The 113820-nt window shown below is 73.0% G+C and carries 88 protein-coding genes, 3 tRNA genes, 1 other RNA gene, 1 pseudogene and 3 riboswitches (1 of these 96 only partly in view); of the genes and pseudogenes, 54 read left to right on the forward strand and 39 right to left on the reverse strand.

Going from position 1 to position 113820, the window contains the following annotated elements; all coding sequences use genetic code 11:
- The 13 genes from acs to BMW67_RS12195 all read left to right on the forward strand — a co-directional run.
- Positions 1 to 1887: acetate--CoA ligase (acs, locus tag BMW67_RS12135; protein WP_072747826.1), on the forward strand; the 1887-nt coding region annotated here is incomplete at its 5' end.
- A 167-nt stretch (positions 1888 to 2054) separates the two neighbouring features.
- Positions 2055 to 2309, forward strand: a complete 255-nt coding sequence (locus BMW67_RS12140) for a DUF4212 domain-containing protein (RefSeq protein ID WP_072747827.1) — start codon at positions 2055 to 2057, stop codon at positions 2307 to 2309.
- 10 nt (positions 2310 to 2319) lie between these two features.
- Positions 2320 to 4092 (forward strand): sodium:solute symporter family protein, encoded by a 1773-nt coding sequence (locus tag BMW67_RS12145; RefSeq protein ID WP_072747828.1) that lies wholly within the window; start codon positions 2320 to 2322, stop codon positions 4090 to 4092.
- A gap of 127 nt (positions 4093 to 4219) precedes the next feature.
- Positions 4220 to 6091: a putative nucleotidyltransferase substrate binding domain-containing protein gene (locus BMW67_RS12150; RefSeq protein WP_072747829.1), complete on the forward strand. Its 1872-nt coding sequence runs from the start codon at positions 4220 to 4222 to the stop codon at positions 6089 to 6091.
- 9 nt (positions 6092 to 6100) lie between these two features.
- The gene (locus tag BMW67_RS12155; RefSeq protein ID WP_072747830.1) at positions 6101 to 6619 is read left to right on the forward strand and encodes a hypothetical protein; all 519 of its coding nucleotides are present in this window, start codon (positions 6101 to 6103) and stop codon (positions 6617 to 6619) included.
- A gap of 30 nt (positions 6620 to 6649) precedes the next feature.
- Positions 6650 to 7417 (forward strand): response regulator transcription factor, encoded by a 768-nt coding sequence (locus BMW67_RS16240; protein ID WP_072747831.1) that lies wholly within the window; start codon positions 6650 to 6652, stop codon positions 7415 to 7417.
- Positions 7410 to 9560 (forward strand): 3'-5' exonuclease, encoded by a 2151-nt coding sequence (locus tag BMW67_RS12165; RefSeq protein ID WP_083581437.1) that lies wholly within the window; start codon positions 7410 to 7412, stop codon positions 9558 to 9560. Before BMW67_RS16240 ends, BMW67_RS12165 begins: the two co-directional genes overlap by 8 nt.
- Positions 9561 to 9626: 66 nt before the next feature.
- Positions 9627 to 11627, forward strand: a complete 2001-nt coding sequence (locus tag BMW67_RS12170; protein ID WP_177174511.1) for a putative bifunctional diguanylate cyclase/phosphodiesterase — start codon at positions 9627 to 9629, stop codon at positions 11625 to 11627.
- Between the two features lie 80 nt (positions 11628 to 11707).
- Positions 11708 to 12952: a branched-chain amino acid ABC transporter substrate-binding protein gene (locus BMW67_RS12175; protein ID WP_072747833.1), complete on the forward strand. Its 1245-nt coding sequence runs from the start codon at positions 11708 to 11710 to the stop codon at positions 12950 to 12952.
- A 109-nt stretch (positions 12953 to 13061) separates the two neighbouring features.
- On the forward strand, positions 13062 to 14018 hold the full coding sequence (locus tag BMW67_RS12180) for a branched-chain amino acid ABC transporter permease (protein WP_072747834.1): 957 nt from the start codon (positions 13062 to 13064) through the stop codon (positions 14016 to 14018).
- Complete coding sequence (locus tag BMW67_RS12185; RefSeq protein WP_072747835.1) at positions 14015 to 15301, forward strand: branched-chain amino acid ABC transporter permease; 1287 nt, start codon at positions 14015 to 14017, stop codon at positions 15299 to 15301. The genes BMW67_RS12180 and BMW67_RS12185 overlap by 4 nt, the downstream gene beginning before the upstream one ends.
- The gene (locus BMW67_RS12190) at positions 15298 to 16068 is read left to right on the forward strand and encodes an ABC transporter ATP-binding protein (RefSeq protein ID WP_072747836.1); all 771 of its coding nucleotides are present in this window, start codon (positions 15298 to 15300) and stop codon (positions 16066 to 16068) included. The genes BMW67_RS12185 and BMW67_RS12190 overlap by 4 nt, the downstream gene beginning before the upstream one ends.
- A complete protein-coding gene (locus tag BMW67_RS12195) occupies positions 16068 to 16763 on the forward strand; it encodes an ABC transporter ATP-binding protein (RefSeq protein WP_072747837.1) in 696 nt (231 codons plus the stop codon). Before BMW67_RS12190 ends, BMW67_RS12195 begins: the two co-directional genes overlap by 1 nt.
- Positions 16764 to 17172: 409 nt before the next feature.
- Here BMW67_RS12195 and BMW67_RS12200 read toward each other — a convergent pair whose 3' ends face one another.
- Positions 17173 to 18519, reverse strand: a complete 1347-nt coding sequence (locus tag BMW67_RS12200) for an 8-oxoguanine deaminase (protein ID WP_072747838.1) — start codon at positions 18517 to 18519, stop codon at positions 17173 to 17175.
- Positions 18516 to 20078, reverse strand: coding sequence for a class I adenylate-forming enzyme family protein (locus BMW67_RS12205; protein ID WP_072747839.1), 1563 nt, complete (start codon positions 20076 to 20078; stop codon positions 18516 to 18518). Before BMW67_RS12205 ends, BMW67_RS12200 begins: the two co-directional genes overlap by 4 nt.
- A gap of 123 nt (positions 20079 to 20201) precedes the next feature.
- Here BMW67_RS12205 and BMW67_RS12210 point away from each other — a divergent pair.
- Positions 20202 to 20277, forward strand: a tRNA-Lys gene (locus tag BMW67_RS12210).
- A gap of 102 nt (positions 20278 to 20379) precedes the next feature.
- On the opposite strand, the gene BMW67_RS12215 is transcribed toward BMW67_RS12210, so the two are convergent.
- Positions 20380 to 20454: transfer RNA gene (locus tag BMW67_RS12215), tRNA-Gly, on the reverse strand.
- Between the two features lie 129 nt (positions 20455 to 20583).
- On the opposite strand from BMW67_RS12215, the gene BMW67_RS12220 reads away from it, so the two are divergent.
- The 6 genes from BMW67_RS12220 to gcvP all read left to right on the forward strand — a co-directional run bounded on the left by BMW67_RS12220 (position 20584) and on the right by gcvP (position 29592).
- Positions 20584 to 21966 (forward strand): bifunctional enoyl-CoA hydratase/phosphate acetyltransferase, encoded by a 1383-nt coding sequence (locus BMW67_RS12220; RefSeq protein WP_072747950.1) that lies wholly within the window; start codon positions 20584 to 20586, stop codon positions 21964 to 21966.
- Positions 21967 to 22355: 389 nt separating this feature from the next.
- Positions 22356 to 23882 carry an acyl--CoA ligase gene (locus tag BMW67_RS12225; protein ID WP_072747840.1) on the forward strand — a complete coding sequence of 509 codons (1527 nt, stop codon included), beginning with the start codon at positions 22356 to 22358 and terminating at the stop codon, positions 23880 to 23882.
- Between the two features lie 22 nt (positions 23883 to 23904).
- Entirely contained in the window at positions 23905 to 24891 is a 987-nt protein-coding gene (locus BMW67_RS12230) for a 2-dehydropantoate 2-reductase (protein WP_072747951.1), read from the forward strand.
- 47 nt (positions 24892 to 24938) lie between these two features.
- Positions 24939 to 25027: riboswitch (glycine riboswitch) on the forward strand.
- Positions 25028 to 25104, forward strand: a riboswitch (glycine riboswitch).
- Between the two features lie 86 nt (positions 25105 to 25190).
- The gene (gcvT, locus tag BMW67_RS12235) at positions 25191 to 26348 is read left to right on the forward strand and encodes a glycine cleavage system aminomethyltransferase GcvT (RefSeq protein WP_072747841.1); all 1158 of its coding nucleotides are present in this window, start codon (positions 25191 to 25193) and stop codon (positions 26346 to 26348) included.
- A gap of 12 nt (positions 26349 to 26360) precedes the next feature.
- Complete coding sequence (gene gcvH, locus BMW67_RS12240) at positions 26361 to 26717, forward strand: glycine cleavage system protein GcvH (protein WP_072747952.1); 357 nt, start codon at positions 26361 to 26363, stop codon at positions 26715 to 26717.
- Between the two features lie 13 nt (positions 26718 to 26730).
- On the forward strand, positions 26731 to 29592 hold the full coding sequence (gene gcvP, locus BMW67_RS12245; RefSeq protein WP_072747842.1) for an aminomethyl-transferring glycine dehydrogenase: 2862 nt from the start codon (positions 26731 to 26733) through the stop codon (positions 29590 to 29592).
- A gap of 685 nt (positions 29593 to 30277) precedes the next feature.
- Here gcvP and BMW67_RS12250 read toward each other — a convergent pair.
- Both BMW67_RS12250 and hemP read right to left on the reverse strand, forming a co-directional pair.
- Positions 30278 to 30844 carry a very short patch repair endonuclease gene (locus BMW67_RS12250; protein ID WP_072747843.1) on the reverse strand — a complete coding sequence of 189 codons (567 nt, stop codon included), beginning with the start codon at positions 30842 to 30844 and terminating at the stop codon, positions 30278 to 30280.
- Positions 30845 to 30901: 57 nt separating this feature from the next.
- Complete coding sequence (gene hemP / locus BMW67_RS16055) at positions 30902 to 31027, reverse strand: hemin uptake protein HemP (protein WP_072747953.1); 126 nt, start codon at positions 31025 to 31027, stop codon at positions 30902 to 30904.
- A 439-nt stretch (positions 31028 to 31466) separates the two neighbouring features.
- On the opposite strand from hemP, the gene BMW67_RS12260 reads away from it, so the two are divergent.
- From BMW67_RS12260 to BMW67_RS12285, 7 genes are all read left to right on the forward strand, one after another.
- Positions 31467 to 32459: an HlyD family secretion protein gene (locus BMW67_RS12260; RefSeq protein ID WP_072747844.1), complete on the forward strand. Its 993-nt coding sequence runs from the start codon at positions 31467 to 31469 to the stop codon at positions 32457 to 32459.
- Positions 32456 to 35473 carry a ribosome-associated ATPase/putative transporter RbbA gene (rbbA, locus tag BMW67_RS12265; protein WP_083581446.1) on the forward strand — a complete coding sequence of 1006 codons (3018 nt, stop codon included), beginning with the start codon at positions 32456 to 32458 and terminating at the stop codon, positions 35471 to 35473. Before BMW67_RS12260 ends, rbbA begins: the two co-directional genes overlap by 4 nt.
- 1 nt (position 35474) lies before the next feature.
- Positions 35475 to 36605, forward strand: coding sequence for an ABC transporter permease (locus BMW67_RS12270; RefSeq protein WP_072747845.1), 1131 nt, complete (start codon positions 35475 to 35477; stop codon positions 36603 to 36605).
- Between the two features lie 75 nt (positions 36606 to 36680).
- Positions 36681 to 38612: a polysaccharide biosynthesis tyrosine autokinase gene (locus tag BMW67_RS12275; RefSeq protein WP_072747846.1), complete on the forward strand. Its 1932-nt coding sequence runs from the start codon at positions 36681 to 36683 to the stop codon at positions 38610 to 38612.
- Complete coding sequence (locus tag BMW67_RS12280; protein WP_072747847.1) at positions 38581 to 39537, forward strand: sulfotransferase family protein; 957 nt, start codon at positions 38581 to 38583, stop codon at positions 39535 to 39537. The genes BMW67_RS12275 and BMW67_RS12280 overlap by 32 nt, the downstream gene beginning before the upstream one ends.
- A gap of 11 nt (positions 39538 to 39548) precedes the next feature.
- On the forward strand, positions 39549 to 41417 hold the full coding sequence (locus BMW67_RS15530) for an LbetaH domain-containing protein (protein ID WP_125459041.1): 1869 nt from the start codon (positions 39549 to 39551) through the stop codon (positions 41415 to 41417).
- Positions 41386 to 42648: an O-antigen ligase family protein gene (locus tag BMW67_RS12285; protein WP_072747849.1), complete on the forward strand. Its 1263-nt coding sequence runs from the start codon at positions 41386 to 41388 to the stop codon at positions 42646 to 42648. Before BMW67_RS15530 ends, BMW67_RS12285 begins: the two co-directional genes overlap by 32 nt.
- Here BMW67_RS12285 and BMW67_RS12290 read toward each other — a convergent pair.
- Both BMW67_RS12290 and BMW67_RS12295 read right to left on the reverse strand, forming a co-directional pair.
- Positions 42625 to 43437, reverse strand: coding sequence for a WecB/TagA/CpsF family glycosyltransferase (locus BMW67_RS12290; RefSeq protein ID WP_072747850.1), 813 nt, complete (start codon positions 43435 to 43437; stop codon positions 42625 to 42627). The two genes, BMW67_RS12285 and BMW67_RS12290, sit on opposite strands and share 24 nt — an antisense overlap.
- Positions 43434 to 43853 carry a hypothetical protein gene (locus tag BMW67_RS12295; protein WP_072747851.1) on the reverse strand — a complete coding sequence of 140 codons (420 nt, stop codon included), beginning with the start codon at positions 43851 to 43853 and terminating at the stop codon, positions 43434 to 43436. Before BMW67_RS12295 ends, BMW67_RS12290 begins: the two co-directional genes overlap by 4 nt.
- A 272-nt stretch (positions 43854 to 44125) precedes the next feature.
- Between BMW67_RS12295 and efp the strand changes: the two genes are divergently transcribed.
- The 5 genes from efp (at position 44126) to BMW67_RS12320 (ending at position 48937) form a co-directional block, all read left to right on the forward strand.
- The gene (efp, locus tag BMW67_RS12300; protein ID WP_072747852.1) at positions 44126 to 44686 is read left to right on the forward strand and encodes an elongation factor P; all 561 of its coding nucleotides are present in this window, start codon (positions 44126 to 44128) and stop codon (positions 44684 to 44686) included.
- 103 nt (positions 44687 to 44789) lie between these two features.
- Complete coding sequence (locus BMW67_RS12305) at positions 44790 to 45584, forward strand: inositol monophosphatase family protein (protein WP_072747853.1); 795 nt, start codon at positions 44790 to 44792, stop codon at positions 45582 to 45584.
- A 99-nt stretch (positions 45585 to 45683) separates the two neighbouring features.
- Positions 45684 to 46889 carry a biopolymer transporter ExbB gene (locus BMW67_RS12310; RefSeq protein ID WP_072747854.1) on the forward strand — a complete coding sequence of 402 codons (1206 nt, stop codon included), beginning with the start codon at positions 45684 to 45686 and terminating at the stop codon, positions 46887 to 46889.
- A gap of 1 nt (position 46890) precedes the next feature.
- Positions 46891 to 48786, forward strand: a complete 1896-nt coding sequence (locus BMW67_RS12315; RefSeq protein WP_072747855.1) for a peptidoglycan -binding protein — start codon at positions 46891 to 46893, stop codon at positions 48784 to 48786.
- Positions 48787 to 48861: 75 nt separating this feature from the next.
- Positions 48862 to 48937 (forward strand) — tRNA-Glu (locus tag BMW67_RS12320).
- Positions 48938 to 49044: 107 nt separating this feature from the next.
- On the opposite strand, the gene clpA is transcribed toward BMW67_RS12320, so the two are convergent.
- The 4 genes from clpA to BMW67_RS16180 form a co-directional block, all read right to left on the reverse strand.
- Complete coding sequence (clpA, locus tag BMW67_RS12325) at positions 49045 to 51363, reverse strand: ATP-dependent Clp protease ATP-binding subunit ClpA (protein WP_072747955.1); 2319 nt, start codon at positions 51361 to 51363, stop codon at positions 49045 to 49047.
- 148 nt (positions 51364 to 51511) lie between these two features.
- Positions 51512 to 51883, reverse strand: a complete 372-nt coding sequence (gene clpS / locus BMW67_RS12330; protein ID WP_072747856.1) for an ATP-dependent Clp protease adapter ClpS — start codon at positions 51881 to 51883, stop codon at positions 51512 to 51514.
- 178 nt (positions 51884 to 52061) lie between these two features.
- Complete coding sequence (locus tag BMW67_RS12335) at positions 52062 to 52508, reverse strand: phasin family protein (protein WP_072747857.1); 447 nt, start codon at positions 52506 to 52508, stop codon at positions 52062 to 52064.
- Positions 52509 to 52570: 62 nt separating this feature from the next.
- Positions 52571 to 52699 (reverse strand): hypothetical protein, encoded by a 129-nt coding sequence (locus BMW67_RS16180; protein ID WP_256598392.1) that lies wholly within the window; start codon positions 52697 to 52699, stop codon positions 52571 to 52573.
- A 94-nt stretch (positions 52700 to 52793) separates the two neighbouring features.
- On the opposite strand from BMW67_RS16180, the gene BMW67_RS12340 reads away from it, so the two are divergent.
- Positions 52794 to 53906, forward strand: a complete 1113-nt coding sequence (locus tag BMW67_RS12340; protein WP_072747858.1) for a D-alanyl-D-alanine carboxypeptidase family protein — start codon at positions 52794 to 52796, stop codon at positions 53904 to 53906.
- A gap of 55 nt (positions 53907 to 53961) precedes the next feature.
- Here BMW67_RS12340 and BMW67_RS12345 read toward each other — a convergent pair whose 3' ends face one another.
- Positions 53962 to 55137: an iron-containing alcohol dehydrogenase gene (locus BMW67_RS12345; RefSeq protein ID WP_072747859.1), complete on the reverse strand. Its 1176-nt coding sequence runs from the start codon at positions 55135 to 55137 to the stop codon at positions 53962 to 53964.
- 164 nt (positions 55138 to 55301) lie between these two features.
- On the opposite strand from BMW67_RS12345, the gene BMW67_RS12350 reads away from it, so the two are divergent.
- On the forward strand, positions 55302 to 57023 hold the full coding sequence (locus BMW67_RS12350) for a Y-family DNA polymerase (RefSeq protein ID WP_425433838.1): 1722 nt from the start codon (positions 55302 to 55304) through the stop codon (positions 57021 to 57023).
- A gap of 14 nt (positions 57024 to 57037) precedes the next feature.
- Here the strand turns inward: BMW67_RS12350 and BMW67_RS12355 are convergent, their stop codons facing one another.
- The 3 genes from BMW67_RS12355 to BMW67_RS12365 form a co-directional block, all read right to left on the reverse strand.
- Positions 57038 to 58486, reverse strand: coding sequence for a TrkH family potassium uptake protein (locus tag BMW67_RS12355; RefSeq protein WP_072747860.1), 1449 nt, complete (start codon positions 58484 to 58486; stop codon positions 57038 to 57040).
- A gap of 341 nt (positions 58487 to 58827) precedes the next feature.
- The gene (gene folE2 / locus BMW67_RS12360; RefSeq protein WP_072747861.1) at positions 58828 to 59901 is read right to left on the reverse strand and encodes a GTP cyclohydrolase FolE2; all 1074 of its coding nucleotides are present in this window, start codon (positions 59899 to 59901) and stop codon (positions 58828 to 58830) included.
- A gap of 71 nt (positions 59902 to 59972) precedes the next feature.
- Positions 59973 to 61169 carry an O-succinylhomoserine sulfhydrylase gene (locus tag BMW67_RS12365; RefSeq protein WP_072747862.1) on the reverse strand — a complete coding sequence of 399 codons (1197 nt, stop codon included), beginning with the start codon at positions 61167 to 61169 and terminating at the stop codon, positions 59973 to 59975.
- A 60-nt stretch (positions 61170 to 61229) separates the two neighbouring features.
- Positions 61230 to 61308: riboswitch (SAM riboswitch) on the reverse strand.
- A gap of 133 nt (positions 61309 to 61441) precedes the next feature.
- On the opposite strand from BMW67_RS12365, the gene BMW67_RS12370 reads away from it, so the two are divergent.
- Together BMW67_RS12370 and BMW67_RS12375 are read left to right on the forward strand one after the other, a co-directional pair.
- On the forward strand, positions 61442 to 62503 hold the full coding sequence (locus tag BMW67_RS12370; protein WP_072747863.1) for an alpha/beta hydrolase family protein: 1062 nt from the start codon (positions 61442 to 61444) through the stop codon (positions 62501 to 62503).
- Between the two features lie 72 nt (positions 62504 to 62575).
- On the forward strand, positions 62576 to 63280 hold the full coding sequence (locus BMW67_RS12375; RefSeq protein ID WP_072747864.1) for a glutathione S-transferase N-terminal domain-containing protein: 705 nt from the start codon (positions 62576 to 62578) through the stop codon (positions 63278 to 63280).
- On the opposite strand, the gene BMW67_RS12380 is transcribed toward BMW67_RS12375, so the two are convergent.
- The 4 genes from BMW67_RS12380 to BMW67_RS12395 form a co-directional block, all read right to left on the reverse strand.
- Entirely contained in the window at positions 63232 to 64083 is an 852-nt protein-coding gene (locus BMW67_RS12380; RefSeq protein WP_072747865.1) for an alpha/beta fold hydrolase, read from the reverse strand. The genes BMW67_RS12375 and BMW67_RS12380 overlap by 49 nt on opposite strands.
- Positions 64080 to 64895, reverse strand: coding sequence for a TIGR02186 family protein (locus tag BMW67_RS12385; RefSeq protein WP_072747866.1), 816 nt, complete (start codon positions 64893 to 64895; stop codon positions 64080 to 64082). Before BMW67_RS12385 ends, BMW67_RS12380 begins: the two co-directional genes overlap by 4 nt.
- Positions 64892 to 65806: a sulfite exporter TauE/SafE family protein gene (locus BMW67_RS12390; protein WP_072747867.1), complete on the reverse strand. Its 915-nt coding sequence runs from the start codon at positions 65804 to 65806 to the stop codon at positions 64892 to 64894. Before BMW67_RS12390 ends, BMW67_RS12385 begins: the two co-directional genes overlap by 4 nt.
- A gap of 85 nt (positions 65807 to 65891) precedes the next feature.
- Positions 65892 to 68372: a mechanosensitive ion channel family protein gene (locus BMW67_RS12395; RefSeq protein ID WP_072747868.1), complete on the reverse strand. Its 2481-nt coding sequence runs from the start codon at positions 68370 to 68372 to the stop codon at positions 65892 to 65894.
- A gap of 267 nt (positions 68373 to 68639) precedes the next feature.
- Between BMW67_RS12395 and BMW67_RS12400 the strand changes: the two genes are divergently transcribed.
- From BMW67_RS12400 to BMW67_RS12420, 5 genes and pseudogenes are all read left to right on the forward strand, one after another.
- Positions 68640 to 69989 carry a glycosyltransferase family protein gene (locus BMW67_RS12400; RefSeq protein ID WP_072747869.1) on the forward strand — a complete coding sequence of 450 codons (1350 nt, stop codon included), beginning with the start codon at positions 68640 to 68642 and terminating at the stop codon, positions 69987 to 69989.
- Between the two features lie 79 nt (positions 69990 to 70068).
- Positions 70069 to 71334: pseudogene (locus BMW67_RS12405) on the forward strand (glycosyltransferase); the annotation flags it as partial.
- Positions 71335 to 71591: 257 nt separating this feature from the next.
- Entirely contained in the window at positions 71592 to 72764 is a 1173-nt protein-coding gene (locus tag BMW67_RS12410) for a glycosyltransferase family 4 protein (RefSeq protein ID WP_072747871.1), read from the forward strand.
- Entirely contained in the window at positions 72755 to 73375 is a 621-nt protein-coding gene (locus BMW67_RS12415) for a histidine phosphatase family protein (RefSeq protein WP_072747872.1), read from the forward strand. The genes BMW67_RS12410 and BMW67_RS12415 overlap by 10 nt, the downstream gene beginning before the upstream one ends.
- Positions 73376 to 73463: 88 nt before the next feature.
- Positions 73464 to 74588, forward strand: a complete 1125-nt coding sequence (locus BMW67_RS12420) for a glycosyltransferase (protein ID WP_072747873.1) — start codon at positions 73464 to 73466, stop codon at positions 74586 to 74588.
- On the opposite strand, the gene BMW67_RS12425 is transcribed toward BMW67_RS12420, so the two are convergent.
- The 7 genes from BMW67_RS12425 to BMW67_RS12455 form a co-directional block, all read right to left on the reverse strand.
- Positions 74579 to 75772, reverse strand: a complete 1194-nt coding sequence (locus BMW67_RS12425) for an ABC transporter permease (RefSeq protein ID WP_370426851.1) — start codon at positions 75770 to 75772, stop codon at positions 74579 to 74581. The two genes, BMW67_RS12420 and BMW67_RS12425, sit on opposite strands and share 10 nt — an antisense overlap.
- Entirely contained in the window at positions 75769 to 76791 is a 1023-nt protein-coding gene (locus BMW67_RS12430; protein WP_072747874.1) for an ABC transporter permease, read from the reverse strand. The genes BMW67_RS12425 and BMW67_RS12430 overlap by 4 nt, the downstream gene beginning before the upstream one ends.
- Positions 76792 to 76848: 57 nt before the next feature.
- Entirely contained in the window at positions 76849 to 78807 is a 1959-nt protein-coding gene (locus tag BMW67_RS12435) for an ABC transporter substrate-binding protein (protein ID WP_072747875.1), read from the reverse strand.
- Positions 78804 to 80600 (reverse strand): ABC transporter ATP-binding protein, encoded by a 1797-nt coding sequence (locus BMW67_RS12440; protein ID WP_072747876.1) that lies wholly within the window; start codon positions 80598 to 80600, stop codon positions 78804 to 78806. The genes BMW67_RS12435 and BMW67_RS12440 overlap by 4 nt, the downstream gene beginning before the upstream one ends.
- A 208-nt stretch (positions 80601 to 80808) precedes the next feature.
- The gene (locus tag BMW67_RS12445) at positions 80809 to 81597 is read right to left on the reverse strand and encodes an alpha/beta hydrolase (RefSeq protein ID WP_072747877.1); all 789 of its coding nucleotides are present in this window, start codon (positions 81595 to 81597) and stop codon (positions 80809 to 80811) included.
- Positions 81598 to 81642: 45 nt separating this feature from the next.
- The gene (locus BMW67_RS12450; protein ID WP_072747878.1) at positions 81643 to 82839 is read right to left on the reverse strand and encodes a glycosyltransferase family 4 protein; all 1197 of its coding nucleotides are present in this window, start codon (positions 82837 to 82839) and stop codon (positions 81643 to 81645) included.
- 361 nt (positions 82840 to 83200) lie between these two features.
- Complete coding sequence (locus BMW67_RS12455; protein WP_072747879.1) at positions 83201 to 83965, reverse strand: enoyl-CoA hydratase-related protein; 765 nt, start codon at positions 83963 to 83965, stop codon at positions 83201 to 83203.
- A 282-nt stretch (positions 83966 to 84247) separates the two neighbouring features.
- Between BMW67_RS12455 and thrS the strand changes: the two genes are divergently transcribed.
- From thrS to BMW67_RS12470, 3 genes are all read left to right on the forward strand, one after another.
- Complete coding sequence (gene thrS, locus BMW67_RS12460) at positions 84248 to 86191, forward strand: threonine--tRNA ligase (RefSeq protein ID WP_072747958.1); 1944 nt, start codon at positions 84248 to 84250, stop codon at positions 86189 to 86191.
- A gap of 435 nt (positions 86192 to 86626) precedes the next feature.
- Positions 86627 to 88156: a hypothetical protein gene (locus BMW67_RS12465; protein WP_072747880.1), complete on the forward strand. Its 1530-nt coding sequence runs from the start codon at positions 86627 to 86629 to the stop codon at positions 88154 to 88156.
- The gene (locus tag BMW67_RS12470; RefSeq protein WP_072747881.1) at positions 88153 to 88473 is read left to right on the forward strand and encodes a hypothetical protein; all 321 of its coding nucleotides are present in this window, start codon (positions 88153 to 88155) and stop codon (positions 88471 to 88473) included. The genes BMW67_RS12465 and BMW67_RS12470 overlap by 4 nt, the downstream gene beginning before the upstream one ends.
- A gap of 150 nt (positions 88474 to 88623) precedes the next feature.
- Here the strand turns inward: BMW67_RS12470 and cobT are convergent, their stop codons facing one another.
- The 3 genes from cobT to BMW67_RS12485 all read right to left on the reverse strand — a co-directional run bounded on the left by cobT (position 88624) and on the right by BMW67_RS12485 (position 92642).
- The gene (gene cobT / locus BMW67_RS12475) at positions 88624 to 90504 is read right to left on the reverse strand and encodes a cobaltochelatase subunit CobT (RefSeq protein ID WP_072747882.1); all 1881 of its coding nucleotides are present in this window, start codon (positions 90502 to 90504) and stop codon (positions 88624 to 88626) included.
- Positions 90505 to 90815: 311 nt separating this feature from the next.
- The gene (gene cobS / locus BMW67_RS12480; protein ID WP_072747883.1) at positions 90816 to 91805 is read right to left on the reverse strand and encodes a cobaltochelatase subunit CobS; all 990 of its coding nucleotides are present in this window, start codon (positions 91803 to 91805) and stop codon (positions 90816 to 90818) included.
- Between the two features lie 165 nt (positions 91806 to 91970).
- Positions 91971 to 92642: a J domain-containing protein gene (locus BMW67_RS12485; RefSeq protein WP_091764249.1), complete on the reverse strand. Its 672-nt coding sequence runs from the start codon at positions 92640 to 92642 to the stop codon at positions 91971 to 91973.
- Between the two features lie 133 nt (positions 92643 to 92775).
- Between BMW67_RS12485 and BMW67_RS12490 the strand changes: the two genes are divergently transcribed.
- Together BMW67_RS12490 and BMW67_RS12495 are read left to right on the forward strand one after the other, a co-directional pair.
- The gene (locus tag BMW67_RS12490; protein WP_072747884.1) at positions 92776 to 93045 is read left to right on the forward strand and encodes a BolA family protein; all 270 of its coding nucleotides are present in this window, start codon (positions 92776 to 92778) and stop codon (positions 93043 to 93045) included.
- Between the two features lie 77 nt (positions 93046 to 93122).
- A complete protein-coding gene (locus tag BMW67_RS12495; protein ID WP_245728524.1) occupies positions 93123 to 93719 on the forward strand; it encodes an SEL1-like repeat protein in 597 nt (198 codons plus the stop codon).
- Positions 93720 to 93842: 123 nt separating this feature from the next.
- On the opposite strand, the gene fumC is transcribed toward BMW67_RS12495, so the two are convergent.
- Positions 93843 to 95237, reverse strand: coding sequence for a class II fumarate hydratase (fumC, locus tag BMW67_RS12500; RefSeq protein ID WP_072747885.1), 1395 nt, complete (start codon positions 95235 to 95237; stop codon positions 93843 to 93845).
- 103 nt (positions 95238 to 95340) lie between these two features.
- Here fumC and trhA point away from each other — a divergent pair, with 103 nt between their 5' ends.
- Complete coding sequence (gene trhA / locus BMW67_RS12505) at positions 95341 to 96024, forward strand: PAQR family membrane homeostasis protein TrhA (RefSeq protein WP_083581456.1); 684 nt, start codon at positions 95341 to 95343, stop codon at positions 96022 to 96024.
- 165 nt (positions 96025 to 96189) lie between these two features.
- Here trhA and BMW67_RS12510 read toward each other — a convergent pair whose 3' ends face one another.
- The 4 genes from BMW67_RS12510 to BMW67_RS12525 form a co-directional block, all read right to left on the reverse strand.
- The gene (locus BMW67_RS12510; RefSeq protein WP_091764250.1) at positions 96190 to 96669 is read right to left on the reverse strand and encodes an SspB family protein; all 480 of its coding nucleotides are present in this window, start codon (positions 96667 to 96669) and stop codon (positions 96190 to 96192) included.
- A gap of 140 nt (positions 96670 to 96809) precedes the next feature.
- Positions 96810 to 97184, reverse strand: a transfer-messenger RNA (tmRNA) gene (gene ssrA / locus BMW67_RS12515).
- A gap of 16 nt (positions 97185 to 97200) precedes the next feature.
- On the reverse strand, positions 97201 to 97884 hold the full coding sequence (locus BMW67_RS12520) for a glutathione S-transferase family protein (protein ID WP_072747886.1): 684 nt from the start codon (positions 97882 to 97884) through the stop codon (positions 97201 to 97203).
- Positions 97885 to 97965: 81 nt separating this feature from the next.
- Positions 97966 to 99183 carry an NADP-dependent isocitrate dehydrogenase gene (locus tag BMW67_RS12525; RefSeq protein ID WP_072747887.1) on the reverse strand — a complete coding sequence of 406 codons (1218 nt, stop codon included), beginning with the start codon at positions 99181 to 99183 and terminating at the stop codon, positions 97966 to 97968.
- Positions 99184 to 99336: 153 nt separating this feature from the next.
- Here BMW67_RS12525 and BMW67_RS12530 point away from each other — a divergent pair, with 153 nt between their 5' ends.
- The 3 genes from BMW67_RS12530 (at position 99337) to ctaA (ending at position 102922) form a co-directional block, all read left to right on the forward strand.
- Positions 99337 to 100170 (forward strand): class I SAM-dependent methyltransferase, encoded by an 834-nt coding sequence (locus BMW67_RS12530; protein ID WP_072747888.1) that lies wholly within the window; start codon positions 99337 to 99339, stop codon positions 100168 to 100170.
- Between the two features lie 858 nt (positions 100171 to 101028).
- Positions 101029 to 101721: an RNA methyltransferase gene (locus BMW67_RS12535; RefSeq protein ID WP_245728527.1), complete on the forward strand. Its 693-nt coding sequence runs from the start codon at positions 101029 to 101031 to the stop codon at positions 101719 to 101721.
- Positions 101722 to 101758: 37 nt separating this feature from the next.
- Positions 101759 to 102922 (forward strand): heme A synthase, encoded by a 1164-nt coding sequence (ctaA, locus tag BMW67_RS12540; RefSeq protein WP_072747890.1) that lies wholly within the window; start codon positions 101759 to 101761, stop codon positions 102920 to 102922.
- 79 nt (positions 102923 to 103001) lie between these two features.
- Here the strand turns inward: ctaA and BMW67_RS12545 are convergent, their stop codons facing one another.
- Positions 103002 to 104171 (reverse strand): MFS transporter, encoded by a 1170-nt coding sequence (locus tag BMW67_RS12545; protein WP_072747891.1) that lies wholly within the window; start codon positions 104169 to 104171, stop codon positions 103002 to 103004.
- A gap of 164 nt (positions 104172 to 104335) precedes the next feature.
- On the opposite strand from BMW67_RS12545, the gene BMW67_RS12550 reads away from it, so the two are divergent.
- Positions 104336 to 109168 carry an NAD-glutamate dehydrogenase gene (locus BMW67_RS12550; protein ID WP_072747892.1) on the forward strand — a complete coding sequence of 1611 codons (4833 nt, stop codon included), beginning with the start codon at positions 104336 to 104338 and terminating at the stop codon, positions 109166 to 109168.
- A gap of 14 nt (positions 109169 to 109182) precedes the next feature.
- Here the strand turns inward: BMW67_RS12550 and BMW67_RS12555 are convergent, their stop codons facing one another.
- From BMW67_RS12555 to BMW67_RS12570, 4 genes are all read right to left on the reverse strand, one after another.
- Positions 109183 to 109896, reverse strand: coding sequence for an RsiV family protein (locus BMW67_RS12555; RefSeq protein ID WP_072747893.1), 714 nt, complete (start codon positions 109894 to 109896; stop codon positions 109183 to 109185).
- Positions 109884 to 110669 carry an enoyl-CoA hydratase gene (locus tag BMW67_RS12560; protein ID WP_072747894.1) on the reverse strand — a complete coding sequence of 262 codons (786 nt, stop codon included), beginning with the start codon at positions 110667 to 110669 and terminating at the stop codon, positions 109884 to 109886. The genes BMW67_RS12555 and BMW67_RS12560 overlap by 13 nt, the downstream gene beginning before the upstream one ends.
- A gap of 60 nt (positions 110670 to 110729) precedes the next feature.
- A complete protein-coding gene (locus tag BMW67_RS12565) occupies positions 110730 to 111041 on the reverse strand; it encodes a hypothetical protein (protein ID WP_072747895.1) in 312 nt (103 codons plus the stop codon).
- A gap of 154 nt (positions 111042 to 111195) precedes the next feature.
- Entirely contained in the window at positions 111196 to 112548 is a 1353-nt protein-coding gene (locus BMW67_RS12570) for an alpha/beta hydrolase family protein (protein WP_072747896.1), read from the reverse strand.
- Between the two features lie 184 nt (positions 112549 to 112732).
- Between BMW67_RS12570 and BMW67_RS12575 the strand changes: the two genes are divergently transcribed.
- The 3 genes from BMW67_RS12575 to rpsI all read left to right on the forward strand — a co-directional run.
- Entirely contained in the window at positions 112733 to 113170 is a 438-nt protein-coding gene (locus BMW67_RS12575) for a PaaI family thioesterase (protein WP_177174512.1), read from the forward strand.
- Positions 113171 to 113344: 174 nt separating this feature from the next.
- Positions 113345 to 113809 carry a 50S ribosomal protein L13 gene (rplM, locus tag BMW67_RS12580; protein ID WP_072747897.1) on the forward strand — a complete coding sequence of 155 codons (465 nt, stop codon included), beginning with the start codon at positions 113345 to 113347 and terminating at the stop codon, positions 113807 to 113809.
- A gap of 2 nt (positions 113810 to 113811) precedes the next feature.
- Positions 113812 to 113820: the start of a 30S ribosomal protein S9 gene (gene rpsI, locus BMW67_RS12585; protein ID WP_072747898.1), read on the forward strand. The gene runs 483 nt beyond the window's last position; only the first 9 of its 492 coding nucleotides appear in the window; its start codon is at positions 113812 to 113814; its stop codon lies beyond the right edge, outside the window.

A 113820-nucleotide genomic window follows, 5' to 3' on the forward strand; every position in this document is an offset into this window, starting at 1 on the left:
GACGCGGCGGGCTACGAGCGGATGTATGCGCGCTCGATCTCGGATCCCGAGGGTTTCTGGGGCGAGCATGGCCGTCGGCTGGACTGGATCCGGCCGTATGCGAAGGTGAAGAACACGTCCTTCGCGTATCCCGACGTGTCGATCCGCTGGTTCGAGGACGGGACGCTGAACGTGTGCGCGAACTGCGTGGACCGTCACCTGAAGGAGCGGGCGGACCAGACGGCGATCATCTGGGAATCGGACGATCCGGGGGTGAGCGAACACATCACCTACGCCGAGCTTCACCGCCAGGTGTGCCGCTTTGCGAACGTTCTGCGGGCGATGGGGGTGTCGAAGGGCGACCGGGTGGTGCTGTATCTGCCGATGATCCCGGCGGCGGCCTATGCGATGCTGGCCTGCGCGCGGATCGGGGCGATCCACTCGGTGGTGTTCGCGGGCTTCAGCCCCGACGCGCTGGCCGACCGGATCAACGATTGCGGCGCGAAGCTGGTGGTGACGGCGGACGAGGGCCCGCGGGGCGGGCGCGCGACGCCGCTCAAGGCGAATGTGGACAAGGCGCTGGCCAAATGCGGCGGCGACGTGCGCACGCTGGTGGTGCGGCGCACGGGGGCCGAGGTTCCGTTCGATCCGGCGCGCGACGCCTGGTACGAGGACGAGGCGGCGCGGGTTTCGGACGACTGCCCGATCGAGGAGATGAACGCCGAGGACCCGCTGTTCATCCTCTACACCTCGGGCTCGACGGGCAAGCCCAAGGGGGTGCTGCACACGTCGGGCGGCTACCTGGTCTACGCGTCGATGACGCACCAGTACGTGTTCGACTATCACGATGGCGACATCTACTGGTGCACGGCGGATGTGGGCTGGGTGACGGGGCACAGCTACATCGTCTACGGGCCGCTGGCGAACGGGGCGACGACGCTGATGTTCGAGGGCGTGCCGACCTGGCCCGATCCGGGGCGGTTCTGGCAGGTGTGCGAGAAGCACAAGGTGAACATCTTCTACACGGCGCCGACGGCGATCCGGGCGCTGATGGCCAAGGGCCCCGAATGGGTCGAGAAGCACGACCTGTCGAGCCTGCGGATCCTGGGCTCGGTGGGCGAGCCGATCAACCCCGAGGCGTGGGAGTGGTATCACCGCCATGTCGGCAAGGGGCGCTGCCCGATCGTGGACACGTGGTGGCAGACCGAGACGGGCGGGATCATGATCGCGCCGCTGCCCGGGGCGATCCCGGCCAAGCCGGGCTCGGCGACGAAGCCGTTCTTCGGGGTGCGCCCGGTGGTTCTGAACGAGAAGGGCGAGGAGATCGCGCAGACCGAGTGCGAGGGCGTGCTGGCGATCGCCGACAGCTGGCCGGGGCAGATGCGCACGGTCTACGGCGATCACGCGCGCTTCGTGCAGACCTATTTCGAGATGTTCAAGGGCTACTACTTCACCGGCGACGGGTGCCGGCGCGACAAGGACGGGTATTACTGGATCACGGGCCGGGTGGACGACGTGATCAACGTGTCGGGGCACCGTCTGGGCACGGCCGAGATCGAGAGCGCGCTGGTGGCGCATCCCAAGGTGGCCGAGGCGGCGGTGGTGGGCTTCCCGCATGACGTGAAGGGGCAGGGGATCTATTGCTACGTCACGCTGATGGAGGGCGAGGCCTATGACGACGCGCTCAAGGCCGAGCTGCGCAACTGGGTGCGTCAGGAGATCGGCCCGATCGCGACGCCGGACGTGATCCAGTGGGCGCCGGGTCTGCCCAAGACGCGCTCGGGCAAGATCATGCGGCGCATCCTGCGCAAGATCGCCGAGAACGAGACCGGCGCGCTGGGCGACACCTCGACGCTGGCCGATCCGTCGGTGGTCGAGGAGCTGATCCGCAACCGCGCCGCAACCTGACCGCCCGCCGCCCCGCGCGGCGAACCCGCCGGGGCGCGCCGCCCGGGGCCGCGCGCATCCGCGCGCCGGCCCCCCGCAACAGGCCCCGCGCCGCCCGACCGGCGCGCGGGCGAAACGAACCGCATCCCGCGCCGCGTGCGGCGCGCGCATGACAGAGGGAGGAAGTCATGTCCGACGACAACAACGCCTATTGGCGAGCCAACATACGGCTCGTGACCTGGTGCCTGATCATCTGGGCCCTTGTCAGCTTCGGCTTCGGCATCGTGCTGCGGCCCCTGCTTTCGGGGATCCGCGTCGGCGGCGCCGATCTGGGCTTCTGGTTCGCCCAGCAAGGCTCGATCCTGGTGTTTCTTGCGCTGATCTTCTTCTACGCCTGGCGCATGAACGCGCTCGACCGGCAGCACGGCGTGGACGAGGAGTGAGGAGGCGACCATGGACCAATACACCCTGAACCTGCTTGTCGTCGGCGCGACCTTCGCGCTTTACATGGGCATCGCGGTCTGGGCCCGGGCGGGCTCGACCTCGGAATTCTACGCCGCCGGGCGCGGCGTTCACCCGATCACCAACGGCATGGCCACGGCGGCGGACTGGATGTCGGCGGCCTCGTTCATCTCGATGGCCGGCCTGATCGCCTTCGTGGGGTATGACAACTCGACCTTCCTGATGGGCTGGACCGGCGGCTACGTGCTGCTGGCGCTGCTGCTGGCGCCTTACCTGCGCAAGTTCGGCAAGTTCACCGTGCCCGAGTTCATCGGCGACCGCTTCTACAGCCCCACGGCGCGCATGGTCGCGGTGGCGTGCCTGATCATCGCCTCGGTGACCTACGTCATCGGGCAGATGACGGGCGTGGGCGTGGCCTTCTCGCGCTTTCTCGAGGTGGACAAGGACACGGGCCTGTTCATCGGCGCGGGCATCGTCTTCTTCTACGCCGTTCTGGGCGGGATGAAGGGGGTGACCTACACGCAGGTGGCGCAGTATTGCGTGCTGATCCTGGCCTACACGATTCCGGCGGTGTTCATCTCGCTGCAGCTGACGGGCAATGCGCTGCCGCCGCTGGGGCTGTTCGGCACGCATGTGGAATCGGGCATGCCGCTCTTGGCCAAGCTGGACCAGCTGGTGACCGAGCTGGGCTTCAACTCCTACACCGGCCACCACACCAACACCTTCAACATGGTGCTGTTCACGCTGTCGCTGATGATCGGCACGGCGGGGCTGCCGCATGTGATCATCCGCTTCTTCACCGTGCCGCGGGTTGCGGATGCGCGCTGGTCGGCGGGCTGGGCGCTGGTGTTCATCGCCCTGCTTTACCTGACCGCGCCGGCGGTGGGCGCGATGGCGCGTCTGAACCTGATCACCACCGTCTACAAGGGCGGCGATCTGACCCAGCCCATCGACTACGACGCCCGCCCCGAATGGATGCGCAACTGGGAGGTCACCGGCCTGCTCAAGTTCGAGGACCGCAACGGCGACGGCAAGATCCAGTGGTACAACGACAAGAACGCCGATTTCGCCGCCAAGGCCGAGGCGATGGGCTGGAAGGGCTCGGAGCTGAGCGTGAACCGCGACATCCTGGTGCTGGCCAACCCCGAGATCGCGCAGCTGCCCGGCTGGGTCATCGCGCTGGTGGCGGCGGGCGGTCTGGCGGCGGCGCTGTCGACGGCGGCGGGGCTGTTGCTGGCGATCTCGTCGGCGGTCTCGCATGACCTGATCAAGGGCGCGATCAACCCCGACATCTCGGAAAAGGGCGAGCTGCTTTCGGCGCGCGTCGCCATGGCGGTGTCGATCGGCGTGGCGACGTGGCTCGGGCTCAACCCGCCGGGCTTCGCGGCGCAGACCGTGGCGCTGGCCTTCGGCATCGCGGCGGCCTCGCTGTTCCCGGCGCTGATGATGGGGATCTTCTCCAAGCGCGTGAACAACAAGGGCGCGGTGTGGGGCATGCTCTCGGGGCTGGTCTTCACGCTGGTCTACATCTTCGCCTACAAGGGGTGGCTGTTCATCCCCGGCACGGCGATGCTGCCCGACACGCCCGAGGGCTGGATCCTCGGCATCTCGCCGCTCAGCATCGGCGCGGTGGGCGCGATGCTGAACTTCGCGGTGGCGATCCTGGTCTCGAACGCGACCGAGGAGCCGCCGGCCGAGATCCGCGAGCTGGTCGAGAGCGTGCGCGTGCCCCGCGGGGCGGGCGCGGCGACGGCCCACCACTGAGCAAGGCCGCGCGCGGCTCCGTTCCGGGGCCGCGCGACGGCGCCGCCGTTCCCGAAGGCAGGGGCGCGGCGGCGCGCGATCCGGGCCGCGCGAAGCGGTCCGGGCCGCGAGGCAAGGGAGCCGAGCCATGACCGACCGCACGGACGACGCCGCGCCCGAGGCGCGCCCCGACGAGGTCGCGCGCATCCTGGCGCATCTGTCCGCGCGCCATCCCTACGATGCGCTCGACCCCGACGAGCGCGCGCGCCTGGCCGAGCTGTGCGCCCTGCGCCGGGTCGAGGCCGATCAGATCATCTGCCGCCCCGGCGACGCGCTGCCGGGGCTTTTCCTCATCGAGGCGGGGCGGGTCGAGATCACCGACCCCGCAGGCGCGCCGGTTTCGGTGCTGGGGCCGGGCAACGCCTTCGGCGAGCGCGGCCTTCTGCGCGACGGCCGCGCGGCGACGGGCGCGCGCGCGCTGACGCCCGCGACGCTGATCGTGCTGCCCGCGGACGCCTTCGCCCGCCTGCTGCGCGACAGCCCCGCCTTCGCCCGCTTCTACGACCGTGGCGCGCCGCGCCGCGGGGCGCAGGCCGCCGAGGCGGGCGATCTGGCCGCGCTGCGGGTGGCCGAGCTGATGACCCCAGAGCCCGCCTGCGTCGGCCCCGACGACGCCGTGCGCGAGGCGGCGCGGATCATGCGCGCGCGCGGCGTCTCGTGCCTGCTGGTCGAGGATGCGGGCCGGCTGGTCGGCATCCTCACCGCCCGCGACATGACCGCGCGCGTGGTGGCCGAGGGGCTGGGCCCCGAGGCGCCCGTGCGCGCGGCCATGACGCCCGACCCCGTTTCCATGGGCCCCGACGAGCCTGCGCTGGCCGCGCTCCTGCTCATGGCCGAGCGGCGCGTGGGCCATCTGCCCGTGACGCGCCATGGGCGGATCCTGGGGATTCTCACCCAGACCGACCTTGTGCGCTGGCAGGCGGTGAGCGCGCCCTCGATGGTGGCCGAGATCGCCGGGCGCGACGACGTCGACGCCATCGCGCGGGTGGTGGCGCGCACGCCGCGCCTGCTGGCGCAGCTGGTGGGGGCGGGCGCGCGCCACCAGGTCGTCACGCGCCTGGTCACCGACGTCGCCGACGCGGCCGCGCGCCAGCTGCTGCTGCTGGCGGAAAAGCGGCTGGGCCCGCCGCCGGTTCCGTATCTGTGGCTGGCCTGCGGCTCGCAGGGCCGGCGCGAGCAGACGGGCGTGTCCGATCAGGACAACTGCCTGATCCTTCACGACGACGCGCGCCCCGAGCACGATGCGTATTTCTCGCGCCTGGCGCGTTTCGTCTGCGACGGGCTGGCCGCCTGCGGCTACGTCCTGTGCCCGGGCGAGATGATGGCCGTCAACCCGCGCTGGCGTCAGCCCCTGGCGACGTGGCGGCGCTATTTCGACGGCTGGATCGCGCGCCCCGACCCCGAGGCGCAGATGCTGGCCTCGGTCATGTTCGACCTGCGCCCCATCGGCGGCGATTTCTCGTTGTTCGAGGGGCTGCACGCGCGCACGCTCAAGGCCGCGCGCGCGAACTCGATCTTCATCGCGCACATGGTCTCGAACGCGCTCAAGCACTCGGTCCCTCTGGGCATGTTCCGCGGCCTGGCGCTGATCCGCTCGGGCGAGCATCGCAACCGCATCGACCTGAAGCTGAACGGCGTCGTTCCGGTGGTCGATCTGGGCCGCATCTACGCCCTGCGCGCCGAGATCGAGGCGGTCAACACGCGCGAGCGGCTGGAAGAGGCGCGCGCGCGCGGCGCGGTCTCGGCCGCGGGCGGGGCGGACCTGCTCGACGCCTACGACCTGATCGCCGAGACCCGCCTGCGCCATCAGGCCGAGCAGGTGCGCGCGGGCGAGAAGCCCGACAACTTTCTCGACCCCTCGCGCCTGTCCGAGCTGGAACGCAGCCATCTGCGCGACGCCTTCGTGGTCGTGCGCACCATGCAGTCCGCGCTCGGGCAGGGCGCGGCGACGCTGAGCTGAGGAGCCGCCATGCTGATCGAATTCATCGCCATCGTGACCGCGGGGCTGGGCGCGGCGGGCGTGGTCATGGCGCTGCGCCGCGCGCTGGGCCTGCCGGGCTGGGCGACGCCGGCGGCGGCGGGGCTGGCGATGATCGGCGCGCAGATCTGGTGGGACTACGACTGGCGCGCGCGCGCGCTGGCCGCGCTGCCGCCCGGCGCCGTGGTGCTGAGCGAGGTGCGCGAGGGGCGCTGGTGGAAGCCCTGGACGCTGCTCGCTCCGCCCGTGGCGCGGATCGTCGCCGTGGACGCGGCGGGGGCGCGCACGCGCCCCGACGCGCCGGGCCTCAAGCTGGCGCAGGGCTATCTGATGGGGCGGGCCATGCCGACCGTGGCGCTGCCCTTGATCGTCGATTGCCCCGGCGCGCGCCGCGCCGATCTGGCCGACACGCCGTTCGGCCCGGACGGGATGCCGCTCGATCCGCCCTGGCGGCCGGCGGATCCGTCCGATCCGCTCATGCGCGCGCTGTGCGCGCCCGCCGGCGGCTGAGCCTGCCGGCCGCGACGCAGGAGGAACGCCATGTCCGCCCATGTTCTGATCGTCGAGGACGAGGACAGCATCGCGCTCGCGCTGGAATTCCTTCTGAGCGAGGCGGGTTTCGAGGTGACCCGCGCCGCGACCGGCCCCGCGGCGCTCGAGGCCGCCGCCGCCCGCCGCCCCGACCTGGTGCTGCTCGACGTCATGCTGCCCGGGCGCACGGGCTACGACGTGTGCCAGGCCCTGCGCGCCGATCCGGCCATGGCGGGGGTGAAGATCGTGATCCTGACCGCCAAGGGCGGCGCGCATGAGGCCGAGAAAAGCCGCGAGCTGGGCGCCGACGACTTCTTCGAAAAGCCGTTCTCGACCCGTGAGCTGATGGAGCGGGTGCGCGCGCTGACGGGCCGCGGGGGCGGTGCGCCCGACGCGGGGCCGGGCGCGCATCCCGCCCCAGGCCCGAGCCTCGGCATGGACGCCGACGAGGGCCCCGGCGCCGCGGGCCCGGACGACCCCGACCCCGCCCCGAACCCAGACCCGAACCCGGACCCGAACCCGGACCCGAACCCGGCCCAGCGCCCCGGCGCGGGCCCGGGCGGGGATCACGGCGCGCTCAAGCCCGGCGCGAACGGCGCCGCCAAACCCGGCGCCCCAGTCCCCGGCGCCCCAGACCCCGGCGCCGCGAGTCCCGACCTCGCCAGCCCCGCCCCGGGCCCCGCCGCAAAGGCGCCCGAGGGAGCCGCCCGGGATCGCGCCCCGGACGGCCCGCGCGAAGGCGCGCGCGCGCCGCGGCCGAGCGCCGGCGATGGCTGAGCGCCCGCGCCTGCCCGACCCGCGGCGCTGGAGCCTCAGGCTGCGGGTGTTCCTGTTCTTCGCCCTTCTGGCCGCGGCGGCGGCCGGGGCGCTGGCGGCGGGGGGCGCTCTGGCCTGGCGGCGCCTGCCCGAGGCGGCGCGCGACGCGGCGGCGCTCTCGGCCCTGGCGGCGGGCGGCGTGGCGGCGCTGTCGCTGATGTGGGCGGCGCTCGCCTGGACCTGGCTGCGCTTTGACGAGCATGTGGCCCGCCCGCTGCAAGAGCTCGCCTCGGCGCTGCGCCGCCGCGCGCATGCCCCCGTCGCGACCCCCGTCGACCCCGAAGCGGCGCGCTGGCTGGGCGAGCTGGCCCCCGCCGCGGCCGAGCTGACCGAGGCGCTGGGCAGGCTGCGCGGCGACGTGTCCGAAGAGGTGGCGCGCCGCACGCGCGAGCTGGATGCGCGCCGCGAGCAGCTCGAGCTGGTGCTGGCGAACCTGCCCGAGGCGGTGCTCATCTGCACGCTCGACCATCGGGTGATGCTCTACAACCGGCGCGCGCTGGCGCTCTTGCCCGATGTCGAGGAGGTCGGCCTCGGCCGCAGCCTGGCGCGGATGGTGCGCATCGAACCCATCGAGCACGCGCTGGCCGCCCTGCGCGCCCGCCCCGAGGCCGACGGCGCCCCGGTGCTGTGCGAGACGGCGCGCGGCGGCGCGCTGTTGCAGGGGCGGGCGGCGCTGGCGCGGGGGCCCGACGGGGCGCCGCGCGGCTACATCCTGACCTTGCGCGACGTCACCGCCCAGATGGCCGCCGAGCTTGCGCGCGAACGCCTTCTGGGCGAGGCCCTCGAGGGGGTGCGCCGGGCGGCGGCGAATGTCGAGGCGCTGTCCGAGGCCGTCGCCGGCGCGCGCGACGAGGGGGCGCGCGCGCGTCTGACGGCCGAGCTGCGCGCCCAGGCCGCGACGCTGGCCGAACGTCTGCGCGCCCTCAGCCGCGAAAGCCGCGAGGCGATGAGCGCGCATTGGCCCGTGGCGCCCGTCGCCGTCGCGGACCTGTTCGAGGCGCTGCGCCGGCGCATCCAGGACCGTCCCGCGCCCGAGCGCCCCGAGATCGAGATCGCCGCCGCCGAGGGCGTGGTCAGCTGCGATGCGCTGGCCATCGTGCGCGTGCTCGAGCTGGCGCTGCGCCGGCTGGCGCTGCGCGGCGTGGGGCGGGTGCGGCTGGGCGCCCGGCCGGGGCGCGCATGGCTGCGGCTCGAGGTCCGCTGGAGCGGCCCGCCGCTGACCGATTCTGACCTGGCCGAGCTCCTGGCCGAGCCGATCGACCTGGGCGCCGGGGCGCTGACGGGGGCCGAGGCGCTCGATCGGCTGCGCACGCAGATGTGGCCCGCGCGCGAGGGCGGCGAATGGGCGCTGCGCCTGCCCCTGCCCGTGGCGGCGCCGACCGGGACCGCGCGCGACGCGCTCGACCGGCCCGAGTTCTACGACTTCGACCTCATGGCCCGCGCCGCCCCCGCGCCGCAGGACGACACGCCCCTGCGCCGGCTCGACTGCGTCGTGTTCGACACCGAGACCACGGGCCTGAACCCGGCGCGGGACGAGATCGTGCAGATCGCGGGGGTGCGCATCGTCAACGGGCGGCTCCTGCGCGGCGAGACGTTCGAGCGCCTGGCGCGCCCCTCGCGCCCCATCCCGGCGGCCGCGACGCGCATCCACGGCATCGACGACGCGATGGTGGCCGACGCCCCGCCCGTCGAGGAGGTGGCGCTGCGCTTTCACGACTGGGTCGAGGACGCGGCGCTGGTCGCGCACAACGCGCCCTTCGACATCGCCTTCCTGCGCGCGGTCGAGCCGCGCATCGGCCGGCGCTTCGACAATCCGGCCATCGACACGGTGCTGATCTCGACCATTCTCGACCCGCACAGCGCCCTGCACACGCTCGACGCCCTGGCCGAGCGTTTCGACGTGCGGATCCCGCCCGAAAGGCGCCACACTGCGCTCGGCGACGCCATGGCCACGGCCGAGATCTATCTGCGCGCGATCCCGCTGCTGGAGAAGGCGGGCGTGCGCACGCTGGGCGACTTGCGCGCCGCCTCGCAGCGCATCGCCGACATCCGCCGCGCCCAGGCGGCCTATGCGCCGAAGAACGCAGAAAGAACCAACCCTTAACTCCCCTTCGCGACACTGCCCGCCGGGCGAGTGCCGTCACGGGGTGATTCGATGTTGGCGAAAAGGATGCGCAAGGCATGGCTGCGGTTGCTGATCGCGGCGCTGCGCGGGCCCACCGTCCAGGACGTGCGCAGCGTGCTCGACGCCTCGCCCTTCGGCGCGGCGGCGGCGGGCTTCATGGCGCTGACCTTCGCCCTGGCCTCGATCGGCAAGGCGCCCGGACCCGAACTCGCCGCCTGGACCGTCGCCGTCTGCGTTCTCTGCGCCTGGCTCTGGGCCCATTCCCGGCGCGAGCGCCGCTTGTGGGCGAACGCGCCGGCGAACCGGCGCATCAGCCGGCGCGGGGTGCGCAAGCTGGCGGCGATGGCGGTGCTCTTCGCCGCCCCCTGGACCATGCTCGTGACGCTGGCGGTGGGGCGCGGCCTTCCCCGGCCGGTCGAGACGCTGGCCCTGGTCCTGGCCGCGGGCGCGGCGGCGGGCGGCGGCTTGATGCTGCACCGGATCCCCATCAGCGTGCTGTGCTATACGGGGCTCGTTCTGGGCGCCATCGCCGCCGCCTCGCTGGGGCGCGAGCCCGCGGTGCTCTGGCCGCTCGCCCTGCTGGCGCCGCCGTTCTGGGCCTATCTCATCCAGACCTCGCGCTACATGGCCCGGACCGCGCGCGCGATGGAGAGGTCGGTCGCGGCCATGCGCCGAAGCCTGGCCGAGCTGGGCCGCGCGCATGAGCGCATCCGCCGTCTGGCCTTCGACGACCAGGTGACGGGCCTGCCCAACCGCACCGCCTTCGAGATGCGCCTGCGCGCGGCGCTGCGCCGCGCCGACGGGCCCGCCAGCCTTCTGCTGGTCAATCTGGACCGCTTTCGTCTGGTCAACGAGCTTCACGGGCATCGCGCCGGCGACGCGGCGCTTCGCGAGGCGGCCGCGCGAATCGCGCATGCCTGCGAGGACGGCGCGCTGGTCGCGCGTCTGGGGGGCGACGAGTTCGCCGTTCTGTTGCGCACGGGCGACGCCGCGGCGGCGTCGCGCCTGGCGGGGCGCCTTGCGCAGGACCTGGCCAGGCCGCTGCGCATCGGTCCCGATGCGGTGGCCCATCTGGCCGCAAGCGTGGGAATCGCGCGCTTTCCCGCCGATGCCGCCGATGCCGAGGAGCTGATGGCCAGCGCCGAGATGGCGCTGCACGAGGCGAAGAGCACGGCGCGCGGCCGGGCCTGCATCTACGCCCATGCGCTGCGCGAACGCGCGGCCCGCGACGAACGCATGGAGCGCGCTCTGCGCCGCGCCCTGGCCGAGGGCGGCCTGCGCATGGTCTACCAGCCCAAATGCGACCTGCGCACGGGGCGGCTCGTGGGCGCCGAGGCGCTTTTGCGCTGGACGGATCCCGAGCTTGGCCCCGTCGGGCCCGACGTTCTTCTGTCGGTCGCGTCGCGCCGGGGCCTGCTCGAGCGCGTTTCCGATTTCGTGTTCGACCGGGTCGCGCGCGATCTGCGCGCGTGGCGCGCCCAGGGGATCGCGACCGGGCCGATCGCCGTGAACCTTCACCCCGACGATCTCGCCGCGCCCGAGGCGCTCGTCGGCCGGCTCGAGCGTCTGGCCTCGAGCGGGATCGCGCCGCGCGATCTGGTTCTGGAAATCACCGAAGGCTGCGCCCTGGGGGCGGGGGCCGACCTGGCGGCGATGACGCTGGACGCGCTGGTCGAGATGGGCTTCGAGCTGGCGCTGGACGATTTCGGCACGGGGCATGCGGCGCTCAGTCACCTCAAGCGCCTTCCGGTGTCCGAGATCAAGATCGACCGCGGCTTCGTCCAGGGCGTCACCGAACCCGGGGCGGATCGCGCCATCGTCGCCGCCTCGCTCGAGATCGCGCGCGAAATGGGGCTGCGCTGCGTCGCCGAAGGGGTCGAGACGCCGGCGCAGGCCGCCGCGCTGCTGCGCATGGGCGCGCGGGTGGGGCAGGGCTATCTGTGGTCGCCCCCGCTCGAGGCCGGCGACTTCGCGGCCTTCGCCGGCGCGGCCGCGGCGAACGGAACCGGCGCCGCGGGGGGCGGTTCGGCGCCCGAGGAAGCTTGACATCCCGAAAAATAGTGGAACGATGTTCCGCACAATCAAGAGCGGTTCAAGCCGCCTTAACCATCGGGAGGAATTCGCTCATGCGCAGCTTCATGCGTCAAGCCGCCTTCGCGGCTTTCGCCGGCCTTGCCGCCGGCGCGGCGACGGCGGCCGACAATGTCCGCATCGCCTTCATCGATCCGCTGTCGGGCCCCTTCGCCTCGACCGGAACCAACGGCCTGCACCAGTTCGAGTTCGCAGCCGAAAAGCTCGTCAACGAGAAGGGCGGCGTCCTTGGCGGGCGCAAGTTCGAGATCGTGCCCTTCGACAACAAGATCAGCCCCAAGGAATCGCTGATCCAGCTGCAGGTGGCGATCGACCAGGGCATCCGCTACATCGCGCAGGGCAACTCGTCCGGCGTGGCCAACGCGCTCACCGAGGCGATCGAGAAGCACAACAAGCGCAACCCCGACAAGCGGGTGCTGTTCCTCAACTACTCGGCGGTCGATCCGGCGCTGACGAACGACAAGTGCAACTTCTGGCACTTCCGCTTCGACGCCAACGCCGACATCAAGATGGACGCGCTGACCGACGTCATCAAGCAGAGCGACGCCATCAAGAAGGTCTATGTGATCGGTCAGGACTACAGCTTCGGCAAGGCCGTGGCCGCCGCCGCCCAGCGCTTCCTGGCCGAAAAGCGCCCCGACATCGAGATCGTGGGCAACGAGCTGCACCCGATCGGCAAGGTGAAGGACTTCACGCCCTATGCGCGCAAGATCATCGCCTCGGGCGCAGACGCGGTGATCACCGGCAACTGGGGCGCGGACATGCTGGGCCTTGGCAAGGCGATCATCGAGGCCGGCTTCAAGGGGCCGATCTACACCTATTACGCCGCGGCCGACGGCATCACCGCCGCCTTCGGCGAAAGCGGCAAGGGCATCCTGCGGCTTGTGTCCGAAGGCCAGCTGAACCCGCCGCCGAGCGATCGGGTCGTGGAATACGCCCGCGCCTTCAAGGAGAAGTATCCCGACGGCAACCTCTCGCAGACCCGCATCGCCAACGTGATCGAGATGCTGGCCAGGGCGATCGAGCAGGCCGGCTCGGCCGAGGACGTGGTCGCCGTGGGCAAGGCGCTCGAGGGCATGGAGCATGACAGCCTGTGGGGCGGCAAGCTGTTCATGCGCCCGCAGGATCATCAGCTGATCCAGGACGTGCACATCCTTGTCCACACCAACGAGGGCGTGACCTTCGACTTCGACAATTCCGGCTACGGCCTGGTCGTCGAAAGCACGGTGAAGATGGCGTCGATGGACGCGCCGACCACCTGCAAGATGAAGCGTCCGTGACGCTTGCGCCGCCGGTCCGCGTCGTCGGGCCGGCGGATCGCGCCGGGCGCCGCGCGCGCCGGGCGCGGCGCGCGCGCCCTCCTTCAAACGACGCCGGGAAAGCCGACCGATGGATCTGATCCTCGTCACGATGATCGACGGGCTCGTCACGGGCCTGCTGCTGTTCATGCTCTCGAGCGGGTTGACGCTCATCTTCTCGATGATGGGCGTTCTGAACTTCGCTCACGCCAGCTTCTACATGCTGGGCGCCTATTTCGCCTATCAGATCAGCCGCTACATCGGCTTCTGGCCGGCGCTGTTCATCGCTCCGGTCCTGGTCGGGCTGGTGGGCGCGGCGGTCGAGCGCTACGGCCTGCGGCGGGTGCACAAATACGGCCATGTGGCCGAGCTGATCTTCACCTTCGGCCTGGCGCTGCTGATCGAGGAGGTCGTGCAGTTCGTCTGGGGCAAGGGGCATGTGGAATACAACGCGCCCGAATCGCTGCAGTTCGCCCTGTTCTCGATCGCCGACTACGAGATCGCGGCCTACAAGATCTTCATGATCGCGGTGGCGGCGGCGATCTTCATCGCGCTCTTGCTGATCCTGACGCGCACGCGGGTGGGCATGGTGATCCAGGCGGCGCTGACGCATCCCGACACGGTCGAGGCGCTGGGCCACAACGTGCCGCTGGTGTTCATGGGCGTGTTCGGCGTCGGCTCGGCGCTGGCGGGCGTGGCCGGGGTGATCGCGGGGCCGGTGCTGGGCACCTTCCCCGGCATGGCGGTCGTGCTGGGCTCGATCGTGTTCGTGACCATCGTCGTCGGCGGGCTGGGCAGCCTGTGGGGCGCGCTGGTCGCGTCGCTTCTGATCGGGTGGATGACCACCTTCGCCGCCTCCTACAACATCGGCATGGCCGACCTGCTCGGCGCGCTCGGGATCGAGCCGCCCGCCGATCTTTCGGAAAGCCTTCTGCGAGACATCTGGACCCTGTCGCTGCCGCAGGTCGGGCCGATCCTGCCCTATCTGCTGATGGTGCTGGTCCTGGTTTTCCGCCCCTACGGCCTGTTCGGGAATCGTGACGCATGACCAGCTTGAGCAACACCGACCGTTCCGTCGCCGGCCGCGGGGCGCTGGGCGCCGCGGGCCCGTGGATCCTGGCCGCGCTGCTTCTGGGCGTGTTGCCGATGCTTTTTGGCTCGCCCTCCTCGGTCACCATCATGAACCAGATGGCGATCACGATCGTCTTCGCGCTCAGCTACAACATGCTGCTGGGGCAGGCGGGGATGCTGAGCTTCGGCCATGCGGTCTACATGGGCCTTGGCGGCTTCTTCGCCATGCATGTGCTCAACTGGATCGAGGAATACGAGCTGACGCTGCCGCTGCCCTTCCTGCCGCTCATCGCGGGGCTGTTCGCGATGCTGATGGCGGCGCTGATCGGGCTGTTCTCGACGCGCCGGGCGGGCACGGTCTTCGCCATGATCTCGCTGGGCGTGGGCGAGCTGGTGGCGGCGTGCTCGGTCATCATCGTCGCCTTCTTCGGAGGCGAGGAGGGCGTGAGCGGCGACCGCACCGTGGCGCCCTTTCTGGGCATGGAGTTCCTGCACCCCGAGGACGTCTACTACCTGATCGCCTTCTGGCTGCTGCTTTCGGCGCTGGGGATGTATCTGTTCTCGCTCACCCCGCTGGGGCGCATGGCGAACGCGGTGCGCGACAATCCCGAGCGGGCCGAGTTCCTGGGCTATTCGGCGCGCTGGGTGCGCTACGGCAGCTTCGTGGCCTCGGGCTTCTTCGCCGGCGTGGCGGGCGGGTTGTTCGCGATCAACTACGAGATCCTGACCGAAGAGAACCTGAACCTGGCCACCTCGGGCATGATCCTGCTGGTCACCTTCCTGGGCGGCACGGGGTATTTCGTCGGGCCGGTGGTCGGCGCGGTCGTGTTCACGCTGCTGCAATCGGTGCTGAGCCTTCAGACCGAGATCTGGCAGCTTTACGTCGGCATCCTGTTCGTGGCGACGGTGATGTTCTTCCCGCAGGGGCTTGCGGGGCTGATCGCCATGCACGGGCCGGCCATGCGCGCGGGGCGGCTGGGCAGCCTGGCGGGGCCCTATGCGCGCGTGCTGATCCCCGGCGCGATCGGCGCGGCGGGCGTCGCGGCGCTGTTCGAGATGTTCCACCATCTGCGCACCGCAGCCCCGGGCGACGAGGCGATGACCTTGTTCTGGATCACCTTCGACACCCACTCGGCCGCGCCATGGATCGCGGCGGCCGCCGCGGCGGCCGGGGGGCTGTTCCTTGCCGCCCGGGGCGCGCCGGCCATGCGCGCGGCCTGGGACGAGGCGAACCGCATTGCCCAAGGAGGCGCGAAATGAGCGTTCCCGCACTCGAGATCAGCGGCCTGACCAAGAATTTCGGCGCCGCAAAGATCATCCGCGGCATCGATCTGACGGTCGCGCGCGGCGAGCGGCACGCGATCATCGGGCCGAACGGCGCGGGCAAGTCCACGCTGTTCAACCTGATCACCGGCCGCTTCGCGCCCAGCTCGGGCTCGATCCGGCTGCACGGCGAAGAGATCGGCGGCCTCGCGCCCTACGAGATCAACCGCCGCGGGCTGAGCCGCTCGTTCCAGATCACGAACATCTTCCCGCGCATGACGGTGTTCGAGAACCTGCGCTGCGCGCTGCTCTGGGCGCAGGGCTATCGCTACTCGTTCTGGCACATGGTCGGGCGGCAACGCGCGCTCAACGAGGGCGCCGAGCGCATCATGGAAGAGATCAACCTGGCCGCCCGGCGCGACGTGCCGGCGGGGCTTCTGTCCTATGCCGAGCAGCGCGCGCTCGAGATCGGGGTGACGATCGGCGGCGGCGCCGACGTCATCATGCTGGACGAGCCGACCGCCGGCATGAGCCATTCCGAGACCGACTACATCGTCGATCTGATCCGCAAGGTGACCGAGGGGCGCTCGCTGGTGATGGTCGAGCATGACATGGGCGTGGTGTTCGGCCTGGCCGACCGCATCTCGGTGCTGGTCTACGGGCAGATCATCGCCACCGGCCGCCCCGAGGAGGTGCGCGGCAATCCCGAGGTGCAGCGGGCCTATCTGGGCGCCGTGCTCGAGAAAGAGGAGGCGGCGGGCTGATGCTGCAGATCCGCGATCTTCACGCCTATTACGGCAAGAGCCACGTCCTTCACGGCGTGAACATGGACATCGCCAGGGGCGAGATCGTCGCCCTTCTGGGGCGCAACGGGGTCGGGCGCTCGACCACCTGCAAGGCGGTGATGGGGCAGGTCGCCCTCGAGGGGTCGATCCGCTTCAAGGATCAGGAGCTGGCGGGGCGGCGCTCGTTCGAGATCGCGCGCATGGGCGTGGGCTATGTCCCCGAGAACCGCGACATCTTCGCCGGGCTGACCACGCGGCAGAACCTGAATCTTGGCGTCAAGCCGGGGCAGAAGGGCGGCCGCTGGACCATGGAGGACATGTTCGAGCTGTTCCCCAACCTGCGCAACCGCGCCGACGTGGACGCGGCGGTTCTGTCGGGCGGCGAGCAGCAGATGCTGACCATGTGCCGCACGCTGATGGGCGATCCCGAGGTCATCATGATCGACGAGCCGACCGAGGGTCTGTCGCCGCAGATGACGCAGCGCGTGGCCGATCTCTTGAACGAGATCTCGCGCCGCGGCGTCTCGATCCTGCTGGTCGAGCAGAAGCTGGCCATCGCGCTCGACATCGCCGACCGGGTCTATGTGATGGGGCATGGTCAGGTGGTGTTCGAGGGCACGCCGGACGATCTGCGCGCGCGCGCCGACGTGCGCAAGGAGTGGCTCGAGGTCTGACGCCCGCGGCCCGACGCGGCCCGCGCGAGGCGTGCCGGTTGCCCGCGCGGGCCGAGCGGCGCCTGACGGTTTCCGGCTTGGGCCGAGCGGCGCCTGACGGTTCCCCACCCTCCGACCGAGCGGCGCTTGACGGCTCCCGGCGCGGCGGCCGGGCGCTTGCGCCGGTCGCGGGCGCGCATGGGGCGGGGCCGGGCCATGGCGCGGCGTCCCGGGCGCGCGGGCGGTCAGGCGGCGCCGCTCGCCGGAGGGCGCCGCGTCGCCCGTCGCCGCCGCATCCGCGCGGCCGCTGCAGCGCCTGGCCCGCGCCGCCCGCAAAGCCGCGCCCTGCGGCGCGGCCAGCCTCGCCAGCGTCATGGGGTCCGCGCCTTCGCGCCCATCCGCGCAAGGCCGATGGCCGGGCGCGGCGGCGTCAGCCCTGGGCAAGGCGGCGGGCCGCGGCGGCGGCGCGTTCGCTCAGCGCGCGCTCGTCGACGCGGGTCAGGCGGCCGTCGCGCACCACCTCGCGCCCTTCCACGATCAGGTCGCGCACGCGCCGCGGCGGGCACAGCGCCAGCGCCGCCGTCGGATCCCAGGCGCCAGCGCATTCCAGGCCCGACATGTCCCACACGGCGACGTCGGCGCGCATTCCCGGCGCCAGGGCGCCCAGCTCGGCCGCGCGGCCCAGCGCCCGCGCGCCGCCCAGCGTCGCCATTTCAAGCGCGGCGCGCGCGCTCAGCGCGTCGGGGCCGCCGGCGGCGCGCTGCAGCAGCATCGCCTGCCGCGCCTCGGCCAGCAGCGCGCCGGCGTCGTTGCTGGCCGAGCCGTCGACCCCCAGCCCCACCGTCACGCCCGCCGCCAGCATCGCCCGCACCGGCGCGATTCCCGCCCCCAGCCGGCAGTTCGAGCACGGGCAATGCGCCACCGCCGTTCCGGTGCGGGCGAAGAGCGCGATCTCGTCCGCGTCGAGGCGCACGCAATGGGCGTGCCAGACGTCCTCGCCCGTCCAGCCCAGCGATTCGGCCCAGGGGCCCGGCCGCAGCCCGAAGCGTTCCAGCGAAAAGGCCACGTCCTGCGCGTTCTCGGCCAGGTGGGTGTGCAGCCGCACGCCCTTTTCCCGCGCCAGGATCGCGGCGTCGCGCATCAGCCCCTCCGAGACCGAGAAGGGCGAGCACGGCGCCAGCGCGACCCGCGTCATGGCGCCCGGCGCGGGGTCGTGGAAGGCGGCGACGACGCGCTCGAAATCCTTGAGGATGTCGCGCTCGCGCTCGACCAGCGCGTCGGGCGGCAGGCCGCCGGCGCTTTCGCCCAGGCTCATGGCGCCGCGCGCGGCGTGCAGGCGCAGGCCGATCATGCCGGCGGCCTCGATCACGTCTTCAAGGCGCACGCCGTCGGGAAACAGGTAGTGATGATCGGCGCAGGTTCCGCAGCCGCTCAGCGCCAGCTCGGCCAGGCCGACGGCGGCGGCCAGGGTCACGTCCTCGGGGCGCATGCGGCCCCAGATCGGGTAAAGCGCCCGCAGCCATCCGAACAGCGTCGCATCCTGCGCCGCGGGAACGGCGCGCGTCAGCGTCTGGAACAGGTGGTGATGGGTGTTGACCAGCGCCGGCGTGACCACGCAGCCCGAGGCGTCCAGCGTGCGCGCGGCGGCGGGCGCCGGCCCCTGGCCGATGGCGGCGACGACGCCGTCCTCGATCAGGAGCCAGGCGTCGGGCAGCTCGCGCCGGGCGGCGTCCATGCACACAAGGCGCAGCGCGCCGCGGATCAGCAGCGCGCTCATGCCTCGTCCCCCTGCGGCGCCTCCAGCGGGCGGGCGCGCCCTTCGGCCAGCATCCGGCGCAGCTCGGTCTTGAGCACCTTGCCGTAGTTGTTCTTGGGCAGCTCTGGCAGCGCGAACCAGGCGCGCGGGCGCTTGTAGCGGGCGATGCGCGACAGGCACAGCGCCTCGAGCTCGGCGGGGTCGGGGGCGGCGCCCGGGGCGGGGCAGACGAAGGCGACCAGCTCTTCGCCCCATTCGGGGTGGGGGCGGCCGACGCAGGCGGCCTCGTGCACGGCGGGGTGCTGCAGCAGCACCTCTTCGACCTCGCGCGGGTAGATGTTGCTGCCGCCCGAGATCACCACGTCCTTCGAGCGGTCGTGCAGCGTCAGGAAGCCCTCTTCGTCCAGCGCGCCCACGTCGCCCGTGCGCAGCCAGCCGTCGCGCAGCGCGCGGGCGGTGGCCTCGGGGGCGTTCCAGTAGCCGCGCATCACCGCCGGGCCGCGCACCTCGATCTCGCCGACGCGGCCGGGGGGCAGGGGCGCGCCGTCGGGGCCGGCGATGCGGATCTCGGTCGCGCTCTGCGCCCGCCCGACCGAGGCCAGCCGCGCGCGCCAGCGCGGATGCGCGCGGTCGGCCACATGCCGGCGCGACAGGGCCGTGATGCACATGGGGCACTCGCCCTGGCCGTAGATCTGCACGAATCGCGGGCCCATCACGGCGACGGCCTCTTCGATGTCGGCCAGATACATGGGGCCGCCGCCATAGACCACGGTGCGCAGCCCCTCGCCGCGCAGGCCGCGCGCGCGGGCGCGGTCGACCAGGCGGCGGACCATGGTCGGGGCGGCGAACATGTGCACGTCGCCAAGCCGCGGCGCGAGGTCCAGGATCTCGTCCGCGTCGAACCCGCCCGAGGGCGGCACGACATGGCGCGCCCCCCGGATCACGTGCATGAAGTTGTAGAGCCCCGCGCCGTGCGACATGGGCGCGGCGTAGAGCGCGGCGTCGCCGGGGCGCACCTCGTCCACGTCGGCGAAGTAGCTCAGCGTCATGGCCATGAGGGCGCCGGCGTGGATGACGACCCCCTTGGGCCGGCCGGTGGTGCCCGAGGTGTAGAAAAGCCAGGCGGGGTCCTCGGCGGTCATGGGCGCGGGCGCGGGCAGGGGCGGCGCCTTGCGCATGGCGGCGAAGGCGTCCTCGGCGACGTCGACGATCTCGGGGCCGCCGGGGCCGATCGCCTCGCGCAGCGCGGCGGCGGTCTGCGGCGCGGCGAAGACCAGCCGCGCGCCGCAATGCTCCAGGATCCACGCCGCCTCGCGCGGGTGAAGGCGCGCGTTGATCGGGGCGGCGACGGCGCCGGCGAACCAGATGCCGTAGAGCGCCTCGAGGAACTCGACCCGGTTGGGCATGAACAGCGCCGCCCGCTCGCCCGGCGCGACGCCCCTTGCGCGCAGGGCCGCGCCGATGCCGGCCGCGGCGCGGGCGAAGGCGGCGTAGTCGCCGCGCGGCGTCTCGTCGATCATCAGGGCGGGCGCTTCGGGCGCGATCTGCGCGGTGCGGACAAGCCAGTTGGCTGGGTTCATGGCGATCTCCGGCGGGTTCCCTGCGGCGGCGCGGCGCAGGTTAGCCCCCGGCGCCCGGGCGCGAAAGAGGGCGCGGCGCCCGGGCTTGACCTGGCCGGGCGCCGGCCTTAGGAAGGCGCCCGTGGGCCCGTAGCTCAGTTGGTAGAGCAACTGACTTTTAATCAGTGGGTCGCAGGTTCGAATCCTGCCGGGCTCACCACCTTCCCGGACATTGCCTTCGAGATCGCGGCGCGCATGATCGCCGCGCACGGCCTTTCGCGCGCTGCGCGGCGGCGATGCGATGTCGGAAGGGAAGGGAGAGTGGAGCGGGCGATCGGGATCGAACCGACGACATTCAGCTTGGGAAGCTGACGTTCTACCACTGAACTACGCCCGCGTCTGGGGCTTCGGATAGCGCCCCGCGCGCCCCTCGTCAAGGGGGCGCCGCGCCGCGCTGGCGCCGGGCGCGGCGGCGTGTATGCTGCGCCCGCGCCGCGCCCGGCGCGCCCTGGCCATGGGAGCCGACATGCGAGAGAATCGCACCTTCGAAGAGCTTGAGGTCGGCGAGAGCGCCGTCATCGAGCGCCTTTGCCGCGACGAGGATCTGATCGTCTACGCCAACGCCTCGGGCGACCACAATCCGCTCGGCCTGCCCGACGAGGACGGCGACGGCGACGGCGCGCCCGAGGCGCTGGCCCCGGCGATGTGGGTGGCCTCGGTCATCTCGGCGGTGGTCGGCAACATCCTGCCGGGGCCGGGCTCGCAGGTTCTGGCCGCGCGGCTGCGCTTCGCCGAGCGCCTGGCCGCCGGGCGCACCCTGCGCGTCGAGTTGCGCGTGGCGGGCAAGCGCGAGGGCGGCGTCGTGCTCTTGCACGCCCGCGCCGAGCGCGACGACGGCGCGCCGCTGGCCGAGGGCGAGATCGAGGCGCTGGCCCCCGCGCGCAAGATGCGCTTCGACGACGCCCATGTGCCGGGGCTGACGGTGCAGCGGCACCTGCATTTCCGCCGTTTGCTCGAGGCGGCCGAGGGGCTCGAGCCGCTGAGCGTCGCGGTCGCCGCCGCGGAATCGCCCGAGGCGCTCGAGGGCGCGCTGGCCGCCATGCGGCGGGGGCTTATCCGGCCGATCCTGACCGGCCGGCCCGAGCGCGTGGCCGGCGCCGCCCAGGCGCTGGGCGAAGACGTTTCCGCCATCGAGCTGATCGCCGCCCAGGACGAGGACGACGCAGCCCGCCGCGCCGTCGCGCTTGTGCGCGAGGGGCGCGCGCGGGCGCTGATGAAGGGGCATCTGCACACCGACGCGCTGCTGCGCGCGGCGCTTGATCGCGAGCGCGGGCTGCGCGCGGGGCGGCGGCTGAGCCATGTGTTCGTGATGGACGTGCCCGGGCTCGACCGGCTGCTGGCGGTGACGGATGCGGCGGTGAACATCGCGCCGGACCTGGCGCAAAAGCGCGACATCCTTCAGAACGCGGTCGATCTGATGCGCGCCCTCGGGGTCGAGACGCCGCGCGCGGCGGCGCTCTCGGCCGTCGAGACGGTCAACCCCGCGATGGCCTCAAGCGTCGAGGCGGCGGCGCTGGCCAAGATGGCCGAGCGCGGCCAGATCCGCGGCGCGCTGGTCGATGGTCCGCTGGCCATGGACAACGCGGTGGATCTGAGCGCGGCGCGCACCAAGGGGATCGGCGGCGAGGTGGCCGGGCGCGCCGACATCCTGCTGGCGCCCGATCTGGAGTCGGCCAACATGGCGGCCAAGGAGCTGACCTTTCTTGCGCACGCCTCGGCGGCGGGGGTGGTGGTGGGCGCGGCGGCGCCGATCATCCTGACCAGCCGCGCGGATGACGAGATGTCCCGCCTGGTCTCGTGCGCGGCGGCGGCGCTGGCGGCGCGGGCCATGGGCTCGGGCGGGGTCTGAGGGCCGCGCCCGGCGCGGCGGCCCGCGGCGCGGACCCTTGTCCAACCGGCCCGCGGCGGCGAAGAGGCGGGGCAAGGGGTCAGGGCGCCTGACTTGCAGCCGCGCCGGGCCGAGGGCGGCTGGGTCGGCAGAGGCGGGGCGCGATCGGCGCGTCGGGGCGCGGCGCCGGACGCGGCGCAGGGCGCGCCGCGGGGCCGAGGCCGGCGGCGCGCCGCGTGCTGCCTGGCGTGCCAGGGACCGCGGCCGCCGCGCGCCCGCGGCCCTGGGCGCGGCCTGACGCAGGGGCCGGGTTCCGGCAGGCGGAAACGGGTCTCGTTTTGCGTGGCGTCCGGGGGCGCGCGGGCCTAATCCTTGCCCCGAGATCCGCGCCCTTGCCGCAAGGAGTCCCCATGTCCGAGACCATCGAAGCGCTGCTCGCTCCGCATCCCGACCAGGCCCCCGCGCTCGAGGCGCCGGGGCGCGCGCCGCTGATCCATGGCGCGCTGCGCGCGCTGACCGGGCGGGTGCGCGACTCGCTGCGCCGCGCCGGGATCGGGCGCGGCGACCGGGTGGCGATCGTGCTGCCCAACGGCCCCGAGATGGCCGCCGCCTTCCTGACCGTGGCGCAAGGCGCGACCACCGCGCCGCTCAACCCGGCCTACAAGGCCGAGGAGTTCGACTTCTACCTGAGCGACCTGGACGCCAAGGCCATCATCCTGGCCGAGGACGAGAGCGGCCCCGCCCTGACGGCCGCGCGCGCCCGCGGGGTCGGGGTGATCCGCCTGCGCCCGGGCGCGGCGGCGGGCGATTTCGAGCTGATCCCCGAGGGCGGCCCGTTCGGCCAGGCCGACCCGGCCGCGCCGGGCCCCGAGGACGTGGCGCTGGTGCTGCACACCTCGGGCACCACCTCGCGGCCCAAGATCGTGCCGCTGACGCAGGCCAATCTGGCCGCCTCGGCGCGCAACATCGGCCAGGCCCTGGCGCTGGGCCCGCAGGACCGCTGCCTGAACGTGATGCCGCTGTTCCACATCCACGGGCTGGTGGCGGCGACGCTGGCCTCGGTGGCGGCGGGCGGGGCGACTTGGTGCGCCCCCGGATTCGACGCGCTGCGCTTCTTCGCCTGGCTCGAGCAGGCCGACCCGACCTGGTTCACCGCCGTGCCGACCATGCACCAGGCGATCCTGGCGCGCGCGCCGCGCAACGCCGAGATCATCGCGCGCGCGCGGCTGCGGCTGATCCGCTCGAGCTCGGCCTCGTTGCCGCCGCAGGTGATGGAGGCGCTCGAGCGCACCTTCGGCTGCCCGGTGATCGAAAGCTACGGCATGACCGAGGCGGCGCATCAGATGTGCTCGAACCCGCTTCCGCCGCGCGCGCGCAAGGCCGGCTCGGTGGGCGTGGCCGCCGGCCCCCTGGTGCGCACCGCGCACGAGACCGAGAACCGCCTTCTGCCCGACGGCGAGACGGGCGAGGTGGTGATCTCGGGGCCCAACGTCACCCCCGGCTACGAGGCCAACCCCGAGGCGAACGCCAAGGCCTTCTTCGAGGCCGAGGGGCGGCGCTGGTTCCGCACGGGCGATCAGGGGCGCTTCGACGAGGAGGGCTATCTGCGCATCACCGGCCGCCTGAAGGAGATCATCAACCGCGGCGGCGAGAAGATCAGCCCGCTCGAGGTGGACGAGGCGCTGATGGATCATCCGGCGGTGCAGCAGGTGGTGACCTTCGCCATCCCGCACCCCAAGCTGGGCGAGGAGGTGGGCGCCGCCGTGGTGCTGCGCGAGGGGGCCGAGGCGAACGAGGCCGAGCTGCGCGACTTCGCGCGCCGGCGGCTGGCCGATTTCAAGTGCCCGCGCCGCATCGTCATCCTGCCCGAGATCCCCAAGGGCGCCACGGGCAAGCTTCAGCGCATCGGCCTGGCGCAGAAGCTGGGCCTGGCCTGAGGAGGCGGCGATGGGCGATCCGATCAAGATCTGCATCTTCGGCGCCGGCGCCATCGGCGGCTTCATGGGCGCGCGCCTGGCCGCCGATCCCGAGGCGACGGGGGCCGAGGTTTCGCTGGTGGCGCGCGGCCCGCACCTTGCCGCCATCCGCGAGAAGGGCCTGACGCTGATCGAGCAGGAGCGCGAGCTGAACGTGCGCGTGCGCGCCACCGACGATCCGGCCGAGCTGGGGCCGCAGGATTATGTGGTGCTGACGCTCAAGGCGCACTCGGCGCCGGCGGTGGTCGACGCCATGCAGCCGCTGCTGGGGCCCGACACCGCGGTCGTGACCGGGGTGAACGGCGTGCCGTGGTGGTATTTCCACCGCTTCGGCGGCCCGCTCGAGGGAACGCGGCTGCAAAGCGTGGACCCGGGCGGGCGCCAGTGGGAGGGCATCGGCCCCGAGCGCGCGATCGGCTGCGTGGTCTACCCCGCCGCCGAGATCGCCGCCCCCGGCGTGGTGCGCCATGTCGAGGGCTGGCGTTTCACGCTGGGCGAGCCCTCGGGCGAGCGTTCCGAGCGCGCGCTGCGCCTGTCGCGGGCGCTGACGGCGGCGGGCTTCAAGGCGCCGGTGCGCCCGCGCATCCGCGACGAGATCTGGGTCAAGCTGTGGGGGAACCTGTCCTTCAACCCCATCTCGGCGCTGACGCTGGCGACGCTGGACGCGATCTGCGCCGATCCGGGAACGCGGGCCGTGGCGCGCAGCATGATGCTCGAGGCGCAGCGCATCGCCGAGAAGCTGGGCGTGAAGTTCCCCATCGACGTGGACCGGCGCATCGAGGGCGCGGCGGCGGTGGGAGCGCATCGGACCTCGATGCTGCAGGATCTCGAGGCCGGGCGGCCGATGGAGATCGACGCGCTGGTCACCGCCGTGCAGGAGCTGGGGCGCCTGGTGGACGAGCCGACGCCGACCATCGACGTGGTGCACGCGCTGATCTGCCTGCGCGCGCGCGTCGCGGGCCTGCGCTGAGCGCGCGCCGAGGCGCTTGCGCGGCGCCGGGGCGCGGGCTATCCTGACCGCGCCCGCTGGGAGAGATCGGACCGCGTCCGGCGCCGAAGGAGCAACCGCCCCGGAAACTCTCAGGCAAAAGGACCGGCGGGCCATGGTGACCGACTCTGGAGAGTGGCGCGCGGCGCCCGCCGAAGGGATAGCGATCTCAGGCGAAAGGACAGAGGGGGCGTCGGCGCGCGCGGCTTGACCGCGCGTTGAACGACGCCGGAACCATGCGGCCGTGCCGCCGTTTCCGGCGTGATGGCACGGAGGGCCGCATGACGGACGAAACCCGCACCCCCGGCGACGAGGCGCTGCTGCGCACGCCGCTTCACGACCTGCATCTGGCGCTGGGCGGCAAGATGGTCGCCTTCGCCGGCTACGCCCTGCCGGTGCAATATCCGGCCGGCGTGCTCAAGGAACACCTGCACACCCGCGCCGCGGCAAGCCTGTTCGACGTCAGCCATATGGGCCAGATCGCGATCCGCGCGGCCTCGGGGCTGTGGGAGGACGCGGCGCTGGCGCTCGAGACCGTCACCTGCGCCGACGTGCTGGGCCTTGCGCCGGGGCGCCAGCGCTACGGGCTGTTCACCAACGAGAATGGCGGCATCCTCGACGACTTCATGTTCGCTCGCGAGGGCGACGCGCTGGCGCTGGTGGTCAACGGCGCGTGCAAGGCGGCGGACCTGGCGCATCTGCGCGCGCGCCTCGACGGCGCCGCCTCGGTGCGGATGATCGAGGATCGCGCGCTTCTGGCGCTGCAGGGGCCCATGGCCGAAGCCGCGCTGGCCGCCCTGGGCGCGCCGGTGGGGACGATGCGCTTCATGGATGCGCGGCGCATGACCATTCTCGGCGCCGACTGCTTCGTCACGCGCTCGGGCTACACGGGCGAGGACGGGTTCGAGATCTCGGTTCCCGCCGAGGCGGCGCGCGCGCTGGCCGAGGCGCTGCTCGACCACGAGGCGGTCGAGCCCGCCGGCCTTGGCGCGCGCGACAGCCTGCGCCTCGAGGCGGGGCTTTGCCTGTATGGCGCCGACATCGACGAAACCACCACCCCCGTCGAGGCCGATCTGGCCTGGTCGATCCAGAAGACCCGCCGCGCCGGCGGCGCGCGGCAGGGCGGCTTTCCCGGCACCGAGGTCATCCTGCGCCAGCTGATCGAGGGCGCGCCGCGCCGCCGCGTCGGCCTGCGTCCCGAGGGGCGCGCGCCCGTGCGCGCGGGCGCGCCGCTCTTCGCCGACGAGGACGTCGCCGCCCCCGTCGGGCACGTCACCTCGGGCGGCTTCTCGCCCACGCTCCAGGCGCCGGCGGCGATGGGCTACGTGCCCGCCGCGCTGGCCGAGCCGGGACGGCGCCTGTTCGCCGAGCTGCGCGGGCGCCGCGTGCCGGCGCTGGTCGCGCCCCTTCCCCTCGTTCCCACCTCCTACAAGCGCTGAGGTTCCCCGATGATCCGTTTCACCGAAGACCACGAATGGCTCGAGCTCGACGGCGACGTCGTCACCGTCGGCATCACCGAGCACGCCGCCGAGCAGCTGGGCGACATCGTCTTCATCGAGCTGCCCGAGGTGGGCCAGAAGATCGCGCCGGGCGACGAGGTGGTCACGATCGAATCCGTCAAGGCCGCGTCGGACATCGCCGCCCCGCTCGAGGGCGTGGTGACCGAGATCAACGAGCAGATCGTCGAGAACCCCGCCCTGGTGAACGAGGACCCCATGAACGCCTGGTTCTTCCGCATGAAGGCCGACGATCCCTCGGCGATCGAGGAGTTCATGGACGAGGACGCCTACAAGGACATGATCGCCTGAGGAGGGCGCGCCGATGACCGCCCGCAGCCAGTCCCGCCCCTTCACCGACTACGACCCCTACGACTTCGCCAACCGGCGCCATATCGGCCCCTCGCCGGCCGAGATGGAGGCCATGCTCGAGGCCGTGGGCGCGCCCAGCCTCGACGCGCTGATCGACCAGACGGTGCCGCGCTCGATCCGCCAGGAAGAGCCGCTCGACTGGGGCCCGGCCCTGTCCGAGCGCGACGTGATCTTCCGCCTGCGCGAGGTGGCGGCGCGCAACAAGCCGCTGACCTCGCTGATCGGCATGGGCTATCACGGCACGGTGACGCCGCCGGTGATCCAGCGCAACATCCTCGAGAACCCGGCCTGGTATACCGCCTACACGCCCTACCAGCCCGAGATCAGCCAGGGCCGGCTCGAGGCGCTGCTCAACTTCCAGACCATGGTCGCCGACCTGACGGGGCTCGACGTGGCCAACGCCTCGCTTCTGGACGAGGCGACGGCCGCGGCCGAGGCCATGGCCCTTGCGCGGCGGGCGGGCAAGTCGCGCGCGGCGGCGTTCTTCGTGGACGCCGAGTGCCTGCCCCAGACGATCAACGTGGTGCGCACGCGCGCCGCGCCGCTGGGGATCGAGGTGATCGTCGGCGATCCCTTCCGCGACCTGAACCCCGAGGCCGTGTTCGGCGCGCTGTTCCAGAACCCCGGCGTGAACGGCGAGCTGCGCGACTTCTCCGATCCCATCGCCGCGCTGCACGAGCATGGCGCGCTGGCGGTGGTGGCGGCCGACATCCTCAGCCTGGCGCTGGTCAAGTCGCCGGGCGAGATGGGCGCCGACGTGGCCGTGGGCTCGACCCAGCGCTTCGGCGTGCCCATGGGCGCGGGCGGCCCGCACGCGGCCTACATGGCCGTGCGCGACGCGTGGAAGCGCGCCATGCCCGGCCGCATCGTCGGCGTGTCGGTCGATGCGCGCGGCAACCGCGCCTATCGCCTGGCGCTTCAGACGCGCGAGCAGCACATCCGCCGCGAGAAGGCGACCTCGAACGTGTGCACCGCCCAGGCGCTGCTGGCGGTGATGGCGTCGATGTATGCGGTCTTTCACGGCCCCGAGGGCATCAAGGCCATCGCGCAGGACGTGCACATGAAGGCCGCGCGCCTTGCGGCGGGGCTCGAGCGCGGCGGCTTCGAGACCGCGCCGCGCGCCTTCTTCGACACGGTGGTCGTGCGCGTGGGGCCGCTTCAGGGCGTGGTCATGCGCGCCGCCCTGGCCGAGGGGATCAACCTGCGCCGCGTCGGCGACGACCGCATCGCCATCGCCATGGACGAGGTCGCGCGCCCCGAAACGGTCGAGGCCGTCTGGCGCGCCTTCGGCCTCGATCTGCGCTGGGACGAGGTCGAGGCCGCCCCGCGCCTGCCCGAGGCGCTGCTGCGCCGCACGCCCTATCTGACCCACCCGGTCTTTCACATGAACCGGGCCGAGGCCGAGATGACGCGCTACATGCGCCGCCTGGCCGACCGGGACCTGGCGCTGGACCGGGCCATGATCCCGCTGGGCTCGTGCACCATGAAGCTCAACGCCACGGCCGAGATGCTGGCGCTCAGCTGGCCCGAGTTCTCGTCGCTGCATCCCTACGCCCCGGCCGATCAGCTCGAGGGCTACCGGATCATGGTCGAGGACCTGTCGCGCAAGCTGTGCGCCATCACCGGCTACGACGCCATGTCCATGCAGCCCAATTCGGGCGCGCAGGGCGAGTATGCGGGGCTTCTGACCATCCGCGCGTATCACCGCGCCCGCGGCGAAGAGGGGCGCAACGTCTGCCTCATTCCCACCTCGGCGCACGGCACCAACCCGGCCTCGGCGCAGATGGCGGGGATGAAGGTGGTGGCCGTCAAGGCCGCGGCCAACGGCGACATCGATCTCGAGGACTTCCGCGCCAAGGCCGAGAAGCACGCGCATGAGCTGGCCGCCTGCATGATCACCTATCCCTCGACCCATGGCGTGTTCGAGGAGACGGTGCGCGAGGTGTGCCGCATCACGCACGAGCATGGCGGGCAGGTCTACATGGACGGCGCCAACCTCAACGCCATGGTCGGGCTGGCGCGTCCGGGCGACATCGGATCGGATGTCAGCCATCTGAACCTGCACAAGACCTTCGCCATTCCCCATGGCGGCGGCGGCCCCGGCATGGGGCCGATCGGGGTCAAGGCGCATCTGGCGCCCTTCCTGCCGGGCGACCCGCTGGCGGGCGAGGGGGCGGTGTCGGCCGCGCCCTGGGGCTCGGCGTCGATCCTGGCCATCTCGTGGGCCTATTGCCTGCTGATGGGCGGGGCGGGGCTGACGCAGGCGACCAAGGTCGCCATCCTCAACGCCAACTACATCGCCAGCCGCCTGAAGGGGGCGTATGAGGTGCTCTACAAGGGGCCGGGCGGGCGCGTGGCGCATGAGTGCATCCTGGACCTGCGCCCGCTCGAGAAATCCGCCGGCGTCACCGTCGAGGACGTGGCCAAGCGTCTGATCGACAACGGCTTCCACGCGCCGACCATGAGCTGGCCCGTGCCGGGCACGCTGATGATCGAGCCCACCGAGAGCGAGCCCAAGGCCGAGCTCGACCGCTTCGTCGCCGCCATGCTGGCGATCCGCGACGAGATCCGCGCCATCGAGGAGGGGCGCATGGACCGCGAGGACAACCCCCTCAAGCGCGCGCCGCACACGGTCGAGGATCTGGTCGGCGAGTGGAACCGCCCCTATTCGCGCGAGCAGGCCTGCTTCCCCCCCGGCGCCTTCCGGGTGGACAAGTATTGGCCCCCGGTCAATCGCGTGGACAACGCCTATGGCGACCGCCATCTGGTGTGCACCTGCCCGCCGATGGAGGCCTATTCCGACGCGGCCGAGTAGCCGCCGCCGCGCCCCGGCGCCCGCCGCGCCGGGGCGTTTTCGTCGCGGACGGGACGGCCCCGGAGCCGCCGCAAGGGGGCGCCCGGCCCGCTGCGCCGGGAATGGCCCGCGAGCAGCGACGGGGCGCCATGACCGCCGACGCCTTGCGCCGACGCGATCGGGGCCGGGCGCCGCGCTCCGGCCCCCGCGGCGCCGGGCGTTCGGGCGGGTCCGGCCTCGGCCCGGGGCCGGGCGTCCAGGGCAAGGCGGCCGCTTCGAGCCAACCGGCGCCGGGCGTTCAGGGCGGCGCCGGTTTCGGGCCGGGCGGCGCGAAGGGAAGGGATTGCGCCGCGCCCCGGGCTCGGGGGCGATCCAGGCGCCGCTTGCGGTCGATCGGCGAGGGGTGGTTCGAGGCGGCGCATCGCCGGGGCCGGCATGGTTTCGGCGCCATCGGCGGGCGCGGCGGTCTGTCGCGGACCCTTGCCGGCGCGGGCGCGCGTCAGGCGCGGCAACCGCGGCGGTGGGGCGGCGTGCATGGCGCTTTGTCTTCCCGCCGTCTTCCCGTTCGGGATCGTTGCGGCTCGGACGGCGGCCCCGCCCCGGTCCGCCTTTCCGCGTTGCGACGCCTCCGGGACCTGCGCCCGTGTCGGGCCCGGGCGGCCGCGCGCAGCGGCGGCCGCCGCGCGCGGCCGGCGCCGCCTGGTCCTCAGCTTTGGCGCCGGGATGCGGGCGGCGCGGCGCCCGGCTCGACGTCCGATCCGGCGCCCGACCCGGTTCCGGGCTCGGGGCCGCCGTTCGGGGCCGTCGCGGCCGCGGGCGGGGGCAGCTCCAGCGTCGGGGGCGCGTCGGCGCGCAGCCAGGCGGCCAACGCGCGCGCCGTCGCGTCGATGCGCGCGCGCGTCAGGGCGCATTCCCACACCACCGCCACGCGCCAGCCCGCCGCGCGCAGCGCCGCCTGGGCGGCCTGGTCGCGCGCCTGGTTGCGGGCGAATTTCGGCAGCCAGTAGTCCAGGCGCGAGGCGGGCGTGCTGGCGCGCGGGCAGCCCGCATGCCGGTGCCAGAAGCAGCCATGCACGAACACGGCCGCCCGACGTCCGGCGAAGACGAGATCCGGGCGCCCTGGCAGCGCGCCGCCCGCCGCCGCGCCATGCAGCCGGTAGCGCAGGCCCAGCCGGTGCAGCGCGCGGCGCAGCGCCAGCTCGGGGCTGGTGTCGCGCGCCTTCACCCGCGCCATCGTGCGCGAGCGCGTCGCCCTGTCATGCACGTCCGCCATGGGCCCTCGTTCGGGACGGCGGGCCCGGCCCGGCGGGGGGCCGGGCGGGCGCGTCGCTCATTTCGTCAGGATCAGCTTGCCCTGACGCGTGATGCGCAGATTGTAGATCATGCCGTCAAGCTCGATTTCGGCTTCGCGTCCGCCGCGGGTGAGAACGCGCGCAGCATGACGCGGCCGCGTCAGCGCGCCGGGCGGGTCGGCCGCCGCGGCGCCCGGCTCGCCGGCCGTGCGGATGACGGCATGGAAGGCGCGGGGGTCCTGATGGCGGCTCATGCCAAGGCCTCCTGCGCTGCGGCGGCGCGGCCGACGGGGGTGGGATGCGCTGGCAGCGCCCGGTTCGGGCGCGCGCAGGGGCGGTGCGGATTGGGGGTGGTCATTCCGTCTCTCCTTGCATGGGGCGCGTCCGGGCGTTGCGGCGGGGCGGTGCGGTGGGCCGCGGCTGGGACGGGTTATTTCTGACGAAAACAATCGGAGAAGTCAATCGGCGCTTTCTCGCCGCAATGCAACAAAAGCGCTTGGCGCCGCGGCTTGGCCGCTGCGATAGTGCGCCCCGGCGCCCGGCCGGCGGGCGCGATGGATGATCCGCCCGCATTCGCGGGCGCGCAGGATGATCGGAGGCCGCATGCACCCCTTGGCGCGCGCAGCGATCGGCGCGGCGGCGGTTGCCGCCGCCCTTGGCGGGGCCTGGTGGTGGCGCGCCGTGCTCGAGGACGGCCCGCCGCCCGGATTCGCCCGCTCTAACGGCCGGATCGAGGTCACGCGCGTGGACGTCGCCTCGCGATTCCCGGGCCGCCTGGCCGAAGTGCTGGTCGATGAGGGCGACCGCACCGCGCCCGGCCAGGTGGTGGCGCGGCTGGACGATGCGCAGCTGCGCGCCCAGCTCAACGAGGCCGAGGCCATGCGCGCCCAGGCCGAACAGGCGCTGATCGAGGCGCAGGCCCTGGCGCGCCAGCGCGCCAGCGAGCTCGAATTCCAGAACCAGGAGCTCTTGCGCACCCTCGCGCTCAACGCGCGCGGCCACGCCAGTCAGGAGGCCGTGGACCTGGCCCGCACCCGCCGCGAGGCCGCCGCCGCGGCCGTCGATCTTGCCCGCGCCTCGGTCGGGCGGGCGCGCGCGGCCATCGACGCGGCCGCCGCGACGGTGGCGCGGATCAAGGCCGACCTGGCCGATTACGCGCTGGTCTCGCCGGTGCAGGGGCGGGTGCAGCATCGGCTGGCCGAGCCGGGCGAGGTCATCCCCGCCGGCGGGCGCGTTCTGACGCTGCTCGACCTGACGGACGTCTACATGAACGTCTATCTGCCCGCGCCGCAGGCGGCGGCGCTGCGCGTGGGCGCCGAGGCCCGGATCGTTCCCGAGGCGACCGCGCGCGTCGTGATCCCGGCCACGGTCGCCTTCGTCGATTCCCAGGCGCAGTTCACCCCCAAATACGTCGAGACCGAATCCGAGCGCGCCAAGCTGATGTTCCGCGTCAAGCTGACCGTCGCGCCCGAGATCGCCGCCCCGCGCATCGATCTGGTCAAGGCGGGGGTGCCCGCGGAGGGGTGGGTGCGGCTCGATTCCGCGGCGCCCTGGCCGCCCGAGCTGGCGCCGCGCCTGCCCGATCCGGTCCGATGAGCGCCGCGCCGCGCCCGCATGCGCCCGGCCCATCGCCAGGCGGCGCGGCGGCGCGCGTGCGCGGGCTTTCGCACCGCTACGGACGGGTCGCGGCGCTCGAGGACGTGTCGCTCGATCTGCCCGCGGGCAGGATGGTCGGCCTGATCGGCCCGGACGGCGTGGGCAAGAGCACGCTGCTTTCGCTCATCGCCGGCGCGCGCGCCATCCAGACGGGCCTCGTCGAGGCGCTGGGCGGCGACATGGCCGATCCGCGCTGGCGCCGGCGGGTGTGCGCGCGCATCGCCTACATGCCGCAGGGGCTGGGGGGCAATCTTTACCCGACGTTGTCGGTGGCCGAGAACATCGACTTCTTCGCGCGCCTCTATGGCCAGGACGCGCGCGAGCGGCGCGCGCGCATCGACGAGCTGACGCGCGCGACGGGGCTGCATCCGTTCCTCGACCGGCCTGCGGCCAAGCTGTCGGGCGGGATGAAGCAGAAGCTTTCCTTGTGCTGCGCGCTGGTGCACGATCCCGACCTTCTGATCCTGGACGAGCCGACGACCGGCGTCGATCCGCTCTCGCGCCGGCAGTTCTGGCGGCTGATCGCGCGCCTGCGCGCGCGCCGGCCGGGCATGACGGTGCTGGCGGCCACGGCCTACATGTCCGAGGCCGAGGGCTTCGACCACCTGGCGGCCATGGATGCGGGGCGGGTTCTTGCGGCGGGCGCGCCGGCCGAACTGATGGCGCGCGCGGGCGCGCCCACGCTCGAGCGGGCCTACGCGGCGCTCCTGGCGCCGGCGCGCGGCGCCGCGCCGCCGGCGCCCGTGCGTCGCCCCTTCGTCGAGCGCGACGGTCCGCCGGCCATCGAGGCGCGCGGGCTGACCATGCGCTTTGGCGATTTCACCGCGGTCGATCACGTCAGCTTCCGCATCCGCCGCGGCGAGATCTTCGGCTTTCTGGGCTCGAACGGCTGCGGCAAGACGACGACGATGAAGATGCTGACGGGCCTGCTCGACCCGACCGAGGGGCAGGCGCTGCTGTTCGGCGCGCCGGTGCGCGCGGACGATCTGGCGACGCGGCGGCGCGTGGGCTACATGTCGCAGTCCTTCTCGCTTTATGCCGAGCTGTCGGTACGCGCGAATCTCGAGCTGCACGCCGACCTGTTCGACCTGCGCGGCGCACAGGCGCGCGCCCGCGTCGAAGAGCTGCTCGACCGCTTCGAGCTGCGCGAGGTTGCGCGCGCGCGCCCGGCCGATCTGCCGCTGGGGGTGCGCCAGCGGCTGCAGCTTGCCGTCGCGGTGCTGCACCGGCCCGAGATCCTGATCCTGGACGAGCCGACCTCGGGCGTGGACCCGATCGCGCGCGATCGCTTCTGGGCGCTGCTGACCGAGCTGAGCCGCGACGAGGGGGTGACCATCTTCGTCTCGACGCATTTCATGAACGAGGCCGAGCGCTGCGACCGCGTTTCGCTGATGCATGCGGGGCGGGTGCTGGCGCAGGGTGCGCCCGACGAGCTGCGCGCGGCGCGCGGGGCGGCGACGCTCGAGGACGCCTTCGTCGCCTGGCTGGCCGAGGCCGCGGGGCTGGACGAGGCGGAGGCCGGGCTGGATGGCGCGGGGCCGGACGAGACGCGGACGGACAGGACGGACGCGGCGCAGACCGGCGCGGCGGGCGGGGCGATCGGGACGTCGCCGAACGGCGCGCGCGTCGAGCCGGGCGATGCGCGGCGGGGCGGCGGCGCAGCGGGGGCGGGCGCGGCGTCGGCCCCCGGGCGGGCTGCGGCGGCGGTCTCCGGCAAGCCGGCCGGCGCCGATCCCTTGGCCCCCGACCTTCCGGCCCCCGAAGCCCCCGGCCCCGGCGCGCGCCGCCGCGGCGCCGCCGAGCGGGACGCGGCGCGCGCGCTGTCCTTTCGGCGCATCCGCGCCTTTGCGCTGCGCGAGGCGCTGGAGCTCATCCGCGATCCCATCCGCATCGCCTTCGCGCTGGGCGGGCCGCTGATCCTGATGCTGGCCATGGGGCTGGGCATCTCGTTCGACGTCGAGAATCTGAGCTACGCCGCCCTCGATCAGGACGACAGCCCCGAAAGCCGGCTGCTGCTCGAGCAGGTCGCCGGCTCGCGCTATTTCGCGCAAAAGCCGCCGCTGACCGATTTCCCGCAGATCGACGCGCGCATGGCCCGCGGCGAGATCGGCCTTGCGCTGGTGATCCCGCCCGGCTTCGGGCGCGCGCTGAACGCCGGGCGCACGGCCGAGCTGGGCATGTGGCTCGACGGTTCGGACACGCTGCGCGCCGAGACCTCGCGCGGCTATGCCGAGGGGGCGATGGCCGATTTCCTGGCCCTGCGCGCGCGGCGGAGCGCCGACCCCGCCGCCGCCGCGGCCGCCGCGCCGCCATACGCCTTCGAGCCGCGCTTTCGCTACAACCAGGCCTTCGAGTCGCGCAAGGCCATCCCGCCGGGCGTTCTGATGATGCAGCTCATCATGGTTCCCGCCATGCTGGCGGCGCTGGGCGTGGTGCGCGAGAAGGAGACCGGCTCGATCGCCAATTTCCGCGTCGGGCCGGCCGGGCGGCTCGACTTCCTGATCGGCAAGCAGGCGCCCTACGTCGCCGTGGCCATGGTCAGCTTCCTGCTTCTGACCGCGCTGATGGCGGTCGCCTTCGGGCTGGTCCCGCGCGGCGATCCGGCCGCGCTGGCGCTGGGGGCGCTGGCCTATGTGGCGGCGGGCACGGGCTTCGGGCTGCTGATCTCGGCCTTCGTGCGCACGCAGATCGCGGCCATCTTCGCCTCGGCGATCATCGTCATGATCCCGACGGTGAACTTCTCGGGCATGCTCTACCCGGCGGCGACGCTGACCGGCGCCGCGCGCATCGTGGGGCAAGCCTTCCCGGCGCTGCATTTCCAGCGCATCAGCGCGGGGGTCTACAACAAGGCGCTGGGCATGGCGCAGCTCTGGCCCGAGATCCTTGTCCTGGCGGGGTTCGCGGCGCTTCACCTGCTGCTGGCGGCCGCGCTGTTGCGCAAGCAGGAGCGCTGAGATGCCCGCCCTCGACCTGCGAAAGATCTGGCGCATGGGCCTCAAGGAGCTGCGCAGCCTGGCGCGCGATCCGGTCCTGGTCCTGCTGATCCTCTACACCTTCACCTTCGCCATCCACGCCGTCGCCCATGGCGTGCGCACCGAGCTGCGCGACGTCGCCGTGGCGGTGGTGGACGAGGACCGCTCGGCGCTGTCGCGGCGCATCGCCGGCGCGTTCCTGCCGCCCTATTTCCAGCCGCCGCGCATGATGGACGCCCGCCAGGCCGACGCCGAGATGGACGCCGGCCGCATCACCTTCGCCCTGCGCATCCCGCCCGGCTTCGAGGCCGACCTGCTGGCCGGCCGCGTTCCCCAGGCGCAGCTTCTGGTGGACGCCACGGCCATGAGCGTCGCCGGCGCCGGCACGCGCCAGGCGGCCGCCATCCTGCGCGACGAGACCGCGGCGTTCCTTGGCCGCGGCGCCGCGGCGGGCGCGCCCGCCATCGCGGCCAGCGTGCGGGCATCGTTCAACCCCAATCTCGAATCCGCCTGGTTCGTGGCGGTCATGCAGGTGGTGAACAACGTCACCATCCTGGCCGTGATCCTGAGCGGCGCCGCCGTCATCCGCGAGCGCGAGCGCGGCACGATCGAGCATCTGATGACCCTTCCCCTGCGCCCGGCCGAGGTGATGCTGGCCAAGATCTGGGCGAACGGGCTGGTGATCGTGGCGGCGGCGGTTCTGTCGCTCGAGCTGGTGGTGCGCGGCTCGCTGGGGGTCGGGCTGGCCGGCTCGAGCGCGTTCTTCGCGCTGGGCGCGGCGGTCTATCTGTTCGCCGCCTGCGCGCTCGGGGTCATGCTGTCGACGGTGGCCACGACCATGCCGCAGTTCGGGCTTCTGGCGATCCCGGTATTCGTGGTGATGAACCTGCTGTCGGGCGGCGTGACGCCGCTCGAGGCCATGCCGCCCTTGCTGGCCGACGCGATGCGCCTGTCGCCCTCGACCCATTTCACCACCTTCGCCAAGGCGACGCTGTTCCGCGGGGCGGGGCTCGAGGCCGTCTGGCCCGAGCTTGCCGCGATGGCGGCGGCGGGGGCGATCTTCTTCGCCGCGGCGCTGGCGCGGTTCCGCAAGACGATGGCCGCGCAGCGCTGATCGGGCGCGGCGGTTACCAATTGTTAACCGTGCAGGTTTACCGCTGAGAAAGGACAACCGCGCCCCGGATCAGCCATGACCCTGCACCAAAGACGCCGCGCCTTCGAGGACGCCGCCCCCGTGCCGCCCAGCTCGCCGCCGCCCGCGGTCGCGGCGGCCGAGCTGGTCTCGGCGCTCTGGCGGCGCAAGTGGACCGTGGCCGGGGTCGCGCTGGCGACGCTGCTTTTCGCCGCGGCCGTGCTCTCGCGGCTCGAGCCGCGCTACGCCGCCATGGCCGAGGTGTTGCTCGAAAGCCGCCGCGCGCAGGTGGTCGATCTGGCCGAGGTCATGCCCGCCCTGCCGCTCGACGCGCAGGCGGTGCAGTCCGAGATCCGCCTGATCCAGTCCCAGCAGCTGCTCGAGCGCGTGGCGCGCAAGCTGCGCCTGCACGAGGATCCCGAGCTGGGCCCGGCGCGCGCGGCCGAACCCGGCGCGCTGGCGCGCCTCAAGGCGACGCTGGCCGATCTGGCCGGCTGGAGCGCGCCCGTGCGCTTCCCCGATCCCGAGCGCGAGGCGCGGCGCGCGCTGCTCGAGACCATCGCCGCCATGCGCAAGCGGCTGAGCGTCTCGCAGCAGGATCTGAGCCGCGTCATCGCCATCCGCTTCGAAAGCGCCGATCCCGACAAGGCGGCGCTGATCGCCAACGCCATCGCCGACCAGTACATCGTCGATCAGCTCGAAGCCAAGTTCGACGCCACGCGCCGCGCCTCGCAATGGCTCTCGCGCCGGCTGGACGAGCTGGCCGCGCGCCTGGCCGAGGCCGACGCCGCCGTGGCCGCGGCGCGCGCCCGCCGGGCCGAGCTTCTGGCCGGCAAGGCCGAGGACACGCGCGCGCGCATCGAGGACATGGCGCGGATGCTCGAAAGCCTGCCCGAGGGCTCGCCGCGCCGCGCGGCGCTGCACGACACGCTCGAGGATCTGCGCGCGCGCGCCGAGGCGCAGTCGCGCGCCGACGCCGAGCTGCGCCGGCTCGAGCGCGAGGCGGCCGCCATCCGCGAGCTGCACGACTCGTTCCTCGCCCGGTTGAAGGAGACCAACGCCCAGACCGGCCTGCAGCAGCCCGACGCGCGGCTGATCGGCGCGGCCGCGCCGCCGCTGCGTCCGGCCTTTCCGAACGCGCCCCTGATCCTGGGCTTCGCGCTGATGGGCGGCCTTGCCGCGGGCGGGGCGCTGGCCCTCTTGCGCGAGTCGCTGGGCGGGGTGTGGCATTCGCTCGAGGCGGCCGAGGCCGAGACCGGACTGCCCGTCCTGGCCGCGCTTCCGCGCGCGCCGGGCTGGCGCGAGGATCCGGTCGAGCATGTGCGCAAGCGCCCCGGCTCGGAGCTGGGCGAGGCGGTGCGCGAGCTGCGCGCGGCGCTGGCGCCGCCGGGCTCGGGGCCGCGGGTGATCGCGGTCGTCTCGGCCGGACCGGCCGAGGGCAAGTCGACGCTGAGCGCGCTTCTGGCCGAGAGCTGCGCGCGCATGGGGCGCTCGGCGGCGCTGGTCGATTGCGACCTGCGCCGGCCCACGCAGGCCCGCCGCTACGGGCTGTCGGCCGAGGAGGATCTGCTGGCCGTGCTCGAGGGCGAGACGCCGCTCGAGGCGGCGCTGCGCGAGGACCGGCGCACGGGGGTGTCGATCCTGCCCTCGCAGGAGGCGCCGGCGACGCGCGCCGACGCGCTTGCCGGCCCGGCCTTCGAGGCGCTGATGCGCGAGCTGCGCGGGCGCTTCGACGTGGTGGTGCTGGACACGCCGCCGCTGCTGGCGGTGAGCGACGCGCGCGTGATCGCGGCCTTCGCGGATGCGGCGGTCTTCGTGGCGCGCTGGGGCGAGACGACCCGCGCCGACGCGCGCGCCGCGCTGCGCATTCTTCTCGACGCCGGGGTCGAGACGGCGGGGCTGGCGCTGACGGGCGCCTCGCGCCGCGAGGCCGACAACATGGACGGAGGCGGACGGTATGGCCGGTTCAGCGAATATTTCGCCCAGTGAGGGGGCGGGCGTCGGCCCCGTGGTGCTCGTCGGCCAGGCGCGCAGCGGATCGACGCTGCTTGCAGCCATGCTCAATCGGGCCGGGGGGCTGATGATCAACGACGCTTACGCGTTGCAGGCGGCGGACGAGCTGGGCCTGACCCGCGCGCCGCGCCCCGACGCGGCCGAGCGCTATCGCGCCGCCTGCCTCGACATCCTGCGCCGGCGGTCGGTGAGCGCGCCGCCCGCGCCGCTGCACCGCTCGGCCGTGATCTCGCCCGAGGCGCTTGCGCGTGCGTCGCGCGTCCAGGCCGGCGGCTGGGCCGAGATCTGGGGCGGCATGCTGCGCGCCGCGGCGCAGGGGCGCGCGTTCCACGGGTGGAACACGCCCCCCGACCATCTGCGCGCGGACGAGATCCTTTCGGCCTTTCCGACCGCGCGCTTCGTCTTCCTGATGCGCGATCCCTACGCGGTGCTGCGCTCGTACAAGCACCTGCCCGAATACTGGGGCCGCGGGCGCGCGCGCTACCATCCCGCCCTGCAGGCGCGCGCATGGGCCGCTTCGGCGCGCAGCCTGCGGCGGTTGAGCGCGCGCCATCCGCAAGCCGTCCACGCGCTGCGCTACGAGGATCTTCTGGCCGATCCCGGGCGGGTCATGGCGGGGCTGGCGCGATTTCTGGGGGTTGCGCTGCCCGCGCCGACGCCGGACGAGCTGCCGCGCAACGCCTCGCGCGCGGGGGCGGGCCTGACGCGGGCCGAGCTTTGGGTCGCCCGGCGCGCCCTTGGCGCCGAGGCGGCGGCGATGGGCTACGCGCCGCCAAGCCCCGAGGGGCTGGGCCTTGGCAGCCTTCTGGGGCGCAGCCTGCTGGCCGGCGCCTATTACGCCGGGGCGGCGCTGACCTCGCGCGACATGCGCGGGCGCATGCTGAGGCTGGCGCGCGCATGACGGCGGCTTCCGTGTCCCAGACGCCCAGGCTGCGCCGCGCGGCGGCGGGGGTGGCGCTGGCGGCCGCGGGCCGGGGCGGCGCGCTCGCGGCCATGTGGGTGCTGGCGGCGGCGCTGCCGCTCGAGGCGTTCGGCGCCTTTGCGCATGCGCGCAGCCTTGTCCTCCTTCTGGCGCCGCTCGCCTCGCTGGGGTTCTCGGTGACGACGATGCGGCGGATTCCGCAGCTGCGCGCCGCGGGGCGCCCGGCCGCGGCGGCGGGGCATTTCGCGCTCGGAACGCTCGTCTCGGTCGGGATCGGGGCGCTCGGGGCGGTCCTCGGGCTGGCGGCGCCGGGGGTCGATGCGGTCAGCGGCGCGGCCTTGGCCGGGCTGCCCGCCATCGCCGTTCTGTTTCATGGCACGCAGGCGGCCCGCGCCCTGGACAGGCCGTTCTGGGCCTATGCGCCCATGGGTCTTGCAGCCGCCGCGGCGGCCGGGGCGACGGCGACGCTGGCGCTGGGCGGCGCGTCCTCGGCGCTCGAGGCGGCCTGGCTGCAGAGCGGCGCCATGACCGTCGCGGCCTTCCTGCAGACGCGGGCGCTGGCGCGGGCCCTGGGCCCGGCGCGCTTTCCCGCGCCGCTGAAGTGGTTGAGCGAGGCGGCGCCGCTTACCGCGTCGCTGATGGCGCGCGGCTGGTCGGTGCAGGGGCCTTTCCTGTTGCTGGCGTTCTGGTCGCCGGACAGCGCGTTGGGGATGTTCGGTCTTTGCATGACGATGGCGCAGGCGGCGCGCGTCGCGGCTTCGGGGGCCAATGGGGCGGCGGCGCCGGCGCTCAACGTCGCCATGCTGGCGCCCGGGCGCGGAGGCGCGCGCCGCGTCGCGCGCTGGTCGCAGCTGGTCTCGCTTGGCGCGGCGGCGGGCGTTTCGGCCGCGCTCATGGCCGTCTGGCTTGGCGTCGGGCCGCTTGTGGCCCCGCATCGCGCCGACGAGCTTGCCGCGGCCGCGCCGATGCTGGCCCTGCTGCTTGGGGCGGCCATGGTTCAGGCGCTCGAGGCCCCCCTTGGACAGGCGCTGATCGGCGCGGGCAGGGGGCGGCGCGAGCTGCGCATCCAGTGGATTTCGGCCATTGCGGCGACGGCGACCGCCGCGGCCGCGGCGCCCTCGCTTGGCGGGGCGGGAGCCGCGGCGGCGATGCTCTGCGGCGCCCTGGCGCGGCTTGGCCTGTTCCACTGGGCGCTGCGGCGCGACGGGTGGAGCGCCGAGCCCGCAGCCGCCGACGAGCTGGACGAGCTTCGCGGCCTCAGCGCGCTGCGGGCCGCCATCCGCGCCGATCACGCGCGCCTGGCGGGCGCCGGGCATTCGGCGCGGCGCATCTTGCGCGATGCGCTGATGCACAAGACCTTCCGCGTCGTCTGCTCCTATCGCTTCTACCGCGCCGCGCGGCTGGCGCGGCGCCGCTGGATCCGCGCGCTGATTCCTCTGACCGCGCTCTGGCACCGCTGGGCTTGCCTGAGCATCGGCGCCGAAATCGCCTGGCAGGCCGAGATCGGCCCCGGCTTCCGGCTGCTGCACGGTTTCGGAGTGGTGATCTTGCCCTGCGCGCGGATCGGCCGGAACGTGACCATGGCGCATGGCGCCTGCGTCGGCTATCGTGCCAAGCCCGAGCGCCCGCGCGCGCCGCTCAGTTCGGGCGTCGTCGGGGACGGATGCTTCATCGGCCCGTTCTCGTTCGTGTGGGCGAGGATGGGCGCGGGGTCGGTCCTTGCGCCGTTGTCGATCCTGCGCGACGACGCGCCGCCCGGATCCATCCTGGCGGGCGCTCCGGCGCGGCGGGTGCGGGCCCTGGCCGAAGCGGGCGGAGGGGAGGCGGATGACGCCCCAAAAGCCGACGAACGCGGTTGATCCATCGGCGGTCTGGGGCGTCGCGCTCATTCTTCTTGCGGCGACGGCGCCGCTCTATCCGCTGCTGATCCATGGCTGGTCGGAGTGGAACACCGACTACACCGCGGTTCAGCAGGCGCGCCGCATGGTCTGGGCGCTGCTTTATCTGTGCATGGCGATCCAGATCTGGCGCTGGCGCGAAGCGGCGCGGCGCGTTCTGCTGGCGCAGCCAGTGCTGCTCTTCGCCGCCGCCTGGTTCGCCGCCTCATGCCTTTGGAGCCCCTCGCCGCTCAAGGGCGGCGTCGCGCTGGTCCAGTATGCGATCATTCTTGTTTTCGGCGGCGCGGCGGCGATGCGCCTCGGCCCGCTGGGGCTGCTCGGGTCGATCCGGCTGATGGGACTTGTCGTGGTCGCGGCGTCGGCCGTCATGGCGGTCGTCGCGCCGCTTTACGCCTTCGGGCAGCATGTCAACACGGGCGCGTTGCGGGGGATCTACATCGAGAAGAACCACCTTGCGCAGGTGCTCTCCTACGCCTTCGTCGCCGCGTTGTTCGAGGCGGCGGCTGCGCCGCGCGAGGGCAGGGCGCGGCTATGGCTCGGCGTCGGAGCGATCGCGGCGGCGCTGGTGGCGGCGCGATCGTCGGTGGCGCTGGGGCAGCTGCTTCTGGGAGGCGCGCTGGCGCTGAGCGTGGTGGGGCTGGCGGGGCTGCGCTATGGCGGCTGGGCGGTGGGCGCGGCGGCGCTGGCCGGGCTTGCGGCGCTCGGGGCGACCTTGCCGGCGACGCTGGCGGCGCTGGGCGAGGACATGACGCTGAACGGCCGCACCGAGCTGTGGGCCCTGCTCTGGCCGCATGTCGAGGCGCGGCCTCTGATCGGGCACGGTTTCTTCGGGTTCTGGTCGCGGCCCGAGGCGGCCTCGATCCCCGACGTGCTGGGATGGAACGCGCGCGGCGCGCATAACGGCTGGATCACGGCGCTCTTGACGACGGGGGTGATCGGCGCGGGCCTTTGGGCGCTGCACTGGAGCTTCATCGTCGCGGCGGCGCTGCGCACGTTGCGGCCCGGCGGCGATGCGGCGCTGGCGGGATGCGGCGCCCTGGCGATCGCGCATCTGGTCTGGTCGATGTTCGAGGCGAACCAGCTCACGCAGATGAATTGGCAGGGTCTGATCGCGGGCGCGGCGATGGCGCTGCCGGTCTGGGCGCGCGCGGGCGCGGCGGCGCGCCGTTCAGCGGCGCGCGCCGTCGGCTGATTCGCCCAGCTCGATGCGCCGGGCGGCGGCCAGGCGCAGCGCGCGCATCAGGAAGACCGGGTTGCCCAGCAGATAGCGCCGGGCCAGCCGCCGGGGCTCCATGATCAGACGATGCGCCCATTCCAGCCCGGCCGCCCGCATCCAGCGGGGCGCGCGGCGGCTGCGGCCCGAAAGGAAGTCGAGGATCGCGCCGCCGCACACGATGTCGACGTCGAGCCCCGCGACGCGCGCGCGCGCGCGCAGCGTGTCGGCAAGGATCTCCTGCCGCGGCGCGCCCATGCCCAGGATCAGCAGATCCGGCGCGTCTTCGAGCATCCATTTCTCGTAATCGGCCGAGGGATGGTAGCCATGGCGCGTCGCGACGACCCGCGCGCCCAGCGCGCGAAGCGCCGAGGCGGCCTCTTCGGCCACGCCGGGCAGGGCGCCGTAAAGCGCCACGCGCCGCCCGCGCGCCGCGGCGATGCGCGGGATCAGGTCGGTGCCGTTGGCGTTGGCGCCGGGATCGAAGCCCAGCAGGCGCATCATGATCTTCACGCCGATTCCGTCGCGCAGCAAAAGGTCCGCGCCCAGGAACGCGGCCGCGGCGTCGGGGCTTGCGGCGCTCAGATTGACGGCATGGGCGTTCAGAAAGGCGATGACCCGCGGTCCCGGCCTGCGCGGCGGAAGGGCATGATCCTCGGCGCAGGGAACGGCGTGAACGCGCGCGCACAGCGCGGCGGCGACCGCATCGCCCGGATCGAGCGGGCTTGGCGCGGCGGCGCCGAGGGGGGCGGCGGAAACGTCGGTCATTGCGCCGACCCCGGAACGGGCGCCGGGCGGCCGTCGATTTCAAGCAAGGTGATGCGCCAGCACTCGGGATCGTCGGCGCGCGCGTCGCACAGCCGCGTCGCCTGTCCGTAGATGGGCGCCCCGATGGCGCCGGCGCCTGCAGCGGCGCCGTCCGCCGCGCGAAGGGCGCGCGCGCGGAAGGTGACGCGCGCGGCGTCCTCGGGCGCGACGCGGCCCAGCACCATGTCCTCGATGGCGACCAGCCCGGCCGCGGCCGCGTCGCGCCCCAGGCGCGCGCGCAGGCCGGCAAGCTCCTGCACCGCCAGCTCCAGATCCTGCGCGGACGCGCCGCGACGTCCGCTTGCGGGGCCCGAAGCCTGCGCCCAGACCGCTGCGCAGGCGGCGACGACGGTCAGGATCGTGGCTGACATGCGCATCTCTGGCCTCCTTTCCTGCTCGGTTTCCGCTCACCTGTGGTTAAGAATGGCGGCAAATTCGCGGAGAAGTCAACCTGAGATTGATAAAAATGTGTTGTTTTACAGTATATTAACCTTCGTTAAGTCTCGGTTAATGCAACCGAAGGCTGTGACGATCCCGCCTGCGCGGCGCGACGTCCGGCGCTTGCCGGCGCGCACGGGCGACGATATACCGCCCACGACCGGCCGAGCGGCGGGCGCCCCGCGCCGCGGCGAGCAGATGGAACAGAGCGATGAAGATCAACGGCAACGAAATCCGCCCGGGGAACATTATCGAGCATGACGGCGGCCTGTGGGTCGCGGTCAAGACCCAGCACGTCAAGCCGGGCAAGGGCGGCGCCTTCGCGCAGGTCGAGCTCAAGAACCTGCGCGACGGGCGCAAGCTGAACGAGCGTTTCCGCTCGGCCGACAAGGTCGAGCGCGTGCGTCTCGAGCAGAAGGATCAGCAGTTTCTTTACGAGAACGACGGCATGCTGGTCTTCATGGACGCCGAGACCTTCGAGCAGATCGAGCTGCCCGCCGACCTTCTGGGCGAGCGCCGGCCCTTCCTGCAGGACGGCATGACCGTCGTCGTCGAGTATCACGAATCCGAGGCGCTCAACGTCACGCTGCCCGAGAAGGTGGTGTGCACGGTGGCCGACACCGAGCCGGTGGTGAAGGGGCAGACGGCGGCGAACTCGTTCAAGCCGGCGGTGCTGGACAACGGCGTGCGAATCATGGTCCCGCCCTTCGTCGGCGTGGGCGAGGCCGTGGTGGTCAACACCGAGACCATGGAATACGTCGAGCGGGCCTGACCCCGCGGGCCGGCGCCGCCGGCCGTCGAATCGCGCCCCTTGCGGGGCCCTGCGCGGGTCATGACCCTTCATGGCCCGCGCGGCCGTTGAAAGGACAGGAAAGATGAGCGTCGGATCGGCCAATCTCAACGTGATGATCAAGGCCGCCCGCCGGGCCGCCCGCAGCCTGCTGCGCGATTTCGGCGAGGTCGAGAACCTTCAGGTCAGCCGCAAGGGCGCGGGCGACTTCGTGTCGCGCGCCGACCTCAAGGCCGAGGAGATCATCCGCACCGAGCTGATGACCGCGCGCCCCAATTACGGCTGGACCGCCGAGGAAAGCGACGCCGAAGAGGGCAAGGACCCCACGCGGCGCTGGATCGTCGATCCGCTGGACGGCACCACCAACTTCCTGCACGGCCTGCCGCACTGGGCGATCTCGATCGCGCTCGAGCACAAGGGCGAGATCGTCTCGGCGGTCATCCTCGACCCCGCCAAGGACGAGATGTTCGTGGCCGAGAAGGGCGCCGGCGCCTGGCTCAACGACCGGCGGCTGCGCGTCTCTGCCCGCACCGAAATGACCGAGATGCTCTTCGCCACCGGCATTCCCTTCGCCAAGAACGCGGGCGATCTGGCGCTGACCATGCAGGACCTGGCGCGGCTCATGCCGCGCTGCGCGGGCGTGCGGCGCATGGGCTCGGCGGCGCTCGACCTGGCCTATGTCGCGGCCGGCCGCTATGACGGCTATTGGGAGCGCAGCCTGAACGTGTGGGACATCGCCGCCGGCGTGCTGATCGTGCGCGAGGCGGGCGGCTTCGTGCAGGACCTGAACCATGCCGACGCCAACCCGCTGGTCACGGGCGACGTGCTGGCGGGCAACGCCGACGGCTTCGAGCGCTTCGCCAGGGTGCTGCGCGGCTGAACGGCGCGTCGCGCGGCTTTGCCCGCGCCGCGCGATCTGTTAGGCGTTTGCGGACAGGGCCCGCGCGGGTGGCGGCGCCCACCGCAGGCAGGATCGCGCATGAAGACCGAACACGGACGCCAGATCGAATTCTCGCAGCCCATCCGCCAGATCGTGATGATGGTCGTGGTCCTGGCGTTGGTCGGAACGGGCGTCTACTTCCTGCAGGGACCGATCCAGCAGGTCTTCTACGCCAATCCCTACCTCAACGGCTTCATCGCCGGCGTCTTCGCCGTGGGCGTTCTGGCCTGCTTCTGGCAGGTGACGACGCTGATCGCGGCCGTCAGCTGGCTTGAAGGCTTCGCCATCGACCGGCCGGGCCATGAATTCGTCGAACCGCCGCGCCTGCTGGTCTCGCTCAGCGCGCTGCTGCGCGACCGGCGCGCGCGCGCCGCGCTGACGGCGACCTCGGCGCGCTCGATTCTCGACACCGTGGCGACGCGGCTGGACGAGATGCGCGACATCACCCGCTACATCGCCAACCTGCTGATCCTGATCGGCCTTCTGGGCACCTTCTGGGGCCTGTCGAACGTCGTCCCCGGCATCGTGGACACGATGCGCTCGCTTTCTCCGCAAGACGGCGAGGGCTCGATGGAGGTGTTCAACAACCTCATGGCCGGCCTCAACGATCAGCTCGAGGGCATGGCCACGGCCTTCGCCTCGTCGCTGCTGGGCCTTGCGGGTTCGCTGGTGGTGGGGCTTCTGGACCTGTTCGCCGGCCATGGGCAGAACCGCTTCTACCGCGAGCTGGAAGAGTGGCTGAGCTCGATCACCCGCATCAGCCTGGCGGGCGAGGAGGGGGGCGCGGGCGCCGGCGCGCTGGCGCTGGAGCTGGCCGAGCGCAGCGCCGAGCAGGTGCAGGAGCTGGCCGCGTTGATGCGCGAGGCCGAAGAGCGCCGCGCCCAGGCCGAAAGCGGCGTCGCGCAGCTGGCCGAATCCGTGCGCCAGCTGGCCATGCGCATGGGCGAGGATCACGAGGCCCTGGCCGCCCTTGCGCGCCGCGGCGCCGACGAGGAGGGGGCGCGGCGGCTCGACCGCATCGCCGCGGCGCAGGAGCGCATCGCCCAGCTGCTCGAGCGCCGCGCCGAGGGCGAGGACGCGCTCGAGGCCGACGCCGAGGCGCGCCTGCGGCTGCGCAACATCGACATGCAGCTGATGCGCCTGCTCGAGGAGGTGTCCGCCGGCCGTCAGGACGCCGTGGCCGAGATCCGCATGGATCTTGCGCGCCTGACCCGGGCCCTGACGGGCGAAACGGGGGAGCGCTGAGATGGCGCTGCGCCGGCGCGGCGGCGGCCGCTTCGAGGCCAATGTCTGGCCCGGTTTCGTCGATGCGATGACGGCGCTGCTCCTGGTGCTGATCTTCGTCCTGTCGATCTTCATGATCATCCAGTTCGTCCTGCGCGACACCATCACCGGCCAGGATCGCGAGCTGGACATCCTGACGCAGGAGCTGGCCGAACTGGCCTCGACCCTGTCCATGGAGCAGCGCCGCGCCGAGGGGCTGAGCGCGCAGCTGGACGTGCTGCGCGCGACCCTGGCCGAGGCCGAGGCCGACCGCGCGCGGCTGGGCGAAGAGCTGGAGAAGGTCGCGCGCCAGCGTGACGACGCGCGCGCGCGCAACGACGCCTTCGAAGCCCAGGTCGCTGCGCTGAGCGCCGATCTTGAGCGCGCGCAGGGCCGCGTCGCGGCGCTGACGCGCGATCTGGACGCGGCGCGCCGGCAGGCCGGCGCCGAAGCCGGGCGCGCCGACGCCGCCGAGGCCGATCTGGCCAAGGCCCGCGCCGCCATCGACGAGCTTGAAAGGGCCAAGGCGCGCGAGATTTCCGAGAAGGAGGCGCTGCAGCTGTCCCTGGCGCGCCTGCGCGAAGAGATCGACGCCCAGGCCGAGGCCGCCCGCCTTGCCGCCGCGCGCCGCGCCGCGCTCGAGGCCATGGTCGCCGATCTGCGCAAGGACGCCAAGGACAAGGAAGCCTCGATCGCCAGCCTGCTGGCGGCGGCCGAGGCGCGCGACGCCGAGCTTGAACGCCAGCGCGCCGCCGCCGCCCGCAGCGCCGAAGAGGCGGCGCGGCTGAAGGACCGGCTCGAGGAGCGCGAAAAGGCCCTGACCGAGCTGCGCCTGACCGCCGAAGAGAAGGAGCGCGTCCTCGCCGCGCTGCAAAAGCGCATGACCGAGGCCGAGAAGGCCCGCGCCATCGAGGCCGCCGCCGCCGAGGCGCTGCGCAAGAAGCTGGCCGGCGCGCAGGACGAGCTGACCGCCGCGACGCTTGCGCTGGAGGAGCAGCGGCGCAAGGCGGAAGAGACGCTGACCCTGCTCGCCGCGGCCGAGGCGGCGCGGCGCAAGGCCGAGCAGGCCTTGCAGGATGCGCGCGGCGAGCTGGACGCCAAGGCCGAGGCGCTGTCGCGCCGCGAGGCGGCCCTGGCCCTGGCCGAGCGCCAGTTGAGCGAAGAGCGCCAGGCCTCGGCCGATCAGGCGCGGCGGGTGGCGCTGCTCAACGAACAGCTGCGCGAGCTGCGCCGCCAGCTCGCCAATCTCCAGAGCCTGCTGGACGAAGCGCGCGCCAAGGACGAGGCGCAGCAGGTGCAGATCGAGAATCTGGGCTCGCGCCTGAACGCGGCGCTGGCGCGCGAGCTGGCGCTCAAGCGGCGCGAGCAGGAGCGTCTGGCCGCCGAAGCGCGCCGCCTTGCCGAAGAGAACAAGACCCTGGCGCAGTATCGTTCCGAGTTCTTCGGCCGAATCAAGGAGGCCCTGGGCGAGCATCCGGGCGTGCGCGTGGTGGGCGACCGTTTCGTGTTCCAGTCCGAGGTGCTTTTCGCCCCCGGCTCGGCCGAGATCGGCCCGGACGGCCGCCGCCAGCTGAGCGAGTTCGCCAAGCTTTTCCGCGGCCTCATGGCCGAGCTGCCGCCGGAGCTGCCCTGGGTGCTGCGCGTGGACGGGCACACCGACGACGTGCCCATCGCGCCGGGCGGGCGCTATCGCGACAATTGGGAGCTGAGCCAGGCGCGCGCGCTGTCGGTGGTGCGGTATCTGATCGAGGTCGAGGGCTTCCCCCCCGATCGCCTCGCCGCCGCGGGCTTTGGCGAATACCAACCGATCGACCCCGCCGACACGCCCGAGGCGCGCGCGCGCAACCGCCGCATCGAGCTGAAGCTGACCGAGCGTTGATCGCGAAGGCGCTGCAAGATTTGCGCAATTCGGGCTTGCAACCTTCCGCACGCGCCGCTATCAGAGGCCCCGGAAGCGCCCTTCGTCTAGCGGTCCAGGACGCCGCCCTTTCACGGCGGAAACACGGGTTCGAGTCCCGTAGGGCGTACCACCCCCTCAGGCACGACAAGCGATCTTCGGCAAGCGCTGCCGCGACGCGCGCATGCGAAAACGGCCGCCCTTTCGGGCGGCCGCCTGCTTTCGCGCGCCGCGCGCCGCTCAGTCGGCGGTGAGCAGCGGCGGCTTCGGGTTCGGGATCTGCGCCTTGCCGTTGGGCAGGATCTCGAGATCCAGCTTGCCGTCCTTGACCCCGACGCGCACCAGCCCGCCCTTGGTCAGGCGTCCGAACAGCAGCTCTTCGGCCAGGGGCTTCTTGATGTGCTCCTGAATCACGCGGCCCAGCGGGCGCGCGCCCATGCGCTCGTCATAGCCCTTGTCGGCCAGCCATTCGGCGGCCGGGCGGGTCAGCTCGATCGACACGCCGCGGTCCATCAGCTGGCCTTCGAGCTGCAGCACGAACTTCTCGACAACCTGCAGGATGACCTCCTTGGGCAGGGGCCCGAAGCTGATGATCGCGTCGAGGCGGTTGCGGAACTCGGGGCTGAAGGTGCGCTCGATGGCGGCTTCGTCCTCGCCCTCGCGGCGCTCGCGGCCGAAGCCGATCGCGCTCTTGGCCAGCTCCGACGCGCCGGCGTTCGAGGTCATGATGAGGATGACGTTTCGGAAGTCCACCGTCTTGCCGTTGTGATCGGTCAGCTTGCCGTGGTCCATCACCTGCAAGAGGATGTTGAACACGTCCGGGTGGGCCTTCTCGATCTCGTCCAGAAGCAGCACGCAGTGCGGGTGCTGGTCGACGCCGTCGGTCAGCAGGCCGCCCTGGTCGAAGCCGACATAGCCCGGAGGCGCGCCGATCAGGCGGCTGACCGAGTGCTTCTCCATGTATTCGGACATGTCGAAGCGCAGCATCTCGACCCCCAGAGTGGCGGCCAGCTGGCGCGCGACCTCGGTCTTGCCCACGCCGGTGGGGCCGGCGAACAGGTAGTTGCCGATGGGCTTTTCGGGCTCGCGCAGGCCCGCGCGCGACAGCTTGATGGCCGAGGCCAGCGCCTCGATGGCGGCGTCCTGTCCGAAGACTACGCGCTTGAGGCTGCCTTCGAGGTCGCGCAGGTTCTGCGCGTCGTCCTTCGAGACGGTCTTGGGGGGGATGCGCGCGATCTTGGCGACCACCTCCTCGATCTCCTTGGGGGTGATGGTCTTGCGGCGCTTGCCGGCCGGCAGAAGGTGCTGGGCGGCGCCGGCCTCGTCGATCACGTCGATGGCCTTGTCGGGCAGCTTGCGGTCATGGATGTAGCGCGCCGACAGGTCCACCGCGGTCTTGATGGCGTCGGCGGTGTAGCGGATGTCGTGATGCTCTTCGAAGTAGGGCTTGAGGCCGCGCAGGATCTTGATCGTGTCCTCGACCGAGGGCTCGTAGACGTCGATCTTCTGGAAGCGCCGCGACAGGGCGCGGTCCTTCTCGAAGTGCTGGCGGTATTCCTTGTAGGTGGTCGAGCCCATGCAGCGCAGCGTGCCCGACTGCAGCGCGGGCTTGAGCAGGTTCGAGGCGTCCATCGCCCCGCCCGAGGTGGCGCCGGCGCCGATGACGGTGTGGATCTCGTCGATGAAGAGGATGGCGTCCTCGTGCTGCTCCAGCTCCTTGACCACGGCCTTGAGCCGCTCTTCGAAGTCGCCGCGATAGCGGGTGCCGGCCAGCAGCGCGCCCATGTCGAGCGAGAAGATCGTGGCGCCCGACAGGATCTCGGGCGTCTCGCCGTCGACGATCTTGCGCGCCAGCCCCTCGGCGATGGCGGTCTTGCCGACGCCGGGATCGCCGACCAGAAGCGGGTTGTTCTTGCGCCGGCGGCACAGCACCTGGATGCAGCGCTCGACCTCGGCCTCGCGCCCGATCAGCGGATCGACGCCGCCTTCGCGGGCCTTTTCGTTGAGGTTGACGCAATACTTGGCCAGGGCGCCCTCGTCGCCCTTCTCGCGCTCGGGCGCGGACTGCGAGGCGGACTCTTCGGCGCCGCGCACGGGGCGCGGTTCGCCGAAGGCGGGGTTCTTGGCCACGCCATGGGCGATGAAGTTGACCGCGTCGTAGCGGGTCATGTCCTGCTCCTGCAGGAAATAGGCGGCGTGCGATTCGCGCTCGGCGAAGATGGCGACGAGCACGTTCGCGCCGGTCACCTCGTTGCGGCCGGAGGACTGCACGTGAATCGCCGCGCGCTGGATCACGCGCTGAAAGCCCGTGGTCGGCGCGGCCTGCGAGCCGTCCACCTCGGACACCAGGGCGTCGAGCTCGTTGTCGATGAACCGGGTCAGCGAGGCGCGCAGCGCGTCCATGTCCACGCCGCAGGCCTGCATGACCCGCGCCGCGTCCGGCTCGTCCATCAGGGCGAGCAGGAGGTGTTCAAGCGTGGCGAGCTCATGCTTGCGCTCGTTCGCCAGGCTCAGAGCGTTGTGAATGGCTTCCTCAAGGGTTTTCGTGAACGAGGGCATGGGCGTCACCTTCTGCATGCGGCCGCGCAAGGTCGCGCGGCGGGAGCGACGGCGCGCCGGGGTGCGCAACCATCGTCTCCATTAGACTTCGGATTTGTAATCGAAGGGTCAAGGGCGCCAGCCGCGATCACGAAATATTTCGCGCCCTTCACTCCTTCTCCATGGTGCATTGAAGCGGGTGCTGGTGCTTGCGGGCGAAGTCCATCACCTGCATCACCTTGGTTTCGGCGACCTCGAACGAGAACACCCCGACCACCGCCACGCCCTTGCGGTGAACGGTCAGCATGATCTCGACGGCGCGCTCGTGGCCGATGCCGAAGAAGCGCTCGAGCACGTGGACGACGAACTCCATGGGCGTGTAGTCGTCGTTCAGCATCAGCACCTTGTACATGCTGGGGCGCTTGGGCCTGGGCTTGGCGGCCACGGCCAGATCGGTGGACGGCGCGCCCGGCGCGTCGTCCTTGTCGTGGTCGGCGGCCGAAAGGATGCGGGCCGCGCGCAGGTCTTCAGTCGGGGTCATGTCGGCCGATCGCTGGAGTTTCCGGCGGCACGGCGCCGCCCGGGAACATATTATAGGATGCGGTCGCCCGGGGAAAAGGGGGCGCGCGCATTCGCCTCCGCTCGCGCGCCCGAATTCGATCGCGGATTCGATCGCGTGCGCCCGGCCCGGGGCCGGACGCGCGCGGGGGCGGCGCGGGTCAGCGCCGTCCGGTCTGCGCCAGCTCGCCGGCGGCGGCGATGCGCTCGGCCACGGGCTCGACGGCCGCGCGCGCGGCGGTCAGGGCGATCTCGTTCATCTTCGTGGCGTGGCCGAGCGCGCTCTCGAAGGCGCGGCGGGCGAATTCGGCCTGCTTCTCGAGCGCGTCGAGGGGGCTGCGCGCCGCCGTCAGCTCGCGCGCGGCGGTCAGGCTCTCCTCGATCGTCTCGCGCGCCAGGGCCAGCGCTTCGGCGTTCATCTCGCCGGCGGCCTTGGCCGCGACGTTCGAGGCGGCGAGCAGCGCATCCACGTTGCCCTGCCCGTAGCGGGCGAGGGTCTCGAGCGAGCGGGCGAGCGACTCGGCCTGGCGGGCGGCGGCGGCGCGGGCCTCGTCGGCCGAGGGGATGGCGACATGGGGCTGGGCGGCGATCTTTTCGGCGGCGGTCATCATGATCTCCGGTGCTTCGGGCGGTCTGTCGGGCGCGGAAACGGCGCCTGGAACGCGATTCTTCACATCTCTTTACGCTGGGTAAATATGGTGACGATGTTGCGGTGCGTCAATGGCGTGCTGCAAGGCAAAATCGCCCATTGGTTGCGCGAATTCGGCCCGATTTCCATTTTCAGAACGTCGCGCAGCATGTTACGCTGCCTTGCGCGTGCGGAAGATGAGGAAAACTCGCGACCACCGGCACGCGCGAGGCGAAAACGTGAAGAGCAGCGTACGAGGGCAGGCATGATCAAGGCGGCGCGAAGGCTGATGCTGGGCGCATTCGTGGCGGCGGCGGCGCTGTTGGGCGCGCTGGCGCCCGAGGCGCGGGCGGCGCAATACGCGGCGCTGGTGATGGACGCCCGCACCGGCGAGGTGCTTTACGCAAGGAATGCCGACACCCCCCTGCCGCCGGCCTCGCTGACCAAGATGATGACCATCTATCTGGCCATCGAGGCGGTGAAGTCGGGCCGGCTCAAGCTGGACCAGAAGGTGCGCGTCTCGGCGCTGGCGGCGCGCCAGCCGCCGTCGCGCATCGGGCTGCGGCCGGGCCAGCTGGTGCGCGTGCGCGATCTGATCCGCGCGGCGGCGGTCAAGTCGGCGAACGACGCGGCCATGGCGCTGGCCGAGGCGGTGGGCGGCTCGAAGGAGCGTTTCGCCCAGATGATGAACCGCAAGGCCAAGGCGCTGGGCATGACCCGCACCAATTTCCGCAACCCGCACGGGCTGACCGAGGCCGGGCATCTGTCGACGGCGCGCGACATGGCCATTCTGGGCCGGCGGCTGTTCTTCGATCACCCCGAGTATTACAACATCTTCGGCCGCAAGAAGACCCGCGCCGTGGGGCGCACGATATACGCGACGAACCGGCGGCTGCTTTCCTCCTATGCCGGCGCGGACGGGATCAAGACCGGATACACCGCGGCTTCGGGCTACAACCTGGTCGCCTCGGCCCATCGCGGAGAAAAGCGGGTGATCGTGTCGGTGTTCGGCGCGCGCTCGTCGCGGCAGCGCACGCAGAAGGTGGCGCAGCTGCTCGACCTTGGCTTCAAGCGCGCGCCGCGCGACGTGGCGGTGATCCGGCCGGGCGCGCCCACGGGGCGCGTCGCCCGCGCGCCGGCGCCGGCCCTGCGGCCGACACCGCCCGCCGGTCTGCTGGCGCAGCTGGGCGAGGCCGTCGTTCCCGCGGCGGCGGCGGCCGAGCTGCGGGCGAGCCGTTCGCGCGCGGCGCCCTTGCGCGCCGAGTTCCCCCCGGACAAGCCGGGCGGCGGCGTGGCCGTGGCTTCGCAGCTGCGCATGGGCGCGGTCTCGCCCGCCGCGGCGCTGCGCGCGCCCGCGCCCAGGCCGCGGCCGCGCTGAGCGTGGCCGCTCGGTCGCCGCGGCGGGCGGGGCGCCTGGCGGCGGCGGTCCCGGTTCAGGAAGCGGCCTCGAGAATCGCGATAAGCGCGCCCGTCTCCAGCGCGACCGGCGCGCCCTTCATCGATGACGAGGCCAGCGATTCCCTGGCCAGCGGCGCGTGGTCCTCGGGGCTGAGCCCAAGCGCGCCGAGGCGCGGCAGGCCCTGGGCGTCGATCCATGCCTGCAGGGCGTCGAAGGCCTCGGGCGCCGGCGCCTCGAGCGCCGCGCCCAGCCACGCGGCGACCTCGTCCAGCCGCGCCTGCGCGCGGGCGTCGGGCCGTTCGGCCAGCGCCTCGCCCGTCGCGCGCAGCACATGAGGCAGAAGGCGGCCGCAGATGGCCCCGTGGGCGCCGCCGACGCGCCCCCCCGCCACGCCCGCCAGGCCATGCACCGCGCCAAGTCCGGCATTGGCCAGCGCCAGGCCGCCGAACAGGCTGGCCAGCGCCATGTCGGCGCGCGCGGCCGCATCGTCGGCGACCGCGCCCGGAGCCGGCTCCATCAGCGCGCGCAGCGCCCGCATGGCGCGCGGGATCGCGTCGCGGCACAGCGCATCGGTCAGCGGGTTGGCGCGGCAGGAAAGGTAGGGTTCGATGACCTGGGTCAGCGCGTCCAGCCCGCTGGCCAGCGTCACCGCGCGGGGCGCGCCGCGGGTCAGCTCGGGATCCACCACCGCCAGGCGCGGCAGCAGCCCCGGATCGCGCAGCGACACCTTGCGCCCATGCTCGGGCACGCCCAGCACGGCGTTGCGCGTGACCTCGGCGCCGGTGCCGGCGGTGGTGGGGATGGCGACCGCCGGCAGGGGCGGCGCGGTCAGGGGGCGGCCCTCGCCGACCACTTCGAGATGGGTCATGACGCCGCTCGGCTGCGGAACAAGGCCGGCGATCGCCTTGGCCGCATCCATGGCCGCCCCGCCGCCAAGGCCCGCCGTCGCCTCGACGCCGAAATCGCGCGCGCGGGCGACGGCCTCCTCGATCATCGCGACGGTGGGCTCGGCGGGAATGCTGACGGGCAGGATCTCGGCCCCCAGCGACTCGAGCGCCTCGGCCAGCCAGCGTCCGCGCCGCGGATCGGCGCCGGTGACCAGCGCCACGCGCCGTCCGAGCGCGCGGATGGCGGGCGCGGCCTGGGCGGCGGCGCCGGGGCCGAAGGCGATGCGGGCGGCGGTGGCGAAGTCGAAGCTCGGCGGGGTCATGCGCTCTCCTGCGGCGGCGCGCGGCGGGGCCGGGCGCGGAACGGGTCGGGATCGGGTCGGGGCGCGAGGATGGCGCGCCGCCCGGCCCGGCGCAAGCGCCTCTTGGCAGGCGCGGCGAGACGGGGCAGAATGAGAACATAAAAGGAACAAAAGGTTCCCCGCGCATGTCCATGATCGATTCCCCGCCCGCGCCCGACGCGCCCCATGCGCCCGCCTCGGCTGCGCCGCGCGGGCGGCGCATCCTGTCGTTGTGGCTGCCGCATATGGGGGCCGAGCGGGCCTTGCGCCGCGCCGGCCTTGACGCCGACGCGCCCTTCGCGCTGATCGCGCCCATCGGCGGCGCGGCGACGGCGGTCTCGGTCAACGCGGCGGCGCTGGCGCTGGGGCTGCGCGCGGGCATTACGCTGGCCGATGCGCGGGCGCTGCATCCCGCGCTGGCCGTGGCCTGGCGCGACCCCGCGGCCGAGGCGCGGCTGCTGGCGGCGCTGCTGCGCTGGGCGGGGCGCTTCAGCCCCTGGGCCGCGATCGAGGACGGACCGCCCGGCGAGGGCGGGCTGATCGCCGATGTGACGGGCTGCGCGCATCTGTTCGGCGGCGAGGCGGCGCTGGCGCGGCTGATGCTGCGCGAGCTGGGCGCGCGCGGACTGACGGCGCGGCTGGCGGTGGCCGATACGCGCGGGGGCGCCTGGGCGCTGGCGCGTTTCGGGGCCGCGTCGCCCGATGGCGCGGCGATCGCGCCGCCGGGAACGTTGCGCGCCGCGCTTGCGCCCTTGCCGGCGGCGGCGCTGCGTCTGCCAGAGGAAACGGTTCGGGCCCTGGCGCGCCTTGGCTTGCGCCGCGTCGGCGACATCGCGGGCATGCCGCGCGCGGCGCTGGCGCGCCGTTTCGGCGTCGAGCTGACGCGCCGCCTGGACCAGGCGTTGGGGGCCGAGCCCGAACCCGTTTCGCCCGCGCGCCCCGCGCCGGTTTTCGCCGTGCGCCTGACCTTGCCCGAGCCGATCGGCTTGCGCGCGGACATCGAGGCGGCGCTGAAGCGTCTGCTCGAGCGTCTGTGCGCCCGCCTCGAGGCCGAAGGGCGGGGCGCGCGCCGGCTGCGGCTCGAGATCCGCCGCGCCGACGGCGGCGCGCAGGCGCAGGAGCTGGGGCTGGCGCAGGCGATGCGCGATCCGGCGCGGATCCTGCCGCTGTTCGACGCCGCGCTTGCGCGGCTGGAGGCCGGTTTCGGCGTCGACGCGGTGCGGCTTGAGGCGACGATGACCGAGCCGTTGTCGGCGCGGCGGGTGCGCGGCTGCCTCGACGCGCAGGCGGCGGCGATGCGCCGCCGCCACGGCCCGCAGGCGCAGCAGGACGCGCAGGCGGCCGAGGCGGCTTTCGCCGATCTGCTGGGGCGGCTTGGCGCGCGCATCGGGATCGAGCGGCTGTTCCGCCTGCATCCGGGCGACAGCCACATCCCCGAGCGCGCCGCCCGCCTGCTCGCGGCGGCCTGGAGCGAGCCGCATGCGGGCGGCTGGCCGCCGCCCGACGCGCCCCGTCCCGCGGCGCTGCTGACGCCCGAGCCCGCGCAGCCTCTGGCGGCGGCGGAGCCGGACGCCGAGAGGGGCGGCGCGCGCCGGGCGGCCGATGGCGGCGCGGCGGGGGGCGAAGGGGGTGGCGGGGCCGAGCGCCCGCCCGTCCGGCTGCGCTGGCGCGGACGGGTTCTGGAGCTGGCGCGCGTCTCGGGCCCCGAGCGCATCGCGCCCGAATGGTGGCTGGACGACCCCGCCTGGCGGGCGGGCGCGCGCGACTACTGGCGCGTCGAGACGACGGCGGGCGCCCGGCTGTGGCTGTTTCGGGTGTTGCGCGCGCCGCCGGGGCAGGGGTGGTTCGTGCAGGGGATCATGCCCTGAGCGCGCCTTGGCGCCTATCGCCGCCAGAACGCCGCCGTCAGCAGGACATAGACCGACACCACCTCGAGCCGGCCGATCAGCATCGCGAAGGCCAGCAGCCATTTGGCCGAATCCGAGAGCGGCGCGAAATTGCCCGACGGGCCGATGATGTCGCCCAGCCCGGGCCCGATGTTGGCCAGCGCCGTCGCCGCGCCCGACACGGCGGTGACGGTGTCGTAGCCCAGCATGCCCATCGCCACCGCCAGCACGCCCAGCGTCAGGAAGAACAGGAAGAAGAACGCCATCACCGAGGAAATGACCTCTTCCTCCAGCGCGCGCTCGCCATAGCGGGCGGGGAACACGCCATGGGGCGTGTGGATGCGCTTGATCTGCGCCGAAATGGCGATCAGCACCACCTGGAAGCGGAAGATCTTGATCGAGCACGAGGTCGAGCCTGTGCATCCCCCGATCAGCCCCATGAGGAAGAACAGCGCGCTCGAGAACGCGCCCCACTGCGTGTAGTCGACGCTGGCATAGCCCGTGCCCGAGATGATCGAGATGGTGTTGAACAGCGCCTCGCGAAAGCTTTCCTCGGCCTCGTCGGGAAAGCGCGCCAGGCGGTAGAGCGTCAGCGCCAGCGTCAGCGCGGCGATGATGGCGACATAGGCGCGCGCCTGCGGGTCGGTCAGCAGCGGCCGCGCCGTGCCGCGCAGCATCTGCACGTAGCGCGCGAAGGGCAGGCTGGCCAGCAGCATGAACACGCTGGCGATGTATTCCACGTTGCGCTCGAAATGCCCCAGCGAGGCGTCGTAATTCGCGAATCCCCCGGTCGAGACGGTGGTCATCGCGTGCACGATGGCGTCGAAGGCCGACATGCCGTCCGCCGCATAGGCCAGCGCGCAGGCCCCCGTCAGCGCCACGTAGATCCACGAGATCGACGCCGCGATCTCGCCCGCGCGGGGCAGGATCTTGCCCAGCGTGTCGAAGGATTCGGAGCGGAAAAACTGCATGCCGCCCACGCGCAGCGTCGGCAGGAAGGCCAGGGCGAAGACGACGATGCCGATCCCGCCGATCCACTGCAGCAGCCCGCGCCAGAGCAGCGTGCCCCGCGGCAGCGTCTCGAGCCCCGAGAACACCGTCGATCCCGTGGTGGTGATGCCCGACATCGCCTCGAAATACGCGTCGGCGAAGCTGGCAGACGGGGCGCCCAGCATGAAGGGCAGCGCGCCGAACAGCGGCAGCATCACCCACACCCCGACCGTCAGCGCGAAGGCCTGCTGGATGCTCAGTCCCTGCGAGCGCCGCGTGCGGCACGCCGCCGCCGCCGCCAGCCCCGCCGTGACCGACAGAAAGCCCGACAGGGCGAAGGCGCGCCAGTTCCCCGCGCCGTCGGCCAGATCCAGCGCGCAGGGCAGCGCCATCGCCGCGCCCAGCGCGGCGACGAGCAGGCCGACGACGTAGATGGCGGGGCGCAGGTCGATCATCGCCGCGGAGCATTGCCCCCTTGCCCGGCGCCTGTCAACGAGGCTCGCCCGCTCGCCCGCTCGCCCGCTCGCCCGCTCGCCCGCTCGCCCGCTCGCCCGCTCGCCCGCTCGCCCGCTCGCCCGCCCGCTTGGGGCCTGCGCCGGCGTGCGGCGCCGGGGGCGTCGCTCGGGGGCGGGCGAACTCGTCAGCGCAGCGCCGCGGCGGCGGGCGCGCCGGCTCGCCCTCTGGCGCAGGTCGCCGCGGCGGGGCGGCGCCGGTCTGCGCAAGGGCCGGGCGGCCGTGCGGGCGGATCGGACCGCGCCCGCCGTTCAGGACCCGCGCGCCCTTTCGCGCGCGCCGCTCAGGCGCGCAGCGTTTCGAAGAAGCGGGGGTCGATGCTGGCTTGGGCGAAGGTCGGCCCGCTGACCAGCACCGACACGGCGTCGTGGCTGTGCAGCGACTCCTGGTGGCTGGCCGCGACGCGGAAATCGCCGATGCGCGGGTCCGCCTCGAGGGCCGCGCACAGCAGACGCGCCGCGTCCTCGACGAAGATCGGATTGGCGCCGTTGAGCTCGGCGAAGGCCTGCTCGTCCTCGCGCTTGACCATCACCTGCGTCTCGGTCGGGATGGCGCGCGCGCACATGTCGATCAGATCCTCGGGCCACAGCCGCTCTGCGCCCTCGGCCAGCGCCGCCGACACGCGCGCCAGCGAGCGCTGCGAATGCGGCGTGGCCATGCGCCCGCGCGCGGCGCGCGCATGCTCGGCCAGCTCGAGCGAGCAGGGGCAGGTCGAGGAATAGACGTAGTCAAGATGCATGGCCCGCAGCCGGCGCCCGCCCGCCTGCGCCAGCTCGAAGGCCAGGTCGTAATACTGCCAGCCCTCGAGCCCGCTGCGCAGCGCCTTGCGCCGCAGCGGCAGGCGCAGGCGCAGCATCAGGCGGGCCTCGTCGCTGTCGAGGTCATGCAGATAGGCGTCGAGGATGCGCCCGAGCGCCTCGAAGTCCATCGGCCCCTGCGCAAGGCGGTAGAAGCTGCGCATGATGCGGCTCATGTTGATGCCCTTGCGCGTGGCCTCGAGCGCGACCGAGCCGACCACCGAGGTTTCCAGCGTCGCCGTTCCCCCGTCGCGCAGCGGCCAGAGCAGCGGCAGGCGGAAGTTCGAGATTCCCACATGCTGGATCGGCCGCCGCGCGCCCCGGATCAGGCTTTCGGGGCCGTTCTGAAGGTCGGGCATGGCGGCCAGGTAGGGCGCGTCGGGGCGGAAGCCCTCGTCATAGACGCGCGCCGGCGCGGCCGCGCCGGATTCGGCCTCGAGCCGGGCGGCCAGCGCCGGATCGGCCCGGCGCAGGCGGCGCAGAACCTCGAGCGCCGCGCGCGCGGCCTCTTCCGACGGCGCGGGTTCGGCGGGCGTCATCGATCCGGGCTTGATGTTCATGCTCGACCTCGTTCCTGTAGATCGCCTACGCCGCGGCAAGCTAGCGCGCCGGCGCGCGAGGGCAAGGCCGCTCAGTCCCCGTTCCGGGCCGCCTCGAGACCCCGCGCAAGGTCGGCGATCAGATCCTCGGGGTCCTCGAGCCCGACCGAGACGCGCACCAGCCCGTCCGAGATGCCCAGCGCGGCGCGCTGCTCGGGGCTGAGCCGCTGGTGGGTGGTGGTGGCCGGATGGGTGACGATGGTCTTGGCGTCGCCCAGATTGTTCGAGATCAGCGCAATGCGCAGCGCGTTCATGAAGCGGAAGGCCGCCGCCTTGCCCCCCCGCAGCTCGAGCGCCAGCATGGTTCCGCCCGAGCTCATCTGCCGCCGCGCCAGCGCGGCCTGCGGATGATCCTCGCGCCCCGGATAGATCAGCCGCGCCAGGGCAGGCGAGCCGGCCAGCGCCTCGGCGATGCGCGCGGCCCCCTCGGCCTGGGCGCGGCAGCGCAGCTCCAGCGTCTCGAGCCCCTTGAGCAGCACCCAGGCGTTGAACGGGCTCAGCGCCGCGCCGGTGTGCTTCATGTAGGGCTCGAGCTCGTCGCGGATGAAGCGGCGCGTTCCCAGCACGACGCCGCCAAGGCAGCGGCCCTGCCCGTCGATGTGCTTGGTGGCGGAGTAGACCACGATGTCGGCCCCCAGCGCCAGCGGGCGCTGGAACATGGGCGTGGCGAAGACGTTGTCCACGATCAGCCGCGCGCCGGCCTCGTGCGCGATGCGCGCCACGGCGGCGATGTCGATCAGCTCGAGCGTCGGGTTGGCCGGGCTTTCGATGAAGCACAGCTTCGTCTCGGGCCGCATGGCGGCGCGCCAGGCGTCAAGGTCGGGGCCGTCGACCAGCGTCGCCTGGACGCCGAAGCGCGGCAGCAGCGTCTCGATGATGTAAAGGCACGAGCCGAACAGCGCGCGCGAGGCCACCACGTGGTCGCCCGCCGCGACCTGGCACATGATGGCCGCGTGAATCGCCGCCATGCCCGAGGCGGCGGCGAAGGCGTCCTCGGCGTCCTCGAGCAGGGCGATGCGCTCCTCGAACATGCGCACGGTGGGGTTGCCGTAGCGGGCGTAGACGAAGCCGGGATCCTCGCCGACGAAGCGCGCCTCGGCGGCCTCGGCGCTGGGATAGGCGAAGCCCTGGGTCAGGAACAGCGCCTCGGACATCTCGCCGAAGGGGCTGCGGACGGTTCCGCCGTGAACGAGGCGCGTGCGGGGGCGAAGCTCTGGGGGCTGGGTCATCTGCGCGTCTTCCCGAGGATACGGGCTCCGAACTGGTCCCGACCGTGCCGATCGGGACGGCGGCGCGCCTGCCCGACCTTTTAGCGGCTTGTTTAACGTGGCCCGCAATCCGGTCGTCCAAATCGCCACGAGCCACGCGCATACGCCCGCGCGCGGCCGCGGTCAAGGGCGCGGGGGCGGCGATTCACGCGATCGCAACGGCTTTGTGGTGAAGTGAAACCATCAGGACCGGAGGCGGCCGCTTTCCGGCCGCGCAATGCGGGGGCGGCGCCATGACGTTGATGCATGTGACGGCGACGAAGCGGGGGCTGGCGCTTCATGCGCCGGGGCGCCAGGACCGGGCTGCGCCCGGGCGGGCGCTGGCGGGACGGCTGGCGCGCGCGCTCGAGGCGCTGCCCCAGGGGGCGCCGGTCGCGGTCCTGGTGCATGGCTATCGCTACTCGCCCCTCGCGCCCGCCGCCGATCCGCATGCGCTCCTGTATGATCCCCGGCGCGGCGCGCGCTGGCCCGCGGCGCTGGGCTTCTCGGCAGAGGATCCGCGCGACGGGCTGTGCATCGGCTTCGGCTGGCCGGCCTCGGCGGGGCATGTGCGCTCGCTGCTGCGCCATGGGCGCAACGGATTCGCGCAGGTGTATCGACGCGCCGCCGGGGCGGGCGACCTGCTGGCCGAGCTGCTGACGCTGGTCAATGCGATCCGCCCGGATCTGCGCTGCGGGGTGTTCGCCCATTCGCTGGGCGCGCGCGTGGCGCTGCGCGCGCTGGGCGCGCCGGGCGTCGGTCCGGTGGTGCTGCTGGGGGCGGCCGAACACGCCAGCGCCGCCCGCGCCGCGCTGGGCGCGGCGGGCGCGGCGGGGCCGCAGGTGGTCAACGTGATCTCGCGCCAGAACGATCTGTTCGACGCCATGTTCGAACGCTTCGCTCCCGCGCCCGCCGGCGCTCCGGGCGGGGCGCTGGGGCGCGAGGGGCTGGGCGCCCGCCGGCCCGACTGGATCGACCTGCAGCTGGACCACCCGGCGGTCGAGGCCTGGCTGGCGGCGCGCGGGGTGCCGCTTGGCGACGCGCGCGCGCCGGTCTGCCATTGGAGCTTCTACGCCCGGCGCAACGCCATGGCCTTCTACGCATGCATCCTGCGCCGGCCCGGCGCGTGGTCGCCCGCCGCGATGCGCGCGGCCGGCGTTCCCGAGGTTCTGGCCCCGCGCTGGGCGCGCCTTGCGCCCCTGCGGGCGGCGACCGCGGGCGCCGGGTTCTCCGTCGGCGGGCTGCGGGCGCGCGCGGCGCGGGCGCTGGGCGCCGCCGGCGCGGGCCGGCCGGCCGAGGGCGGCGCGCTGGCCTGAGCGCGGTCTTGCGCGGGGGCCGGGGCAGGGGCAATCTGCGGCTGCCGGTAGCAATTCACGGAGAACCACAAGATGCCCGCGCCCATCGAGCTGCATTACTGGCCGACGCCCAATGGCTGGAAAGTCTCCATTGCGCTCGAGGAAATGGGGCTGCCCTACGAGACGCGGCTTGTGAACATCGGCGCGGGCGAGCAGTTCAGGCCCGAGTTCCTGCGCATCTCGCCCAACAACCGCATGCCCGCGATCGTGGACCCCGAGGGGCCCGACGGCGCGCCGATCTCGGTTTTCGAATCCGGCGCCATCCTGCTTTACCTGGCGCGCAAGACCGGCCTTTTCGGCGGCGGGAACGAGCGTGCGCGCGTCGAGGTCGAGCAATGGCTCATGTGGCAGATGGGCGGGCTGGGGCCGATGGCGGGGCAGGCGCATCATTTCCTGGTCTACGCGCCCGCCATGGACCCGCCGCAGACGCTGCCCTACGCGCAGGCGCGCTATCGCGACGAGGTGGCGCGGCTATACGGCGTTCTGGACCGGCGCCTGGCCGATCGCGATTACGTGGCGGGCGACTATTCCATCGCCGACATGGCGATCTGGCCATGGGCCTCGTTGTGGGAGCGGCAGGGCCAGGATCTGGAGCGCTTTCCCAACATGGCCGCCTGGCTCGAGCGGGTCGGCGCGCGCCCGGCGGTGCGCCGCGGGCGCGCGCTGGCGGCCGAGCTGCGCGGCGAGATTCAGAACGACCCCAAGGCGCGCGAGGCGCTGTTCGGCCGGCGCGGCTGAGCGGCGATCTCTTCCAGCCAGGCGGCCAGAAGGGCGTGCGCGGCGCGGGCCGAGTCGGGCTCGAGCATCATCAGATGCCCCGCCTCGGGCAGAACATGCGCGCGCCCGCCATGCCACAGCGCCGTGGCCGCGGCGTCGAGCGGCGGGGTGATGGGGTCGCGACCCCCGGCCAGCGTCAGCACCGGCGGGCGCGGCGCCCAGGGCGTCAGCCAGAAGGGCGGCGGCGCGAAGGGGCGCAGGCCCAGGGCCTGCACCATCGGCGTCCAGGGTTCGTCGCGCAGATTCGCGGCCAGCCAGGCCAGCAGCTCGGGATCGGCGCCGCGGGGCAGGAACAGCCGAATCAGCCGCTCGGCCGCGGCCGCGCGCGGCCCGTGGGCCGCCAACGCGGCGAGGGCGCGCCAGTCCTGGGGGCTGCGCAGCATCAGCTGCGCGCCCGCGCGCGCCATGCCGTAGGGCGGCGCGGGGCACATCAGCGCCAGCCCCGCCATGGGCGCGCCCATGCGCAGCGCGTTCTGCGCCGCCGCCGCGCCCAGCGAATGGGCGATGACGACCGCGGGCCGTCCTGCCGCGCGGATCGCGCGGGCGATGCGGCGCGCGTAAAGGTCCAGCCCGCCGCGTCTTTGCGCGCGCTCCTGCGCCGAGGCCAGATCCGGCGCCCAGCAGCGATAGCCCTGGGCGACGAAGTGGGGGATGGTCGCGCGCTCCCAGATCCAGGCGCCCGCGCCCATGCCGTGCACGAAGATCAGGTCCAGCGGGCGGCGCGCATGGGCGGGGCCTGCGTAGAGGATGGGCGGGGCGCTCATTTGCGCATGGCCCGCACCAGTTCCGACGCGCCCCAGCCCGCCGCCAGGGCCAGCGCCAGGGACAGCGCGCCGTACAGCGCCGGCCGCTCGCGCGACAGCGTCTCGACCCAGCGCTCGAGCCCCACCTTGCGCACGCTGATCGCGGCCTTGCGCACATCGGTCACGCGCCGGTCGCGCAGCAGGAACACGCGCGCCTCGTAATTGCCCTCGACGATGTCGGGGGGCAGCCCGATATGGGCGGTGAAGAGCGTGTCCTCGAGCAGGCGCACCCCGCCCGGCGCCTCGACGTAGAAGCCCGCCTCGCGGCGCAGGCGGATGACGGCGCGGCGGAAGGCCTGGGGGTCGTCGACGGGGCCGGCGTCGATCATGCGCACCTTGTGGTTGATGCCGATGCGGTGGCGCAGATCGTCGGTGTAGGAGAGCACCTCTTCGAGCGGGCCGGTCGAGGCCAGGGCGTAGAAGCTGGGCGCCTCGTCGACGCGCACGGCGGCGCGGTTCATCCACACGCCCATCACGCGCTCCTTGCGGCGCACGGTCAGCGCCTCGGGCGGGCCGGCGATCTCGACGATGACGTCGAGCTTGCCGGGGGGCGGCGGCGCCTCGCGGCGGATGGCGCCGAAGACGAAGATCTCGGAGCCCGAGAAATCGGCGGTGATGGCGACCCGGTTCTGGCTGAGCGCGGCGACCACGCGCTCGACCTGGCGCGTCCAGGGCTGGGCCGAGACCAGCGCCGGGGCGGCCGCGGCGAGCAGCGCCCAGGGGGCGAGACGGCGGCGGGGCGCGGCGGCCGGGGCGAAGGGGCGCGGGATCATGGCGCGACCGGGGCGATCGAGAACAGCTCTTCGGGCGTGGCGACCAGGTCGTAGCCCACTCGCGCGCACACGGCCAGCACCAGCGCGGCCAGCAGCACGCGCATCTGTTCGGCGCGCAGGCGCGTTCCGATCCGCGCGCCAAGCTGCGCGCCGAACACCCCGCCCACCAGCAGCATCACCGCCAGCAGCGCATCGACGCTGCGGTTCTCGACCGCGTGCATGATGGTGGTCGCGCCGGCGACGAACATGATCTGGAACAGCGAGGTGCCCACCACCACGTTCGTCGGCATGCCGATCAGGTAGATCATCGCCGGCACCATGATGAAGCCGCCGCCCACGCCCATCACCGCCGACAGCACCCCCACCAGCGCCCCGACCATGAAGGGCGGGATGGCGCTGATGTAGAGGTTGGACGCGCGAAAGCGCATCTTCAGCGGCAGCCCGTGCACCCAGCTGTGGCGCTTGCGCCGGCGCGGCGCGCCCGGCCGTCCGGCCTGGCGCAGCGCGCGCAGGCTTTCGAGCATCATCAGCCCGCCGACGCCGCCCAGGAACACCACGTAGCTGAGCGAGACCAGAAGCTCGACCTGGCCCATCTCGCGCAGCGCCGAGAAGATGCGCACCCCCAGCGCCGAGCCCGCCACGCCCCCCGCCAGCAGCACCGCGCCCATGCGCAGGTCCACCGCCCGCCGGCGCCAGTGCGCCATCACCCCCGACAGCGAGGCGCCGGCGATCTGGTTCGCGCCCGTGGCCACGGCGACGGCCGGGGGGATGCCCGAGAAGATCAGAAGCGGCGTCAGCAGAAACCCGCCGCCGACGCCGAACAGCCCCGAAAGCACCCCGATCAGACCGCCGAGCCCGAGGATGAGCAGCGGGTTCACGGACACTTCCGCGATGGGCAGATAGATGTGCATGCCTGTTCCGTCGCTTGACCGGGCGAATCGGCGCGCCCGCGCTCCATGCTAGGACGGCGCGCGCCCCGGGTCTTGTCCTGCGCGCCTAGCGCGTCGTCGCGCCGCCGCCGGCCGCGGCGGCCTCCTCGTCCACCAGATCGGCGACGCGCCGCGCGGCGGCGCCGGCGATGCGCGCGCGCTCTTCGTCCGCGGCGCCGGCGGGCAGGTCCGGCAGGCGCACGGTGACCTCGCGCGCGGCGAAGCGGATGCCCTCCTTCTCGAACAGCTCGCGGATCTTCTGGTAGACCAGCTTGCGCGTCGTCCACTGGTCGCCGGGCCGGGTCATGTACTTGACGCGAATGATCATGGCGCTGTCCTCCATCTTGTAGACGCCCTGCGACTTGAGCGGCTGAAGGAACTTGCGCCCCTCGGTGGGATGCTGCAGCAGCTCCTGCCCCAGCTTCTTGATCAGCTTGCGCACGCGCTCGACGTCGGTGTCGTAGGTCAGGCGCAGCGGCAGCTTCATCATCACCCAGTCGCGCGAATAATTGGTCAGGTGGCGGATCTCGCCGAAGGGGATGGTGTGCAGCGCGCCGAGGTGATGGCGCAGCTGCATCGAGCGCACCGAGATCTTCTCGACCGTGCCCTTGACGTCGCCGACGTCGATGTATTCGCCCTTGCGGAAGGCGTCGTCGATCAGGAAGAACACCCCCGACAGGATGTCGCGCACCAGCGTCTGCGCGCCGAAGCCGATGGCCAGACCCACGATGCCGGCGCCCGCGAAGATCGGCGCGACGTTGAAGCCGAGCTCCGACGCCGCCGTCAGCGCCACCGCGATGCCGATCACCACCAGGATCGCGCTGCGGAACAGGGGCAGCAGCGTGGCCAGTCGGCTGGCGGACGAGGCGCCGCCCTCGTCGCCGGGCGTGACCGGCACGTCGTCGGCCCCTTCCTCGGCGATCTTGCGGTCAAGCCAGATGCGCGCGGCGTGAAAGGCGATGTAGCCGAAGAACAGCGTGTCGAGCGTGTCGCCGAGGGCGTCGAGCCGTGCGTTGCGGTCGAAGATGTCGGGGCCGCCCCAGAAGCGGATGACCACATAGGCCCCCAGTCCCAGCGCGAACAGGCTGGCCGCGCGGCGGGCCAGATCCTCGAAGCTGCGCAGGGGGTGGTTCTGAAGCGGCAGCGCGCGGCGCGGGGCGGTCGCCTGGGCGCGCGCGGGCGAGGGGCCGCCGCCTTCCTCGTCGCCGCCATCCCCGCCGCCATCCCCGCCGCCATCCCAGCCGTCGCCCTCGGCCGTCTCGTCGCCGCTGGCATGGGCGGGCGCGGCGGAGGCCTCTTCGGCGTCGCGCCGCGCGGCGTCGGCGTTGATCGCGTCGCGCGCGCGCGCTCGGGCGAAGGCGCGCTCGACCGCGTAGACGATCAGCGCGTAGCAGATCAGCGACAGCATCAGCGCCAGCAGCGCGCCGCCCACCAGCGGCACCTCCTGGCGCAGGCCCATGATCGTGCGGAACGATTCCTCGGCCCACGCCGCCAGCACATAGACCGTCGCCAGCGGCGCCCATGTCAGCGAGGCGAAAGAGGCCAGCCAGCTGACCTCGGACCGCCGCCGCCCGCCCAGGATCGCGTTCGACACCGCGCGCCGGTTGGTCCAGATCATGACCACGATCAGCGCCGTCGCGACCAGGTTCATCGCGATGGTGACCAGCGCGTGCAGGTCCGTCGGCACGTCCATTTCCAGAAGCCAGGCGCAGAAGGCCTGTCCGGCGATGCCGACGAAGGTCGCCGCCGACAGCCACAGATAGAGCCGGCGCGCATCCGCGTCCGAGATGGCCGGGATGCGGTAGTCGCTCAGATACGGGCTGACCGTCATGCGCCAGCCGGTGTCCACCAGCATGAACAGCGCATACGCCCCCAGAATCACCGCCCCCGTCGTCGCCGTGGGCGGATGGTCGCGCATCAGCGCAAAGCCCAGCCCGACCGCGACCACCAGGTTGATGGCGATCGCCGCCAGCGTGATCGCCATGCGCAGCGCCAGCACCGGCAGCTTGTCCGACAGCGCTTCGGGCCTGCGCCCGCGCTGGGCCGCGATCATGAGCGGGCGGAAGACGTAGACCGCCAGCACCACCACCACCGCGCGGCCGATCATCAGCAAGAGGATCGCCACCAGCGCCACGCCCGCGAAATAGCCCGGCTTGCCGTCGGGCGCCGCGCGCGCCAGCGCCCGCTCGATGTCCTCTAGGGCGGTCGGCGCGCGCGCCAGCATCCGCTCCAGCCTCTGGCGGAACACGCTCACCGTCTCGGTGGTGCGCGAGATGACCGACTCGGCGCCGTAATCGGCGAGCGTGCCGTATGCGGCCAGATCGGGCGCGCGTTTGGCCGCGTCGGGTTCGGCGGCGGGGCGCGACATCAGCGGCTCGGAAGCGGGCGCGGGCTGGGCCTCGGCCGCGCTGCGGGCGGCGCTCGGGAACAGCTTCTCGTAGCTCAGGATCTGCGCCCCCGCCTGCGCGCCCCAAAGCGCCGCGGCGGCCAGCGCGAGGGCCAGCGCCAGCAGAAGGCGCGGCTTTCCGGCGGGACCTTGTGCGGACATGAGCGAATCTCCCAGGCTGCCGGCCGGGGCGCCGGCCCGTCACCATAAACCCGCAGGACGCGCGGCGCAGCGGGCGCGCGCGAAATTGACCGCGCGTGCGCGTGCGGCCGATCATGCCCGCGCGCGCAATGCGCCTTTCGCCGCGCCGCGCTTTTGGTGTAGCGTGGCCGCGCGTCCCGGCGAGAGGGGGATGCATGCAACGCCAGCCGGGATTGTGCAATGGCAGCGACTTCGCGAGATGCCCGGGCGCCGGTCGCGCGTCGCGTGATGCTTTACAGTCACGACACCTTCGGTCTTGGCCATCTGCGCCGCTCGCGCGCCATCGCGCAGGGGCTGGCGGCGGCCGCGCCGGACCTTGCGGCGCTGATCCTCACGGGCTCGCCCATCGCCGGGCGCTTCGACTTCGCCGACCGGGTGGACCATGTGCGCCTGCCCGGCGTCGTCAAGCTGCCCGACGGCGACTACGCCTCGCACAATCTGGGCCTGCCGCTGGACGAGACCGTGCGCCTGCGCGCCGCCATCATCCGCGCCGCCGACCAGGCCTTCGGCCCCGATCTTCTGATCGTGGACAAGGAGGCCTGGGGCTTTCGCAACGAGCTGGCCGAGACGCTCGAGGCCGCCTCGCGCCGCGGGGCGCGAATCGTTCTGGGCGTGCGCGACGTGCTGGACGAGCCCGCCGCCCTGGCCGCCGAATGGGCGCGCAAGGGCCATGCCGAGGCCATCGAGCGCTATTTCGACGAGATCTGGGTCTATGGCCTGCCGCAGATCTGCCGCCCGCTCGAGGGGCTGGGCCTGTCCGAGCGCGTGCGCGCGCGCATCCGCTACACCGGCTATCTGCGCCGCGACGCGCCCGAATGGCCGCCCGAGGTGGGCGTCACGGCGCCGGACGAGCCCTTCGTGCTGGTCATGACGGGCGGCGGCGGCGACGGCGAGATGCTGGTGGACTGGGCGCTGTCGGCCTACGAGGCCGATCCGACGCTGCGCCCGCATGCGGTCATCGTCTACGGCCCGTTCCTGGCGCCCGACCTGCGCGCGGCCTTCGACCGCCGCGCGGCGGCGCTGGGCGGGCGCGTGACCGCGATCAGCTTCGATCCGCGCGTCGAGCGCCTGCAGGGCGAGGCGCAGGGCATCGTCGCCATGGGCGGCTACAACACGTTCTGCGAGATCCTGAGCCGCGACAAGCCGGCGGTGATCGTGCCGCGCGTGCGCCCGCGCAAGGAGCAGCTGATCCGCGCGCAGGCGGCGGCGCGTCTTGGGCTTGCGCGCATGCTCGTGCCCGACGCCGAGGGGCGGCGCGATCCGGCGGTCATGGCGGCGGCGATCCGCGGCCTGGCCGACCAGCCGCGCCCGTCGGCGGCCGCGCCCGCGGGCATGCTCGACGGCCTCGACGCCATCATCCGCCTGGCGATTCCCCAGACCGGCGCCGCGTCCGGGGCGGCCGCGCCCCGGGGCGCGGCGACGGACCGCGCCGCCGGCCCCGCGCCCGCCCCCGCGCCCGATCTCGCGCCCGATCGCGCAGATGTCGCCGCTTGCGACCAGGCGCCCGCCGCCCCGCCAGCCGCGCCCCACGCCGCCGCGCCTCCCGCCGCAGCGCGCCGCGCCGCGGGCGGCGGTTGAGCCGCGCGGCCGCGCGCATCGTCAAGCGCAGGGAATCATGAGCAGTCCCGACCGTCCCGGCGTCCAGCCGCCGCAACCGATCGCCCCGTCGGCGCCCGACCCGGCGCCCCAGGCCCGGCCCGAGTCCGGCGGCCCCGCCCTGGCCGTCGTGGTCAAGGGCTATCCGCGCCTGTCCGAGACCTTCGTGGCGCAAGAGCTGGCCGCGCTCGAAGAGCGGGGCTTCGCCTTCGACATCTGGTCGCTGCGCCACCCCTACGACCCCAAGACCCATCCGCTGCATGCGCGGATCCGCGCGCGCCCGCGCTACCTGCCCGAATACCTGTATCAGGAGCCGCTGCGCGTGCTGCGCGCCCTGCGCCGCGCGCGCCGCCTGCCCGGATTCGGGCGCGCGCTGCGGGTGTGGCTTGCCGATCTGCGGCGCGATCCGACTCCCAATCGCGGCCGACGCTTCGGCCAGGCCCTGGCGCTTGCGGCCGAGCTGCCCGAGAGCGTGCGCTTTCTCTACGCCCACTTCCTGCACACCCCCGCCTCGGTCGCCCGCTATGCGGCGCTGATGCGCGGGATCGGCTGGGGCGTGTCGGCCCATGCCAAGGACATCTGGACGATTCCCGAATGGGAAAAGCGCGAAAAGCTGGCCGAGGCGCGCTTTTGCGTCACCTGCACCGGATCGGGGGCGGCGCATCTGCGCGCGCTGGCGCCCGATCCGGCGCGGGTGGGGCTGCTTTATCACGGGCTAGACCTGAGCCGCTTCCCGCCGCCGCCCGCGCGCGCCCCCCATGACGGGCCGCTGCGGCTGCTGTCGGTCGGGCGGCTGGTGGCCAAGAAGGGCTACGACGACCTTCTGGCCGCGCTGGCGCGCCTGCCGGCGGGGCTCGAGTGGCGGCTGACGCATGTCGGCGGCGGACCGCTGGCGGACAAGCTGGCCGCGCAGGCGCGCGCGCTGGGAATCGCCGGGCGCATCGCCTGGCTGGGCAAGCGCGACCAGACCGAGGTCGTCGCGCTGATGCGCGAGGCCGATCTGTTCGTGCTGCCCTCGAAGATCGCCGCCGACGGCGACCGCGACGGGCTGCCCAACGTGTTGATGGAGGCCGCCAGCCAGGAGCTGCCCATCCTCTCCACCCGCGTCTCGGCCATTCCCGAGTTCATAGAGGACGGCGTGCATGGCGCGCTGGTCCCGCCGGCCGACCCCGATGCGCTGGCCGCGGCGCTGGCGCGTCTTGCGGCCGATCCCGAGGAACGGGCGCGCATGGCCCGCGCGGCGCGCGTGCGCCTCGAAGCGGAGTTCGGCATGCAGGCGGGCATCGACGCGCTGGCCGCGCGGCTGGAGGCCGCCCTGGCCGAGGCCGAAGCGGGCGCGGCGCCGGGCGCGGGGCCGACGGGCGCGGCGCCGGGCGCGGGGCCGACGGGCGCGGCTGAAGGCGCGGGAACGGGCGCCGCGCCGGACGCCTTGGCGCCCGAGGGGGCGGCGCCCGCCGATCGCGCCGCCGATCGCGCCGCCGAAGGCCCGCGGCCGGGCGGCCGCGCGGCGGGGCGGGCCGCGGGCGCGGGGGGCCAGGCCGCCGCCAGGCGCGCCGGCCGCGCCGCGCCGCCCGGAGGCCGGGCATGAGCGCGCGCCCCCGCATCGCCTTCTACGCGCCTCTCAAGCCGCCCGATCATCCCGATCCCTCGGGCGATCGGCGCATCGCGCGGCTGACGATGAAGGCGCTCGAGCGGGCGGGCTTCGCGCCCTTCCTCGCCTCGGATCTGCGCACGCTGGACATGGCGGGCGACGCGCGCGTGCAGGCCGCCCTGGCCGACGAGGCCGCGCTCGAGATCGAGCGCCTGCTCGAAGACCTTGCGCCCGCGCCGCCGGCGCTCTGGTTCACCTATCACTGCTATTACAAGGCCCCCGACCTGATCGGGCCGCATGTGGCGCGGGCGCTGGGCATCCCTTACGCCGTCTCCGAGGCCAGCCATGCGCCCAGCCGCCGCGCCGGTGCCTGGTCGCGCTTCGCCCGCGAATCCGAGCGCGCCATCCGCGCCGCGGACGTGGTGTTCTGGACCACGCGGCGCGATCTGCCGGGGCTCGAGCGGCTCGAGGGCCGGCGCGGGCGCCTGGCGCATCTGCCCGCCTTCACCGAACTGCCCGCCGACGCCGACCCCAACCCCGACGCCGCCCCGGCGCGGCCCGTTCCGACCGGGCCGCTGCGGCTGCTGACCGTGGCGATGATGCGGCCGGGCGACAAGCTGGCCTCGTATCGGCTGCTGGCGCGCGCCCTGTCCTGGATCGAGGATCGCGACTGGCGGCTGACGGTGGTGGGCGACGGCCCGCTGCGCGCCGAGGTCGAGGCGATGTTCGCTCCCTATGGCGCGCGCGTCGCCTTCGCCGGCGTCGTGCGCGAGCGCGCGCGCCTGCGCCGCATCTACCGCGCGCATGAGCTGTTCCTGTGGCCCGGCGTCGGCGAGGGCGTGGGCATGGCCTATCTCGAGGCGCAGGCCGAGGGGCTGCCCTGTCTGGCCGAGCGCCGCCCGGGTCCGGCCGACGTGGTGCACGCCGCGCCCTTGCCCGAGCCCGGGCCGAACGGCGATCCCGGCCCCTTCGGCCGCGCCCTGCGCGCGCTGACCTCGGATCGCGCGGCGCTGGCGCGCATGGGCCGGCAGGCGCAGGCCGAAGTGGGGCGGCGCCACTCGCTCGACGCGGCGGCGGCGCTGCTGCGCGGCGCGCTGGCGCCGCTCGCGGCCGGGCGCGCGGGCGAAGGCGGGGCGGGCGGGGCGGAGGGCGGCCCATGCCCGTGATCGGCCTGTTGCGCCATTTCCCCACCGAATGGAACGCCCGCGGCCTGCTGCAGGGGCGCAGCGATCAGCCCCTGTCGGCCGACTCGCGCGCGGCGCTGGCGCGGTTGCGCCTGCCGCCGGCCTGGCGGGCGGCGCGGGTGGTGTCCTCGCCGCTGGCGCGCGCGCGCCAGACCGCCGAGGCGCTGAGCGAGACGGGCCCGCCGCGGCTTGACCCCGACCTGGTCGAGATGGATTTCGGCGCGTGGGAGGGTTGCGCGGGCGCAGCGTTGCTGGCCGATCCGCTCAGCGGCTATCGTCCGGTCGAGGAATGGGGGTGGGACTTCGCCCCGCCCGGCGGCGAGACCCCGCGCGCCATGGCGCGCCGCCTGGCGCCGGCGCTGGCGCGCCTGGCCGCCGAGGCGGCCGAGGCGCCGCGCCTTGTGGTCGCGCATCGCGGGGTGATGCGCTGCATCCTGGCGCTGGCTTCGGGATGGCCCTATCGCGGCCCCGAGCCCTTTCGCATCAAGCGCGCGGCGGTCCATCCGGTGACGCTGGCCGATGACGGGCGTCCGCTGGCGTTCGGCGCGCCGGTCAAGCTGACGCCGCGCCTTGCGCCCGAGGCGGGCGCTTGAGGGCCGCTGCGCGCGCGGCGGCGGGGCGCGCACGCCTTTGCGGCGGGGGGCGGGCATGGCTTGGGCGGCGCGCCATCGGAGGAAGGGCATGAGAGTCGCGTTGCTGGTCACGCATCTGATGGGGTCGGGGCACCTTCAGCGCATGCTGGCGGTGGCGCGGGCGCTGGCGCGGGCGGGCGCGCGGCCGACGGTGATCTCGGGCGGGCGGCCGCTGGCGCATCTGGACGCGGGCGGAGTCGAGCTGATCCAGCTGCCGCCCGTCAGCGCCGACGGGCTCGACTACAAGACCCTGCTGGGGCCGGACGGGCGGCCGGCGGATGCGGCGCTGATGGCCGCGCGTCGCGCCGCCATCGCGCGCGCGCTGAGCGCGCCGCCCCCCGATGCGCTGGTGGTCGAGCTTTACCCTTTCGGGCGCCGCCAGCTGGCCGAAGAGTTCGAAGCCGCCATCGCGGCCATGGCGCCGGGCGCGCCGGTGTTCTGCTCGATCCGCGACGTGCTCGAGCCGCCCAGGAAGCCCGCCCGCGTGGCCTGGACCATGGCGCGGCTGGCGCCGTTCCGCGCGATCCTGGCGCATGGCGATCCGGCGCTGACGCCGCTTTCGCTCAGCTGGCCCGAGGCCGACGCGCTGGCCGGCCGGCTGATCCATACCGGCTACGTCGCCGAGCCGCCGCCCCCCGCCGAGCCCGACGGCCCCGGCGCGGGCGAGGCGCTGGTGTCCGTGGGCGGCGGCGCGATCGGGCGCCGGCTGCTCGAGATGGCGGCGCTGGCGGCGCGCGGCTCGGCCCTGCGCTGGCGGCTGCTGGTGGGCGGCGCCGACGCGGCGGCCGAGGCCGCGCGGCTGGCGGCGCTTGGGCCGGCCCTGGCCGAGCCGGCGCGCCCCGATTACCGGCGGATGCTGGGGCGCGCGGCGGTGTCGGTCAGCCTGTGCGGCTACAACACCGCCGTCGAGGCGGCGCTCAGCCCCACTCCCGCGCTGCTCGTGCCCATGGAGGAGGGCGGCGAGCGCGAGCAGCTGATCCGCGCCCGCGCCTTCGCCGGGCTCGAGGGGATCGAGGTGCTGCGTATCGGCGATCTGACGCCCGAGCGTCTGGCGCGCGCCGCCGAGGCCGCCGCCGCGCGCCCGCGCCGCCCGGCGCGGCTGGCCGCCGACGGCGCGGCGCGCGCCGCCGAGGCCATTCTGGCCGCCTGCGCGGGCGGGCGCGCTCAGGAATAGGGATCGAGCGCGTCGCGCAGCCCGTCGCCCAGGAAATTGAACGCCAGCACCACCATCATCACCGGAACCATGGGCGCCAGCAGCCATGGGTAGATCTCGACCGCCGTCAGGTCGAGCGCGTCGTTGAGCATCAGCCCCCAGCTGACCGCCGGCGGCCGCAGCCCCAGCCCCAGCAGCGACAGCGCCGTCTCGCCCAGGATCATCGAGGGAATCGACAGCGTGGCCGAGGCCACCAGATGCGACATGAAGTTGGGCATCATGTGGCTCATGATGATGCGGCGCGTGGGGGCGCCCATCAGCTCGGCCGCGCGCACGTAGTCCTCTTCGCGCAGGGACAGGAATTTCGAGCGCACCGCCCGCGCCAGCCCGGGCCAGTCGAGCAGCCCGAGGATGACCGAGATCATGAAGAACACCGACACCGGCCCCCAATTGGCCGGGATCGCCGCCGACAGCGCCAGCCAGATGGGCAGCTCGGGCAGCGAGCGGATGATCTCGATCGACCTTTGCACCGCCGCGTCGGTCCAGCCGCCGAAATAGCCCGCCAGCCCGCCCAGCGTCATGCCGATGGCGAACGAGATGACCACCCCGATCAGCCCCACCGTCAGGCTCAGCCGCGCGCCGTGCATGATGCGGCTGTGAATGTCGCGCCCCAGGCGGTCGGCGCCCAGCAGGTGCAGATCGGCGCCCTCGGGCGGACAGAACAGGCGCATGTTGGTCTCGACCAGCCCCAGCAGCGTGTAGACCGGCCCGCAGCGCGCCAGAAAGCGCACCGGGCGCGGATCGTCCAGATCGGGGGTGAACACCGGCTGGAAGGTGTTCATGTCGATCTCGGAGCGCATGGGATAGGTGACGGCCAGATGCCCGTCCTTGAAGAACTCGACGGCCTGGGGCGGGGCGAATATGGCGTCGGGGTTGCGCTGGGCCGGATCGTAGGGCGCCAGGAAATCGACGAAGGGCAGCGCCAGGTAGATCGCCAGCAGATAGATCCCCGAGATCACCGCCAGGCGCCGGCGCATGAAGCGCCGCCAGATCAGCGCGGCGGTCGAGGCGTCGAGGTCGCTGCGCTCGAGCGCCTGCACATCGGCGGCCGGGTCGTAGGGCTCGGCCGAGACGTAGTGCGCGTCGGGGTCCAGCATCGCCTCGCGCGCGGCGTCGGGGTCGGTCGCCTTGTCTGCGCGCGTCATGCGTTTCTTCCCGAAAAGCGGATGCGCGGATCGAGCGCGGCCAGCAGCAGATCCGAGATCAGCATGCCGACCAGCGTCAGCGCCGAAATGAAGAGCAGGATGAAGCCCGACAGGAAGTAGTCCTGGCTGCGCAGCGCGCCCAGCAGGATCGGGCCGATCGTCTGCAGCCCCATGACCAGCGACACCAGCACCGAACCCGAGACGAGCGAGGGCAGCATGTTCCCGATGTCGGCCACGAAGGGGTTGAGCGCCATGCGCAGCGGATACTTCACGATCGCCGCCGCCGGGCGCAGGCCCTTGGCGTAGGCGGTGACCACATAGGGCTTGGCCAGCTCGTCCAGCAGGTTGGCCCGCAGCCGCCGCACCATGGCCGCCATGCCCGAGGTGCCGATGACGATGATGGGCACGATCATGTGCGTGGCGATGTCGCGGATCTTCTCGAAGGTGAGGGGCTCGTTGGCCAGCTCCTTGCTGACCAGCCCGCCGACGGGCAGGCCCAGCCAGTGCGCGCCCTTGTGATACAGGATCAGCGCCAGCAGGAAGTTGGGCGTGGCCAGCCCGATATAGCCGATGAAGGTGGCGATGTAGTCGATGGCCGAGTTGGCCTTGACCGCCGCCACCGTGCCCAGCGGCAGCGCCACGAGATAGACGAAGAGAATGGCGAAGAGGTTGAGCGAGATGGTCATCCACAACGCCTCGCCCACGATGTCGGCGACCGGCGCGTCCAGCTCGAACGACCAGCCCAGGTCGCCCTGCAGGATGCCCGAGAAGCCGTTCGGGCCGGGCCAGAAGCCCATCCAGATCAGGTATTGCTTCCACAGCGGCTGGTCGAGGCCGTATTGCCGCATCAGGAACTCGGCCTTGGCGATCGAGCTGGCCTCGCCCGAGGCGCGCAGCTGCGCGATCTGGTTCGACAGGTAGTCGCCCGGCGGCAGGTTCACGACCCAGAAGATCAGCACGCTGACCAGCAGCAGCGTCCAGACCATGTGCCAGAGCCGGCGCAGGACATACTCAAGCATGGCGCCCTCCGCGCTTGCGGGCCGCGGCGCGCCCGAAGATGGCAAGGGGCGCGGCGCTCATGGCTCGTAGAAGAATTCGTCGATGCGGTGCACGCCCAGCTGCGCGCCCGGATCCCAGGCGTAGATGCCCTCGGCCGGCACGTTGCGCAGGCGCGTGTTGGCGATGACCGGCTGCGGCGCCATGTTCACGATGCCGATCGAGAAGACGTTGCGCGCGTGGATGTCCAGCATCTCCCGCCAGACGCGCGCGCGCGCGTCGCGGTCGGCCGCGCGGTTCCATTCCTTGAACAGCTCGAGCAGGCGCTGCCCCTCGGGGGTGTCGGGCGCCTGGCCCGAGCGGCCGCGGGTCTGGAAATGCTGCCCCCACATCGGCCAGCAGAAATTGGCCTGGTCCACCGGCGCGACGTCGGTCGGCGGGGTGTCGGGGTTGGGCAGGCCGTTGTTCCAGCCATACCACAGCGGCATCATGCTGCGCCCCTGATAGGCGGCGTTGCGCAGGATGTCGCGGTCGAGCGGGCGGTAGATCAGCCGCACGCCGACCTCGCGCCAGGTCTCGGCGACCAGCTCCATGGCGTCGGCCTCGACGGGGCGTTCGCCCGCGCTCTCGACCACGATCTCGAGCCGGCGCCCGTCGGGCAGAAGCCGCGTCCCGTCGCCGTCGCGCCTGTCCAGCCCCAGCTCGTCCAGAAGCGCCGAGGCCGCCGCCGGATCGTATTGCGCGAAGGCGCGGGCGTGGGCCTCGTCGTAGAAGGGCGAGGCGGGCAGGGCCGAGGTGGCCGCCTCGCGCGCCAGCCCGAAATAGAGCGAGCGGTTGATCGTGCGCCGGTCGATCGCCAGGCTGAGCGCGCGGCGAAAGCGCACGTCGCGCAGCAGGGCGCGGAAGGCGGGGTCCTCGTAGTTCAGGTTCGGGTGCAGCGCGATCTCGGACGCCGCCCCCGAGCGCCATATCAGCGTGCGGTAGCCGCCCGTGCGCTCGCCCTTCTTGAGCACCGGCGCGTCCGAGAAGCTGAGCGTGCGCGCCTGCAGGTCGGCCTCGCCCAGCGTGATCTTCGACGGGATCAGCCCCGCCGCCGCGATGCCGGCATCCACCCGGTCGACATAGGGCAGCTGCAGCCCATGCGCGTCCACGCGGTGAAAATACGGGTTGCGCTCGAGCACATAGCGGTCCGAGTTGCGCTCCATGGTGTTGACCCAGGGCTGGAGCGTGGGCAACGCGGGGTTGTCGAACTTGTACATGTCGTCGAGCCGGTTGTGCAGCTGCGCCCAGTTGCGCGTGCGGTATTCGCGCAGCAGCGGGGCCAGCTGTTCGGGCGCGACGTAGTCGGCGTGATAGCGCTTGAGGTAATGCGCGGGGCGGTAGATGAAGGGCGGGCGCGCCTGGGCCAGCGCCGGCAGGAAGCGCGGATTGGGCGCGCGCCACTCGTAGCGGATGGCCGTCTCGCTCAGCACCGTCACCTGGGGCGGCGCGCCGTCGACCAGCATCAGCTCGAGCGGTCCCGAGGGCGAAAGATGCGGGTTGTTGGCCACGTCCTCCCACCAGTAGCGGAAATCCTCGGTGGTGAAGGGGTGGCCGTCGGACCATTTGTGCCCCTTGCGCAGGTGCAGGGTGAAGACGCGCTCGTCCTCGACATCGACCTCGCGCAGGATGTCGGGGCGCAGGTTGTATTCATGGTCCCAGCCGACCAGGCGCGCATAGCCGTAGACGACCATGTAGCGGATGTCGCGCGCGCGCGAGAACAGCGTGCGCAGCGTGCCGCCATGGCGGCCGAATGCGCGCCCCTTGGCGGCCAGATCCACCACCAGCGGCTCTTCGGGCAGGCGGGCGGCGACGGGGGGCAGGGCGCCCGAGGCCACGCGCGCCGCCAGGAAGGGCGGCTCGACCGGGGCGGGCGCGGCGCGCAGGATGCGCGGCAGCGCGCCCGCGGCGGCGGCCAGCGCGGCGCCGGCGGCCAGGGTCTGGCGGCGGCTCAGGCCCCGCGCGCGGGGGGCGGAGGGGTTTTCGCGATCGCGGGTCATGCTGCGCACCTGACTTGGCGGCCCGGTTCGACCTCGCGCAGCGGCGGCGCGCGGTCGCCCTCGTAGCGAAAGGGTTCGGGCCAGGTTTCGGGGTCGCCCGCGCCGCGCGCCACCGCCGCCAGGTCCAGCCTGCGGCCGGGATCGGGGGTGGGCGAGGCGGCGATGAGCGCCTTGGTGTAGGGGTGCCGCGGGTCGGCGAAGACGGCCGCGGCCGGCCCCTCTTCGACGACGCGGCCGCGGCGCATCACCGCCACGCGGTCGGCCAGATCGGCGACGACGGTCAGATCGTGGCTGATGAACAGGTAGCTCAGCCCCATCTCGTCGCGCAGCTGGCGCAGCAGGTCCAGCACCTGCGCCTGCACCGACACGTCCAGCGCCGAGGTCGGCTCGTCGCAGACCAGAAGCTCGGGCTGCAGCGCCAGCGCCCGCGCGATCGAGATGCGCTGGCGCTGCCCGCCCGAGAAGGCGTGGGGAAAGCGGCGCAGATGCTCGGGCGAGAGGCCGACCTTGCGCATCAGCTCGGCGGCGTGGGCGCGGCGCTCTTCGCGCGTGCCGATGCCGTGGATCTCGAGCGGCTCGGTGAGGATGTCGAGCACGCTCATCCGCGGCGAAAGCGCCGAATAGGGGTCCTGGAACACGATCTGCACCCGCCGGCGGAAGTCGCGCAGCTCGGCCCCGTCCAGCGCCGCCACGTCCAGCTCGCGCCCGTCGGCGCCGCGAAAGCCGATCTCGGCGCCGGGATCGGGGTCCTCGGCGCGCAGCATCAGCTTGGCGACGGTGGTCTTGCCCGAGCCGCTCTCGCCCACCAGGGCCAGCGTCTCGCCCCGGCCGATGGTCAGCGACACGTCCTGAACGGCGCGGATGACCGGCGGCTGCGCGCCGATGCCGCGCCGGCGCCCGCGATAGGTCTTGGACAGGTTGCGCGCCCAGAAGATCGGGTCGGCCGGCGCCGCCGAGGCCTCGGGGCGCGGCGCCGGAACATGGGGCGCGGCCACGATCAGCGCGCGCGTGTAGCCATGGCGCGGGTCGGTCAGGATGGTCTCGCACGGGCCCGATTCCACCACCTTGCCCTTGCGCATGACGGTCACCGAGTCGGCCATGTTGGCGACCACCCCCAGATCATGGGTGATCAGGATCATCGACATGCCCGTATCGTGCTGGAGCGTGCGGATCAGGTCCAGCACCTGCGCCTGGGTGGTGACGTCGAGCGCGGTGGTGGGCTCGTCGGCGATGACGAGGTCGGGCTCGCAGGCCATGGCCATGGCGATCATGGCGCGCTGGCGCAGGCCGCCCGACAGCTCGAACGGATAGGCCGACCAGGCGCGCTCGGGATCGGGGAAGCCGACCTGCTCGAACACCTCGAGGCAGCGCATGCGCGCCGCGTCGTTGCGCAGCTCGGTGTGCAGGCGCAGCGACTCGGACACCTGGTCGCCGATGGTGTGCAGCGGCGAGAGCGAGCTCATCGGCTCCTGGAAGATCATGGCGATGCGCCCGCCGCGGATGCGCCGCAGCTCGGCCGGGCGCATGGCCAGAAGGTCGCGCGGCGCCTCGGGCAGCCCGCCCGCGCCGCGCGCGGCGAACATGGCGCGCCCGCCCAGAACCGACGCCCCGCGCGGCAGGATGCCGATCAGCGCCTTGCCCGTCAGCGTCTTGCCCGAGCCGCTTTCGCCGACAAGGGCCAGCGTCTCGCCATGGCGCAGCGTGAAGCCGACATCCTCGACGACGCGCAGGCGGGCGTCGCCGAACCCTATCGTCAGTCCTTCGAGCGCCAGAAGCGGCGTCGCCTTGACCATGCCCCGTGACTCGCCCTCCCGCGATCGACCTTGCGGTCTTGTCGTTCCCGGCCCCGCGCGGGGCGCGGGGGCTTTGCGCCGAGCATGTCGCGCATCGGCCCGCGGGGCAACAGCGGCGAAGGATTTTTCCTGCGCGCGGCGCGGCTTTCGCGCCCTCGGCCGGCGCGGCGCCCGCGCGGCGGTGCGCCGGGCGGGCCGGCGCCCGCGGTCAGCGCCCCGCTTCGCGCGCGGCGGCGATGGCCTCTTCCAGCGTCTCGTCCAGAATGCGCAGCTCGCGCGGGCCGGAAAAGCGATGGTCGGCGCCCTTGACCAGCAACAGGCGGATGTCGGGCCCCTTGGCATGATCGAACAGGATGCGCGCGCGCTCGGGCGGCACGTCGACATCGGCCGAGCCCTGCAGCAGCCGCGTGGGGAAGGGCAGGGGCAGCGGAGCGCGCAGAACCAGATGGTCGCGCCCGTCCTCGATCAGGCGGCGCGTGATCACATAGGGCTCGTCGGAATACTCCGAGGGCAGCGCGACGCGGCCCGTGCGGGCCATCTCCTGGCGCTGGGCCTCGTCGAAGGCGGCCTCCATCCCGTCCAGCGTGAAGTCGGGCGCGGCGGCGATGCCGATCAGGGCGGCGACGCGCTCGGGCGCCTCGCGCGCCAGCAACAGCGCGATCCACCCGCCCATGGACGAGCCCACCAGCACCTGCGGCCCCTCGGTCAGGGCGGCGATGGCGTCGCGCGCGTCGCGCAGCCAGTCGCCGATGCAGCCATCCTCGAAGCGGCCCGAGCTTTGCCCGTGCCCGGTGTAGTCGAAGCGCAGGAAGGCGCGCCCGCGCGCGCGGCAGCGCTCTTCGAGAAAGGCGGCCTTGGTCCCGGTCATGTCCGAGCGGAAGCCGCCCAGAAACACCACCCCCGGCGCCCCCGCCCCGGCGTCGGGCGTGCGGCGATAGGCGATGCGCCGCCCGTCGGCGGTTTCGAGGAAGTCGGGCCGGTCTTCGGCGTCGGTCATCTCGCGCTCCTTCTCGGTTGCGTTCCTTCTCTCGCGCGGGCCCGGTCAGCGCCGCCCGCGCTCGGCCAGAACCTGGCGGTAGACCTCGAGCGTCTGGGCCGTCAGGCGCCCGACGGTGTGTTCGCTGCGCACCCACGCGCTGGCGCGCGCGCCCATGGCGGCGCGGCGCTCGGGGGGCATGGTCATCAGCTCGAGCAGCGCGCGGGTCAGGTCCTCGACGTCGTTGCCGCGAAAGTTCAGCCCCGTCGCCTGATCCTCGGGCCAGCGCGGCGGGGCGCGCACCACCTCGACCCCCGGCCCGATGTCGGACACCGCCACGGGCACGCCCATGGCCTGCGATTCGAGCATGGCGCGCTGGTAGCCCTCGGGGGCCGTCGCGGCCGAGACCGAGATGTCGGCCGCCGCATAGGCCAGGGGCATGTCCTCGAGATGGCCGACGAAGCGCACCGCGTCCTCGAGCCCGAGGGCGCGGATGCGCGCGGCCACCTCGTCGCGATAGGCGGTCTTGCCCTGGTCGTCGCCGGCGAAGATCATCGCGAAGGGCGGCGCGCCGGGGTCGCGGCGCAGGCGCGCGGCGGCTTCGACCATCAGGTGCTGGCCCTTGCGGCGCGAGATGCGCCCCGCCAGCAGGATCGCCATGGTTCCCGGGCCGACGCCCCAGCTTTCGCGCAGGCGCGCCCGCGCGGCGGGGTCGATGCGCGCCGGGTCGAACCGCTCGGGGTCCACCGCGCGATGGATGACGACGATGCGCCCCTCGGGCGGGGCGTGATGGCGGCGGATGTCCTCGGCGATCCACTCGGACACGGCGATGACGCGGTCGGCGCGGGCCATGACGCCGTTGTAGAAGTTCTTGAGCCGGTTCTGCGCCCGGTAGCCGCTGTGATAGGTGGCGACGAAGGCGCAGCCGGTCAGCCGCGCGGCCAGAAGGCAGCTCCAGGCCGGGGCGCGGCTGCGCGCGTGGATCACCTGAACGCCGTTGGCGCGGCAAAAGCGCGCGATGCGCAGCGCGTTGGCCAGGATGCGCGCGGGGTTCTTCGTCGCCACCGGCGCCGTCACATGCGTCGCCCCCGCGCGCTCGAGCGCCGCGACCATGCGCCCGCCCTCGGACATGACGAAGGCGCGCCCGCCGGCCCGGGTCAGGGCCTCGGCGACCTGAAGCGCGCCCAGCTCGGCGCCGCCGGACTTCATCGCCGGGATCACCTGAAGCACCGTCGGCGGCGCGTTTTCTGCTCGATCGGTCATGCGCCTCTCCCGCCATCGGGCGCGGCCGGCCCGGCCCCGCCTGCCGCAAGGCCATAGCCCATGCGCGGCGGGCGCGTCCATGGGGCGAAGGCGAATCCGGGCCCCTGCGCCGCATGAGCGGCGCGCCGCCCCCCGATCGGTCGCGGACGGGGGCGCCGCCTTGCGGCGCGGGCGAAGGCGGGGCGAGGGCGTGGCGCCCGGGCGGCGGCGCCGGGCGGCGGGCCTTCGCCCCCTCGGCGGCTCGACGCGGGCGCGGGGCCCGGGCTGCCCGCTCGACCGGCCCGCCGGCCCTCGCGCACCCGCCTTCGCCGCTTCGCACCCGGGCCCGCGCCCATCGCGGCGCCGGCCCTCGCGCCCGCGTTCAGCCGAGCTTCGAGAAATCGGGCGGGCGGCGCTCCATGAACGCGGCGAAGGCCTCGCGCGCCTCGGCCGACATGAGCCGCTCGCCGAAGATCGCGCTTTCGCGTCCGATGCGCTCGAGCAGCGCGTCCGAGTCGCGCATCAGCGCCTTGGTCGCCGCCACCGCGCCGCGCGGCAGGCGGGCGATGCGCCGGCAGGCCTCGCGCGCCGCCTCGTCGAGGCGCTCGGCCGGCAGGGCGCGGTTGGCCACGCCCAGCCGCGCCGCCTCGGCGCCCGACAGCGCCTCGCCCAGCACGAACATCTCGAAGGCCCGGGCATGCCCGATGCGCGCGGGCAACAGGATCGAGGACGCCGCCTCGGGCGTCAGGCCCAGCCCCACGAAGGGCGTGGACAGGCGCGCATCCTCGGCGACGAACACCAGGTCGCAGTGCAGCAGCATCGTCGTGCCCAGGCCCACCGCCACGCCCGGCACGGCTGCGACCAGCGGCTTGCGCGCCGCGGCCAGCTTCTGGATGAACACGCCGGCCAGGGGCGGGCGCCCGCTGGCGGCGGCGGCGGCGAAATCGGCGATGTCGTTGCCCGCGGTGAAGTCGGGCCCGCTCGAGCGGAACAGCGCCACGCGCGCCGCGTCGTCGGCGTCGAGGCGGTCCATCGCCTCGTTCATCGCCGCATACATCGCCTGCGAAAGGGCGTTCTTCTTGTCGGGGCGGTCCAGCGTGATCTCCATCACGCCGTCCTCGAGGACGACCTTCACATGTTCGCTCATCGCTTGCTCCTGCTCTGCTTCGCGGGCGCCGCGGCGGGCGGGCGCGCGGCCCGGCCATGCGCGCGCGGCGCGGCGCGGCCTTGCGCGCGGGCGTGCGCCCCGCGGCTTTCGGCGCCAGCCGAGCACGGCGCGGGCGCGCGCGCAACCGCGACGTGGCGGCGCCCGGCGGCGCGCGCCGCTTGACTTCGCCGCGCCCCCTCATAAGGTGCGCCCGACCGCCCGGAGACCGGCTCCGGGCCGCATTCCGGAGATCGCAAGATGGACGACGCGCGCGCTTCCCGCATGGTGACCCTCACCCTGCCCGACGGCGCCGCGCGGACCTATCCCGCCGGCGTGACGGCGGCCGACGTGGCGAAGGACATCTCGAAATCGCTGGCCAAGGCGGCGCTGGCCGCGCGCGTGGACGGCGAGCTGGTCGACCTGTCGCGCCCCATCGAGCGCGACGCGCGGCTCGAGATCGTCACCATCGAGGACGACGCCGCGCTGGAGCTGATCCGTCACGACCTGGCGCACATCATGGCCCGCGCGGTGCAGGAGCTGTGGCCCGACGTCAAGGTCACCATCGGCCCGGTGGTCGAGCACGGCTGGTATTACGACTTCGACCGCGCCGAGCCCTTCACCCCCGCCGATCTGGAGCTGATCGAGAAGCGCATGCGCGAGATCATCGCCCGCCGCGACCCGGTCCGCACCGAGGTCTGGGACCGCGAGCGCGCCATCCGCTTCTACGAAGAGAACGACGAGCCCTACAAGGTCGAGCTGGTCGGCATGATCCCCGAGGGCGAGCCGATCCGCATGTATTGGCACGGCGACTGGCAGGATCTGTGCCGCGGCCCGCACCTGGTCCATACGGGGCAGGTTCCCGCCGACGGCTTCAAGCTGACCCATGTCGCGGGCGCCTACTGGCGTGGCGATCACCGCAACAAGATGCTCCAGCGCATCTACGGGGTGGGCTTCCGCTCGCGCAAGGACCTCAAGGCCTATCTCGACATGCTCGAGGAGGCCGCCCGCCGCGACCACCGGCGCCTTGGGCGCGAGATGGAGCTCTTCCACATGCAGGAAGAGGCGCCGGGCATGGTCTTCTGGCACCCCAGGGGATGGACGGTCTACCGCACCTTGCAGGACTACATGCGCCGGCGCCTCGACGCCGCCGGCTACAAGGAGATCCGCACCCCCGAGGTGGTGGACCGCAAGCTGTGGGAGGCCTCGGGGCACTGGGACAAATACCGTGAGAACATGTTCATCACGGAGATCGACGAGGAGCACGCCAACGAAAAGCGCGTGAACGCCCTCAAGCCTATGAACTGCCCGTGCCATGTGCAGGTGTTCAACCAGGGGCTCAAATCCTATCGCGACCTGCCGCTGCGCCTGGCCGAGTTCGGCTCGTGCCACCGCTACGAGAGCTCGGGCTCGATGCACGGGCTGATGCGCGTGCGCGGCTTCGTGCAGGACGACGCGCACATCTTCTGCACCGAGGACCAGATCGAGCAGGAAACCGCCGCCTTCATCTCGCTGCTGGGCTCGGTCTATCGCGACCTGGGCTTCGAGAGCTTCGACATCAAGTTCTCAACCCGCCCCGAGGTGCGCGCCGGCTCGGACGAGATCTGGGACAAGGCCGAGGCCGCGCTCGAGGCGGCGGTGCGCAAGGTGACCGACGATTTCGAGATCGACCCCGGCGAGGGCGCCTTCTACGGCCCCAAGCTGGACTTCAAGCTGACCGACGCCATCGGGCGCGAGTGGCAGTGCGGCACCTTCCAGTGCGACTTCGTGCTGCCCGAGCGGCTGGGCGCCGAGTATGTGGGCGCCGACGACAAGCGTCACCGCCCGGTCATGTTGCACCGCGCCATCCTGGGCAGCTTCGAGCGCTTCATCGGCATCCTGATCGAGAACCACGCCGGCCGCTTCCCGATGTGGCTGGCGCCGGTGCAGGCGGTGGTGGCCACCATCACCTCGGACGCCGACGATTATGCGCGCGAGGTCGCGGCCACGCTGCGCGCCGCCGGGCTGCGGGTCGAGACCGATCTGCGCAACGAGAAGATCAACTACAAGGTCCGCGAGCACTCGCTGGCCAAGACGCCCGCCATCATCGCCGTCGGCCGGCAGGAGGTCGAGAACCGCGCCGTCGCCGTGCGTCGCCTGGGCGAGAAGGGGCAGCGCGTCATGCCCCTGGCCGAGGCGACCGCCGCCCTTGCCGAAGAGGCCACGCCCCCCGACCTGCGCCGCGCCTGACCGCGCGGCGGCGACGCGCGGATCCGGCGGACGGGCGCGCCCGCTTCAGGCCGCGATCCGCGCCGCGGCGTCAGGCCGGGGGCGGGCGTCTTGCCCCGGGCGGCTCCGCGTTGTCTAGCGCTGCGTTGCAAGGGGCGGCCGTTCTTCCTCAGGGCGACGGAGCCCTCGGCGGCGCCGCGCCTGCGCCCCAGGCGCCGCCGCGCCGACCGCCGCGCAAGATCCGGCACGAGGCCCGGCCGCCGGCCGCGCCGATCCGTGCGGGCGGGGCGGCGAGGCAATGCGCGGCGGAACGGGGCGCGCCGCGCCCATGCGTGCGTCGGCGCGTTGCCGCCGGGGGCTGCGCTTGACCGCGCCGCCGCTTTCGGGCAGGCACGAAGGCGCGCGCCCGCCTCAAGGCGGCGGCGCGCGCGCGTAACCAATCGGGGAGCGGCGTTCATGTCCAGCGCATCCCATCCCGCGTCGCCGCCGGCCGCGTCGGCGCGGCGCGACGGCGCCTTCGCCGCGGCGGGCGCGATCTTTCTGGCGCTGACCGCGGCTGCGGCGGCCTGGCATCTGCGCCGCCTTGGCGCGCCGGCCTGGCCGCTGGACGACGCCTACATCACCCTGCACAACGCCCGCGCGCTGATCGAGGGCGACCCCTCCTTTCCCGGCGTTCCGGCCCTGTTCGGTGCGACAAGCCTTCTGCACACGCTGGCCGTCGCCGCGGGGCATCTGGCCGGAAGCGCCGAGTGGGCCTTGTGGGCGCTGAGCTGGGCGGCGGTGGCGCTGTCGGGGCTGGGCGTTCTGGCGGCGGGCCGGGCGCTGGGCCTTGGCGCGGGCTGGAGCCTGGCGCTGGCGCTGGCGTCGGTGTTCGCGGGGCGCTTCTACTACGTGATGCTCAACGGGCTCGAGACCGGCTGGGTCTTCGCCATCGTCATCTGGATGCTGGCGCTGGCGGCGCGCGATCCCTTCTCGCGCGGGGCGGCGCTGCTGTGCGGCCTGGCGCCTTTCGTGCGGCCCGAGCTCGGCGCGGTCTCGGTGGCGCTGATGCTGGGCATGCTGAGCGACGCGCGGCGCGAGGGACGGCGCGCCGAGGCGCTGCGCGCGCTCGCCTGGTGCGTGGCGCCGGCCTCGGCGCTGCTGGCGGCGCAGTGGAGCCTGTCGGGCGCGCCGCTGCCGCGCACCGGCTTCGCCAAGCGGGCCTTCTTCGCCCAGCCGCAACTGGGCCCGTGGATTCCGAGGGCCTACTTCGCGGCCAAGGCGTCTGAGTTCATTGCGGGAACCAGCGGCCTCATGCTGGCCCTGGCGGCGGCGCGCGGGCCCGTCGCGCGGCGCGCCACGCTGGCGGCGCTGGCGCTCATCGCGGCGATGGCGGCGCTCTATCCGGTCGTCTCGATCCAGAACGGCAAGCGGCTGCTGTGGGTCTTTCTGCCCATCGCGGCCTTCGCGCTGGCCTCGCGCGCCGCATCGGGGCGCGGCGCGGTGCCGGCGCGCGTCTTCATCGCCCTGGCGCTGGCGGCGACGGCGGCGGGGTTTTTCTTCAAGGCCCCGATCGATCTGCGCCTGATCGGCGACCAGCGCGCGCGCCTTCAGGCGACGGCGCGCTGGATCGAGCGCAACCTCGATCCCTCGGCGCCGCTTCTGCTGCACGATGTGGGCCATGTCGCCTGGGCGACCGACGTGCCGCTGGTGGACCTGGTGGGGCTCAAGACCCCGTTCAGCCAGAAGGTGCACGCCCGCCTGACGGCCCGGCGCGGCCCCGAGGCGGTTCCCGAGGCGACCGAGATCATCGCCCGCCGCTTCGGCGCGCGCACCATGCTCACGCTCGAGGACTGGGAGGCGGGGTTCCGCTTCGCCGAGGGGCTGCGCGCGCGCGGCTGGCGCGTGACGCCGCTGTCGCACGAGGATCTGGGCGGCTATGTTTTCCATGCCATCGTCCCGCCCGAAGAGGCGGCGGGCGGCGCGACGGAGGAGGATGCGCGATGATCCTGCGCCTTGGGGGGCTGCTGCTGATTGGCCTGGCGGCGACGCTGGCCGCGCTGGACCTGACCGAGAAGGGCGGCGGGACCGGGCGCGGCGCGTTCCGTTCGCTGGGCGAGTTCTGGTTCGCCGTCCACCGCGAAAGCCTGATCGGGTTGCAGTCGGGCATCGAGAACCGCGCCGATCCCGCGATCTGGGCCGCGATCGAGCCGGCGCTGCATCTGCCCGCCGCGCCGGTTCTGGGGGCGGCGGGGGTGGTCCTGCTGGCGCTGGGCATGGCGCTGAAGATCCGCCGCGCGCACAAGCGGGCGCGCCGCATCTGACGCGGCGCCATCCTGCACGGGGCCATCCGACGCGGCGCCATCCTGCACGGGGCCGTCCGACGCGGCGTCTGCGGCGCGGCGCTTCGGGCCGGGCGCGCCGCGCGGGACCGGCGCCGGACCGGGGCCGGGCGTCGTCCGGCGCGGGCCGGCTCAGGCGATGCGGCGCCGGGGCGCCCCGCGCCGCTGGGCGCGGGCGGCGGCGTGGGGGTCGGCCTCGAACAGCGCGGCCAGCTGCTCGGTCATCGCGCCGCCCAGCTGCTCGACATCGGTGATGGTCACCGCGCGCTGGTAATAGCGGGTGACGTCGTGGCCGATGCCGATGGCCAGCAGCTCGATCTGGCGGCGGCGTTCGATCATGGCGATCACGTCGCGCAGGTGCTTCTCGAGATAGTTCGAGGGATTGACCGAAAGCGTCGAGTCGTCGACCGGCGCGCCGTCCGAGATGACCATCAGGATCTTGCGCTGCTCGGGCCGCGCCAGAAGGCGGCGGGCGGCCCATTCGACGGCTTCGCCGTCGATGTTCTCCTTGAGCAGGCCTTCCTTCATCATCAGGCCCAGATTGGCCCGCGCGCGCCGCCAGGGGGCGTCGGCGCTCTTGTAGACGATGTGGCGCAGATCGTTCAGCCGCCCGGGCTGACCCGGCCGGCCGACGCGCAGCCACTCTTCGCGCGACTGACCGCCCTTCCAGGCGCGGGTGGTGAAGCCCAGCACCTCGACCTTGACCTGGCAGCGCTCGAGCGTGCGCGCCAGGATGTCGGCGCAGATCGCCGCGATCGAGATCGGCCGTCCGCGCATCGACCCCGAATTGTCGATGAGCAGCGTGACGATGGTGTCGCGGAACTCGGCGTCCTTCTCGACCTTGAAGCTGAGCGGGGTGGTGGGGTTGGCCACCACACGCGCCAGGCGCGCGGCGTCGAGCGCGCCCTCCTCCTGGTCGAACAGCCACGAGCGGTTCTGCCGCGCCTGCAGGCGGCGCTGAAGCCGGTTCGCCAGCCGGCCCACCGCGCCGCGCAGCGGCGCCAGCTGCTGGTCCAGATAGCCGCGCAGACGCGTCAGCTCGGCCGGCTCGGCCAGATCGGCGGCGTCGATCACCTCGTCGAAAGCGGTGGTGAAGGCCTTGTAGAGCGGGTCGGCCTCGGACAGGGGCGGCGGGGCCTGGGGCTCGGCGGGGGGCTCGCCATCCTCGGCGGCGGCCTCGTCGTTCAGATCGGCGTCGTCGTCCTCTTCGCTCGAGACCTCGGCCGAGGGGGCCGCGCGGTCCTCGGCGCCCTGCTCGTCGGGCGCGTCGTCCTGATCCTGATCGGCCTGCTCCTGGCCGCCCTCCTGGTCCTGATCGGGCGAGTCCTCCTGCGACTGCTCGTCATCCTCGTCCTCGCCCTGGTCGGGGTCCTCGCCCAGCTCTTCGCCATAGCCCAGATCGGCGATGACCTGCCGGGCCAGGCGCGCGAAGGCGGCCTGATCGTCAAGCGCGGCGACGGCGGCGCGCAGCGCCTCGGGCGAGCTGGCCTCGAGCCGCGGGCCCAGCAGCTCGAGCACCCGCCGCGCCCCTTCGGGCAGGGGGCGGCCCGTGGCCAGCGCGCGCACCATCAGCCCGGCGGCCTCGGGCAGGGGCGCCTCGTCGGGGCCGCGCAGCTCGGCATAGCCCTTGCGCGCGGCCTCGTCCGCCAGGCGCGCGTCCAGATTGGCCGCGACGCCCGGCATGGCCCGCGCGCCCAGCGATTCGCAGCGCGCCGTCTCCATCGCGTCGAAGATGGCGCGGGCGGTTTCGCCCTGGGGGCGATAGCGCGCGGCGGCGGCGGGGTCGTGGAAGCGGCGGCGCAGGGCGTAGGCGTCCGAGGCGCCGCGCGCCAGCATGACCTCGGCGCGGCTCATGGCGCGCGAGATCTGCGGCAGGCGCACCGAGTCGTTCGCCATTCCGGGCGGATCGACCGAGAAGGTCACGGTCAGGTCGGGCTCGTTGGCCAGCGCGCGGGTCGTTTCGGTGAGCGCCTTCTTGAAGGGCTCGGCGGGGTTGTCGGACCGTGTGGGCATGATCGGATGCTGCGCTCCGCGGCGGGAAAGGGCAAGTCTTCGCATCAGACTTAGGGGCTGCGGCCCCGTGTGTCGAGCGGGCGCCGCGGCCCGTCCGCCGTGGCGGGCGCCGGCGCGGCACGCGCCCCGAGCGCGGGTCGAACGGGGCGCGGCGCGGGCGCCGAGGCAGGTCGGCCCATGTTCGGCGCCGCCGCGCAGCCCTCGCCGGGGCCGGGCGCGGCGGGGGCGCGCGTCGGAGCGGGGGCGGCGTTTCGGCATCCCCCGGCGGGTCGGCTCGGCGGCGCGCGCTTGGCCCTAGCCGACGCCGGCCTTCAGCCCAGGCTGACGCTGGCGGCGCTTTCGGGCAGTTCCTCGCCGAAGCAGCGCTGGTAGAATTCGGCCACCGTCTGGCGCTCGAGCTCGTCGCACTTGTTGAGGAAGGTCAGGCGGAAGGCGAAGCCCACATCCTTGAAGATGCGCGCGTTCTCGGCCCAGGCCAGGACCGTGCGCGGGCTCATCACCGTCGACAGGTCGCCGTTCATGAAGGCCGAGCGCGTCAGATCGGCGACGGTGACCATGCGCGAGACGGTCTCGCGCCCCTCGGGGGTGGCGGCGTAGTCGGGGTTCTTGGCCAGGATGATGTCGACCTCGGCGTCATGGGGCAGGTAGTTGAGCGTGACCACCATCGACCAGCGGTCCATCTGGCCCTGGTTGATCTGCTGCGTGCCGTGATAGAGCCCGGTCGTGTCGCCCAGCCCGACCGTGTTGGCCGTGGCGAAGAGGCGGAACCAGCGATTGGGGCGGATGACCTCGTTCTGGTCGAGCAGCGTCAGCTTGCCGTCGGCCTCGAGCACGCGCTGGATCACGAACATCACGTCCGGGCGCCCAGCGTCGTATTCGTCGAAGACGATGGCCACCGGGTTGCGCAGCGCCCAGGGCAGGATGCCCTCGTGGAACTCGGTCACCTGCTTGCCGTCGCGGATCTTGATCGCGTCCTTGCCGATCAGGTCGATGCGGCTGATGTGGCTGTCCAGGTTCACGCGCACGCAGGGCCAGTTGAGCCGCGCGGCCACCTGCTCGATATGCGTGGACTTGCCGGTGCCGTGATAGCCCTGGATCATCACGCGCCGGTTGTGGGCGAAGCCGGCCAAGATGGCCAGGGTCGTGTCCCGGTCGAAGCGATAGGTGGGGTCCAGATCGGGCACGCGGTCGGTGGGTTCGGCGAACCCCTTGACCGTCATGTCGAGGTCGATGCCGAACGCGTCGCGCACGGACACGTCCACCGTCGGCTCCATCGCGTCGATCACCGCGCCGTCAGCCATGTTCGTCGTCCTTCGTTTCATCCGCCCGCCTTCGCGGCGGGCCGTGCAGCGCCCTGCGGGGGCCGGCGCGCCGGCGGGCGCGGGCGGGCCGTCCGCGAAACGCGGTTTCCCTGACGCTGCTTGGAACATAAGGCGCCGCGACGCAAGCGCAAGCGCGTCGCGTCGTCAGTCGGCGAAGGCGCGGCTGCCCTTGATCTGCTGCCAGGCCCAGACCACCTCGCGCAGGCGCGCCTCGTCGTCGCGCCGCCCGCCGTTCATGTCCGGGTGCAGGGACTTGACCAGATCCTTGTAGATGGCGCGGATCTGGGCGCGGGTCATGTGGTCCTCGGCGCCCAGAACCTCGAGCGCGCGGCGCAGATTGGCGGGCAGCTTGCGCCGCGGGGGCGGCGGAACGTCGCGCCCGCGCCCGCCGGGGTTGATGGTGGCGTTCGCCCCCAGCACCTCGAGCGGGTCGTCGAAGCCGAAGCGCCGCCAGGCCTGGCCCTCGGCATGGGCCTCGATGCCCAGCGGCTTGCGCGGCTGCTGGCCGAAGCGCCAGGTGGGCCGGCCCCAGACCGAATCGGCGCGCTGGAAGGCGTCGAACTCCTCGGGCGTCATGTTCGCGAAGTAGTTCCACGAGCGGTTGTATTCGCGCACATGCTCGAGGCAGAACCAGTAATACTCGTTCAGCCGGTCGGGCGCCCTGGGCGCGCGGTATTGGCCGCGCCCGTCGCAGCCGGGCCGGTCGCAGGGGCGGCGGCTGTCCTCGATCGCGCCGGTCATGCCGCGCCGGCGCATGCGGCGGCGCTTGTCGGCGGAAACCGAAACGTCGTAGTCGAAGGGCGAACGAGGCGGCACTGTGCGTCTGGCTCCGGTGCTGTTGCGGGCGTCGGCCGCGGCGGCCGAGTCGGGCCGGACATTGTAGCGTTCGCGCCGCGCGGGCCAAGCCCGGCCGGGCGCGGGCGCGCCGGACAGGCGAAAGGAGACGGAGATGAGCGTAGCCCGGACCATCCGCGAGAAGCTGACCGCGGCCTTCGATCCCGTGGCGCTCGAGGTCGAGGACCAGTCCGAGCGCCACCGCGGCCATGCCGGCTGGCGCGAGGGCGGCGAGACCCATTTCCACGTGCGCATCCGCGCCCGGGCCTTCGCCGGGCGCGGCCGCGTCGAGGCCCAGCGCATGGTCCACAAGGCCCTGGCCGAAGAGCTGGCCGGGCCCATCCACGCGCTGTCGCTGGATCTGGGCGGCCCCGATCGACCCTGATGCGCGCGCCGGGCGGCGCTTTGTGCTATGGTGGGGCTCCGGCCCCCAGCGCGGGGCGCCGCGCCAAGGAGGCCGCCATGCCAGTCCGCCATCCCTCGCCCCCGATCCTGCGCGCCGCGCTGCTCGCCGTCGCGGGGGCGCTGATCGGCCAGACGGCCGCCTTGCCGGCGCGCGCCGATGCGGGCGCGCCGGCGCCTGACGAGGGCGGCGTCCTCAACCCCGACGAGATGACCATGCGCCGCTTCGTCGAGCGCGCGCGCCGGGGCGAGGCCGACATGGTCCTGTGCGCGCAAGGTTATCTCGCCACCAAGTCGGGCCGGCACGAATGGGCGCGCACGCTCTTTCAAAGCTGCGCCGAGGCGGGCTGGACGGGGGCGATGACCTGGATGGGTCAGCTTGAGGACAACGGCCTGGGCGGCCCCGAGGATCCGGCCGCCGCCGCCCGCTGGGACCGGCGCGCGGCCGAGGCGGGCGATCCGGTGGGCAAGTTCAATTACGGGCTGGACCTGCTGCGCGGGCGCGGCGTGCCGCGGGACGAGGCGCAGGGGCGCGCGCTGGTGGACGCGGCCGCGCGCGAGGGCGTCGAGGCGGCGCGCCGTCTTCGCGCCGCCGGCTATGATCTGGACGAGGTCACGCCCGACGCCGACGACTGGAAATACCGCCCGATGTTCTGACGAGGTCGGCGACGGGCGCCCCCGACCGCGGACGCCGCGGCGGCGGGTTCGGCGCCGCGGCCCTGGCCCGCCCCCGCGGCGTCTGCGTTCCGGCGCGGGGGCGGGCGCGGATCGCTTGCGCGGTCAGTCGCTCGGACCGATCATCAGTTCGGGGCGCACCACGCGGTCGAAGGTTTCTTCGTCCACGAATCCCAGGCGCACGGCCTCTTCGCGCAGCGTGGTGCCGTTCTGGTGCGCCGCCTTGGCCACCTTGGCGGCGTTGTCGTAGCCGATGACCGGCGCCAGCGCCGTGACCAGCATCAGGCTTTCGCGCATCAGCTTGGCGATGCGCTCTTCGTTCGCGCGGATGCCCGTCACGCAGCGGTCGGTGAAGGACGCCGCCGCGTCGCCCAGCAGCTGCATCGACTGCAGCAGGTTGTAGATCATCATGGGCTTGTAGACGTTCAGCTCGAAATGGCCCTGGCTGCCGGCGAAGCCGATGGCCGCGTCGTTGCCCATGACATGGGCGCAGACCTGGGTCAGCGCCTCGCACTGGGTGGGGTTGACCTTGCCCGGCATGATCGACGAGCCGGGCTCGTTCTCGGGCAGGATCAGCTCGCCCAGCCCGCAGCGCGGCCCCGAGCCGAGGAAGCGAATGTCGTTGGCGATCTTGAACAGGCTGCCCGCCACGGTCTTGAGCGCGCCCGACATCTCGACCACCGCGTCATGGGCGGCCAGGGCCTCGAACTTGTTGGGCGCGGTGACGAAGGGAATGCCGGTGATGCGCGCGGCATGGGCGGCGAACTTCTCGGCGAAGCCCTTCTTCGTGTTGAGCCCGGTGCCGACGGCGGTGCCGCCCTGCGCCAGCTCGTGGATCGAGGGCAGGGCGCGCTTGACGCGCTCGATGCCCATGGCGACCTGGTGCGCGTAGCCCGAGAACTCCTGCCCCAGCGTCAGCGGGGTGGCGTCCTGGGTGTGGGTGCGGCCGATCTTGATGATGTCCTTGAAGGCCTCGGACTTGGCGGCCAGCGCGGCGTGCAGCTTCTCGAGCCCGGGCAGCAGCACGTCGCGCGCCATGGTCGCGGCGGCGATGTGCATGGCCGTGGGGAAGGTGTCGTTCGAGGATTGCGAGCGGTTGACGTGGTCGTTCGGGTGCACCGGGTCCTTCGAGCCGATCTTGCCGCCCAGGATTTCGATGGCGCGGTTGGCGATGACCTCGTTGGCGTTCATGTTCGACTGGGTGCCCGAGCCCGTCTGCCAGACCACCAGCGGGAAATGATCGTCGAACTTGCCCTCGGCGACCTCGGCCGCGGCCTGGACGATGGCCTTGCCGATGCGCGGGTCGAGGTTGCCGAGCTCCATGTTCGCCTCGGCCGCGGCCTGCTTGATGACGCCCAGCGCGCGGATGACGGCGACGGGCTGCTTCTCCCAGCCGATGGGGAAGTTCTGCAGGCTGCGCTGCGTCTGAGCGCCCCAATACTTGTCGGCGGGCACCTCGATGGGGCCGAAGCTGTCGGTCTCGGTCCGGGTGGCGGTCATGGCGCGCGATCCTCCTGATGAGCGTGTGACGCGCGTTCTATACCGCCGCGGCGGGCGGGCGCCAATGCGGCGCGCGCGCCTGCGTTCATGCTAGACTGGGGCCATGAATCGCACGGCCTCGGGAATCTCATCCGCGCTTTCGCCGCCTTCGGCCCCCGCGCGGGCCGAGCGCGCCGCCGACGCGATCGTCCACGCCCTGGGCGTGGCGGGCGCGCTGGCGGCGGGGCCGGCCCTGGTGGCGCTGGCGGCGCGGCGCGGCGGCGACGGCGCCGTCGTCGCCGCGACGGCGGTCTATGCGGCGTCGATGGCGATGATGTTCGTCTTCTCGGCGGCGTATCATCTTGCGCCCGCGCGCGGCGCGGCGCGGGGGGTGCTGCGCAGGCTGGACCACGCGGCCATCTTCGTGAAGATCGCGGGCGCCTACACGCCCTTCGCCGTTCTTCTGGCGGGCGCGGCCGCGCGGCCGATCCTGACCGGGATCTGGGCGGCGGCGCTGGCGGGGGCGGCGCTGAAGCTGGCGGCGCCGGGCCGCTTCGAGCGCGCGGCGCTGGCGCTGTATCTGGCGCTGGGCTGGGCCATCGTGCCGATCGGCGGGCCGATCCTGCGCGCCGCCCATCCGGCGACGTTCTGGCTGCTGATCGGGGGCGGGGCGCTTTATACCGCGGGCGTCGGGGTGTTCGTGCGCAAGAGCATGCCGTTCCAGACCGCGCTCTGGCACCTGATGGTGCTGACGGCCACCGGCATGCTTTGCGCCGCCGTGGCGGTAGAGCTGGCGCGGGCGCCCTGACGCCCGGCCGTGGCCGAGGCGCGCCGGCGTCGGGGCCGTGGCGGGGGCGTGTTGGGGGCGCGTCGGGCACGTTCCGCGCACGGCCGGCGGGCCGGGGCGACGAGGGCCCTTGCCGGCGGGCGTTCACGCCCGGCCCATCGCGCGGGCCCGCCGCGGGGGGCGCGCTCAGCGCTTGCGGAAGCGGTCGAGGCTGACCACGTCGCCGCCCGGCGCGGGGGGCGATGGGGGCTCGGCCTCTGCGCCTGGGCCGTCGCCCGGGCCGGGCTCGGGGCCTTCGTCGTCCTCGGCGTCATGCGCGTCGAACTTCAGGCCGAATTCGGCGTGGGGATCGACGAAGGTCGTCACCGCGTCGAAGGGCACCACCAGCGTCGCCGCGCGGTTCGAAAAGCTCAGCCCGACGCTGAAGCGGTCGGGCGTGACGGCCAGATCCCAGAACTCGTGCTGGATGACGATCGTGATCTCTTCGGGGAACTGGGCGCGCAGCCAGTCGGGCATGTCCACGCCCGGATGGCGGGTGTCGAAGGTGATGTAGAAGTGATGCCCGCCCGGCAGCCCCTCGCGCGCCGCGACGCCCAGGCTTTCCGCCATCACGCCGCGCAGCGCGCGCTGCATCATCTTGCCGTAGTCGAGGCCCGCCTGGGACATGCGCAATTCCCTCCGTGTCTGGGCCGAACATATCCGATTCGCGACGCAAGGAAAGCCGCGCCGCAGGGCGGGCGACGCAGGGCGACGCAGGGCGGCGGCGCGCTGCTGGCGCCCGGTCGGTTTCGCGCTGGAGAGGGAGAAGTGCAGGCTTCTGTTGCCAGGCGCCTGCGGACCCCGCCTGAAGCGGCTAAGCCTCAGGACTTCGGTTTCGGTTTGGTCGCTGCATTACGCAGCGACGGCCACCGGAGCACGGTTGTCGTTGGCAACTATGCGTTTTGAGCCGATAACGGTGGCATCCTGCCGGGCGAAAGCAACACCTTTACACGTCCGTCGATCCTGTTTCGGCCCCCTTCTGCCTCTTGCGTCCGCCCGCCAACGAACGGGTGGAGAGGGATTCTGGTGGAGCCGCCGGGTACCGCCCCCGGGTCCGATCCGCTTATTACGTGCGCGTTTATCGCCATAGTCCCCGAAGGGACAAGGCGAATATAGGCGCGCGCGGACCGCGGGTGAAGGGGCGAGCGGGAAAAAATTTCACCCTCGGCCGCAGGAGCCGCCGGGCGCGCGCCAGCGGGCCAGCCACTCGTCCATCGCCGCGCGCTGAATGGCCAGGCTGCGCGCGATGGCGGGGTCTTCGCCCGCCGCCGCCATCCAGCGGGCGACGCGCGGGGGCGGGGTCAGCGGGCGCTCGACCTCTTCGCACAGCATGAACCCCATCTGGATCGCCGGGGCGAGGGCGCATTCGGCCATGCCCGCCCGCCCGCCCGGCGCAAGGCCGGCGGGCGCCGCGGCGCAGATGTCCTCGAGCCGCGCCAGCGCCTCGGCAAGGCGCGCCGCGCCTTGCGCCGCCGCCTCGGGATCGGCGCGCCAGCCGCGCTTGACGAGCGGGAACATGGCGCGCCCGGCCGCCTCGATCCGGTCGTCGGAATAGCCGGCCAGCGCGCGGGTCAGCGCGCGCCCGAGCGGATCGGCCGGCAGCAGGGGCGGCTCGGGGGCGGCCTCTTCGAGGAATTCGAGGATCGCGTTCGATCCGAACAGCGGCGCCCCGTCGACCACGAGGCCGGGGACCGAACCGGCCGGGACGATGGCCCGATAGGCGGCCGAGCCGTAGCCGTCGGGCGGCTCGCGCTCTTCATGGGGCAGGCCCTTGAGGTCGAGCGCGGCGCGCACCTTGGCCACGAAGGCCGACACGGCGACGCCGTAAAGGACGATCTGCATGAGCTTCTCCGCGGGACGGGGGCGCGCGAACGCAAGAGGCCCGCGGAACGCGCCGCGGGCCCCCGAAGCCGGCTCGGGCGTTCAGCCCTCGGCCAGCGCCTTGCGCAGGTTCTCGTCGACCTTCTCGAGGAAGCCCATGGTGGTGAGCCACTTCTGGTCCGGGCCCACCAGCAGCGCCAGGTCCTTGGTCATGTAGCCGGCCTCGACGGTCTCGACCACGACGCGCTCGAGCGTGGTGGCGAAGCGCATCAGCTCGTCGTTGCCGTCCAGCTTGGCGCGGTGCTTGAGGCCGCCGGTCCAGGCGAAGATCGAGGCGATGGAGTTGGTCGAGGTCTCCTTGCCCTGCTGGTGCTGGCGGTAGTGGCGGGTGACGGTGCCGTGGGCGGCCTCGGACTCGACCACCTTGCCGTCGGGGGTCATCAGGACCGAGGTCATCAGCCCCAGCGAGCCGAAGCCCTGCGCGACGGTGTCGGACTGCACGTCGCCGTCATAGTTCTTGCACGCCCAGACATAGCCGCCCGACCACTTCATGGCGCAGGCCACCATGTCGTCGATGAGGCGGTGCTCGTAATGGATGCCGGCGGCCTCGAACTTGTCCTTGAACTCTTCCTCGTAGACCTTCTGGAACAGGTCCTTGAAGCGGCCGTCATAGGCCTTGAGGATGGTGTTCTTGGTCGACAGATAGACCGGATAGCCGCGCGCCAGCCCGTAGTTCATCGAGGCGCGGGCGAAGTCGATGATCGACTGGTCGAGGTTGTACATCGCCATGGCGACGCCCGAGCCGGGCGCGTCGAACACCTCGTGCTCGATCACCTCGCCGTCCTCGCCGACGAACTTGATCGTCAGCTTGCCCTTGCCGGGGAAGCGGAAGTCGGTGGCCTTGTACTGGTCGCCGAAGGCGTGGCGGCCGACGACGATCGGCTTGGTCCAGTGCGGCACAAGGCGCGGGACGTTCTTGCAGATGATCGGCTCGCGGAAGATCACGCCGCCCAGGATGTTGCGGATGGTGCCGTTGGGCGAGCGATACATGCGCTTGAGGCCGAACTCCTCGACGCGGGCCTCGTCGGGGGTGATGGTCGCGCACTTCACGCCGACGCCGTATTTCTTGATGGCGTTGGCCGCGTCCACGGTCACCTGGTCGTCGGTGGCGTCGCGGTTCTCGATGCCCAGATCGTAATATTTCAGATCGATGTCGAGATAGGGAAGGATCAGCTTTTCCTTGATGAAATGCCAGATGATGCGGGTCATCTCGTCGCCGTCGAGCTCGACGACGGGGTTTTCGACCTTGATCTTCTTCATGCTCAGTCTCCCGATTCTGGGCCCGGCGGGCGGTTTCGCGGGCGCCGGCGCTTGACGGCCGTCCGCGCGGAACCTACGCGGCTTGCTCTGGGCGGGCAAGGCCCGCCGCGCGCAACGCATACATGCGTATGCAGCTGGATACAAGGAGCGGAGATGACGACCCGAAGATGGCGGCGGCTGCGCATGGGGCTCGAGACGGTGCTTGGCGTCCGGCGCGCGGGCTTCTTCATTCCCTATCGCTACGCGGCCACGGTCGCGCCGCCGCGCGCGCCCTATGCGGCGATCGAGGCGGCGATGGCCGACGCCGAGCCCGCCTTCGCCGCGCTGCTCGACCAGATCGACGCGCTGGGCGATGCGCTGCGCGCGATCGAGGGGCCGCCCCCCGCGCCGCGCTGGGCGCAGGACTGGTATCCGCGGCTGGATGCGGCGGCGGCCTATGCGCTGCTGCGCGGCGCGCCGCCGCGGCGGGTGGTCGAGGTCGGGTCGGGCCACTCGACGCGCTTCGTGGCGCGCGCGCTGCGCGACGCGGGCGCGCGGGCCGAGCATGTGTGCATCGACCCCGCCCCGCGCGCCGCGCTGGCGGGGCTGCCGACGCTCTGGCGCGCCGAGGTGCTGTCCGAGGCGCATCTGCCGCTGTTCGCCGCGCTCGAGCCGGGCGACGTGGCCTTTTTCGACAGCTCGCACATCCTCATGCCCGGAACCGACGTGGATCTGATCCTCAACCGCATCCTGCCGGTTCTGCGCCCCGGGGTGCGGGTGCATGTGCATGACGTCTTCCTGCCCGACCCCTATCCGCCCGAATGGGCGTGGCGCGGCTACAACGAGCAGAACGCCCTGGCCGGCTGGATCCTGGGCGGCGCGCTGCGGCCCATCTTCTCGAGCCGCTACGCGCTGACGCGGATGCAGGCCGCACGCCGGCCCGCCCTGGCGGCGCTGCCCTGGACGGGCGCGCCCGAAAGCGCCCTGTGGCTCGAGCGCGCGGGCTGAGCGTCAGGCGGCGGCGCGGGCAGGGGAGGGGGCGCACGCTTCGAGGCGGCGGCGCCGGCCCGTCTGTCGGGTTTTCCCCGCGCGCGCCGCGTCGGCGCGGCGGCGTGGGACCGCGCCGGGCGCCTTGCCCGCAACCGCGTCGAGGCGCGCCCGACGGCCGGCCCCGCCGCGATCCGCGCGTCGCTTGGCCCGCGCGCGCCGCGGCGGGGCCTGTGCGCGCGCGGCGCGCGGGTCCGTCGCCGATCGCCTGCGCGCAGGGCGGCGCGGGCCTGTCGCCCGGGGCCGCAACTCGGCCGACCCGCGCCCCGCGCGCGTGACGACGCAAATCCGCCGCCGACGGCCGCGAGGCCGTTCGCCCCGCGCGCGTGGCGGCGTGGTTGCCGGGCAGCGTGCGGGCGCCGAGCAAGAACCGTTCGCCCCGCGCGCGTGGCGGCGTGACGGCGACTGCGCCCGCGAAGACTGCGCCCGCGAACGCAACCGGGGTCCCGTTTGCCGCCCCGCGCCCGTGACGACGCGCCGATGCCGACGGGCTCGCGGCGATGCGCCCGCTTGCCCCGCGCGCGCAAGGCGACATGGGCCGGGATTTCCCGAAACGCGCCGCCGCGCCGCTGGCCGCGCGCGTGAGGACATCGCCGGCGCCCCGCCTCGGCGCCTTTCGCCGGGGTTGCCCCGCGCGCGCGTCGGGGATAAACGCGCCCTGACCGCGCAACCCAGCGCCGCCGGCGGCCCGACAGGGCGGCGCCGTGGCGCGCCGCTCATGAGGCCCCGATGTCCGCGCCAAGGAACGCCGCCGCGCAGGACCGCAAGAGCGCCGTCTGGTCGCCGGACGGTCCGATTTTCGTTCTGGTCGAGCCGCAGATGGGCGAGAACATCGGCGCCGCCGCGCGCGCGATGTGGAATTTCGGCCTGGCGCGCATGCGCCTCGTCGCGCCGCGCGACGGCTGGCCCAACCCCAAGGCGGCGGCCATGGCCTCGGGCGCGGGGCGGGTGATCGACGAGGCGCAGGTCTTCGCGCAGACCGCGCCGGCGCTGGCCGATCTGAACTACGTCTACGCCACCACCGCCCGCGCGCGCGAGATGAGCAAGCCCGTCATGACCCCCGAAGAGGCCATGGCCGACGCGCATGCCCGCGTCGCGCGCGGCGAGCGGGTGGGCGTGATGTTCGGGCGCGAGCGCACCGGGCTCGAGAACGACGACGTCGCCCGCGCCAACGCCATCGTGACGGCGCCGGTCAACCCGGCCTTTCCCTCGCTCAATCTGGGGCAGTGCGCGCTGCTGGTGGCCTATGAGTGGCGCCGCCAGGCGCCGGCGGACGAGAACGCCGCCCCGCGCCCCGAGCCCGCCGCCGCCCGCGTCGAGGATGTGGACCGCATGCTGGCGCATCTCGAGCAGGAGCTGGAGGCGGCGGGCTACTTCTTTCCCGAGGACCGGCGCGCCTCGATGCAGATGAATCTGCGCAACCTCTTCCGCCGCGCGCCGCTCACCGACCAGGACGTGCGCACCCTCAGGGGCGTCATCCGGTCGCTGGCCGAAGGGCGGCGGCGGCGCTAGGTCTGCGGCGGTTGGCTCGAGCAAGCGGAGGCAGGACATGACGAAACCCCAGGGCGGCAGGCCTCGCGCCATCTTCGAGGAGGCGGGTCCCGAGGCGCCGGCCCCCGCGCCCGCCGCGCCGGGCGCCGAGGAGGCGCGCCGGCGCCGCGCCCGCCGCTTCGCCTTCCTGTGGACCGCGCTGCTGGCGGCGCTGGTGGCGGCGATGGTGCTGGTCGGCGGGCTGACGCGGCTGACCGATTCAGGCCTGTCGATCACCGAGTGGCGCCCCGTAACGGGCGCGATCCCGCCCCTGTCCGAGGCCGACTGGCAGGACGAGTTCCGCAAGTATCAGGCCAGCCCCGAATACCAGCTGGCCAAGCGCGGCATGTCGATGGACGAGTTCAAGTTCATCTACTGGTGGGAGTGGGGCCACCGCCTGCTGGGCCGCCTGGTGGGGCTGGTCTGGGCGGCGGGGCTGGCGTGGATGCTGGCGCGGCGCGCGGTTCCGCCGGGCTGGCTGGGGCGCTTCGTCCTGGTCGGCGCGCTGGGCGGCGTGCAGGGCGCGATCGGCTGGTGGATGGTGGCCTCGGGGCTGACCGGGCGCATGGTCGACGTGGCCTCGTATCGGCTGGCGATTCATCTGGGCATGGCCTTCGCCATCTTCGGTCTGCTGGTCTGGATGGCGCTGCAGCTGCGCCGAGATCCGGCCGAGCTGCTGCAGGCGCGCCGCCGCCGCCTCGGGGCGATGGTCGGGCGGGCCGACGCGCTGCTGCTGCTGGCCTTCGCGCAGATCCTGCTGGGCGCGCTGGTCGCGGGCATCGACGCCGGGCGCGGCTATATCGACTGGCCGCTGATGAACGGCGAGTTCCTGCCCTCGGAAAGCTTCGACTACGAGCCGCTCTGGAGCAACTTCTTCGAGAACCCGGCGCTGGTGCAGTTCAACCACCGCATGGTCGGATACCTTCTTGTGCTGGCGGGGCTGGGGTTCTGGCTGTCGGCGCGCGGCTGCGGGCACGAGGGCGCGCGCCGCCGCGCGGCGCATGTCGCGCTGGCGCTGGCGGCGCAGGCGACGCTGGGCGTGGCCACGGTGATGCACGCCGCGCCCCTGTCGCTGGCGCTGGCGCATCAGCTGGGCGCGCTGGCGGTCTTCGCCCTGATCCTGCGCGCGCGTTTCGAAGCCGCCTTCCCCGCGCGCGAGGGCATCGCCCGCCCCGCGCGCTGAGCCCCGCGCGCCGCCCCCCATGCGCTGACCGGCCCGCGCCGACCGGCCCGCGCGGCCGACCATGGCCGACCCGCGCGCCCTATCGCCGGCGCAGCAGGGGCGTCAGCGCCGCCACGCCCAGCGCCGGCCCGGCCGCCATCAGCGCCAGCGTCGCCGGCCAGCCCAGAGCCGCCGCCGCCAGCGGCGTCAGCTGCACCGTCGGCACGGTCAGCGCAAAGCCCAGCGCCGTTTGCAGCGTCATCAGGCTGCCGGCGGCCGCAGGCGGCGCGAAATCGGCGATCAGGGCCGAGAACTGCGCGCTGTCGGCGATGACCGCCACGCCCCACAGCGTCGCGATCGCCCCCAGCAGCCAGGCCGGCCCGCCAAAGGCGCCGGCCGCCGCCAGCGCGCAGGCGCCCGACATGACCATCGCTCCCGCCGCCAGCCGCGCCTTGCCGATCCGGTCGGCCAGCCATCCCGCCGGCGCGCAGCCCAACGCGCCCGCGGCGATGGCGCAGAAGGCCGCCAGGTGCGCGGCCTCGCCCGCCGCCTCGGGCGCCATGCGCGCCGCGAAGGACGCCGCCAGCGCCGCCCCGATCCAGGCCCACATGGCGTAGAGCTCCCACATGTGGCCCAGATAGCCCAGGAAGGCGGCGCGGATGCGCCGGTCGCTCCACGCCAGGCGCAGCGCGTGCGGATCGAAGCGCGCCGCCTGCGCATGATGCGGCCCCAGGCGCGTGGCCAGTCCCAGCGCCGCCCCCGCCGCCGCCAGCGCCGAGGCCAACGCGACCGTCTCGCGCCAGGCTCCCGCCCCCGCCAGCAGGTGCGGCGCCGCCGATCCCAGCGTCAGCCCGCCCACCAGCAGCCCGACCAGCAGGCCCCGGTCTCGCTCGCCCCAGCCGACGGCGATCTTCATGCCCACCGGATAGACCGCCGCCAGCGCCGCGCCCGTGGCCAGCCGCAGCCCGACCGCCAGCGCGCCCCCCGGCGGCGCCCAGATCAGCCCCGCATTCGCCGCCGCCCCCGCCAGCGCGCCCGCCGCCAGCACGCGGCGCGGGTCGAAGCGGTCGGCCAGCCCCAGCGCCGCCGAGCCCAGCGCCCCCAGCACGAAGCCCGCCTGCACGGCCGCCGACAGGGCCGCCTGCCAGGCCGGGGCGATGTCGGCTTCGGCGCGCATCTGCGGCAGCACCGCGGCCGAGACGAACCACAGGCTCATGGTCAGAACCTCGGCCGCGATCAGCAGCGCCAGCGCCTTGCGCCTTTCGCTCATGTCCGTCCTCCTCGCCGGGTCCGGGCGCCCCGTCCGCTCGCCTTGCGCGGCAAAGGCTGGCATGGTTGGAAGGCTTTTACCAATGCACGATACCGTGCCGGACCACGCCCGCATGACCGCGTGAGGCGCCGCCGATTTCCGGCGCGCAGAAGGGAGAACTCGCCATGGCCGACGCCGCCGCCGAACGCCTCGCCCAACGACTGGAGGAAATCCGCCAGATGGCGCTCGAGCGGCTCGAGGCGCCCGAGGCGGGCGAATTCGTCGAGGCGCTGCCCCTTCTCTACGCCAAGGCCGACGCGGACGAGGTTCTGTCCCTTCCGGCCGAAGAGCATTACGGCGCCGCCCTGGCGCTGTGGAAGTTCTGCCGCCGCCGCGCGCCGGGCCGCGCCAAGGTGCGGGTCTACAACCCGCGCATGGCCGAGCATGGCTGGCAAAGCGGCCGCACCATCGTCGAGCTGTGCAACGACGACATGCCCTTCCTGGTCGACTCGGTCACGCTGCTTCTGACCGAGCGCGGGGTCGGCATCCATGGCCTCATCCATCCGGTGCTGACCGTGCGGCGCGACGCGGGCGGCGAGCGGCTCGGCCTGGCGGAAGAGGGCGCGCCCGACGCGTTGCGCGAATCGGTGATCCAGGTGCAGATCGACCAGATCCCCGACGAAGCCGCGCTGGCCGCCCTGACGCGCGAGCTCGAAACCATGCTCGAGCAGCTGCGCGCCGCGGTCGAGGACTGGATTCCCATGCGCGAGGCCCTTCGCGCCGAGGCCGAGGCGGTGCGCCGCGCCGCCGCGCGCGCGCCGCGCGATCTGCATGAAGAGGCGTTCGAGTTCCTCGAATGGGTCGCGGCCGATCACTTCACCTTCCTCGGCCACCGGCGCTTCCTGCTGGCGCCCGAGGGCGGCTTCGCGCCCGACCCCGATTCGGGGCTGGGGCTGATGCGCGACCCGGACTTCACCATCCTGCGCGACCAGGACGGCGCCTTCGTGCACTGGTCGCCCGAGATGACCGGCTTTCTCGAGGACCCGTCGCCCATCGCCATCCTCAAGGCCAACCGGCGCTCGAACATCCACCGCGGCGCGCATCTGGACGTGATCGCGGTCAAGACCTTCGACGCGCGCGGCGCGGTGACGGGCGCCAGCGTCTTCGTCGGCCTGTTCACCTCGGCCGCCTACAACCGCTCGCCGCGCGAGATCCCGCTCTTGCGCGGGAAGGTGCAGCGCATCATCGAGCGCGCCGGCTTCACGCCCAACAGCCATGACGGCAAGGCGCTCATCAACGTGCTCGAGACGCACCCGCGCGACGAGCTCTTCCAGTGCACCGAGGATCAGCTCTTCGAGATCGCCATGGGCATCCTGCACCTGGCGACGCGCCCGCGCACGCGCCTGTTCGTGCGGCCCGACCGCTTCGGGCGCTTCATGTCGTGCCTCGTCTACGTGCCGCGCGACCGCTACAACACCGAGCTGCGCGAGCGCATCGGCGCGATCCTGGCCGAGGAGCTGGGCGGGCGCGTGGCCGCCTGGACGCCGCATTACGGCTCCGAGGCGCTGGCGCGCGTGCATTTCGTCGTCGCCCTGTCCGCCGCGCCCGCCCAGATCGACGTCCGCGCCATCGAGGCGCGCATCATCGAGGCGGTGCGCTCGTGGTCCGACCGCCTGCTCGAGGCGTTGATCGAGCATTTCGGCGAGGCCGAGGGCCGGCGCCTGCATGCGCGCTTCTCGAACGGCTTTCCGGCGGCGTATCGCGACCTCGTGCCCCCCGCCGCCGCCATCGGCGACATCGAGAAGATGGACGGGCTCGGCCGCGACCGGCCGCTGGCGCTGCACTTCTACCGGCGGCTCGAGGACCCCGAGAACGCGGTCCGCTTCAAGCTCTACCGCCATTGCCAATCCGTGCCCCTGTCCGACTGCCTGCCGGTGCTCGAGAACATGGGCCTGCGCATCCTCGAAGAGCAGCCCTTCCGCCTGCGCCGCAAGGACGCCGACGGCGAGACGCCCATCTGGGTGCATGATTTCTACATGACTTCGGCCGACGGGGCCGAGATTCCCCTCGCGCAGCTGCGCGGCAAGCTCGAGGGGGCGTTCGACGCCGCCTGGCGCGGGCGCGTCGACAACGACCGGCTCAACCGCCTGGTGCTGAGCGCGGGGCTCGACGTGCGCGAGGCGGCGCTTCTGCGCGCCTATGCGCGCTTTCTGCGCCAGGCGCGCATCCCCTATTCGATCGAATACATGGAGGACGCGCTGATCGCCAACCCGTCCTTCGTGCGCGGTCTGGTGCGCCTGTTCCGCACGCTGTTCGACCCCGCGAACGGTCTGGACGCCGAAGCGCGCGAGGCCGAGGCCCGCCGCATCTCGGCCGAGCTGGACGCCGAGCTCGAGCAGGTGCCCAGCCTTGACGTAGACCGCATCCTGCGCCGCTTCCGCAACGCGATCGAGCGCAGCTTGCGCACGAACTGGTTCCAGCCCGAGCCCGACGGCGCGCCCAAGGACTGGACCTCGTTCAAGCTCGACAGCGGCGGGCTCGAGGGGCTGCCGCGCCCGCGCCCGTGGCGCGAGATCTTCGTCTTCTCGACCTGGGTCGAGGGCGTGCATCTGCGCAACGGCCCCGTGGCCCGCGGCGGGTTGCGCTGGTCCGACCGCAAGGAGGATTACCGCACCGAGGTGCTCGGCCTGGTCAAGGCGCAGCAGGTCAAGAACGCGGTCATCGTGCCGGTGGGCTCGAAAGGCGGCTTCCTGCCCAAGGCGCTGCCCGAGAACGGCTCGCGCGACGAGGTGCAGGCCGAGGCGATCCGCGCCTACCGCACCTTCCTCGAGGGGCTGCTGGACGTGACGGACAATCTCGAGGGCGCGCGCGTCGTCCCGCCCGCGGCGGTGGTGCGGCGCGACCAGGACGATCCCTATCTTGTCGTCGCGGCCGACAAGGGCACGGCCACCTTCTCGGACATCGCCAACGAGGTCGCCGCCGCGCGCGGCTTCTGGCTGGGCGACGCCTTCGCCTCGGGCGGCTCGAACGGCTACGACCACAAGGCCATGGGCATCACTGCCCGCGGCGCCTGGGAGGCGGTCAAGCGCCATTTCCGCGAGCTGGGGCTCGACACCCAGTCCGAGCCTTTCGACGTGATCGGCTGCGGCGACATGTCGGGCGACGTGTTCGGCAACGGCATGCTGCTGTCCGACCAGATCCGGCTGATCGCGGCCTTCGACCATCGCGACATCTTCATCGACCCCGACCCGGACCCGGCCGCCAGCCATGCCGAGCGTCGGCGCCTGTTCGAGCTGCCGCGATCAAGCTGGCAGGACTATGACCGCGCGCTGATCTCCGAGGGCGGCGGGGTGTTCAGCCGTTCGGCCAAGTCGATCCCGCTCTCGCCGCAGATGAAGGCGCTGACCGGCATCGACGCCGATCGCGCCACGCCTTTCGAGGTCATCCGCGGCATCCTGCGCGCGCGGGCCGATCTGCTGTGGTTCGGCGGCATCGGCACCTACGTCAAGGCGCCCGGCGAAAGCGACGCCGAGGTGGGCGACCGCGCCAACGACGCCGTGCGCGTCAGCGCGGACGAGGTGCGCGTTCGCGTGGTCGGCGAGGGCGCCAATCTGGGCGTCACCCAGCGCGGCCGCATCGCCCTTGCGCGGCGCGGGGTCAAGATCAACACGGACGCGGTCGACAACTCGGCCGGCGTCGATTGCTCGGACCACGAGGTGAACATCAAGATCGCGCTCGATCAGGTGGTCGAGGCGGGCGATCTGACGCGCAAGCAGCGCAACCGCCTTCTGGCCGAGATGACCGACGAGGTCGCCACGCTGGTCCTGCGCGACAATTACGACCAGACGCTGGCCATCTCGATGGTCGAGGCCCGCGCGCCGCAGCTTCTGGACGAGCATCTGCGCTTCATGCGCCGGCTGGAATCGCTTGGCCGGCTGGATCGCGAGGTCGAGTTCCTGCCCTCGGACGAGGCCGCCGCCGAGCTGGCCGCCGCCGGGCGCGGGCTGACGCGGCCCGAGATCGCGGTGCTGATCGCCTACGCCAAGATCGAGCTGAAGGATGCGTTGACGGCCTCTTCGGCGCCGGACGATCCGTTTCTCGAGGGGCGGCTCATGGCCTACATGCCAACGCCATTGCGCGCGCGATACGCGGACGCGGTGCGCCGCCACCGCCTGCGGCGCGAGATCATCGCCACCTCGCTGGCGAACGCCGTGGTCAACGAGTGCGGGCCGACCTTCGCCGCCCGCGTCGCCGAGATGACCGGCGCGCCGCTGGCCTCGGTGTGCCTCGCCTACGCCGCCACGGCCGAGATCTTCGAGGTCGACTCGCTGCGCGCGCGCATCAATGCGCTCGACAACAAGGCCGACGCGAAGGCGCAGCTCGACATGCACATGGCCGTGTCGGACATGATCGCGACCCAGGCCCCCGCCATGCTCGAGCGCATCGCGCAAAGACCGCTGGGCGAGGCGATCGCCGCCTTCGGGCCGGGCGTGGGCGAGATCCGCGCGGCGCTCGACGGCATTCTGCAGGGCTTCCCGCGCGAGCGGCTCGAGCAGCGCGCCGCCGTCTTCGCCGAAGGGGGCGCGCCGGCCGATCTGGCGCAGGACGTGGCGGCGCTGGACATCCTGGGCGGCGCCCTCGACATCGTCGACGCGGCGCGTGGGGCCGGGCGGCTGGTCGCCGAGGTGGCCGAGACCTATTTCGCCGTCGGCGCGCGGCTGGGGCTGGACTGGCTGCGGGCCATGGCGCGAGAGATGGTCTGCGCCGATCGCTGGGAGCAGGTCGCCGTGAACCGACTGATCGCCGATCTGCGGGCCGAACAGTCGCGCATCGCCGCCGCGGCCCTGGCCTCGGGCGACGGGGGTCATGGCGCGCAGGCGGTGGACGCCTGGGCGGCGGCCCATGGCGAACAGGTCGCGCGCGCCGAGGCGCTGGCGGCGGATCTGCGTGCGGGCGGCCCGCTCAGCGTCGCCAAGCTGGCGGTGGCGGCCTCGCAGCTGCGCAGCGTCGCCGACTGAGCGGCGCGCCGCGCTCAGCGCGGGTCGCGCGTCGGCGCGCCGGCGAACAGCGCGCGCAGCTCGGGCCGCAGCCATGGGCCGAGGACGGCCTGCGGGATCGCGACCTGGCGCGCCGCCGCGTCCGGGCCAAGTTCGCCCGGCGCGAAGTGAAAGATCAGCCCGCCGATGCGCCCCGGCGCGTCGGACGGCGCCAGGGTGAAGGCCTGAAGCACGGCCGCGTCGGGAACCGTGGCCGCGTCGAGCGCCTGCGGCGCGACGTCGGGCAGGGCGCCCAGGGCCGCACGCAGCGATTGCGACGCCCGCGCCAGCCCCTCGCGCAGGGGCCGTCCGGGCGCGAGCAGCGCGTCGAGGCGGAGGATGCGCCCCGTCGCGCGGTCCCAGCTGATCGGGTCGAGAAACAGCTCGGCCGGGCCGGCGGCGGGCTGCAGCGCGACCGTCCGCAGCGCCGAGGCGAAGCGCGGGCCGACATGCGCGGGCGCAAGCGTGATGCGCAGGCTGATTGGGGCGGCGCCGGGCTCGGCGGCGCGGGCGCGCGCCTCGGCCAGGATGGCGGCGTTTTCCTCGTCGAGCAACGCCATCAGATCGGGCGCCCCGGCCAGCGTGTCGGTCGCGTCGATGCGCGCCTTCAGCCCGCCTTCGGCGACGACGATGGCGGGCGCGGCCCCAGCGCCGCCCGCCGCCGCCGCCATGACCGCGGCCAGCGCCGCGGCGCGGATCACGCGGGCCATTGCGGCGGCCGCTTCTGCAGGAAGGCCTCGACGCCCTCGGCCGTGTCGCGATGGATCATGTTCTCGGCCATCACGCGTCCGGCATAGGCGTAGGCGGCCTCGAGCGGCATCTCGGCCTGGGTGTAGAAGGCCGACTTGCCCGTGCGCACGGCCACCGGCAGCTTGGCGGCTATGACCTCGGCCAGCGCGCGCGCCGCCGCGCCCTGCTCGCCCTCGGGGGCGATGCGGTTGATCAGGCCGATGCGCCGCGCCTCTTCCGCGTCGATGAACTCGCCCGTCACCAGCATCTCGAACGCCTTCTTTGCGGGCACGTTGCGCGTCAGCGCGACCATGGGGGTCGAGCAGAACAGCCCGATATTCACCCCGTTGACCCCGAAGCGCGCCGTCTGCGCCGCCACGGCCAGATCGCATGTGGCGACCAGCTGGCAGCCTGCGGCGGTGGCGATGCCGTGGACCTCGGCGATGACGGGCTGGGGCAGGCGGGTGATCGAGGTCATCATGCGCGCGCACTGGGCGAACAGCGCGTTGTAGTAGGCGCGGCCGCCGTCGGGGGCCTGGCGCGCGGCCTGCATCTCGCGCAGGTCATGGCCGGCGCAGAAGGCCTTGCCGGCGCCGCGGATGATCACGACGCGCACCTTGGGATCGACGGCGATGGCGTCGAGCTGGGCCTGCAGCGCGGTCAGCATGGCCTCGCTGAGGGCGTTGAGGGCCTCGGGGCGGTTGAGGGTGAGCGTGGCGACGCCGCCCTCGTCTTCGCGAATGAGTATGGTCATCCCTGTCCTCCTTGTGGGCGCGCGCAGCCTAGCGCGCGCCCGCCTCGGAGGGAACGCGGATCAGAAGGGCAGGAAGCCGTCGTTCAGCTCGTAGCGCTTGACCGCCAGCAGCGGCTGGTCGCCCTCGAGCGAGAAGACGAACACGTTCGCGCCGTCGGCGGCCAGGGTCAGGCGGCAGAACACGGCCTCGGGGTCGAATTCGGCGGGGCAGGAGTCGAGGTCGGCGTGTTCGACGGCGCTTTCGAACACCTCGTAGGTCAGCACGCCGCCCTCGAGATATGCGGGGCCTTCGGGGCGCCTTTCGCCCGGGCCAGAGGCCAGCGCGGTCGCGGGGGCGAGGGCGAGCAGGGCGAGAAGGGATGCGCGGGTCATGGGAATGCTCCGTTCGTTCTTGCGCGGGAATCGCGGGGCAAATCCATATCAAAACAATCGGAAATGACAAGGCATGTCGTAGCGTTTCAGTCGGAAAAGGCCGCCATCCATCGGATGGCGGCCCGCAGCCTCGGGTTTCCGGCGGACGGCGCGCTCAGCGCGCGCCCTTGGCCAGGTGTCGCAGCTCCAGCCCGACGGCGGTGCGCTTGCGAAAACCCTTCCAGTAGCTGTGCTCGGGCTTGGGCTTGCCCTCTTCGTCCAGCGCCCAGACGCCCTCGGCGGCGACGGGGACCAGGTCCAGATAGGCGGCGCGGCCTTCGTCGCCCTTTAGCCGCCAGTCGAACCACGCGGTGGCGAAGTGCTGCAGGATGTTGTTCATGCGCACCGTGTCCCAGACCGCGTCGGCGTAGTGATCGAAGGGCGGGAAGTCGATCTTGTCCGAGGGCTCCCAGCTCTCGATCGGGGCGGGCATGGGGGCGGCGGCGTTGTGGTTGGCGTTCTGGAAGGTCAGCAGCCAGCGATCCGCGCCGGTCGAGCGTTCGAACATGGTCTTGACCCCGGGATCGTAGCCCGACACGTCGTCGGCCGAGCCGGCGACGTAAAGGATCGGCTTGCGCACCCCTGCCAGGCCCGCATCGTCCCAGAAGCCGTAGTTCCAGCCCCATGGGGCGATGGCGATCACGGCCTTCAGGCGCGGGTCGATCAGCGCCTCGTGGCTTTGCGAGCCGGCCTTGTGGATGGCCAGCGTGCCGTCGGGCGCGCCCCAGGCATGGTCGATGCCGGTCTGCGCCACGCCGCCGCCGGCGCTGATGACCGCGCCGTAGGCGCCCATCGAATAGCCCACCAGGCCGGCGTTGTCCGCATCGGCCAGCCCGGCCAGGAACCCGTCGCCCGCCGCGCGGCGCGCGATCTCGTCCAGCGCGAACTTCTGATCGAGGGGGCGGTTGACCAGCGTCGAGCCGAAGGCGGCCTTGTCGTGATACATGCTGTCGGTGTGGTCGATCGAGACAACGACATAGCCCTTGGTCGCCAGGTTCTCGGCCAGGTGGCCGAGCAGGTAGCGGTTGCCCGGGTAGCCGTGCGAGACGATCACCACCGGGAAGGGGCCCTTGTCCGAGGGGGCGGCGTCGCGCGCCGCGCGGCCGCGGATGATGGCATGGCGTTCGCCGTCGCGCAGGATGACGTCGTAGGTTCCGCCCTGGGGCGCGTCGTCGGCGGCCGGATACCAGACCTCGAGCGTCAGCGGGCGGTCATAGGTGGGGCGCGCCCCCTCCTTGACGTTGAGGATGTCGAGCTGGCCCGGATTGACCACGTTCAGCGTGCGCACGCCGATGCGGAAGGGGCCGGGGGCGGCCAGTTCGGGCGCGTCGGGGCGGATCAGGTCGATGCGGTTGTCGTGGCTTGCGGTCATGTCCTCGGCGGCCGCGGCGGGGGCGGCTCCTTGGGCGACGGCCAGCGCGGCGCCGAGCGCGGCGGCGCGCGCGCCTGCGCGCAGTTTGATGGTCATGGCGTTTCTCCTCCTGAGTGGCGGCGCGCCGGGGCGGCGCCGCCGCGACAGGTTAGCGCGGCGGCGCGCGCGCTGTCATGAAGATTGCGTAACGATGTTCCGGCCTGCGGAACGGCGGGGGCTTGCGCCGCGCGCCGCGCTTGCGCCAGATGGAACGCCCAACGACCCCGCAAGGAGGCCGCCCATGCGCCAGCCCGCGATGACCGCCGCCGAGGTGAAGGACTATCTGATCGAGGTCTTTCCCCAGACCGCCCATCTGTTCGAGATCGACGAGATCGCGCCCATGCGCGCGCGCGTGCGCATGCTTACCGGCCCCGAGCATCTGCGCCCGGGCGGCACGGTTTCGGGGCCGACGCTGTTCACCCTGGCCGACTGCGCCTTCTATGTGGTCACGCTGGCCATGATCGGGCGCGTGGCGCTGACGGTGACGACGAACTGCTCGATCAACTTCATGCGCAAGCCGGCGCCGGGCGCGCTTGTCTGCGAGGCGCGCATCCTCAAGCTGGGCAAGCTCCTGAGCGTGGGCGACGCCACGATCTGGTCCGAGGGCGCGTCCGAACCGGCGGCGCATGCGGCGCTGACCTACGCGATTCCGCCACGGCGCGGCGAAAATGTGGGGTAATTCAATACCCCACATGTCAAGCCATTGAATCACGGGCGAAAAACCGCGGCGAACGCGATTGACTTGCGCCTCGAAATCCTTACAACGACGCCATCCGGGCGCGGCTGGCCAAGCAGGCGGCGCCCTCGATCGTTTCGCGGGCGCTCGCGCCCAAACCCAATGGACGGAAAGACCATGAAAACCTATTCCGCCAAGCCGGCCGACATCGAGAAGAAGTGGGTCGTCATCGACGCGGAGGGCGTTGTCCTGGGGCGTCTGGCCTCGATCATCGCCATGCGTCTGCGCGGCAAGCACAAGCCCAGCTTCACGCCGCACATGGACATGGGCGACAACGTCATCGTCATCAACGCCGACAAGGTGCAGCTGACGGGCGTCAAGCGCGCCAACAAGACCTACTACTGGCACACCGGGCACCCGGGCGGCATCAAGTCGCGCACCGCGGCCCAGATCCTCGAGGGCGCGCACCCCGAGCGCGTGCTCTTCAAGGCCGTGCAGCGCATGCTGCCGGGCGGCCCGCTGTCGCGCAAGCAGCTGACCAACCTGCGCATCTACGCGGGCGCCGAGCATCCGCACGAGGCTCAGCAGCCCGAAGTTCTGGACGTGAAGTCCCTCAACAAGAAGAACACCCGGAGCGCCTGAACATGACCGAC

It is taken from the genome of Oceanicella actignis (assembly GCF_900111545.1).
In the GTDB taxonomy this organism is placed as follows: Bacteria; Pseudomonadota; Alphaproteobacteria; order Rhodobacterales; family Rhodobacteraceae; genus Oceanicella; species Oceanicella actignis.

What these genes read in the sequence shown, in the direction of transcription:
- BMW67_RS12435 (WP_072747875.1), bottom strand. Translation starts at nt 78,807, where the DNA reads ATGACCCGCGATCGCGAAAACCCCTCCGCCCCCCGCGCGCGGGGCCTG.
- BMW67_RS12175 (WP_072747833.1), top strand. Translation starts at nt 11,708, where the DNA reads ATGCGCAGCTTCATGCGTCAAGCCGCCTTCGCGGCTTTCGCCGGCCTT.
- clpS (WP_072747856.1), bottom strand. Translation starts at nt 51,883, where the DNA reads ATGACCCCGACTGAAGACCTGCGCGCGGCCCGCATCCTTTCGGCCGCC.
- BMW67_RS12280 (WP_072747847.1), top strand. Translation starts at nt 38,581, where the DNA reads ATGGCCGGTTCAGCGAATATTTCGCCCAGTGAGGGGGCGGGCGTCGGC.
- BMW67_RS12335 (WP_072747857.1), bottom strand. Translation starts at nt 52,508, where the DNA reads ATGACCGCCGCCGAAAAGATCGCCGCCCAGCCCCATGTCGCCATCCCC.
- BMW67_RS12220 (WP_072747950.1), top strand. Translation starts at nt 20,584, where the DNA reads ATGCGAGAGAATCGCACCTTCGAAGAGCTTGAGGTCGGCGAGAGCGCC.
- BMW67_RS12170 (WP_177174511.1), top strand. Translation starts at nt 9,627, where the DNA reads ATGCGCAAGGCATGGCTGCGGTTGCTGATCGCGGCGCTGCGCGGGCCC.
- BMW67_RS12380 (WP_072747865.1), bottom strand. Translation starts at nt 64,083, where the DNA reads ATGAGCGCCCCGCCCATCCTCTACGCAGGCCCCGCCCATGCGCGCCGC.
- BMW67_RS16180 (WP_256598392.1), bottom strand. Translation starts at nt 52,699, where the DNA reads ATGCTGCGCGACGTTCTGAAAATGGAAATCGGGCCGAATTCGCGCAAC.
- BMW67_RS12375 (WP_072747864.1), top strand. Translation starts at nt 62,576, where the DNA reads ATGCCCGCGCCCATCGAGCTGCATTACTGGCCGACGCCCAATGGCTGG.
- BMW67_RS12200 (WP_072747838.1), bottom strand. Translation starts at nt 18,519, where the DNA reads ATGAGCGCGCTGCTGATCCGCGGCGCGCTGCGCCTTGTGTGCATGGAC.
- BMW67_RS12195 (WP_072747837.1), top strand. Translation starts at nt 16,068, where the DNA reads ATGCTGCAGATCCGCGATCTTCACGCCTATTACGGCAAGAGCCACGTC.
- BMW67_RS12165 (WP_083581437.1), top strand. Translation starts at nt 7,410, where the DNA reads ATGGCTGAGCGCCCGCGCCTGCCCGACCCGCGGCGCTGGAGCCTCAGG.
- BMW67_RS12225 (WP_072747840.1), top strand. Translation starts at nt 22,356, where the DNA reads ATGTCCGAGACCATCGAAGCGCTGCTCGCTCCGCATCCCGACCAGGCC.
- fumC (WP_072747885.1), bottom strand. Translation starts at nt 95,237, where the DNA reads ATGACCGCCACCCGGACCGAGACCGACAGCTTCGGCCCCATCGAGGTG.
- BMW67_RS12425 (WP_370426851.1), bottom strand. Translation starts at nt 75,772, where the DNA reads ATGACGCGCGCAGACAAGGCGACCGACCCCGACGCCGCGCGCGAGGCG.
- BMW67_RS12415 (WP_072747872.1), top strand. Translation starts at nt 72,755, where the DNA reads ATGCCCGTGATCGGCCTGTTGCGCCATTTCCCCACCGAATGGAACGCC.
- BMW67_RS12520 (WP_072747886.1), bottom strand. Translation starts at nt 97,884, where the DNA reads ATGCAGATCGTCCTTTACGGCGTCGCCGTGTCGGCCTTCGTGGCCAAG.
- cobS (WP_072747883.1), bottom strand. Translation starts at nt 91,805, where the DNA reads ATGGCTGACGGCGCGGTGATCGACGCGATGGAGCCGACGGTGGACGTG.
- BMW67_RS12305 (WP_072747853.1), top strand. Translation starts at nt 44,790, where the DNA reads ATGAGCGTCGGATCGGCCAATCTCAACGTGATGATCAAGGCCGCCCGC.
- trhA (WP_083581456.1), top strand. Translation starts at nt 95,341, where the DNA reads ATGAATCGCACGGCCTCGGGAATCTCATCCGCGCTTTCGCCGCCTTCG.
- BMW67_RS12180 (WP_072747834.1), top strand. Translation starts at nt 13,062, where the DNA reads ATGGATCTGATCCTCGTCACGATGATCGACGGGCTCGTCACGGGCCTG.
- BMW67_RS12260 (WP_072747844.1), top strand. Translation starts at nt 31,467, where the DNA reads ATGCACCCCTTGGCGCGCGCAGCGATCGGCGCGGCGGCGGTTGCCGCC.
- rplM (WP_072747897.1), top strand. Translation starts at nt 113,345, where the DNA reads ATGAAAACCTATTCCGCCAAGCCGGCCGACATCGAGAAGAAGTGGGTC.
- BMW67_RS12555 (WP_072747893.1), bottom strand. Translation starts at nt 109,896, where the DNA reads ATGGCCCGCGTGATCCGCGCCGCGGCGCTGGCCGCGGTCATGGCGGCG.
- BMW67_RS12525 (WP_072747887.1), bottom strand. Translation starts at nt 99,183, where the DNA reads ATGAAGAAGATCAAGGTCGAAAACCCCGTCGTCGAGCTCGACGGCGAC.
- BMW67_RS12370 (WP_072747863.1), top strand. Translation starts at nt 61,442, where the DNA reads ATGACGTTGATGCATGTGACGGCGACGAAGCGGGGGCTGGCGCTTCAT.
- BMW67_RS12455 (WP_072747879.1), bottom strand. Translation starts at nt 83,965, where the DNA reads ATGAGCGAACATGTGAAGGTCGTCCTCGAGGACGGCGTGATGGAGATC.
- BMW67_RS12490 (WP_072747884.1), top strand. Translation starts at nt 92,776, where the DNA reads ATGAGCGTAGCCCGGACCATCCGCGAGAAGCTGACCGCGGCCTTCGAT.
- BMW67_RS12510 (WP_091764250.1), bottom strand. Translation starts at nt 96,669, where the DNA reads ATGTCCCAGGCGGGCCTCGACTACGGCAAGATGATGCAGCGCGCGCTG.
- BMW67_RS12430 (WP_072747874.1), bottom strand. Translation starts at nt 76,791, where the DNA reads ATGCTTGAGTATGTCCTGCGCCGGCTCTGGCACATGGTCTGGACGCTG.
- BMW67_RS12365 (WP_072747862.1), bottom strand. Translation starts at nt 61,169, where the DNA reads ATGACCCAGCCCCCAGAGCTTCGCCCCCGCACGCGCCTCGTTCACGGC.
- BMW67_RS12565 (WP_072747895.1), bottom strand. Translation starts at nt 111,041, where the DNA reads ATGACCCGCGCATCCCTTCTCGCCCTGCTCGCCCTCGCCCCCGCGACC.
- BMW67_RS12570 (WP_072747896.1), bottom strand. Translation starts at nt 112,548, where the DNA reads ATGACCATCAAACTGCGCGCAGGCGCGCGCGCCGCCGCGCTCGGCGCC.
- BMW67_RS12385 (WP_072747866.1), bottom strand. Translation starts at nt 64,895, where the DNA reads ATGATCCCGCGCCCCTTCGCCCCGGCCGCCGCGCCCCGCCGCCGTCTC.
- BMW67_RS12190 (WP_072747836.1), top strand. Translation starts at nt 15,298, where the DNA reads ATGAGCGTTCCCGCACTCGAGATCAGCGGCCTGACCAAGAATTTCGGC.
- BMW67_RS12440 (WP_072747876.1), bottom strand. Translation starts at nt 80,600, where the DNA reads ATGGTCAAGGCGACGCCGCTTCTGGCGCTCGAAGGACTGACGATAGGG.
- BMW67_RS12250 (WP_072747843.1), bottom strand. Translation starts at nt 30,844, where the DNA reads ATGGCGGACGTGCATGACAGGGCGACGCGCTCGCGCACGATGGCGCGG.
- BMW67_RS12340 (WP_072747858.1), top strand. Translation starts at nt 52,794, where the DNA reads ATGATCAAGGCGGCGCGAAGGCTGATGCTGGGCGCATTCGTGGCGGCG.
- BMW67_RS12355 (WP_072747860.1), bottom strand. Translation starts at nt 58,486, where the DNA reads ATGATCGACCTGCGCCCCGCCATCTACGTCGTCGGCCTGCTCGTCGCC.
- BMW67_RS12450 (WP_072747878.1), bottom strand. Translation starts at nt 82,839, where the DNA reads ATGACCGATCGAGCAGAAAACGCGCCGCCGACGGTGCTTCAGGTGATC.
- BMW67_RS12350 (WP_425433838.1), top strand. Translation starts at nt 55,302, where the DNA reads ATGTCCATGATCGATTCCCCGCCCGCGCCCGACGCGCCCCATGCGCCC.
- BMW67_RS12400 (WP_072747869.1), top strand. Translation starts at nt 68,640, where the DNA reads ATGCTTTACAGTCACGACACCTTCGGTCTTGGCCATCTGCGCCGCTCG.
- ctaA (WP_072747890.1), top strand. Translation starts at nt 101,759, where the DNA reads ATGACGAAACCCCAGGGCGGCAGGCCTCGCGCCATCTTCGAGGAGGCG.
- BMW67_RS12550 (WP_072747892.1), top strand. Translation starts at nt 104,336, where the DNA reads ATGGCCGACGCCGCCGCCGAACGCCTCGCCCAACGACTGGAGGAAATC.
- BMW67_RS12155 (WP_072747830.1), top strand. Translation starts at nt 6,101, where the DNA reads ATGCTGATCGAATTCATCGCCATCGTGACCGCGGGGCTGGGCGCGGCG.
- BMW67_RS16240 (WP_072747831.1), top strand. Translation starts at nt 6,650, where the DNA reads ATGTCCGCCCATGTTCTGATCGTCGAGGACGAGGACAGCATCGCGCTC.
- BMW67_RS12295 (WP_072747851.1), bottom strand. Translation starts at nt 43,853, where the DNA reads ATGCGCATGTCAGCCACGATCCTGACCGTCGTCGCCGCCTGCGCAGCG.
- BMW67_RS12495 (WP_245728524.1), top strand. Translation starts at nt 93,123, where the DNA reads ATGCCAGTCCGCCATCCCTCGCCCCCGATCCTGCGCGCCGCGCTGCTC.
- BMW67_RS12145 (WP_072747828.1), top strand. Translation starts at nt 2,320, where the DNA reads ATGGACCAATACACCCTGAACCTGCTTGTCGTCGGCGCGACCTTCGCG.
- BMW67_RS12410 (WP_072747871.1), top strand. Translation starts at nt 71,592, where the DNA reads ATGAGCGCGCGCCCCCGCATCGCCTTCTACGCGCCTCTCAAGCCGCCC.
- rbbA (WP_083581446.1), top strand. Translation starts at nt 32,456, where the DNA reads ATGAGCGCCGCGCCGCGCCCGCATGCGCCCGGCCCATCGCCAGGCGGC.
- folE2 (WP_072747861.1), bottom strand. Translation starts at nt 59,901, where the DNA reads ATGAACATCAAGCCCGGATCGATGACGCCCGCCGAACCCGCGCCGTCG.
- clpA (WP_072747955.1), bottom strand. Translation starts at nt 51,363, where the DNA reads ATGCCCTCGTTCACGAAAACCCTTGAGGAAGCCATTCACAACGCTCTG.
- BMW67_RS12185 (WP_072747835.1), top strand. Translation starts at nt 14,015, where the DNA reads ATGACCAGCTTGAGCAACACCGACCGTTCCGTCGCCGGCCGCGGGGCG.
- BMW67_RS12290 (WP_072747850.1), bottom strand. Translation starts at nt 43,437, where the DNA reads ATGACCGACGTTTCCGCCGCCCCCCTCGGCGCCGCCGCGCCAAGCCCG.
- gcvT (WP_072747841.1), top strand. Translation starts at nt 25,191, where the DNA reads ATGACGGACGAAACCCGCACCCCCGGCGACGAGGCGCTGCTGCGCACG.
- BMW67_RS12205 (WP_072747839.1), bottom strand. Translation starts at nt 20,078, where the DNA reads ATGAACCCAGCCAACTGGCTTGTCCGCACCGCGCAGATCGCGCCCGAA.
- BMW67_RS12310 (WP_072747854.1), top strand. Translation starts at nt 45,684, where the DNA reads ATGAAGACCGAACACGGACGCCAGATCGAATTCTCGCAGCCCATCCGC.
- BMW67_RS12535 (WP_245728527.1), top strand. Translation starts at nt 101,029, where the DNA reads ATGGGCGAGAACATCGGCGCCGCCGCGCGCGCGATGTGGAATTTCGGC.
- BMW67_RS12315 (WP_072747855.1), top strand. Translation starts at nt 46,891, where the DNA reads ATGGCGCTGCGCCGGCGCGGCGGCGGCCGCTTCGAGGCCAATGTCTGG.
- BMW67_RS12470 (WP_072747881.1), top strand. Translation starts at nt 88,153, where the DNA reads ATGATCCTGCGCCTTGGGGGGCTGCTGCTGATTGGCCTGGCGGCGACG.
- BMW67_RS12445 (WP_072747877.1), bottom strand. Translation starts at nt 81,597, where the DNA reads ATGACCGACGCCGAAGACCGGCCCGACTTCCTCGAAACCGCCGACGGG.
- BMW67_RS12465 (WP_072747880.1), top strand. Translation starts at nt 86,627, where the DNA reads ATGTCCAGCGCATCCCATCCCGCGTCGCCGCCGGCCGCGTCGGCGCGG.
- BMW67_RS12530 (WP_072747888.1), top strand. Translation starts at nt 99,337, where the DNA reads ATGACGACCCGAAGATGGCGGCGGCTGCGCATGGGGCTCGAGACGGTG.
- cobT (WP_072747882.1), bottom strand. Translation starts at nt 90,504, where the DNA reads ATGCCCACACGGTCCGACAACCCCGCCGAGCCCTTCAAGAAGGCGCTC.
- BMW67_RS12345 (WP_072747859.1), bottom strand. Translation starts at nt 55,137, where the DNA reads ATGACCCCGCCGAGCTTCGACTTCGCCACCGCCGCCCGCATCGCCTTC.
- BMW67_RS12270 (WP_072747845.1), top strand. Translation starts at nt 35,475, where the DNA reads ATGCCCGCCCTCGACCTGCGAAAGATCTGGCGCATGGGCCTCAAGGAG.
- BMW67_RS12275 (WP_072747846.1), top strand. Translation starts at nt 36,681, where the DNA reads ATGACCCTGCACCAAAGACGCCGCGCCTTCGAGGACGCCGCCCCCGTG.
- BMW67_RS12560 (WP_072747894.1), bottom strand. Translation starts at nt 110,669, where the DNA reads ATGACCATACTCATTCGCGAAGACGAGGGCGGCGTCGCCACGCTCACC.
- BMW67_RS12395 (WP_072747868.1), bottom strand. Translation starts at nt 68,372, where the DNA reads ATGTCCGCACAAGGTCCCGCCGGAAAGCCGCGCCTTCTGCTGGCGCTG.
- BMW67_RS12285 (WP_072747849.1), top strand. Translation starts at nt 41,386, where the DNA reads ATGACGCCCCAAAAGCCGACGAACGCGGTTGATCCATCGGCGGTCTGG.
- BMW67_RS12390 (WP_072747867.1), bottom strand. Translation starts at nt 65,806, where the DNA reads ATGCACATCTATCTGCCCATCGCGGAAGTGTCCGTGAACCCGCTGCTC.
- thrS (WP_072747958.1), top strand. Translation starts at nt 84,248, where the DNA reads ATGGTGACCCTCACCCTGCCCGACGGCGCCGCGCGGACCTATCCCGCC.
- BMW67_RS12140 (WP_072747827.1), top strand. Translation starts at nt 2,055, where the DNA reads ATGTCCGACGACAACAACGCCTATTGGCGAGCCAACATACGGCTCGTG.
- BMW67_RS12575 (WP_177174512.1), top strand. Translation starts at nt 112,733, where the DNA reads ATGCGCCAGCCCGCGATGACCGCCGCCGAGGTGAAGGACTATCTGATC.
- BMW67_RS12420 (WP_072747873.1), top strand. Translation starts at nt 73,464, where the DNA reads ATGAGAGTCGCGTTGCTGGTCACGCATCTGATGGGGTCGGGGCACCTT.
- BMW67_RS12150 (WP_072747829.1), top strand. Translation starts at nt 4,220, where the DNA reads ATGACCGACCGCACGGACGACGCCGCGCCCGAGGCGCGCCCCGACGAG.
- BMW67_RS12545 (WP_072747891.1), bottom strand. Translation starts at nt 104,171, where the DNA reads ATGAGCGAAAGGCGCAAGGCGCTGGCGCTGCTGATCGCGGCCGAGGTT.
- gcvP (WP_072747842.1), top strand. Translation starts at nt 26,731, where the DNA reads ATGACCGCCCGCAGCCAGTCCCGCCCCTTCACCGACTACGACCCCTAC.
- efp (WP_072747852.1), top strand. Translation starts at nt 44,126, where the DNA reads ATGAAGATCAACGGCAACGAAATCCGCCCGGGGAACATTATCGAGCAT.